The 115,343-nt window shown below is 46.5% G+C and carries 104 protein-coding genes, 2 tRNA genes and 2 pseudogenes (2 of these 108 cut by a window edge); 30 read left to right on the top strand and 78 right to left on the bottom strand.

The annotated features are described in order from the left end of the window. The 3 genes in view from RSC70_RS01910 to rimJ are tightly spaced (at most 29 nt apart) and all read right to left on the bottom strand, a layout consistent with a single transcriptional unit that may run on beyond the window. Nucleotides 1–3 carry the beginning of a Gfo/Idh/MocA family protein gene (locus RSC70_RS01910; RefSeq protein ID WP_282814630.1) on the bottom strand. Its footprint begins 909 nt before the window's first position, so 3 of the gene's 912 nt are visible here — the first part of the coding sequence; its start codon is at nt 1–3; the stop codon falls past the left edge of the window. A 10-nt stretch (nt 4–13) separates the two neighbouring features. Next, nucleotides 14–670: a DUF480 domain-containing protein gene (locus RSC70_RS01905; RefSeq protein ID WP_282814631.1), complete on the bottom strand. Its 657-nt coding sequence runs from the start codon at nt 668–670 to the stop codon at nt 14–16. A gap of 29 nt (nt 671–699) precedes the next feature. After that, entirely contained in the window at nt 700–1,284 is a 585-nt protein-coding gene (gene rimJ / locus RSC70_RS01900; RefSeq protein ID WP_040045123.1) for a ribosomal protein S5-alanine N-acetyltransferase, read from the bottom strand. 294 nt (nt 1,285–1,578) lie between these two features. Here rimJ and mdtH point away from each other — a divergent pair, with 294 nt between their 5' ends. Further along, nucleotides 1,579–2,784: a multidrug efflux MFS transporter MdtH gene (gene mdtH, locus RSC70_RS01895; RefSeq protein WP_282814632.1), complete on the top strand. Its 1,206-nt coding sequence runs from the start codon at nt 1,579–1,581 to the stop codon at nt 2,782–2,784. Between the two features lie 264 nt (nt 2,785–3,048). Next, nucleotides 3,049–3,612: a lipoprotein gene (locus RSC70_RS01890; RefSeq protein ID WP_040045125.1), complete on the top strand. Its 564-nt coding sequence runs from the start codon at nt 3,049–3,051 to the stop codon at nt 3,610–3,612. A 76-nt stretch (nt 3,613–3,688) separates the two neighbouring features. Here the strand turns inward: RSC70_RS01890 and RSC70_RS01885 are convergent, their stop codons facing one another. The 4 genes from RSC70_RS01885 to RSC70_RS01870 all read right to left on the bottom strand — a co-directional run bounded on the left by RSC70_RS01885 (nt 3,689) and on the right by RSC70_RS01870 (nt 7,791). Continuing rightward, on the bottom strand, nt 3,689–4,261 hold the full coding sequence (locus RSC70_RS01885) for a TorD/DmsD family molecular chaperone (RefSeq protein WP_282814633.1): 573 nt from the start codon (nt 4,259–4,261) through the stop codon (nt 3,689–3,691). 90 nt (nt 4,262–4,351) lie between these two features. Next, a complete protein-coding gene (locus RSC70_RS01880; RefSeq protein ID WP_103009589.1) occupies nt 4,352–5,089 on the bottom strand; it encodes a phosphatase in 738 nt (245 codons plus the stop codon). Nucleotides 5,090–5,316: 227 nt separating this feature from the next. Further along, a complete protein-coding gene (ghrA, locus tag RSC70_RS01875) occupies nt 5,317–6,258 on the bottom strand; it encodes a glyoxylate/hydroxypyruvate reductase GhrA (protein ID WP_040045128.1) in 942 nt (313 codons plus the stop codon). Nucleotides 6,259–6,309: 51 nt separating this feature from the next. Further along, complete coding sequence (locus RSC70_RS01870; protein WP_332541498.1) at nt 6,310–7,791, bottom strand: peptide MFS transporter; 1,482 nt, start codon at nt 7,789–7,791, stop codon at nt 6,310–6,312. 328 nt (nt 7,792–8,119) lie between these two features. Between RSC70_RS01870 and RSC70_RS01865 the strand changes: the two genes are divergently transcribed. Together RSC70_RS01865 and RSC70_RS01860 are read left to right on the top strand one after the other, a co-directional pair. Beyond that, nucleotides 8,120–9,301, top strand: coding sequence for an ABC transporter substrate-binding protein (locus RSC70_RS01865; RefSeq protein WP_282806605.1), 1,182 nt, complete (start codon nt 8,120–8,122; stop codon nt 9,299–9,301). Nucleotides 9,302–9,453: 152 nt separating this feature from the next. Then, a tRNA-Ser gene (locus RSC70_RS01860) sits at nt 9,454–9,543 on the top strand. Nucleotides 9,544–9,617: 74 nt separating this feature from the next. Here RSC70_RS01860 and RSC70_RS01855 read toward each other — a convergent pair. Next, entirely contained in the window at nt 9,618–10,043 is a 426-nt protein-coding gene (locus tag RSC70_RS01855) for an organic hydroperoxide resistance protein (RefSeq protein WP_040045131.1), read from the bottom strand. 249 nt (nt 10,044–10,292) lie between these two features. On the opposite strand from RSC70_RS01855, the gene RSC70_RS01850 reads away from it, so the two are divergent. Beyond that, nucleotides 10,293–10,382 (top strand) — tRNA-Ser (locus RSC70_RS01850). 115 nt (nt 10,383–10,497) lie between these two features. Here RSC70_RS01850 and RSC70_RS01845 read toward each other — a convergent pair. The 5 genes from RSC70_RS01845 to RSC70_RS01825 are packed head-to-tail and all read right to left on the bottom strand — an operon-like array spanning nt 10,498 to nt 14,247. Next, on the bottom strand, nt 10,498–12,582 hold the full coding sequence (locus RSC70_RS01845; RefSeq protein ID WP_282806606.1) for a heavy metal translocating P-type ATPase: 2,085 nt from the start codon (nt 12,580–12,582) through the stop codon (nt 10,498–10,500). Further along, complete coding sequence (locus RSC70_RS01840) at nt 12,579–12,914, bottom strand: YtxH domain-containing protein (RefSeq protein WP_149228745.1); 336 nt, start codon at nt 12,912–12,914, stop codon at nt 12,579–12,581. The genes RSC70_RS01845 and RSC70_RS01840 overlap by 4 nt, the downstream gene beginning before the upstream one ends. Then, nucleotides 12,901–13,215, bottom strand: a complete 315-nt coding sequence (locus RSC70_RS01835) for a hypothetical protein (RefSeq protein ID WP_004090330.1) — start codon at nt 13,213–13,215, stop codon at nt 12,901–12,903. Before RSC70_RS01835 ends, RSC70_RS01840 begins: the two co-directional genes overlap by 14 nt. After that, nucleotides 13,199–13,903 carry a YtxH domain-containing protein gene (locus RSC70_RS01830; RefSeq protein ID WP_332541497.1) on the bottom strand — a complete coding sequence of 235 codons (705 nt, stop codon included), beginning with the start codon at nt 13,901–13,903 and terminating at the stop codon, nt 13,199–13,201. The genes RSC70_RS01835 and RSC70_RS01830 overlap by 17 nt, the downstream gene beginning before the upstream one ends. 11 nt (nt 13,904–13,914) lie before the next feature. Beyond that, nucleotides 13,915–14,247, bottom strand: coding sequence for an HMA2 domain-containing protein (locus RSC70_RS01825; protein WP_234618381.1), 333 nt, complete (start codon nt 14,245–14,247; stop codon nt 13,915–13,917). Between the two features lie 250 nt (nt 14,248–14,497). On the opposite strand from RSC70_RS01825, the gene RSC70_RS01820 reads away from it, so the two are divergent. The 4 genes from RSC70_RS01820 (at nt 14,498) to RSC70_RS01805 (ending at nt 24,229) form a co-directional block, all read left to right on the top strand. Beyond that, nucleotides 14,498–14,863, top strand: a complete 366-nt coding sequence (locus RSC70_RS01820; RefSeq protein ID WP_130998574.1) for an HMA2 domain-containing protein — start codon at nt 14,498–14,500, stop codon at nt 14,861–14,863. 183 nt (nt 14,864–15,046) lie between these two features. After that, a complete protein-coding gene (locus RSC70_RS01815) occupies nt 15,047–15,523 on the top strand; it encodes a heme-degrading domain-containing protein (protein WP_025801859.1) in 477 nt (158 codons plus the stop codon). A 1,160-nt stretch (nt 15,524–16,683) separates the two neighbouring features. Then, nucleotides 16,684–18,396 (top strand): C4-dicarboxylic acid transporter DauA, encoded by a 1,713-nt coding sequence (gene dauA / locus RSC70_RS01810; protein WP_332541496.1) that lies wholly within the window; start codon nt 16,684–16,686, stop codon nt 18,394–18,396. Between the two features lie 787 nt (nt 18,397–19,183). Beyond that, a complete protein-coding gene (locus RSC70_RS01805; RefSeq protein WP_332541495.1) occupies nt 19,184–24,229 on the top strand; it encodes an Ig-like domain-containing protein in 5,046 nt (1,681 codons plus the stop codon). A 187-nt stretch (nt 24,230–24,416) separates the two neighbouring features. Here RSC70_RS01805 and kdsA read toward each other — a convergent pair whose 3' ends face one another. The 6 genes from kdsA to hemA form a co-directional block, all read right to left on the bottom strand. Next, the gene (gene kdsA / locus RSC70_RS01800) at nt 24,417–25,271 is read right to left on the bottom strand and encodes a 3-deoxy-8-phosphooctulonate synthase (protein WP_040045137.1); all 855 of its coding nucleotides are present in this window, start codon (nt 25,269–25,271) and stop codon (nt 24,417–24,419) included. 161 nt (nt 25,272–25,432) lie between these two features. Next, a complete protein-coding gene (sirB1, locus tag RSC70_RS01795; protein ID WP_025801854.1) occupies nt 25,433–26,242 on the bottom strand; it encodes an invasion regulator SirB1 in 810 nt (269 codons plus the stop codon). Continuing rightward, nucleotides 26,239–26,637, bottom strand: a complete 399-nt coding sequence (locus tag RSC70_RS01790; protein WP_025801852.1) for a SirB2 family protein — start codon at nt 26,635–26,637, stop codon at nt 26,239–26,241. Before RSC70_RS01790 ends, sirB1 begins: the two co-directional genes overlap by 4 nt. 59 nt (nt 26,638–26,696) lie before the next feature. Next, complete coding sequence (gene prmC / locus RSC70_RS01785) at nt 26,697–27,533, bottom strand: peptide chain release factor N(5)-glutamine methyltransferase (protein ID WP_332541494.1); 837 nt, start codon at nt 27,531–27,533, stop codon at nt 26,697–26,699. Beyond that, a complete protein-coding gene (prfA, locus tag RSC70_RS01780; RefSeq protein WP_025801849.1) occupies nt 27,533–28,615 on the bottom strand; it encodes a peptide chain release factor 1 in 1,083 nt (360 codons plus the stop codon). Before prfA ends, prmC begins: the two co-directional genes overlap by 1 nt. 33 nt (nt 28,616–28,648) lie before the next feature. Next, complete coding sequence (hemA, locus tag RSC70_RS01775; RefSeq protein ID WP_025801847.1) at nt 28,649–29,926, bottom strand: glutamyl-tRNA reductase; 1,278 nt, start codon at nt 29,924–29,926, stop codon at nt 28,649–28,651. Between the two features lie 370 nt (nt 29,927–30,296). Here hemA and lolB point away from each other — a divergent pair, with 370 nt between their 5' ends. The 3 genes from lolB (at nt 30,297) to prs (ending at nt 33,026) form a co-directional block, all read left to right on the top strand. Continuing rightward, nucleotides 30,297–30,917 (top strand): lipoprotein insertase outer membrane protein LolB, encoded by a 621-nt coding sequence (gene lolB, locus RSC70_RS01770; RefSeq protein WP_040045140.1) that lies wholly within the window; start codon nt 30,297–30,299, stop codon nt 30,915–30,917. Further along, nucleotides 30,914–31,786, top strand: coding sequence for a 4-(cytidine 5'-diphospho)-2-C-methyl-D-erythritol kinase (gene ispE, locus RSC70_RS01765; protein ID WP_332541492.1), 873 nt, complete (start codon nt 30,914–30,916; stop codon nt 31,784–31,786). The genes lolB and ispE overlap by 4 nt, the downstream gene beginning before the upstream one ends. 292 nt (nt 31,787–32,078) lie before the next feature. Then, nucleotides 32,079–33,026, top strand: coding sequence for a ribose-phosphate diphosphokinase (gene prs, locus RSC70_RS01760; protein ID WP_008813270.1), 948 nt, complete (start codon nt 32,079–32,081; stop codon nt 33,024–33,026). Nucleotides 33,027–33,223: 197 nt separating this feature from the next. Here prs and ychH read toward each other — a convergent pair whose 3' ends face one another. Then, nucleotides 33,224–33,496, bottom strand: a complete 273-nt coding sequence (gene ychH / locus RSC70_RS01755) for a stress-induced protein YchH (protein WP_025801841.1) — start codon at nt 33,494–33,496, stop codon at nt 33,224–33,226. Nucleotides 33,497–33,810: 314 nt separating this feature from the next. Here ychH and pth point away from each other — a divergent pair, with 314 nt between their 5' ends. The 3 genes and pseudogenes from pth to RSC70_RS01740 form a co-directional block, all read left to right on the top strand. Further along, on the top strand, nt 33,811–34,401 hold the full coding sequence (gene pth, locus RSC70_RS01750) for an aminoacyl-tRNA hydrolase (protein WP_025801839.1): 591 nt from the start codon (nt 33,811–33,813) through the stop codon (nt 34,399–34,401). A 135-nt stretch (nt 34,402–34,536) separates the two neighbouring features. Beyond that, nucleotides 34,537–35,628: a redox-regulated ATPase YchF gene (gene ychF / locus RSC70_RS01745; RefSeq protein ID WP_025801837.1), complete on the top strand. Its 1,092-nt coding sequence runs from the start codon at nt 34,537–34,539 to the stop codon at nt 35,626–35,628. A 214-nt stretch (nt 35,629–35,842) separates the two neighbouring features. Beyond that, nucleotides 35,843–36,047, top strand: a pseudogene (locus RSC70_RS01740) (Arm DNA-binding domain-containing protein); the annotation flags it as partial. Between the two features lie 81 nt (nt 36,048–36,128). On the opposite strand, the gene RSC70_RS01735 reads toward RSC70_RS01740, so the two are convergent. The 6 genes from RSC70_RS01735 to RSC70_RS01710 form a co-directional block, all read right to left on the bottom strand. Next, nucleotides 36,129–36,302 (bottom strand): PAAR domain-containing protein, encoded by a 174-nt coding sequence (locus RSC70_RS01735; RefSeq protein ID WP_442904245.1) that lies wholly within the window; start codon nt 36,300–36,302, stop codon nt 36,129–36,131. Between the two features lie 83 nt (nt 36,303–36,385). After that, nucleotides 36,386–38,713 (bottom strand): T6SS phospholipase effector Tle1-like catalytic domain-containing protein, encoded by a 2,328-nt coding sequence (locus RSC70_RS01730; RefSeq protein ID WP_332541491.1) that lies wholly within the window; start codon nt 38,711–38,713, stop codon nt 36,386–36,388. Next, on the bottom strand, nt 38,698–39,207 hold the full coding sequence (locus RSC70_RS01725) for a DUF3304 domain-containing protein (protein ID WP_332541490.1): 510 nt from the start codon (nt 39,205–39,207) through the stop codon (nt 38,698–38,700). The genes RSC70_RS01730 and RSC70_RS01725 overlap by 16 nt, the downstream gene beginning before the upstream one ends. Continuing rightward, nucleotides 39,195–39,707, bottom strand: coding sequence for a DUF3304 domain-containing protein (locus RSC70_RS01720; RefSeq protein ID WP_332541488.1), 513 nt, complete (start codon nt 39,705–39,707; stop codon nt 39,195–39,197). Before RSC70_RS01720 ends, RSC70_RS01725 begins: the two co-directional genes overlap by 13 nt. After that, nucleotides 39,695–40,198: a DUF3304 domain-containing protein gene (locus tag RSC70_RS01715; RefSeq protein WP_332541487.1), complete on the bottom strand. Its 504-nt coding sequence runs from the start codon at nt 40,196–40,198 to the stop codon at nt 39,695–39,697. The genes RSC70_RS01720 and RSC70_RS01715 overlap by 13 nt, the downstream gene beginning before the upstream one ends. Continuing rightward, nucleotides 40,186–40,665, bottom strand: a complete 480-nt coding sequence (locus RSC70_RS01710) for a DUF3304 domain-containing protein (RefSeq protein WP_332541486.1) — start codon at nt 40,663–40,665, stop codon at nt 40,186–40,188. The genes RSC70_RS01715 and RSC70_RS01710 overlap by 13 nt, the downstream gene beginning before the upstream one ends. Before the next feature lie 862 nt (nt 40,666–41,527). On the opposite strand from RSC70_RS01710, the pseudogene RSC70_RS01705 reads away from it, so the two are divergent. Further along, a pseudogene (locus RSC70_RS01705) lies at nt 41,528–41,702 on the top strand (DUF4942 domain-containing protein); the annotation flags it as partial. 389 nt (nt 41,703–42,091) lie between these two features. Here the strand turns inward: RSC70_RS01705 and RSC70_RS01700 are convergent. The 4 genes from RSC70_RS01700 to RSC70_RS01685 form a co-directional block, all read right to left on the bottom strand. Continuing rightward, nucleotides 42,092–43,045, bottom strand: a complete 954-nt coding sequence (locus RSC70_RS01700; protein ID WP_332541485.1) for an aminoimidazole riboside kinase — start codon at nt 43,043–43,045, stop codon at nt 42,092–42,094. A 26-nt stretch (nt 43,046–43,071) separates the two neighbouring features. Next, nucleotides 43,072–44,427, bottom strand: coding sequence for a carbohydrate porin (locus tag RSC70_RS01695; RefSeq protein ID WP_332541484.1), 1,356 nt, complete (start codon nt 44,425–44,427; stop codon nt 43,072–43,074). 79 nt (nt 44,428–44,506) lie between these two features. Then, the gene (locus RSC70_RS01690; protein WP_332541482.1) at nt 44,507–45,934 is read right to left on the bottom strand and encodes a glycoside hydrolase family 32 protein; all 1,428 of its coding nucleotides are present in this window, start codon (nt 45,932–45,934) and stop codon (nt 44,507–44,509) included. Between the two features lie 20 nt (nt 45,935–45,954). Then, nucleotides 45,955–47,196, bottom strand: a complete 1,242-nt coding sequence (locus tag RSC70_RS01685; protein WP_063587297.1) for an MFS transporter — start codon at nt 47,194–47,196, stop codon at nt 45,955–45,957. 432 nt (nt 47,197–47,628) lie between these two features. Between RSC70_RS01685 and RSC70_RS01680 the strand changes: the two genes are divergently transcribed. The 9 genes from RSC70_RS01680 (at nt 47,629) to yfdV (ending at nt 61,889) form a co-directional block, all read left to right on the top strand. Beyond that, nucleotides 47,629–48,624: a LacI family DNA-binding transcriptional regulator gene (locus tag RSC70_RS01680; protein ID WP_332541481.1), complete on the top strand. Its 996-nt coding sequence runs from the start codon at nt 47,629–47,631 to the stop codon at nt 48,622–48,624. Nucleotides 48,625–49,395: 771 nt separating this feature from the next. Beyond that, nucleotides 49,396–50,862: a basic amino acid/polyamine antiporter gene (locus RSC70_RS01675; RefSeq protein ID WP_332541480.1), complete on the top strand. Its 1,467-nt coding sequence runs from the start codon at nt 49,396–49,398 to the stop codon at nt 50,860–50,862. 106 nt (nt 50,863–50,968) lie between these two features. Next, nucleotides 50,969–53,341 (top strand): Orn/Lys/Arg decarboxylase N-terminal domain-containing protein, encoded by a 2,373-nt coding sequence (locus RSC70_RS01670; RefSeq protein ID WP_332541479.1) that lies wholly within the window; start codon nt 50,969–50,971, stop codon nt 53,339–53,341. 73 nt (nt 53,342–53,414) lie between these two features. Then, on the top strand, nt 53,415–54,926 hold the full coding sequence (locus RSC70_RS01665; RefSeq protein ID WP_282806620.1) for a basic amino acid/polyamine antiporter: 1,512 nt from the start codon (nt 53,415–53,417) through the stop codon (nt 54,924–54,926). 432 nt (nt 54,927–55,358) lie between these two features. Next, the gene (zinT, locus tag RSC70_RS01660) at nt 55,359–56,009 is read left to right on the top strand and encodes a metal-binding protein ZinT (protein ID WP_282806621.1); all 651 of its coding nucleotides are present in this window, start codon (nt 55,359–55,361) and stop codon (nt 56,007–56,009) included. A 709-nt stretch (nt 56,010–56,718) separates the two neighbouring features. Then, nucleotides 56,719–57,969: a formyl-CoA transferase gene (frc, locus tag RSC70_RS01655; protein WP_282806622.1), complete on the top strand. Its 1,251-nt coding sequence runs from the start codon at nt 56,719–56,721 to the stop codon at nt 57,967–57,969. Between the two features lie 69 nt (nt 57,970–58,038). Further along, nucleotides 58,039–59,733: an oxalyl-CoA decarboxylase gene (oxc, locus tag RSC70_RS01650; protein WP_282806623.1), complete on the top strand. Its 1,695-nt coding sequence runs from the start codon at nt 58,039–58,041 to the stop codon at nt 59,731–59,733. Nucleotides 59,734–59,744: 11 nt separating this feature from the next. Continuing rightward, a complete protein-coding gene (gene yfdE, locus RSC70_RS01645; RefSeq protein WP_332541478.1) occupies nt 59,745–60,893 on the top strand; it encodes a CoA:oxalate CoA-transferase in 1,149 nt (382 codons plus the stop codon). A 33-nt stretch (nt 60,894–60,926) separates the two neighbouring features. After that, nucleotides 60,927–61,889, top strand: coding sequence for a transporter YfdV (gene yfdV / locus RSC70_RS01640; RefSeq protein WP_103009566.1), 963 nt, complete (start codon nt 60,927–60,929; stop codon nt 61,887–61,889). A gap of 1,028 nt (nt 61,890–62,917) precedes the next feature. Here the strand turns inward: yfdV and RSC70_RS01635 are convergent. The 5 genes from RSC70_RS01635 to RSC70_RS01615 all read right to left on the bottom strand — a co-directional run bounded on the left by RSC70_RS01635 (nt 62,918) and on the right by RSC70_RS01615 (nt 70,331). Beyond that, nucleotides 62,918–64,456: a DHA2 family efflux MFS transporter permease subunit gene (locus RSC70_RS01635; RefSeq protein WP_332541477.1), complete on the bottom strand. Its 1,539-nt coding sequence runs from the start codon at nt 64,454–64,456 to the stop codon at nt 62,918–62,920. Between the two features lie 8 nt (nt 64,457–64,464). Further along, nucleotides 64,465–65,616: an EmrA/EmrK family multidrug efflux transporter periplasmic adaptor subunit gene (locus RSC70_RS01630; RefSeq protein ID WP_234618368.1), complete on the bottom strand. Its 1,152-nt coding sequence runs from the start codon at nt 65,614–65,616 to the stop codon at nt 64,465–64,467. Nucleotides 65,617–65,849: 233 nt separating this feature from the next. Beyond that, complete coding sequence (locus RSC70_RS01625; RefSeq protein ID WP_234618367.1) at nt 65,850–66,605, bottom strand: helix-turn-helix domain-containing protein; 756 nt, start codon at nt 66,603–66,605, stop codon at nt 65,850–65,852. A 220-nt stretch (nt 66,606–66,825) separates the two neighbouring features. Further along, on the bottom strand, nt 66,826–69,105 hold the full coding sequence (locus tag RSC70_RS01620) for an FdhF/YdeP family oxidoreductase (RefSeq protein WP_332541475.1): 2,280 nt from the start codon (nt 69,103–69,105) through the stop codon (nt 66,826–66,828). Between the two features lie 890 nt (nt 69,106–69,995). After that, a complete protein-coding gene (locus RSC70_RS01615) occupies nt 69,996–70,331 on the bottom strand; it encodes a DMT family transporter (RefSeq protein ID WP_025801799.1) in 336 nt (111 codons plus the stop codon). Nucleotides 70,332–70,472: 141 nt separating this feature from the next. On the opposite strand from RSC70_RS01615, the gene RSC70_RS01610 reads away from it, so the two are divergent. After that, nucleotides 70,473–71,834, top strand: coding sequence for an MASE1 domain-containing protein (locus RSC70_RS01610; protein WP_332541474.1), 1,362 nt, complete (start codon nt 70,473–70,475; stop codon nt 71,832–71,834). A 38-nt stretch (nt 71,835–71,872) separates the two neighbouring features. Further along, nucleotides 71,873–73,192, top strand: a complete 1,320-nt coding sequence (locus RSC70_RS01605; protein WP_130998593.1) for an HdeD family acid-resistance protein — start codon at nt 71,873–71,875, stop codon at nt 73,190–73,192. Nucleotides 73,193–73,499: 307 nt separating this feature from the next. On the opposite strand, the gene RSC70_RS01600 is transcribed toward RSC70_RS01605, so the two are convergent. The 23 genes from RSC70_RS01600 to eutS form a co-directional block, all read right to left on the bottom strand. Beyond that, nucleotides 73,500–74,723: a hypothetical protein gene (locus tag RSC70_RS01600; protein ID WP_332541471.1), complete on the bottom strand. Its 1,224-nt coding sequence runs from the start codon at nt 74,721–74,723 to the stop codon at nt 73,500–73,502. A 506-nt stretch (nt 74,724–75,229) separates the two neighbouring features. Beyond that, the gene (locus tag RSC70_RS01595; RefSeq protein WP_332541470.1) at nt 75,230–76,093 is read right to left on the bottom strand and encodes a formylglycine-generating enzyme family protein; all 864 of its coding nucleotides are present in this window, start codon (nt 76,091–76,093) and stop codon (nt 75,230–75,232) included. Next, on the bottom strand, nt 76,086–77,114 hold the full coding sequence (locus RSC70_RS01590) for a formylglycine-generating enzyme family protein (RefSeq protein WP_332541469.1): 1,029 nt from the start codon (nt 77,112–77,114) through the stop codon (nt 76,086–76,088). Before RSC70_RS01590 ends, RSC70_RS01595 begins: the two co-directional genes overlap by 8 nt. Before the next feature lie 152 nt (nt 77,115–77,266). After that, nucleotides 77,267–77,740, bottom strand: a complete 474-nt coding sequence (locus tag RSC70_RS01585; protein WP_332541467.1) for an adhesin — start codon at nt 77,738–77,740, stop codon at nt 77,267–77,269. 172 nt (nt 77,741–77,912) lie between these two features. Then, a complete protein-coding gene (gene eutR, locus RSC70_RS01580) occupies nt 77,913–78,962 on the bottom strand; it encodes an HTH-type transcriptional regulator EutR (RefSeq protein WP_040046879.1) in 1,050 nt (349 codons plus the stop codon). Nucleotides 78,963–78,988: 26 nt separating this feature from the next. Then, nucleotides 78,989–79,576 (bottom strand): BMC domain-containing protein, encoded by a 588-nt coding sequence (locus RSC70_RS01575; RefSeq protein ID WP_025801792.1) that lies wholly within the window; start codon nt 79,574–79,576, stop codon nt 78,989–78,991. A 6-nt stretch (nt 79,577–79,582) separates the two neighbouring features. Next, nucleotides 79,583–80,935: a 4Fe-4S dicluster domain-containing protein gene (locus RSC70_RS01570; RefSeq protein WP_442904239.1), complete on the bottom strand. Its 1,353-nt coding sequence runs from the start codon at nt 80,933–80,935 to the stop codon at nt 79,583–79,585. Further along, nucleotides 80,928–81,494 (bottom strand): BMC domain-containing protein, encoded by a 567-nt coding sequence (locus tag RSC70_RS01565; RefSeq protein WP_332541464.1) that lies wholly within the window; start codon nt 81,492–81,494, stop codon nt 80,928–80,930. The genes RSC70_RS01570 and RSC70_RS01565 overlap by 8 nt, the downstream gene beginning before the upstream one ends. A 12-nt stretch (nt 81,495–81,506) precedes the next feature. Then, nucleotides 81,507–82,166 (bottom strand): ethanolamine utilization microcompartment protein EutL, encoded by a 660-nt coding sequence (gene eutL / locus RSC70_RS01560; RefSeq protein ID WP_332541463.1) that lies wholly within the window; start codon nt 82,164–82,166, stop codon nt 81,507–81,509. A gap of 11 nt (nt 82,167–82,177) precedes the next feature. Next, nucleotides 82,178–83,059, bottom strand: coding sequence for an ethanolamine ammonia-lyase subunit EutC (gene eutC, locus RSC70_RS01555; protein ID WP_130986143.1), 882 nt, complete (start codon nt 83,057–83,059; stop codon nt 82,178–82,180). An 18-nt stretch (nt 83,060–83,077) separates the two neighbouring features. After that, nucleotides 83,078–84,439: an ethanolamine ammonia-lyase subunit EutB gene (locus tag RSC70_RS01550; protein WP_025801782.1), complete on the bottom strand. Its 1,362-nt coding sequence runs from the start codon at nt 84,437–84,439 to the stop codon at nt 83,078–83,080. A 12-nt stretch (nt 84,440–84,451) separates the two neighbouring features. Then, nucleotides 84,452–85,864, bottom strand: coding sequence for an ethanolamine ammonia-lyase reactivating factor EutA (eutA, locus tag RSC70_RS01545; protein WP_332541460.1), 1,413 nt, complete (start codon nt 85,862–85,864; stop codon nt 84,452–84,454). Between the two features lies 1 nt (nt 85,865). After that, nucleotides 85,866–87,113, bottom strand: a complete 1,248-nt coding sequence (eutH, locus tag RSC70_RS01540) for an ethanolamine utilization protein EutH (RefSeq protein WP_025801779.1) — start codon at nt 87,111–87,113, stop codon at nt 85,866–85,868. 34 nt (nt 87,114–87,147) lie between these two features. Next, on the bottom strand, nt 87,148–88,362 hold the full coding sequence (locus tag RSC70_RS01535; RefSeq protein WP_282806629.1) for an iron-containing alcohol dehydrogenase: 1,215 nt from the start codon (nt 88,360–88,362) through the stop codon (nt 87,148–87,150). Beyond that, entirely contained in the window at nt 88,355–89,197 is an 843-nt protein-coding gene (eutJ, locus tag RSC70_RS01530; RefSeq protein ID WP_282806630.1) for an ethanolamine utilization protein EutJ, read from the bottom strand. The genes RSC70_RS01535 and eutJ overlap by 8 nt, the downstream gene beginning before the upstream one ends. Nucleotides 89,198–89,208: 11 nt before the next feature. Further along, a complete protein-coding gene (locus tag RSC70_RS01525) occupies nt 89,209–90,636 on the bottom strand; it encodes an aldehyde dehydrogenase family protein (RefSeq protein WP_130998597.1) in 1,428 nt (475 codons plus the stop codon). A 194-nt stretch (nt 90,637–90,830) separates the two neighbouring features. Beyond that, the gene (eutN, locus tag RSC70_RS01520; protein ID WP_025801770.1) at nt 90,831–91,118 is read right to left on the bottom strand and encodes an ethanolamine utilization microcompartment protein EutN; all 288 of its coding nucleotides are present in this window, start codon (nt 91,116–91,118) and stop codon (nt 90,831–90,833) included. Nucleotides 91,119–91,253: 135 nt separating this feature from the next. Then, nucleotides 91,254–91,547 carry an ethanolamine utilization microcompartment protein EutM gene (eutM, locus tag RSC70_RS01515; RefSeq protein WP_005189879.1) on the bottom strand — a complete coding sequence of 98 codons (294 nt, stop codon included), beginning with the start codon at nt 91,545–91,547 and terminating at the stop codon, nt 91,254–91,256. A gap of 74 nt (nt 91,548–91,621) precedes the next feature. After that, a complete protein-coding gene (pta, locus tag RSC70_RS01510) occupies nt 91,622–92,674 on the bottom strand; it encodes a phosphate acetyltransferase (RefSeq protein WP_227741649.1) in 1,053 nt (350 codons plus the stop codon). Next, complete coding sequence (gene eutT / locus RSC70_RS01505; protein ID WP_282806631.1) at nt 92,664–93,518, bottom strand: ethanolamine utilization cob(I)yrinic acid a,c-diamide adenosyltransferase EutT; 855 nt, start codon at nt 93,516–93,518, stop codon at nt 92,664–92,666. The genes pta and eutT overlap by 11 nt, the downstream gene beginning before the upstream one ends. Nucleotides 93,519–93,555: 37 nt before the next feature. Continuing rightward, on the bottom strand, nt 93,556–94,317 hold the full coding sequence (gene eutQ / locus RSC70_RS01500; RefSeq protein WP_332541455.1) for an ethanolamine utilization acetate kinase EutQ: 762 nt from the start codon (nt 94,315–94,317) through the stop codon (nt 93,556–93,558). Further along, on the bottom strand, nt 94,317–94,778 hold the full coding sequence (eutP, locus tag RSC70_RS01495; protein ID WP_046449964.1) for a EutP/PduV family microcompartment system protein: 462 nt from the start codon (nt 94,776–94,778) through the stop codon (nt 94,317–94,319). The genes eutQ and eutP overlap by 1 nt, the downstream gene beginning before the upstream one ends. Nucleotides 94,779–94,780: 2 nt before the next feature. Further along, nucleotides 94,781–95,116, bottom strand: coding sequence for an ethanolamine utilization microcompartment protein EutS (eutS, locus tag RSC70_RS01490; protein WP_025801761.1), 336 nt, complete (start codon nt 95,114–95,116; stop codon nt 94,781–94,783). Nucleotides 95,117–95,559: 443 nt separating this feature from the next. Between eutS and RSC70_RS01485 the strand changes: the two genes are divergently transcribed. The 3 genes from RSC70_RS01485 to RSC70_RS01475 all read left to right on the top strand — a co-directional run bounded on the left by RSC70_RS01485 (nt 95,560) and on the right by RSC70_RS01475 (nt 97,952). Next, entirely contained in the window at nt 95,560–96,846 is a 1,287-nt protein-coding gene (locus RSC70_RS01485; RefSeq protein WP_332541453.1) for an AppA family phytase/histidine-type acid phosphatase, read from the top strand. Nucleotides 96,847–97,083: 237 nt separating this feature from the next. Next, a complete protein-coding gene (locus RSC70_RS01480) occupies nt 97,084–97,452 on the top strand; it encodes an NlpC/P60 family protein (protein ID WP_304184852.1) in 369 nt (122 codons plus the stop codon). Then, complete coding sequence (locus RSC70_RS01475) at nt 97,452–97,952, top strand: YbjP/YqhG family protein (protein ID WP_332541450.1); 501 nt, start codon at nt 97,452–97,454, stop codon at nt 97,950–97,952. Before RSC70_RS01480 ends, RSC70_RS01475 begins: the two co-directional genes overlap by 1 nt. A gap of 63 nt (nt 97,953–98,015) precedes the next feature. Here RSC70_RS01475 and RSC70_RS01470 read toward each other — a convergent pair whose 3' ends face one another. From RSC70_RS01470 to RSC70_RS01375, 20 genes are all read right to left on the bottom strand, one after another. Beyond that, nucleotides 98,016–98,651 (bottom strand): helix-turn-helix transcriptional regulator, encoded by a 636-nt coding sequence (locus RSC70_RS01470; protein WP_130934339.1) that lies wholly within the window; start codon nt 98,649–98,651, stop codon nt 98,016–98,018. 144 nt (nt 98,652–98,795) lie between these two features. Further along, nucleotides 98,796–99,308, bottom strand: a complete 513-nt coding sequence (locus RSC70_RS01465; protein ID WP_046358969.1) for a hypothetical protein — start codon at nt 99,306–99,308, stop codon at nt 98,796–98,798. 12 nt (nt 99,309–99,320) lie between these two features. Beyond that, nucleotides 99,321–100,214, bottom strand: coding sequence for a hypothetical protein (locus RSC70_RS01460; protein ID WP_130998604.1), 894 nt, complete (start codon nt 100,212–100,214; stop codon nt 99,321–99,323). Nucleotides 100,215–100,217: 3 nt separating this feature from the next. Then, nucleotides 100,218–100,931 carry a hypothetical protein gene (locus RSC70_RS01455; RefSeq protein ID WP_304184842.1) on the bottom strand — a complete coding sequence of 238 codons (714 nt, stop codon included), beginning with the start codon at nt 100,929–100,931 and terminating at the stop codon, nt 100,218–100,220. Continuing rightward, on the bottom strand, nt 100,918–103,482 hold the full coding sequence (locus tag RSC70_RS01450) for a TcfC E-set like domain-containing protein (RefSeq protein WP_332541448.1): 2,565 nt from the start codon (nt 103,480–103,482) through the stop codon (nt 100,918–100,920). The genes RSC70_RS01455 and RSC70_RS01450 overlap by 14 nt, the downstream gene beginning before the upstream one ends. A 16-nt stretch (nt 103,483–103,498) precedes the next feature. After that, the gene (locus RSC70_RS01445; protein WP_332541446.1) at nt 103,499–104,014 is read right to left on the bottom strand and encodes a hypothetical protein; all 516 of its coding nucleotides are present in this window, start codon (nt 104,012–104,014) and stop codon (nt 103,499–103,501) included. 53 nt (nt 104,015–104,067) lie between these two features. After that, the gene (locus RSC70_RS01440) at nt 104,068–104,610 is read right to left on the bottom strand and encodes a hypothetical protein (RefSeq protein WP_025801741.1); all 543 of its coding nucleotides are present in this window, start codon (nt 104,608–104,610) and stop codon (nt 104,068–104,070) included. Nucleotides 104,611–104,967: 357 nt separating this feature from the next. Beyond that, nucleotides 104,968–106,218: a TadE/TadG family type IV pilus assembly protein gene (locus tag RSC70_RS01435; RefSeq protein WP_332541445.1), complete on the bottom strand. Its 1,251-nt coding sequence runs from the start codon at nt 106,216–106,218 to the stop codon at nt 104,968–104,970. Then, entirely contained in the window at nt 106,194–106,565 is a 372-nt protein-coding gene (locus tag RSC70_RS01430; RefSeq protein ID WP_332541444.1) for a hypothetical protein, read from the bottom strand. Before RSC70_RS01430 ends, RSC70_RS01435 begins: the two co-directional genes overlap by 25 nt. Beyond that, nucleotides 106,566–107,153: a tight adherence pilus pseudopilin TadF gene (tadF, locus tag RSC70_RS01425; protein ID WP_332541443.1), complete on the bottom strand. Its 588-nt coding sequence runs from the start codon at nt 107,151–107,153 to the stop codon at nt 106,566–106,568. Next, nucleotides 107,116–107,607: a TadE/TadG family type IV pilus assembly protein gene (locus tag RSC70_RS01420; protein ID WP_096387316.1), complete on the bottom strand. Its 492-nt coding sequence runs from the start codon at nt 107,605–107,607 to the stop codon at nt 107,116–107,118. Before RSC70_RS01420 ends, tadF begins: the two co-directional genes overlap by 38 nt. Continuing rightward, on the bottom strand, nt 107,607–108,344 hold the full coding sequence (locus tag RSC70_RS01415; RefSeq protein ID WP_332541442.1) for a tetratricopeptide repeat protein: 738 nt from the start codon (nt 108,342–108,344) through the stop codon (nt 107,607–107,609). Before RSC70_RS01415 ends, RSC70_RS01420 begins: the two co-directional genes overlap by 1 nt. Beyond that, complete coding sequence (locus RSC70_RS01410) at nt 108,331–109,170, bottom strand: type II secretion system F family protein (protein ID WP_332541441.1); 840 nt, start codon at nt 109,168–109,170, stop codon at nt 108,331–108,333. Before RSC70_RS01410 ends, RSC70_RS01415 begins: the two co-directional genes overlap by 14 nt. Next, nucleotides 109,170–110,042, bottom strand: a complete 873-nt coding sequence (locus RSC70_RS01405) for a type II secretion system F family protein (protein WP_304184824.1) — start codon at nt 110,040–110,042, stop codon at nt 109,170–109,172. The genes RSC70_RS01410 and RSC70_RS01405 overlap by 1 nt, the downstream gene beginning before the upstream one ends. Before the next feature lie 3 nt (nt 110,043–110,045). Continuing rightward, a complete protein-coding gene (locus tag RSC70_RS01400; protein ID WP_040046905.1) occupies nt 110,046–111,326 on the bottom strand; it encodes a CpaF family protein in 1,281 nt (426 codons plus the stop codon). Then, the gene (locus RSC70_RS01395; RefSeq protein ID WP_234619207.1) at nt 111,327–112,454 is read right to left on the bottom strand and encodes a tight adherance operon protein; all 1,128 of its coding nucleotides are present in this window, start codon (nt 112,452–112,454) and stop codon (nt 111,327–111,329) included. A 12-nt stretch (nt 112,455–112,466) separates the two neighbouring features. Further along, nucleotides 112,467–112,961, bottom strand: a complete 495-nt coding sequence (locus RSC70_RS01390) for a CpaD family pilus assembly protein (protein ID WP_234619206.1) — start codon at nt 112,959–112,961, stop codon at nt 112,467–112,469. Beyond that, nucleotides 112,958–114,280, bottom strand: a complete 1,323-nt coding sequence (locus RSC70_RS01385; RefSeq protein WP_202210000.1) for a type II and III secretion system protein family protein — start codon at nt 114,278–114,280, stop codon at nt 112,958–112,960. The genes RSC70_RS01390 and RSC70_RS01385 overlap by 4 nt, the downstream gene beginning before the upstream one ends. An 83-nt stretch (nt 114,281–114,363) precedes the next feature. Continuing rightward, a complete protein-coding gene (locus tag RSC70_RS01380) occupies nt 114,364–115,185 on the bottom strand; it encodes an SAF domain-containing protein (RefSeq protein ID WP_282806641.1) in 822 nt (273 codons plus the stop codon). A gap of 19 nt (nt 115,186–115,204) precedes the next feature. Continuing rightward, a protein-coding gene (locus tag RSC70_RS01375; protein ID WP_227658630.1) for an A24 family peptidase crosses the window boundary here: on the bottom strand, nt 115,205–115,343 show its 3' portion. Its footprint extends 368 nt past the window's final position; only the last 139 of its 507 coding nucleotides appear in the window; its start codon lies off the right edge, out of view — the gene reads right to left on this strand; its stop codon occupies nt 115,205–115,207.

The raw sequence follows: 115,343 nt of genomic DNA, 5'->3' as shown, positions 1-115,343 counted from the left end.
CATTCTTGTTCTCTTAGTCAGCAAGGTGATCCAGCAAGCTTTGCACGCGTTCTTTTAATTCTGCTACTTCGGCTTCAAGCGCTTCGACACGCTCGGCTAATCCACTATCAACCGGCGCACTGTAGGTACTTTCAATAGCCGAGGTCGCAACATTTTCAACCTCACCGCTAAAGAGATGCGCATAGCGGCTTTCACGTTTACCCGCCTCACGTTCTAGACGAACCACAAAAGGGCCATCCTCACGCGATGCTAACTCATTCAACACCTGCTCAACCTGCGTCACATCGCTAAACTCATGCATACGGTTGGTTCGCGTGCGCAGCTCGCCAGGGATTTGTGGCCCACGAAGTAACAGGCAGCACACCACCGCGACTTCAGCATCTGAGAATTTCAGGTTTCCAAACTCTGAGTTGCAGAACCGATGTTCATATTTCATCACACGGCTACCCGGAATGCTTAACGAACGTACCTGATGCTTTTTCATCAGCATATCCAACGTTGACTGCACATCAGACTCGCTGAGATCCATCACCGGTTCACGATTGGTTTTCTGATTGCAGGCGGTGGTTAAGCCATTGAGCGAAAGCGGATATTGATCGGGCGTCGTGACCTGCTTCTCAAGAAAACAGCCAATCACGCGAGCTTCAAGTAGAGATAATGGGTTTTTCATTGGTCTTAGATCCTTGTGAACGCAAACAGTTAGCGCGGCGCAGTCCATTCTCGATTAACCAGCGCAGTCAAAACGTGATCCTGCCATTTACCGTTGATCAGCAGATAATCTTTGGCATAACCCTCTTTCTCAAAGCCCATACGTTTGAGCAAATCCCCACTGCGTTGGTTATGCGGCATATAGTTAGCCATAATTCGATGTAGCCGCTGCTGACGGAACATATAACGAATCGCCGCCTGCGCGCCTTCATACATTAACCCCTGCCCCTGCCATTTCTCACCGAGTGAATAGCCGAGATAGCAGGCATGGAAAGAACCGCGCAGCACGTTACTAAAATTAGCCACACCTCGAACTTCATTCTCATCAGGATCGAGCAACAGAAAATAGTAGGCGCTGCCCTGTTTCTGTAGCTCATTGATAAGCCCTAATCGCGCCTGCCAGCCCGAAGGATAACAATGACTTTCATCCCGTACAGGTTCCCACGGTTTTAAGAATTCGCGGTTTTCTGCGTAATAGTCGGCCAAGCGATAGGCATCGCGGTCATGAACCAAACGCACCACCAGACGGTCGGTGGTTAAACGGACTTTTGGCCCGCTATTGTGATAGCCAAACATCAATTCTCCAGCCCCACATGCAAATATTTTATTACTTATCACTATAACCGCTCTTTGTATGGCGGGTAATACCTTAGCTGTAGCAATATTGCGCACTTAGCTGCGGTTAAGACCTTTTTCTTCTATTTCTGTAATCCAGTTAACGGTTAATTACGCACTGCTCATAATGAAAAGTATTATGAGGCCGACTATTTGCAGAAAAATATTATTAATCAAACCTATACCCACGCTGAAAATGGGTAGAAAATGAACGAGTCAATCCCTCCTTTTTTATTTTCTCGCTGATGGTGAAACATGTCGCTGGTGTCGCAAGCTAGGAGCTTGGGTAAGTACTTTTTATTGTTAGACAATTTACTGGTTGTACTCGGTTTCTTTGTCGTTTTCCCTCTTATTTCGATTCGCTTCGTCGACCAACTTGGTTGGGCTGCCGTGGTCGTGGGGGCGGCACTGGGATTACGACAATTAGTCCAGCAAGGATTAGGGATTTTTGGGGGTGCCATCGCTGACCGCTTTGGTGCAAAACCGATGATCGTTATTGGCATGTTGCTGCGCGCAGCAGGTTTCGCCTCGATGGCGGTTGCCAGCGAACCTTGGATTCTGTGGCTTTCCTGCGCGCTGTCTGCATTGGGTGGGACGCTGTTTGATCCGCCGCGTACCGCACTGGTGATTAAGCTGACCCGCCCGCATGAACGCAGCCGCTTTTATTCACTATTGATGATGCAGGATAGCGCGGGCGCCGTGGTGGGCGCGCTGATCGGTAGCTGGCTGCTACAGTACGATTTTCATTATGTTTGCTGGGTGGGTGCGGCAATCTTTGTGCTAGCGGCGGCTTGTAATGCGTGGCTACTGCCCGCCTATCGAATTTCGACGGTTCGGGCGCCAATCAAAGAAGGCATGATGCGCGTTATTCGCGATCGCCGTTTTCTGCTCTATGTGCTGACGCTGACGGGTTACTACATGCTTGCCGTGCAGGTGATGCTAATGCTGCCCATTATAGTCAACGAAATTGCAGGCACGCCAACAGCGGTCAAATGGATGTACGCCATAGAAGCGACGCTGTCTCTAACGCTGCTCTACCCGATTGCTCGCTGGAGCGAAAAGCATTTCCGCCTAGAAACGCGGCTGATGTTTGGGTTGTTGATTATGACCATCAGCCTGTTCCCTCTGGGTCTGGCGACGGAACTTCGCACACTGTTTATTTTAATTTGCTGCTTCTATTTCGGTTCAATTATCGCCGAACCGGCACGTGAGACGTTAAGCGCCTCGTTAGCCGATCCGCGTGCCCGCGGCAGCTATATGGGCTTTAGCCGTTTAGGCTTGGCGCTGGGTGGCGCTATCGGGTATACCGGCGGCGGTTGGATGTATGACACTGGCCAAGCACTTGGAACGCCTGAACTGCCCTGGTTTTTACTCGGCGTGGTCGGTGTGCTTACGCTGATTCTGCTGTACTGGCAGTTTAACCAACGCAGCATCGCCCCTGCCGTGCTAGGCGGAAGCTAAAGCACATCATCTTAGTCTTACGTACTGCGTTCTGAATTTTCGTCATTATCTGATTCAGAACGCAGCACATTCTCTCTAAATTCATGCCAGCATGTTGCCCATCATCGGTGAAAGAAGATGTCTTTCATCCCGCGATTAATGTGTATTAACAGGATGAAACATACGTTATTTTTTTCTCTGGTAGATCTATGCCACAATCAGTATCGACAGCGTTAACATGTTAATTAGCAGGCTTATTTATTCTGTATTCAGAGGTCAGATAATATGAAGAAGGTGATTTATATAGCAGGGATCGTTGCTGCGGGGCTGGTATTAGCGGCCTGTAATAAACTGACCCAATACACAATTACTGAGCAGGATATGAACCAATATCTGCAAAAGTATAATAATTTCCAGAAACAAATTGGTATCTCTGGGTTAGTTGATGCCGACATTACCGTCGACCAACTAAACAGCCAAATTGGGCGTACTGATCCCAATAAAATTACCCTAACGGGCCATGCCAAAGTCAATATCAGCTCCATTCTCGGCCCACAGACCAGCGATCTGCAAATCACGCTACAGGCTCAGCCGGTTTATAACAGCGAGCAAGGTGCCATTTTCCTGCGGGATATGGAATTAACCGATTACACGGTTAAACCTGAAAAAATGTCTGGCGTGATGAAAGCAGTGGTTCCGTATTTGAACCAATCCTTAAAAACCTATTTCAACGAAAAAGCCGTTTATACCTTAGACCCGAATAAGAACGAAAAAGAAGCCTTGGCGAAAAAACTGGCTAAAGGTATCGAAGTTAAACCGGGCGAAATCATTATTCCTTTCACTGACTAATACTCGGTATCCCTTAATAAAAAAGCCGGTGTTCAATCATGAACATCGGCTTTTTTATTTATCAGATCGAAAACATTTATTCTGCGTCTTCAGCAGAGTCTTCGCCTTCAGAAAGTTCATCCCACATGGCCTGAAGCGCTTCGCGCGTCAATTCAGCCAGCGTGCGATAAAACGCGGTGGTTGCATGGGCTTCGACTTTGCCCAAAAACTTCCCACACCACGGCAGCAAATACTCATCAAACAGCGCCATTTGCGCCTGAATTTCATCTTCGGCAGACTGATCTTCCAACCACGATGCGGCAAGCAACAACTGCCCGAACGCGTCAGCAGGCTGATCGCCTAAAGGCATTCCACGCTGGGTTAAAAAATCGCGAACTTCTTGCTCGGTAGCATTCTCTTGATAATCACTACGATGAATATCGACTGACGCGTCGGCACCGCTAAACATGGCTTTATAATCAACGCTTAACGCGGCACGATCTTTAGCTGCGGTTTGCAAACGGGTCAGTAGGCCGTCTTGCTCAATTGGCCAAAACTGTTGCAGCTTACCTTGCGCCATCAGATCAAATACAGGGGTCAATACAGCATCCTGCGGCTGACGGGAAAATAGGCTTCCCAGCAAACGGCAGATGATAGAAAAATCGTTCATCTTTAATCCTGAAATATATGGCCTGAAAAATGTGGCCTACAAAAATGGCTTAAAATGTGACATTGTCACTTCACGCAAATCGCTAGTTAATTACCAATCGGCCAGTTCGGGGATTGCCCCCTTCCCTCGTTCAACCAGAAAATCGAGCAGACGGCGCGGCGTTACGTTGAGCACTCGATCCTGCGGGAAGTTTACCTCATTCATGATTCGGATACAGTGATCAAAACTTCCCAGCGAAAATGCGACATGTGAATCTGACCCTAGCGACAGATAACCGCCGGCATCACGCACCGCTTCTGCAATGGCTCGGCAGTTTGCTTCACTGCCAATTCGCGAATGTGTAAATGAGGAGTTATTCAGTTCTAGCGCCACGTTATAACGCGCAGCCGCTTCAGCAACCGCGCGAATATCGATTGGAAACTTTGGATTACCTGGATGGCTAATAATATCAGCATCGCCGTTGGCCATCGTGGCGATCATAGCTTCGGTATGGCTATCGCGGTCACGCGGTGCAAAAACCGGCTCGTGAAATCCTGCAATAATCAAATCCATCTCGTCTAACATACGGCCCGTGCAGTCAATTTCGCCCTGCGTATTCTTAATGTTAGATTCGATGCCGCGCAAAATAGCCACGCCATCAACAATTCGTGGCCATACACGCATATTCATGAAATGCCAATAATGCGGCGCATCGGCCATATCAGGGCCGTGATCGGTAATGGCGAAAAGTTTGATACCACACTTTTTTGCTTGGACAATATAGTCATGAAGGGTGCTGTAAGCGTGGGTACTTGCCACGGTGTGCATATGCAAATCTACGGGATACATGGCTTCTCCTGTCTAAGGCCCGCTGGTTTTGGCACCAGCAGGCGTGTCCCTATAAGGTTAGCAAATAGAACGTATTCATACAGCAATGAATATTTTCTATCCCCAAGTTACTTCGAGATGCAGGTAGGCGGCAAGTTTGTGAAGCCCTAGGAGCATAGATAACTATGTGACTAGGGTAAGCAAACGCAGCCAACACCCCTGCATCTTGAAGGACGACGGGGATATCATCAATAACCTAAATCCATGTTTACTACACCTTCCGGCGTTTTCCCTGCTTCAATCGCCAAGATGTTCTGTGCGACATAATCCATCGCAACTTCTGGCAGGGTAATAGCGGCGATATGTGGTGTAATCGTCACTCGAGGGTGTTTCCAGAAAGGATGATCGGTCGCCAAAGGTTCTTTGGCAAACACGTCGAGCGTTGCCGCGGCAACTTGCCCAGACTCCAGTGCCGCCAGCAAATCATCCTCTTTCATGTGCGCACCACGCGCCAAATTGATGATATAGGCTCCTGCATTGAGCTGCGCAAACAGAGACTGGTCGAGAATACCCACAGTTTCTGGCGTATTCGGTAGCAGGTTTATCAGCAACTGGGTCCCTTGCAGGAATGACGCAAACTGATCTTGGCCGAAGAAACTCTGAACGTCGCTATAGTGTTTTTCCGTGCGGCTCCAGCAGCGAACCTGTAGGCCAAATGAAGCCAAGCGCTCAGCCACTTTTCCGCCCAGAACCCCCGCACCCAAAACACCTACTACAAACTGAGAGGCGTCATGCGGTGCCAGATACTGCCATACGCCCTGACGCTGCTGTAGGTCATACTCATCGAAGCGACGGAAGTAGCGCAGCGCAGCAGCAGCCGCATATTCTTCCATCTGCAAAGCCATTCCGGTGTCTTCTAAACGCACCAGCGGAACACCTTTCGGCAACGTTCCAGGATTCGCTCTTTCCTGAGCCAAAATCGCGTCAACGCCCGCACCCAGTGCAAATACGCCACGTAAGTCTTGACGCTTAGCCAGCATCTCAAACGGCGGTTGCCAAACCAGTGCGTAGTCTGCGGGCTTATCATCCCCAGATTGCCACTGGCGAATATTCGCTTCCGGTAAACGTTTCCGCATACCATCCAGCCAAATCTGCGCATTAAAAAACGGATGGTAGTAAATGATATCCACTTCGTGCCTCCAGTTTTTCTGTCTTAATCGTATTGTTCGCTCGTTGCGGTATTAGCTAGCCTGACGCTGTTGGGCAATTAATCGACGCAGCAGCGGAATTAACAACACCAACATTACGCCCGTAGCGACAGAACCCCAGCCTAGCGCATTGAATACGCTGCTATAGCCAGGGTTAGTTTCCAACGGCGTGCTACCACTATTTTGCGGCATCAGCCCCGAAACATATCCGGCCAGCACGGAGGCCACACCGGTTACCATCATCCAGCAGCCCATCATCAAACCCTGATGACGTGCCGGTGCCAGTTTGCCGATCATCGCGTAACCAATCGGCGAAATCATCAGCTCACCAAAGCTTTGCAGCACATAGCTCAACGCAATCCATTTGAATGCGACTAAACCATCACCGCCTGCAAGTTGGATCCCCAGCGGCAGAACCAGCATACCTAATCCCATGCAAAACAGTGAGGCACAAAATTGCAAAGGTATATCAATGTTTAAGCCACGTTCACGTAGGCGTTTAAATAGGAGTGCCATCAGCGGTCCACCGACGACAATCACTACCGTATTAATATTTTGGATCCACTGAGGCGCCACACGCAGGCCATAAACATTCAGATCGATATTATGCTCAGAGAATAACATCAGCCCCATTGGTGCCAGCTGATACAGCGACCAGAATACTAGGGAGCCCGCGGCTAAAATCAGATAGGCAACCATGCGGCGACGTTCGTCTGCTTCACGATGACGCAGCGTCATAATGCACAACATAATGAAAATCAGGATGCCGAGCACAACCACAAAATAGCTGCTGAAATCGGCGTGGGTCAGTAGCACACGAATTATCGGCACTAATGCCACCAGCACAACTAGGCCCGCTAGCATTCGCAAATAGAAAGATTTTCGCGATGCCTGCTTGAGCGGCGTGTTGATGTCCGCCAAAATTTGCCAGCGCGACAGCGTCACCAGAATGGCTACTGCGTTACCGATGGTGGCAAATAAAAACAGTGCGCGATAGTTTTCACTGAGTTGGAAATAACCCGCGACGGCAAAACCAGCAAAAAAGCCAAGGTTCATGCCCGCATAGTTCCAAAGGAATGCGCCCTCACGGCGATCGTCGTCCGGCGCAAAGCGCTGAGTCAGCATCATGTTCAGACAGGTGACGTTTAATCCGCTGCCGGTGAGGAACATCGCCAATCCCCAATACAGGCCAGATACGCCCATCTCTGCAATCATGTAACAGCCGATGACCTGCAATACCATACCTAAAATAAAGAGGTTACGGTTGCTTAGGCAACGGCCGCCGAGATAGCCACCAAACAGGTGGAGACCATAGTTAAACGCACCAAATACGCCCATCATGGCATTGGCATCGCTTTCGCTAAATCCTAAGCGCTTGGTCGCATAGAGAACCAAGGTGGAGTAAAGCACGGCAAAGCCAAGCGTTGAAAAGGTTTGGATAAAGAATAGAGCACCAGAGCCAGCCGGAATGGCGCTGCGGTGTGAAGTTGGTTGAATGGGTGTCGTCGAGCTCACCGCTTTCCCCTTGCTAAATGATGTTGTACACACTCTTCCTGAGAGTTACCTGAGCCTAGGCTCGGCGGGCTTGTTGGCTATTATTCCGTTATCTTTTGTTCAAGCCTCACTCTCATTTAGCGGGATAAATATCCAAAACACCAGAGCTAATGTTGTTATTTCGTCTGTTTAGTCATTATTTATCCAGTTTAATGGCGTAACTATTCATGTTTACTGGTTTTAAAAACTTACGACACCTTCATCTATATGGCTTGTATATGGCTTGAAGCTAATGTTTTTATATACAAAGGCCATTACAATCTGGTTTTCAATATTGCTAAGGCTGATTATGCGTCTGCGAAATCTACTCCCTACCCTTTTGACCAGTTTGTGTTTGCTCGCCCCTACGGTGTACGCCGATGCAACCGAACCCACAACTGCATGGGCGCAAACTCAGCAACAGGCAAAAGGCCAAACGGTTTATTTCAACGCTTGGGGAGGTAGCACGCAGGTGAATAGCTATCTCGACTGGGCCACAACCGAGCTACAAACCCGCTACGGCATTACGCTAAAACAGGTAAAAGTGGCTGATATTGCCGAAACGGTCAACCGCATTCGCGCAGAGAAAGCCGCGGGTAATACCGCAAATGGCAGCGCTGATTTAGTGTGGGTTAACGGCGAAAACTTCAATGCCTTAAAACAGAATGGGCTGCTGTATGGCCCATTCGTACAGGCTTTACCCAACTGGCAATGGGTGGATAAAAAACTACCGGTAACGCAGGATTTCACCGTACCAACCGACGGATTGGAAGCGCCTTGGGGCGTCGGGCAACTGGTCTTTATCCATGATGTAAAAGCCACACCGAATCCTCCTGCCGATCTTTCCGCATTGCTTAATTATGCGAAAGTTCACCCAGGGCGAATCACCTATCCGCGCCCTCCTCAATTTCACGGTTCCAGTTTCTTGAAAACAGCGCTGATCGGATTAACGTCTGGCGTTGCACTAGACAAACCGGTCGAACCAGAAAAGTTTGCCCGTGATACGGCACCACTGTGGGCATATCTTGACGCTCTGCATCCATTCCTGTGGCGACAAGGGAAAGTTTTCCCAACCAGCGATGCCCAGATGATCCAGATGTTTAACGATAATGAGCTTGATATGGCGATTACGTTTAACCCTGGCATTGCGCCTGCGGCCATTGCCGCCGGTAGCCTGCCGCCCGATGCGCAAACTTACGCATTAAATCAAGGTGCACTCACCAACGTGCATTTCTTAGCAATCCCCTTCAACGCACGCGCTAAACCCGCTGCTGAGGTTGTGATCAACTTCCTGATGTCTCCGGAAGCACAGGCGCGTAAGGCCGATAGCCAACAATGGGGAGATCCTAGCGTGTTAGACGTTGAGCGTTTACCACAGGCTCAGCGTGCGCTATTCACCGAGCAGAAACCGCTGTTTAGCGCCATCGCGGAACCTCATCCGTCGTGGCAAGTGGCATTGGACGCTGAATGGCAAAAACGCTACGGACACTGAGGGAATGTTGTAAAAGACGCCAGCTATCGTTGAGGAAAACAACAATCTGCTGATTGTTTAGCTAAACAGTTGGTTTTGATAAAAATAAAGTTGACGCATCACGCTGTTTTCCCTACATTAGCGCCCATCGCAACGGCGACGTCGCGATAAACGGTGAGGTGTCTGAGTGGCTGAAGGAGCACGCCTGGAAAGTGTGTATACGCGAAAGCGTATCGAGGGTTCGAACCCCTCTCTCACCGCCATATTCTAACAAAAAGCCCTGAATAAAAATTCAGGGCTTTTTGCTTTTTGTCATTCAGGCGTTCGTACTGAATGGTTAAATGACGTTCAGCTTCACATCAATATTGCCGCGGGTGGCGTTGGAATATGGGCATACCTGATGAGCCTTTTTCACCAGCTCTTCCGCCACGCTGCGTTCGATACCTGGCAAACTGATATCCAATTGAACCTCAATCCCAAAGCCTCCTGGAATTTCGCCTATTCCCACTGTGCCTTCAATCTGCGCGTCGGCGGGAACTTTGACCTTCTCTTTTGAGGCCACAAATTTCAGCGCACCGAGAAAACAGGCCGAATACCCTGCGGCAAAGAGCTGTTCTGGATTGGTCACCGCACCACCTGCACCGCCCATTTCCTTTGGTACGCCCAATTTCACATCTAACACGCCGTCAGATGAGGTAGCACGACCATCTCGGCCGCCTGTGGCTTTCGCTTTTGCACGATAGACAACTTTTTCAATCGACATAACGTTTTCCTTTTGGCTGATTAGAGAATTGTGATTATGAGAGAACTGGCTTGAAAACTTTGTTTGATAACTTTCATTTGGTCACTTTCATCAGGTAACTGTAGTACATCTCGGCCAAGGATGATGTCAGAGCACTCTGATTGGCTATTCCCTCGCCATACGTGCGTTTTTACTGAAATTATTCTTGACCCTGAGTGGGTGAATCCCTATAGTAGCGCCCCGTTGCAGTGCATAGCACGGCAACAAAACGGTGAGGTGTCTGAGTGGCTGAAGGAGCACGCCTGGAAAGTGTGTATACGCGAAAGCGTATCGAGGGTTCGAACCCCTCTCTCACCGCCATATTCTATAAAAAAGCCCCGAATGAAAATTCGGGGCTTTTTTATATCTAAAATTTAGGTTTGGGGTATGACTCTCGGCCTCACACTATTCCGTTAGGCCGAGAATCGATAGCTACCTACTTTCCGGCGTTCTTGGCTGCCAAAGAGCGCAATAGCACACCCAGCGTAGTACCGTTATGCAGCAACGCACTGGCGGTTGGCGTTAACCAGCCCAGCGCCGCAGCTAGCATAATGGAACTGTTCACCCACTCCGTCAGACGAATATTGCTGTTGACCAGCTTCATCGCTTCCAAAGAGAGCTCACGCGCAGCCACAATACCGTGCAGGTGATCCTGCAACAGCACGGCGTCTGCTGCCTGCTGAGCCAGCTCCGTACTCTGGTTCATGGCTAAGCCCACGTTTGCCTGCGTCAGCACTGGAGCATCGTTGATACCGTCGCCCACGAACAAGACGCGGTGTCCCTGCTCTTGTAACTGACGAACAACCTCAACTTTACTTTCTGGCGTTGCCTGCGCATAAAAGCGGTCTATACCCAGTTCCGCGGCTAATTGCTCCGCTTTCTCCGCTTTATCGCCGGTCAACAACACAACGTTGTTGATGCCATGCTCGCGCAGCTGTGCAATCACCTGAGCGGCCTCTTCACGCACGTTGTCCTGTAGACCAATCATGCCGACGAGCTGATTATCTAAACCGATAAACAGAAGATGACGACCTTGCTGTTCAAGCTCGGCAATTTCATCCGCATACGGAGCAAAATCGATATCATAGTGACAGCTGAGGAAGTGACGGCTACCAATCACCATTTGGTGATTGTCTAGCTCACTCAACAGGCCATGAGCAATCACATATTCCACTTCGCCGTGGTTGATGTGCGGCAACTCGTGATGTTCTGCCGCCGCTACCACCGCACGCGCCAATGGATGATTGCTGTGCTCTTCAACCGAGGCCGCAATGGCCAGCAGACGCTCAGCCCACGTACGCTCAGGATCGAAGCTCACCACATCAGTCACCAGCATGTCGCCATGGGTGAGCGTACCGGTTTTATCGAAGACGACGGTATCAACCGCAGCCAACTGCTCGATTGCACGACCGCCTTTCAACAGCAGGCCGTTGCGCGCCGCACGATACATGATCGACTTGAACGCAATTGGCGTACTGAGTTTTAACGCACACGAGTAATCGACTAAGAATACTGAAGCCAGACGTTGCCAGTCACGGGTCATCGCAAATACCGCTGCGCCCACGCCCATGGTGATCGCCACGCGGCGATCGGCCATTTCCTGCGTGACCTTCTGCGTCTCGCTGCGCTGACTTAGCGAGTCGGTGATAAAGCGACGAATATTGGCCGTGGAAGAATCATCGCCCACGCGCTCAGCGCGAACGGCGATATTGCCATCTTGCACCTGCGTACCGGCATAAATCCACGCACCGACTTCACGGCGAACGGGAACGCCCTCACCGGTCATCGACGCTTGGTTGATTAACCCGACGCCGCGAATCACGGTGCCATCGGCGGGAATATTATCGCCCGGCCCCAATAGCATCACATCGCCGTTCACTAAGGCTTCAGACTGAATTTCAACGCTCTGCCCATCACGTTCAACCCAAACAGGATGCTCACGCGGTTGCATGAGGCTTGCTAGCAGCGCGTCAGAATGGCGGCTGGTTTGCTGCTCCATATATTCGCCAAGCGTCAGCAATGATTGGGTCAGCATCGCGGTACGATAATCACCACGCGCCATCGATAATCCGAGCGCCAGCGCGTCTAGCACTTCCACTTTCAGCTTACGCTGGGCAAGCTGATGCGCCCCTTCGCTCAACGTTGATGACGTCAGCAATAAGGTTGGCAGCGCCGCCCATTTTTTTGGCAACAACTGAGATAGCGCTAACCCACCGATGTTAAGTAGGTTATCGCCGCCACAGTATTCGGTTTCGTATTCGCCTTCGGATCTCTGCGCCCAGTCTAGACTGCGCAGTTTGGCTAACAGCTGTTCATCGCTGGTCGCCGCCACGTCATAGGTGATGACTGCCGAACGTGCCTCAGGCCGCAGGCGTGTCCCCGTGACACCGGGGAATGAAAGCAGCTGACGCTTTAGCCATGCCGCGCAATCTGGCATGGTGCGGAGCTGAGGAACGCGCACGCGCATACGCCCTGGCAGACGGTGTACAACAACAATCATGTCAGGAGAGATAGCTTTCACTCGGCGTCCTGTTCCTTGCTGTGGTAATAATCTAGCTCAGCCTGTAAATCTGCCAGACGCTCTTTAAGCTCCTCAACTTCGCCTCGCACGGTTCCCCATGCTTTGCTCGCCGTGGTGGTGATGCCCTGCTGAACCTGACGATTCGTCAATAAATACGCAATGGCCGCACCTGCCACCATGCCGGTCAGCAAGTGAGTGCGCCCATTTGCCTGACGATAGTTCGCAGGCTGAGGAGCAGCAGGCTGCGCAGGCATCTGCTGTGGATTAACGTAGCCTTGCCCATTGTTGTAGTAGTAATACGGATAACCATAAGGATAGTTAGGCTGATTCATTGTCGTTTTCCTTATTTTTCATTGCATCCATCAGATACAGTCCGGCTGCACCGGCACTGATCACGGTCAACATTGTTAGGAGCGGGCGGCCTGCCGTAGCGCTGGCTACCGCCATGACGGCACCGCTGACCAAACCCGCTTTGGTGGCATCGCTCACCACTTTCGCCGCCGTTTGATTCAGGCTTTTTTCACCGTTTTGATAGCTACGCCACTGTTCAATACAGGACGTCGTCGTTCCTACCAAGGCGCCAGCAATCAATGCGCGGCTAACAGAACTTAATTCATCACGATTGTTGCTCATCCAGGTTTCCTTCAGACTCTTGCCCTTCGACCATCGCAGCGGCAGCAGGCGCAGGCTGGCGATGACGTTCTACAGACTCAGTGAAACCTTCTTTACCGGCTTTTAGCGTGTCGCGGAAAATCGTGCTGCTGGTGGTTGCGGTTTCTTTAATCGTTTCTGCTCCGCTCATCACACCATCTTTCACTTTCGCACCGCCGGTTTTTAACAAATCACCTGCGTTAGCCACGGTTTGCATCAACATGTTGCGTACGCTTTCATTGGTCAACAGCAGCGTGGCAGCCGCGCCGATCATCGCGCCTTTCCAGAACTCTTTATCGTCGGCACCAATGGTGCTGATGATGTTTTTCAGCAAACCCGCTTGTTCACCCATCATGCCTTCAACCATGCCCTGTGCCTGCGAGCTCCAGTCAAATCCCGGTGCGGCAGCGTGATGATGGTGATGTGGATGATGCGGATGTGGCATCATTGGCTGCTGCGGCATTGGGTAACCCATTGGAGGGAATCCCGGCATCATGTGCGGATACCAAACCGGCTGCTGTGGCCAGCCCATCGGCGGCTGTTGCGGCTGCGGAGGCATCTGCTGAGCAGGCTGTTGTTGCATTTCAGGCATTGGCGGGTAATACGGATAGCCAAACGGTGGATAATAAGGTGCACCCTGATTCATTGGGTTATTGTTGTCGTTACTCATAGTGTGATCCCTTATTTGCTTTCTGAATGTGAAAGAGTGGAGTAAATCTGCTCAAGAGCCTGATGAGCGAGAGCATCGTCTTCGCCGAAAAGCTGATTGAGCGTTGCGGGTGAGATATGCGCAGCGCTGTATTCCAGCACCAGACTTCCCGTGGCAGTATTCAATGAATAGCTACGCAAATAGCCCTCTGGATGGCATATTTCTTCAAGTGCAGACAGTTTGTTCTTACTCAGACCTGAAATCAGGCGGTTGGTGAAGCGCAAACGGATGCGCCCTGGAATATGATGAGCCACCTCAACAAAGCGACGTAGCGTCATGAGTCCGCTTAAATCTTCTAACTGCATGAAAAAATCCCGTTCGTCATTGGCGTTCAAGTACAAAGCACTTTGGATGTCTAGGGCTAATCTATCGTATAAAGCTATAGGTATTCACACTAAAAATAAGGTTTTAGCGCTATGTTTGCGGTCCATCAATTAATGATCGAAAGTGAGAATTGATACGATCGGAAAGTGCGGAAAAAGTCGGCAAGGGATAGACAGAGTGATTTCATTAATATAAATTATTCTCATTACGGTTATCATGTATGAGGTCCACATGTCACCTTACCTGCACCAAACTCAAAATCGCATTCGTGTACGTTCGGATTTTATTCAGCGCAATCCAAAGCTGATCAAAGAAGCGATCAAGCAACTGCAAGCGACAGACGGAATTGAAGAGATCACCCATCGCCTTTACGCGGGCTCGGTGGCGATTCGTTTTGACTCCAAGCAAGTAAAAGCAGCCACTCTGCTAGCTCAGATTGAGAGTATGGGTTGGTTGTCTGTGCAAAAAGACAAAGACTACATCGATAGCACCATCCGCCGTAGCGCTGTCTCTTTAGTTAAAGGCATCGCCATTCTGACCTTAAAGCGTACCGTGGGTGGCCCACTGGTGAGCGCCGTTACCGCCCTCGCCCGCTAATTTAGACTCTTTCTTAAACGCCGTTTCTGCCCGCAGAGACGGCGTTTTGCTATCTGGCGAATAAGATCTCTGATGAGCACCGCTGCTGGATTAACGTTGAACGTGCTGAGTTATAACTAACCGGTCTAGCTCTGTGCTATACCAAACGTTATGCTGCCATTTTTAGATGAAGGAAAACACGCAATGAATACTGAAGACGAATTAGCCCTGCTTGCCGCAGAAGAAGCCAGCTTGCAGTTTTCCTCATTTAATACCGATACCGCATGGGAAATTGGCTCTGAGCTAAAAGCCGAAGCAGAGCGCCGCGGCGTTGCCGTCAGTATCGATATTCAGTTAGCTGGGCACACGCTGTTTCATTACGCGATGCGTGGCACATCACCAGATAACGCTGAATGGATCCGCAGAAAGCGCAATGTGGTCAATCGCTTTCACAAAAGCTCTTATGCCATCGGCCTACGCCTACAGCAACGCAACTCCACGTTAGAGGAACGCTACGGCTTAGGTTTAAATGACTATGCCGCGCACGGCGGTTGCTTTCCGCTGATCATTAAGGACACTGGATGTGTAGGAACCATCACGGTTTCCGGTGCTCCGCAACTCGACGATCACCAGATAGTAACAACCGTAATATCTCGTTTTCTCAAGTTAACCGCTCGTTAACCAGCATGCTCACTAAAAGCAGAGATTAGCATCATATCGCTTCGCCATTGCTGTGACGCAATATACTATCAATATTGAGCAATGGCTTAGCCATAAACAGCGGGAACTATCACAAAGAAATAACGTTATTCACCAGCAATGCCACTACCGATACGGCGAGTTTCTGCAAATTAGCCGTTAGCAACCCGTGTCTGAATTAGGTATTCGCACCGATATATATTAGCTCTTCATCTATAATATAGGCATGCGTCATTTAACTAAAAAATTGCACTCTGTTGTTCATCTCAAAAAGGCTTGCATGCCAACACCCATAAACGCTGGCTAATTATTCATCAGATAGGTTAACGCGGAAGCGCTTAGTATAATTAATAAAAAAACCATGAAAACAAACAACTTAGCTGATAACGAATAGCTCACTCACAAACTCCATTGCTTAAAATAATAGTAAAAGGCAATTGATAAACTCACAGTTAGGCCTAGCAACACGTCATTAATAGCGCGGTTTATAGACTTAGCTAAAGGTTAATAGTCGATAATAGATGCGTGGTAATAATCAACTAAAAATAGTTTCACTGGTAGATAAGCCATGTTTAAAAGCGAAAAATGGCTTAACGAACGCCGAATTCATGCGAATTTATCTTCTAATAAGAATAAATATTATCATAAGAGTCAATATAGGATTTTTATTCCACTTTTAATTACCACTAATATATCTCATTCTTTTCCTCTCTCTTTTTAGAGAGAGCGTGCGCTACCTAGGCGTCAAGTTTGATTGACTCTTTGAGATTGATAAACCAGATTTTTTTCGACTTTGAGCGAGAGTTATAGACTTTAGTCAAGGCACCCTCTGCCAACTGGGTGTAAACTGTCATGGATGGTGGTTGATTCAGTCGCCTAGTTCTAGGCCTGATGAAAACAGTGGTTAGAAATTGTGCCCTTCTTTGAGATTCTGTTTTATTCGTTATTTCCGGCTAAAAAGCGATTCGTCGCTTGAGTGATTCTTTTGTGTGGATCATAGGATTTATCGCAATGAAGCAGGCTTGGGGTGTACCAAAATTGTGCCCATTTTGTCACCAGCGGGAGTCCATTTGGCCAGATGCCAATGGTGTAGTCGTTGAACCTCTCTTAGGGAGCTAGGTCACTAGCTAACAATTCGTATAATGAAAACGCATAAAATTAACGGCGTGATGCCGTTTAGCGCGCTAATAGAAGCCTGCTGGCGTGAGCCTTACAACGCACAGCGCTTTGTTAAAGATATTATTGCCGGCATCACCGTCGGTATTATTGCTATTCCTTTGGCGATGGCCCTTGCCATCGGCAGCGGCGTACCGCCTCAATATGGTTTATATACCTCAGCCGTTGCGGGTATCGTGATCGCGTTAAGCGGCGGCTCACGTTTTAGTGTTTCAGGTCCAACAGCGGCTTTCGTTGTGATTCTCTATCCGGTGTCGCAGCAGTTTGGTCTATCCGGCCTTTTGCTAGCGACCTTGATGTCTGGGGTGTTTTTGCTGCTGATGGGACTGGCTCGTTTTGGCCGTCTGATTGAATATATCCCCCTTTCCGTCACTCTGGGCTTCACCTCTGGTATTGCGATTACCATTGGAACCATGCAAATCAAGGATTTCTTCGGTTTGCATCTCGAACACGTGCCAGAAAGCTATCTCATGAAGGTCGCTGCGTTAGCACAGGCACTGCCCACCATTAGCTGGGCAGACACGCTGATTGGCGCAACCACGCTGGCAGTATTAATTCTCTGGCCTCGGTTAGGACTGCGTTTACCGGGACATTTACCAGCGCTGCTGGCCGGCACGGCTGTCATGGGTATTTTTGCGCTATTTGATACCCACGTAGCCACTATCGGTTCTCGCTTTAGCTACCTGCTAGCAGATGGCTCCCAAGGCCAAGGCATACCGCCGATCCTGCCGCAGTTTGTGCTGCCGTGGAATCTGCCATCGGGAAATGGGCAGCCCATTGATTTAAGCTGGAACACGCTGACTGCGTTGATGCCGGCGGCCTTCTCTATGGCGATGCTGGGCGCTATCGAATCCCTGCTGTGCGCCGTGGTTCTCGACGGTATGACAGGCAAAAAACATAATTCAAACGGCGAGCTTATTGGTCAAGGACTCGGTAACATTGCAGCCCCTTTCTTTGGCGGTATCACCGCTACGGCGGCGATTGCGCGCTCAGCCGCTAACGTGCGTGCGGGCGCAACCTCTCCGATCTCAGCCGTTATTCACTCACTGCTGGTGATCCTTGCCCTGCTGGTGCTCGCGCCGTGGCTCTCCTTCCTGCCGCTGGCCGCAATGGCTTCGCTGCTGTTAATGGTGGCTTGGAATATGAGCGAAGCGCATAAAGTCGTTTATCTGCTGCGTCGCGCACCCAAAGACGACATCATCGTTATGCTGATGTGTATGTCATTAACGGTGCTGTTCGACATGGTGATTGCGATTACGGTGGGGATTGTGCTGGCGTCGCTGCTGTTTATGCGACGTATTGCACGGATGACGCGCTTAAGCGTGCTAAGTGAATCAGCCGAGACGTCAACGCTGATGCTACGCGTTAGCGGGCCGCTATTCTTCGCTGCCGCCGAGCGGATTTTCTCTGAGCTGTTAGTACAAAGTGAAGATTACAATACCATCGTCATGCAATGGGACGCTGTTCCCGTGCTTGATGCAGGTGGGTTGAACGCATTCCAGCGCTTCGTTGAGGCGTTACCTGAAGGGAAACAGTTGATTATCACCGATATTCCTTTCCAACCGCTGAAAACCTTTGCTCGCGCTCGGATCGCGCCAATCTCGGGCAAACTCGCCTTCTTCTCTACCCTGCCAGACGCCGTTAAACATTTGAACGAGAGCGTAGCTTCTTCGCGCTGATTTTATTAGTGCCTAGTCCTGATATAGGTTGAGGCTTTTCAGCCTTATAACGCCCGATGAAGTTCATCGGGCGTTTTGTATTTTACCGTCAGAGGGCTCACGAAAAAAACAACCAACATCAAATCAACAGATAGTAAAATCATAAAGCCAACAATTATAAATATAATAATTCCAAAAATAGCAGTGCAAATAAATTCACCATCTCTTGAAAAAGAATGTTTTAAAAACATTTACGTTGCACCATCAGCATCATAGTTTCTCAAAATTCTATAAAAACCAGTATACATAGCCATGTGCAGTAATAGACATAATTGCATCTAGTAATATGCTAACGATAGCTATAGAATCCCCGCTTCTAATTTAATCGTAGCTAGACCTCATATATATTGCCTACGAATATAATTAACTAAAAATAATACACAGAAAAAATGACAGACAAAGCCTAGCAAGGATGCGGGGGTTGAATTACAGAAAGGAATCAATCATTTCTCAAATAAATTCCTTTTTCTTAATTCATATAACATGAATATCAGCAATAAACCTCACTCACTAAAAATTAAATTCCATTACAAAGCAAAGCATTAGCCTTTGATAAATAAAGATGGATGCTATACACAACATGGAAGTCGCTATGAAAAAAAACACAAGACACTCTAGCATTTCAATGAGGGGAATAATTTCACCTAAGGGTATGAAAATTACCTCATGGGCGATAATCCTTATTCAACTCCTTACTCCACTGCTGATTTCCGCAAGCTCTGTTGCTCGAGCAGATGAATATAAAAATATGAAGAAATCGACTCTTGGGCCTCAACCCACGGTCGATCACACTGTAAATAAAACCATTCCATCCCAAGGAAATAATAATACAGAATCTCCTGAGCCAGCACCTGCCCCCGACGCTATTAATAGCGATAATGTAATGCAGGCAGGACAAATCCTTTCCAGTGATAGCATTACTAGCTCGTCTATCAACTATGCGAAAAGCGTTGGTGAAGGTTTAATTAACCAACAAATTAACGATTGGTTGAATCAAAAGGGCACAGCCCGCGTCAGTATCGATTCTGACAGCAAGGTTTCTGGAGATATACTACTTCCCATCATTGGAAATAACGACAGTCTCTTATTTACGCAGCTTGGAATGCACGGTAATGAAGATCGAAACACGGCTAACTTAGGCCTCGGCTATCGCCAATATACTGGTGATTGGATATATGGCATTAATACCTTCTACGACTACGATTACACTGGTAAAAACGCGCGATTGGGCGTAGGCGGTGAAGCTTGGACTGATTACCTAAAGCTGGCTGCCAATAGTTATTATGGTCTGACTGGCTGGCACCAGTCTCATCTCTCCGATATGGAAGATTATGACGAACGACCTGCAAATGGCTTTGACCTGCGAGCAGAAGCCTATTTGCCTTCATACCCACAACTGGGCGCCAACATTAAATATGAACAATACTTCGGCTCAGGCATTGATTTAGGTACGGGCACGGATCCAGACGATTTAAAAGATGATCCAAAAGCTCTGACAGTAGGTCTGAACTATACACCTGTACCACTGCTCACCTTGAAAGGTGAGCACTCCGTTGGTGATAAAAATGAAAGCCTAGTCGGCCTTGATGTTACCTATCGCTTTGGTGTGCCGTGGGAGCAACAAATTAGTCCCGACTCGGTAGACACACTCCGTAGTCTGAAGGGCAGCATGTTTGAGTTTGTCGACCGCAACTATGAAATTGTTATGCAGTATCGCAAGCAAGATTTGCTGCATATTACGTTGCCCGATAATGTGAATGCCAAAGCCGCCGAAACTATTATCCTTCCTCTCACCGTGACGAAAGATAAATATGGTCTAAAAGATGTAGATTGGACGGCATCGCCTGAATTCATCGCAAACGGTGGGACATTCCGCCAACTATCACTCACACAGTTGGAAGTGAAGTTGCCCACATACGTGTATAACCAGCGCACGAATGCTGCGCAACAATATGTCATTAAAGCCGTTGGTGTGGATAACAATGGCAACAGCTCCAACACCGCAACGACCACCCTCAACGTCGCGCCATCCAAAAGCGTCATCAGCAAATTAATTATCAGCCCTTCAGGCTCATTGCCCGCTAATGACACTGATTACTTCACTGTCACGGCCATCGTTGTTGACGAACAGGGTCAACCGGCTGTTGCAGAAGCGATCAAATTCAATATTGATGACCTCAAAGACAGCACCGGCCAATCCGCGGCAACGCTATTTAAAGACGGTCATTCTGATGGTCAGGAACTAACAGCAAATACGGATAGTCTGGGAAAGGCAACAATATACGTACGTAGTAAGCTGGCTAAAGAAGGCACGATTACCGCGACCATGAGTAACGGTAACTACTTATCTGGTCGCCTAAACTTCGTCACCGATACCGCTTCGGCACAAATCAGCGATCTGGAAGTTATCAATAACAACGCACCTTCCGATGGTCAAAGCACCGATAAACTCAAAGTTACCGTTAAAGACGGTAATAGCAACCCACTGGCAAATGCCACCGTTGAGTTAAGTGCCTCTCATGGCGCAATTCTTGTCGGAGGTTCTACCGTAGTCACTGACGCCGAAGGGCAAGCCACCGTCCTCGTGACTAATCTCACCGGAGGTGACACCACGATCACAGCACGAATCAACGATAGCACCAAAACCCAAGTCATTACCTTCGTTGCAGGCAAATCAACGGCAACCATTGCGCAAGGCGATCTTACAACCACTCAAGATGCCGTTGCCAACGGTATCGCAACCAACAAGATCACAGCCAAAATCACCGATGCTAATGCAAATACCGTATCCAATGTTGCGGTACATTTCACCGTCAGCAACGGAGCTCAAATCACCACGGTGATAGGTGTTACCGGAGATGATGGGATCGCTACGGCGACGGTCACCAGCCTCAAGGCAGAGACCTATACTGTGACGGCCCAAATTCCAGACTCGGGGAACAGCGCCCAAGTGGATACCCGCTTTATCGCTGACAGCTCAACGGCAACCATTACCGATAGTAATCTGACCATTGATCCGAACGGCGCGTTGGACAACGGTGTAAATACCGACAACGTAGAAGCTATTGTCACGGACGCTAACGGAAACCTTGTGCCGAATGCCACGGTGAATTTTGTTGTAGCATCAGGCGCAACCATTACCACGGTGATCGGCACCACCGGCACGGATGGTAAGGCGACTGCAATGGTCACCAGCAGCACATCCGGAAAATACGTCGTCACAGCGACGATCAACGGCCATTCAGCCAGCAAAGACGCGGTATTTGTTGCCGACAGCGGTACGGCCACGATTACCTCTGGCAATCTGAAAGTCACCGCCGATAACGCGTTGGCAAACGGAGCCGCAATGGATGCCGTTCAAGCCAAAGTAACCGATGCACATGGCAACACCGTTCCCAACGTTACGGTGAACTTTACCGCCGACCACGGCGCAATAGTCACCACTGCATCAGCGGTAACCGACATCAACGGTTTGGCCAGTACAACCTTAAGTAACACGACATCAGGGACAACAAACATTGTTGCCGCCGTTAACGGCACAAATCAAAATGTAAATACGAACTTCTCACCGGACGATTCAACGGCAACGATTATCAAGGGCAACTTCGTCGTTACCCAGAACAACGCAAAAGCCAACGGTACGGACAGCAACAAAGTTCAAGCCACCGTGACGGACGCCAATGGGAACCCAGTGCCTAATACCGCTGTCAGCTTCACAGCAGATAACGGAGCAACAGTCGTCACGACATCGATTACCACCGATGCCCAAGGCCTCGCCAGTACCACGCTAACTAACGTCAAAGCGGGGATCACCAAAGTTACGGCAACGGTTAACAGTCATAGCGAAGCGGTAGATACCACGTTTGTCGCCGACGACAGCACGGCAACGATAACCCGTTCTAACTTAACGGTAATCGTGAACAATGCGAAGGCCAACGCCATAGATATCAATACGGTGCAGGCAAAGGTCACCGATGCGCAGGGAAACTCGGTTCCTAACGCAACGGTGAGTTTCACGGCTGATAATGGCGCAGGCGTCGCGACGTCATCCGCCACGACCGATGCTCAAGGGATTGCCAGTACCAACCTGACGAACATCACTGCCGGGATCACTAAAGTCACGGCCTCCATCAATGGTACAAGCCAAACGGTGGACACGTCCTTTGCGGCTGACGGCGGAACCTCTACGATTATCAATGGTAACCTGACCGTAACGCTTAACAACGCCAAAGCTGATGGCGCAGCCACCAATGCGGTTCAAGCAAAAGTGACCGATGCCCAAGGCAATGCGGTACCAAATGTTGATGTCAGCTTCAGTGCAAATAATGGCGCAACGGTTACCTCGGCAACGGCCAAAACTGATCTGCAAGGCCTCGCCAGTACCACGCTGACCAACGTTACAGCGGGCACAACTAAAGTCACAGCAGCCATCAACGGCAACCGCCAAACGGTAGACACCACGTTTATCGCCGACGACAGCACGGCGACCATCGTGAGCGGCGACTTGACCGTAACCGTGGATAAGGCCACAGCTAACGGTACGGACAGCAACAAAGTTCAAGCCAAAGTAACGGATGCCACGGGTAACCCTGTGCCGAATACCGCTGTCAGCTTCACGGCAGATAACGGAGCAACAGTCGTCACAACATCGGTGACCACCGATGACCAAGGTTTGGCTACCACTACCCTCACCAACGTAAAGGCAGGGATCACCAAAGTCACGGCAACGGCTAACGGCCATAGCCAGACGGTGGATACCACCTTTGCGGCCGATATCACAACAGCAGCGGTGAGTACCGTCACGCTTAACGACAGCAAGACCGATAAAATAGCTAATGGGTCAGATTCATTTACCTACACCGCCATAGTTAAAGATGCACATGGCAATCTTGTTTCGAATGCCACAGTGAACTGGTCTCAGGACAAAGGTAATGCCGTAACATTACAGGCTACAAGCAGCGTTACCGACGTTAACGGCAAAGCCTCCATTGTACTGACCAGTACCACGACAGAAGCATTATTAGTGCAAGTATCTGCATCCTTGACAAACGGAACGGTAGTTAACGCAGATAAGCAAGTTAACTTTAAACAACAGTTAGTGGAAGTCCATGGGGCTACCAGAAATGCGGTAAACGGCGCAATAATCCCGAATGTCAAAATTGATTTTTCTTTATCTGAAAATAACGCGAATGCGGAATACTCCGTAACCAGCGGTACAGACGGTAAATACAAGATCAGTATTCCACAGGGGGTTTATCAAGCAAAAGCCAGCGCAACCGGCTTTATCACATTAGATTCAACACTCGATATACAAACGGTAACGGACCTACAGCATGACTTTGTTCTATCACCGGATTTAGATGGCAAAGCAGCGCGTATTGTTCTCACGTGGAATAAAACCCCCGATGACCTAGATGCCATTCTCTTTGTGCCTTCCGTAGACAATCCATCCAAATTAATTAAAGTTTACTACAATGCTAAATCGCCGAGTAGTGCAGATGCAAAACTGGATAAGGATGACCAAAACGGCTATGGCCCTGAAACCATCACGATAGATAGTATGCATTCAGGAGTGTATTGTTACGTTGTAAATAATACTTTTGAAGGTAACAGCGGAGCGAAAGTTAAGCTTTATTTATCCGATGGAACGTCGCAGGAGTTTGACGCTCAAGATTCAACCATGGATGGATGGGACAATTGGACCGTGTTTAAAATTGACACTACATCAGGCCAAGCTAAGATCAGCACGGTAAATACATTCTCGAATGGGGCGGACGATGCTCAATGTCACTAGCCCTAATATAGGTTGACACTTACCCGCTCTATAACGCCCGATGAACTTCATCGGGCGTTTTGTATTTTAGCGTCAGATACTGACTCTCTGCCCCTATTTCTTACCTGCTGGTTTCTTGCCTGCGCCATTAAAAAAGGCACGCTATCATGCGTGCCTTTTTTATACCCTAACTAAAATCTCAATAAGATTAGTTAGATGTATCCAGCTCTGGGAAGTTTTTCACCAGATCGTCAATCGCTTTCATCTGAACCAAGAATGGCTCAAGTTTATCAAGCGGCAGCGCAGATGGGCCATCGCAACGGGCATTGGCTGGATCTGGATGAGCTTCGATAAACAGGCCAGCCAAACCAATCGCCATGCCTGAACGAGCCAGTTCGGTTACCTGCGCACGGCGTCCGCCTGATGCTGCACCAAACGGGTCACGGCACTGCAGTGAGTGTGTCACATCGAAGATTACTGGGCTGCCTTTAGAGGCATTTTTCATCACGCCGAAGCCCAGCATATCAACAACTAGATTGTCGTAGCCGAAGTTTGCACCGCGATCGCACAAAATGATTTTATCGTTGCCGCCTTCTTCAAACTTATCAACGATGTTCCCCATCTGGCCTGGGCTCAGGAACTGTGGTTTTTTCACATTGATCACCGCACCGGTTTTTGCCATAGCTTCAACCAGATCGGTTTGGCGGGCCAAAAATGCTGGCAATTGGATCACGTCAACCACGTCGGCAACTGGCTGCGCCTGTTCTGGCGTATGAACGTCAGTGATAATTTTAACGCCGAAAGCCTGTTTGATATCTTGGAAGATGCGCATGCCCTCTTCCAGACCTGGGCCACGATAAGAGTGAATGGAAGAACGGTTGGCTTTATCAAAAGAAGCTTTGAAGACGTAAGGGATACCCAGTTTTTGAGTAACGGTAACGTAGTGCTCACAGATACGCATCGCCAAATCACGCGATTCCAGCACGTTCATGCCACCGAAAAGAACGAACGGCAAATCGTTCGCGACTTTGATATCACCAATGCTGACAACTTTCTGTTTCATGCTTGCGCCTTAATGTTCAAGTAACCGTGTATACCTTTTGGCTCTGAAATCGCTGTTGCGACAGCGATAACAAAACGTCCGGCATAAGAATCAATAAATGGAGGCAAAAATAACGAATTTAAACCCCATCAGCGCAGTTGGCACTCATGGGGGAAAATAAATCAGTGCAGAACAATATTTTTCTGCTCAATGGAGTGTATCTGAACCTTAATCACTTCAGATACAGGGTCTTCTGGGCACTGTTCAACAAAGTAGCTGAGGTCAGAAACCGCAATATGATTACAATCCAACTGCGCATAAATCAAGCCGCGGTCGCGGATTTCATATGGATCTTCAGGGTCGAATTCCAGCAAGGCCTCGCAGGCGCGCAGTGCAGATTCAATCTGTTTTTCTTCCATCAGCGCCGCTTTCAGTGTGCTCAACATTTTGCGCACCACCATACTGTTTTCCGCTTCGTCAAAATCGGTATCTTCAAGGCTGGCCATTAAGCCAAGATTGCCCTTCAACCAAACTTCTAACGTATGCTCGTTGAGCGTCTCGCCGTTGAGCGGGTTAACCAGCCACATTTCTTCATCGAGCCAATCTGCACGCATAATCAGCTGAGTTGGGAAAATGACCGGCTGCAAAGGCAAATCAAGCTGGTGCGCAATGTGCAGGAAAACAATGCCTAAAGAAACCGGCGTTCCCTGACGTGAGCTAAGAACCTTATCCAGCCAGAGCGCGTCAGAAAGACGATATACGCCGCCCACGCCGCCAAATCCCCACTCATTGAAGAACAGATCGATTAGCTGCTCAAGTTTCTGATCCTGATCTAATTCCGCATCGATATGCGCCAGCGCCTGCTCCGTCAGCTGCTGCAATGTTTCGCGCACTGTATCGGCAGGAAAATCACGACGTATAGCTTGCGAAACTAGAATAACCCCTTCGCTCAGAGGGAAGCGGTTAAACTCAAAATCAGCTATGGAACTCATACATACCCCATCAGCAACGGCATTTTCGTCATTGCCAGTTTAATAATTAAGTACAAACATACGAGTGCTGCCACGAAAGCAAAACATCTTACTTTTTGGCTACGTGGTCGTTTGCCTAAAGCAACATAGCCAAGCACAACGTAAATAATAACACCGACCAGTTTTTCCGTCAGCCAAGTCCCCTGCGGGGTAAATGGATAAAATCGAGTGATAAAGACCAAGGCGATACCGGTTACAAATAACAGGGTATCGTTCACATGTGGCGCAATCTTCACCCAACGGCGCTCTATCATAGCTGAATTACGCCATTTCCAGAAGAAACGCAGAATGAATAACACAACGCTTATTGCCACCGTCAGCAAATGCAGATGTTTTATCCCAATATAAGCTTCCATACGTTATTTCCTCTTTCTGTAGTCAACGACATTGGGCACGATAAAGACGTGTGTTCCAGCTATTTGGCTATCCACTGACCGAAAGAAATCCGGTCATTGTTACCATAATCTTTCTGCGTGGCGACCTGCTCAAACCCGCGAGCCGTAAGCAGTTGGCGTACGGCTTCGCCCTGCTGCCAGCCATGTTCCATAATCAACCACCCTTCATGGATGAGGTGATCGGGCGCATATTCAACAATATGGCGTAAATCCGCCAGACCGTGTTCAGGAGCCACTAATGCACTGGCAGGTTCAAAGCGAACATCGCCCTGCGATAGATGCGGATCGGCTTCATCGATGTAAGGAGGATTACTCGCAATTAGCGCAAACTTCTGCCCGGCGACTGGCTCAAACCAGCTTCCCGTGACAAACGAAGCATTAGTAAGGTTTAAACGTGTTGCGTTACGCAGCGCAAGCGCAGCGGCATCGGCTGAATAATCCACGCCGATAAACTGGCTATCCGGCCTTTCACTGGCGAGCGCCAAGGCAATAGCGCCAGTCCCGGTCCCTAAATCCAGCGCCCTACAGGCCGTTGCTGGCAACAGCGAGAGCGCTTTTTCCACCAAACATTCGGTATCTGGACGAGGGATCAGCGTCGCAGGTGACACTTCTAGCGGAAGCGACCAAAACTCACGCTCTCCAACCAGATAAGCCACCGGTTCACCCCGTTCGCGGCGCGCCAGCAGATGCTCAAGCTGTTGCGCCTGCTCTGACGAAAGCACGGTTTCGCCAAACGCTAAAATATAGCTACGTGTTTTGCCAGTGACAAACTCAAGCAAGATCTCGGCATCACGCTTAGGGCTTTCACCGGTAGACAGCCTGTCAATCGCCTGTTTTAGCCACTGGTCAAATCGCATCAGTCTTGCTCAGAAAGTGATGCCAACTGATCCGCTTGGTATTCTTGAACGATAGGCTCGATCAGCGAATCCAGCTTCCCTTCCATCACTTCATCCAGACGATAAATTGTCAGGTTGATGCGGTGATCGGTCACGCGGCCCTGCGGGAAGTTGTATGTGCGGTTACGGTCAGAACGATCGCCGCTGCCTAACAGGTTACGACGCGTTGATGCTTCTTCCTGCTGGCGCTTAGCCATTTCAGCCGCACGAATACGCGCACCCAACACCGACAACGCTTTCGCTTTGTTTTTATGCTGGGAACGTTCGTCCTGACACTCAACCACGATACCGGTTGGTAAGTGAGTAATACGAATTGCTGAGTCCGTGGTGTTAACGTGCTGTCCACCCGCGCCCGATGAGCGGAAGGTGTCAATACGCAAATCGCCTGGGTTGATATCCGGCAATTCAGCTTCTGGAATTTCAGGCATGACAGCAACGGTACAGGCAGAAGTATGGATTCGGCCTTGCGATTCCGTTGCCGGTACGCGCTGTACACGATGACCGCCAGATTCAAACTTCAAGCGCCCATAGGCACCCTCGCCTATCACTTTAGCGATAACTTCTTTGAAGCCGCCGTGTTCGCCTTCGTTAGCACTCATCACTTCTACTTTCCAGCGACGTGCCTCGGCATAACGGCTGTACATGCGGAACATATCGCCAGCAAACAATGCGGCTTCGTCCCCGCCGGTTCCGGCGCGAATTTCTAAATAGCAGCTGCGCTCATCATCTGGGTCTTTCGGCAACAGCAGAATTTGCAGCTGTTGTTCTAAGTCAGCGATCTGATTTTTGGCTTCTGAAATTTCTTCCTGCGCCATTTCACGCATTTCAGGATCGTCTAGCATCAGCTCAGCCGTGGCGAGATCCTCCTGTACCTGTTGCCAGGTCTGGAAACAACGAGTGACGTCGGTCAACTGCGCGTACTCACGTGACAGCGCGCGGAAACGGTCTTGGTCGGCAATCACTCCGGCATCTCCGAGGTGCGCCTGCACCTCTTCGTGACGCTCTTGTAATGCTTCTAGTTTGGCAACGATAGAAGGCTTCATGCGTGGCTATTTACCTGTATGTAATAAGAGGAACTAATTTTGGTCCAGCCCGAGACTGTCGCGCAACACCTGTAATTTTTCGATGTCGCCGTTACTCGCGGCCTGCTGGAGAGATTTGGTTGGTGCGTGAATCAGTCGATTGGTAAGCCGGTGCGCCAATTTATGGATGACGGTTTCAACATCGGCACCCTGTGCAATCGCGGCCAGCGCTTCCGCTTCCGCTTCGGCGCGCATTTGATCGGCCTGTGAACGATAATCTCGGATAGTTTCCACCGCACCTTGGGCTCGTAGCCAGGCCATAAAATTGGCACTTTCCTGCTGCACAATATGCTCAGCCTGAACGGCTGCGGCTTTGCGTTGGGCAAGATTGCTTTGAATGATCGAATGCAAATCATCGACGCTATACAAATAGGCGCTGGCTAATTTGCCGACTTCCGGCTCAATATCACGTGGAACCGCGATATCAACGAACAGCATCGGCTGGTTACGGCGAGCTTTAAGCGCGCGTTCAACCATGCCTTTACCGATGATCGGCAACGGGCTTGCGGTAGAACTAATGATGATATCGGCCTGCGCCAAACGTTCATCAATTTCGGGGAGCGTAATCACTTCCGCGTTAACTTCATCCGCCAACGCCTGAGCGCGCTCACGGGTGCGGTTAGCGATCATCATATGCCGCACTTTATGTTCACGCAGATGACGCGCCACCAGCTCGATGGTTTCACCCGCGCCAACCAGCAGCACATTGACTTCAGAAAGCGATTCAAAGATCTGGCGTGCCAGCGTACAGGCGGCAAAAGCCACCGATACCGCACTCGCACCGATATCCGTTTCCGTACGCACGCGCTTAGCGACCGAGAACGTTTTTTGGAACAGACGCTCAAGGTCAGCAGACATCGACTGCTCACGTTGAGATTCCGTATAGGCCTTTTTGACCTGCCCTAAAATTTGCGGCTCGCCCAATACCAAAGAGTCCAATCCACTTGCTACACGCATCAAATGGTTCACGGCATCGTTATCTTGATACCAATAGAGGCTCTTATTAACTTCGTCAGGGGACAGTTTGTGGTAAGCGCACAGCCAATCAACGATCTGTTTATGCAGATCCTGCGGCGGCACATCTTCCGGTTGCTCCATGCTGAGATACAGCTCGGTGCGGTTACACGTAGACAGCACAACGCCAGCCTGCACCAGTGGTTGCTGGCGTAAGCTTTCAATAGCATGGTTCAGTGTTTCAGGTGAAAACGTCACCCGCTCACGGAGTGCTACCGGTGCAGTTTTGTGATTGATTCCAAGTGCAAGCAGGCTCATGACAAATCGTCGAATAGTATCGCTTCAGATACCCTAAATAATTCGCGTTGCAGGCAGGCGGCGAGAGAACGAATCCCGATGGGCTTACATCAAGTAAGTGATTCGGGTGATTGAACGCAGCCAACGCACATGCAGCTTGAAGTATGACGGGTATATTCGTTTATTTATGTGGGCATTCTACTTGATGCGCGAGATCAATAAAAGCCACACGAAATCGGGATGTATCTTATTGAATCAATTTCCCTGACTTTTACCCTTAATATTTGTTACACGACACGCAGAAAGCATTGACGCTGCTAGATAAGACCGCTAGCGTTAGCCGCAATGATCATTCTCCGCTCCACCCTCGAGAATCTGAACGGACAACCCGATGCAAAAACTAAAATTACTTAAATTACTGCCGCTTAGCTGTGTTTTATTGGCCGCCTGTAGCACCACTCAACACAAAGGCCCTGCCGGTAGTCCTACCGCACCACAGTGGCGCGAACATGAGTCTCAGGTTCAGAAAATTGCCGAATATCAAACTCGCGGTGCTTTTGCCTATCTTTCCGATAAGCAAAAAGTATATGCCCGCTTCTTCTGGCAACAAACGGCACCCGAACGCTATCGACTGCTGCTGACTAATCCGCTAGGCAGCACTGAAATGGAATTAAACGTCATTCCTGGCGTAGTGCAATTGACAGACAATAAAGGCAAGCGCTATGTCAGCGATAACGCTGATGAGATGATCCAAAAACTGACCGGCATGCAAATTCCGCTACAGAGCCTGCGTCTATGGATGTTAGGCCTACCGGGTGACGCAACAGAGTTCACCCTCGATAGCCAGTATCGTTTGCAAGATCTGACCTACAGTAAAGATGGCCTCACGTGGAAAGTGAACTACCTGAAATATGATGCCGACAGCAAACCGTCTCTACCCGCTCAGTTAGAAATTACACAGGGTGAACAGCGTATCAAGCTGAAAATGGATAATTGGACGCTGCAAAAATGATGTCGACCACCCGCGTTTGGCCTGCGCCCGCCAAGCTAAACTTATTTTTATACATCACGGGCCGTCGTCCAGACGGCTACCATAATCTACAAACGCTGTTTCAGTTTTTGGATTATGGCGATCGACTCACCATCACGCCGCGTAATGACGGTCAGATCAATTTGCTCACGCCTATCGACGGTGTGCCAAATGAGCAAAACCTCATTATTCGGGCAGCAAAACTGCTGCGCGACAATTTGCCTGAGCGTTTCTCACACTGCGGGGCGGATATCGCGCTAGAAAAGATCATTCCGATGGGGGGAGGTCTTGGTGGAGGTTCGTCCGATGCGGCGACGGTGCTAGTGGCACTCAATACATTATGGCACTCCAATCTCAGCGACAGCGAGCTGGCAAAGTTAGGTTTAACGCTCGGCGCGGATGTACCTATTTTTGTTAATGGCTTTGCATCTTTTGCAGAAGGTGTTGGTGAATTGTTACATCCCGCACATCCTGAAGAAAAATGGTACCTTGTTGCACACCCCGGTGTAAATATTCCTACCCCTGCGATCTTCGGCGATCCGGAGCTGAAAAGAGACACTCCTGTGCGGTCTTTGCAGGAACTTCTCCGTATTCCGTACGCAAATGATTGCGAACTTACCGCAAGAAAACGTTTCCGTGAGGTTGAACAGGTCATTTCATGGCTGTTACAATACGCGCCGTCGCGTCTGACTGGCACAGGTGCTTGCGTGTTTGCTGAATTTGACACCAAGTCTTCTGCCCTTCAGGTGCTTAGCAAAGCCCCCGAGTGGATCAAGGGTTTTGTTGCGCGTGGCGTTAACACTTCACCGTTACACCTTGTCCGCTCAGAGTTTATTGAGTCCGTAAAATGATTTTTACGTTTGATGTGCATCGTTCGAAACGCCTTCGGGATTTCTGATACACGTTGATAGCGCGAACTATGAGCACAATTTAGCGCAAGTAGCCACGTTTTGACTCGGCCATTTGTCTTGTTTGGCAAATGAAGAGAACTTAGACATATTCAAAGTGATGTGCATTCGCTGCCACTGCTTCGAATATTTGAGTTCTGAAACACCCGTAGGGTATTGCAGCACGCTATCACCACCCCCTGTTTAACGTGTCTGTACTGCCAACTTCTCTGGACGCAAGCCTGAGGTTCTTCTCGTGCCTGATATGAAGCTTTTTGCTGGTAACGCTACCCCGGAACTAGCACAACGTATTGCCAACCGTTTGTACACCAGCCTTGGTGACGCCGCTGTAGGTCGTTTTAGCGACGGCGAAGTGAGCGTACAAATCAACGAAAATGTACGCGGTGGTGATATTTTCATCATCCAGTCCACCTGTGCACCAACCAACGATAACCTAATGGAACTGGTTGTTATGGTTGACGCGCTGCGCCGCGCTTCTGCCGGCCGCATTACCGCAGTTATCCCTTACTTTGGCTATGCTCGTCAGGACCGCCGTGTGCGTTCTGCGCGTGTACCAATCACGGCGAAAGTCGTGGCTGACTTCCTGTCAAGCGTAGGTGTTGACCGCGTTCTTACCGTGGACCTGCATGCTGAACAGATTCAAGGCTTCTTCGACGTGCCGGTAGACAACGTATTCGGTAGCCCGATCCTGCTGGAAGATATGCTGCAACAGAATCTGGAAAACCCAATTGTGGTTTCTCCAGATATCGGTGGTGTTGTTCGCGCCCGTGCTATTGCTAAACTGCTTAACGATACTGACATGGCTATCATCGACAAACGTCGCCCTCGCGCTAACGTTTCTCAAGTGATGCACATCATTGGTGACGTTGCAGGCCGCGACTGCGTGCTGGTTGATGACATGATCGACACCGGTGGTACGCTATGTAAAGCCGCTGAAGCACTGAAAGAACGTGGTGCTAAACGTGTATTTGCTTACGCAACCCACCCAATCTTCTCCGGCAACGCGATCGACAACATCAAAAACTCTGTGATTGATGAAATCATCGTCTGCGATACCATCCCTCTGTCTGACGAAATCAAGGCGCTGAAGAAAGTTCGCACCCTGACGCTGTCTGGCATGTTGGCTGAAGCTATCCGCCGTATCAGCAATGAAGAATCTATCTCTGCGATGTTCGAACACTAAGTTCTCGTTCAACATGCAGCAAAACGGCGGAGAAATCCGCCGTTTTTTGTTTGCACTGGGTAGGACGCAGACAAAAAAACGCCGCGTTGCGAAAGCAGTGCGGCGTTTTAATTTATCAGGCTAATATTCATTTAATCTTATTCACTAACAACTTCTTAAACACAATCTTATTACTCAAAACAACCGTTTGTGAAAGGTTAAGAATGACGAGTATTACGATTACAGCGTTTATCAAAGTGGCGAACCCACCAGTAACGGTCGGCAACACGTTCATGACCACCGATACGCGCACCGGCCAACCATAACAGCGCCCCAACAAAGATACTCATAACAGCGCCGTGTGACAGAAACTGAGGTAAATTGAGCTGAGGCAGCTGGGCAAGAACGGAGTAACCTACGCCGCCAACCATGGTGATCAGGCCTAATCCCATAAAAACGTTACCGAGCCTCATGGCAGTTTTACGTTTCATAAATCACCTCCTCAAGTTAGAACACTTAATGTGTTACGCCTTTCGGCGTTCAATCTTTCCTTATGCTTAAAGTATAGACTCATATGGCGTATGGTTATTGCGCCATACATCACAATTTGTGCTTTTTCGCTTATCTTTCTTTACGTTAATTTTACATTACCCTTAACACTACTGATTCTATAGTGTGCTTATGATTTATCCAATTCATGACTATTTTTTAACTTAACGCCCTCCTTTGAGCCAAGCTTTTGCATTCCCGCCGCATAGGGGTAAAATGCGCGGCTGAATTTCTTCTCTGATACGTGGAACAAAACGTGACTATCAAACTAATTGTCGGCCTTGCCAATCCCGGAGCGGAATACGCACAAACACGTCATAACGCAGGGGCATGGTTCGTCGATGCGCTGGCTGAACGTAACGGCCAGTCACTGAAGGAAGAAAGCAAATTTTACGGCTATACCGCGCGCCTAAATCTGGCTGGCAACGACGTACGTTTATTGGTGCCAACCACGTTTATGAACTTAAGCGGTAAAGCTGTTGCCGCCCTCGCCACCTTTTATCGTATTCAACCTGATGAAATTCTGGTTGCACACGACGAGCTCGACCTACCACCGGGCGTCGCCAAATTAAAGTTAGGCGGCGGAAACGGTGGTCATAACGGCCTAAAAGATATTCAGAGCAAACTGGGTAATAACCCAAACTTTTACCGTCTACGCATCGGTATTGGCCATCCAGGCGATAAAAGCAAGGTTGTCGGCTTTGTGCTGGGTAAGCCGCTCGCCAGCGAACAACCGCTGATTGATGACGCTATTGATGAAGCGCTGCGCTGTACCGAAGTGCTACTGAAAGAAGGCATCGATCGCGCAATGGCGCGTATGAACGGGTTCAAATCTACGCCACGCTGATGATATACGCGCGCCCTTTCCCGATGGATGATTCGAGAAAAAGATACTTTGCGTGTATAATTGGCGAATAATTTCCAATTTCTTCAACATGCTAAATTTTAGTTGTTGATATTCAATAAGTTAAGGTGATAACACATGGGATTCAAATGCGGTATTGTGGGCCTGCCAAACGTTGGTAAATCCACTCTGTTCAATGCGCTGACCAAAGCGGGTATCGAAGCAGCAAACTTCCCGTTCTGTACCATTGAACCGAACACCGGCGTCGTTCCTATGCCTGATCCGCGTCTGGACAAACTGGCTGAGATCGTAAAACCACAGCGCATCCTGCCAACCACCATGGAATTCGTTGATATCGCAGGTTTGGTAAAAGGTGCCTCTAAGGGCGAAGGTCTGGGCAACCAGTTCCTGACCAACATCCGTGAAACCGAAGCGATCGGCCACGTTGTTCGTTGTTTCGAAAACGACAACATCATTCACGTGAACAACAAAGTTGATCCGGCTGACGATATCGACGTTATCAACACTGAACTGGCGCTGTCTGACTTAGACACCTGCGAACGTGCAATGCATCGTGTGCAGAAGAAAGCCAAAGGCGGCGATAAAGACGCAAAAGCTGAACTGGCTGCGCTGGAAAAATGTCTGCCACAGTTGGAAAACGCAGGCATGCTGCGCGCGCTGGATTTAACCGATGAAGACAAAGCGGCTATCCGCTACCTGAGCTTCCTGACGCTGAAACCAACCATGTACATCGCTAACGTCAACGAAGACGGTTTTGAAAATAACCCGTATTTAGACATCGTGCGTGAAATCGCGGCGAAAGAAGGTTCTGTTGTGGTTGCCGTGTGTGCCGCGGTTGAATCTGATATCGCTGAACTCGACGATGCCGACCGTGACGAATTCATGGCTGAACTTGGTTTGGAAGAGCCGGGCCTGAACCGCGTTATTCGCGCAGGCTACGAACTGCTGAATCTGCAAACCTACTTCACTGCTGGCGTGAAGGAAGTTCGTGCATGGACCATTCCTGTTGGCGCTACCGCACCACAGGCTGCCGGTAAAATCCATACCGACTTCGAAAAAGGCTTTATCCGCGCTCAAACCATCGCGTTCGACGACTTCATCACCTACAAGGGTGAACAAGGCGCGAAAGAAGCCGGTAAAATGCGTTCAGAAGGTAAAGACTACATCGTTAAAGATGGCGATGTGATGAACTTCTTGTTCAACGTCTAAATTAGTTTTGTTGTCTCATGAGGTTTCGCTGAATCTCATAAGAATCTAAAAACACTATAAAATCCACGCAATTGCGTGGATTTTTCATTTCATAATGTCTCAACTCATCTCATGACAACGCTGTCAAAAATGAGTCCATGGATGAGTACAACATCCTTCTATCTTTTTTTTAAGTGAGTACAATAACGGTATAATAAATAAACAAGATTCCGTTATACTCACTGATACGCAATGCCGCACTGCCAAGCCGCAAGAAAAACTCTATCAACTCAATGATTTTCAACGGTCTCTATCTCGACGTGAAACCCAATGGCAAAAAGGCATGGTGCTATCGGTTTAAACTCAACGGTAAATCCAGCATGTTTGCGCTGGGTGAGTACCCAAAATTCAAACTTGCCGAAGCCCGCGAGAAATGCAAGCACTTACACTTGGATGACCGTCCTGAGCTAGTCCATTTTCCCGATAACTGTCGCTACGTGCCGAAAAACGAGGCCCCTGATTCATCCACGCACATCCATATGATGCGACAAGGAACTGACCAGCGTACAGCCGCATTTATGCTCGTCGAGCGCCACCGCCTTACCATTTACGATACTGCCGGTGGTGCCCTGCACAATGGTCGTCATGCCGTGCTGGGTGCATTTAATCTTATCGTCAACGCAGGCGACGGGCATACCGAAGGCGTTATAGCTACCGCTCAGCACTTCACCGCCGTAGGGCTTCAGGGTATCGCCCACGCGGATGAGTTTTTGCAGGCTTATACGATGCTGGCCCCTGAGGCTTTAAGCATCTCCAGCGACGATGACATCATGGCCTGATGGTTGCTGCTGATGGTGGCCGAGCGATTTTGGGCCACCGTAAGGCCCGGCTCTGTGCCCGGTACAGACTGCACGTCGGAGGTAAGTTTTTGCGTGACGCCGTTTGCCAGGTCTTTGACTTTATGGACTTCAGGTGCATACGCCGTTTTCGGCTCCACCAGATAGATAACCTTATTGGAGGTTGGCGCAGCGCCTACCACCTTGCCTTCCACCGATATCAGCTGCAGCTTTTTGTTGGCTTTATTGCCGCAGTAAATCATGCGATAGCGGAAGTAGCCGCCCCAAGGCTCACGCCCCCCGAGCGCACTTTGCATAAACCAGGCACGGGAATCGTGTACCTGTTCATCGTAGAATGCCAGCAGTTCAGCACGGGGCTGGGTGCGGATACCGGTGCCCAAACTGTCGATAAATAACTGCGGATAAAGCCTGTCGCCGTCCGCTTTCATTTCTTTATATTCGGCCTGGTCATCATCACCGTTAATCAGAAACACGGCATGCTTGGGAATAACATCCAACGCAATCTGGATGGGTTTATCCCAGACGCTTTGCCCATTGATATCCCGCACCCATTCTTTATAGTCATGCTGAAACTCACGGGCAGCTTCGCGCAACTGGTACTGCGCGTTGGTTGGGTCGAGGTCGGGTTTGCCCTGCAAGCTCTCGTCCAGCGGTGTACGTGCTTTTTTCGCTTCGGCGCGGCGCTTAGCGAGCTCCTTTACTTTCGCGTCATGTGCATCTTTTTCGTCTTTCAACTCTTGAGTATTTAGCTGTGGGGCCTGATTGAAGAAACTCCGGGCAAACGTCTTGTCCTGGGAAAGCATGCTGCCATGGGCATAGCGACCAATGCGCCAGGCGGTGATCCAACCGATTTGTTCAATAACCGCGCTTTCAAGGGTTTGAGAAAGTTGGTAGGCATGATAGCCGCCTTTATTATCCTCGCTCACGTCATTGCCCTGCAAAGTGGTATTGAGCAGGGTTTGTCGCCAAATATTGAAACGTTTGACCAGTATTTTACTAAAATCGAACTCTCCTTGTGATTCAGGGGACATAGTTCGCGACGGTGAAATGTCTTTTATAAGCGCAGAAATACTTTTAGGTAGAACTGCTAATGGTGCTCCCGCCTCAAATGCAGCGGCGTACATATCGTGAAGAACAATCTGGGATAGCACTTCCCCTGTGCCGTTAAGGGATTTCCCCTGATCGCCAGGCGGGTAACCGCCCCCAACATCGGAATGCATACCGGGATAAATAACTTCATTCGAATATGACGGATAGCTACCATCATCGGCTCGACGAATTGAATCCAGCGGGAAACACAGCCGTTGTTCATGAGCGGCGATAAAATGACGGCAGCATTTAATTAATCCGGGGAATTTAGTTTCGTCAGGCAGAGGTTGGGTATTATCCGCCCAGCCCATATGGCCTGCGGCTCCGGGCAGTATATGGGCAGCCCCTACTGAGGCTACGGTATCCAGCAGACCTGCAAATTCAATACTGACAGGCAATCCGGCCAAAATGAGTGGTTGATATCCGCCAGATTTATTGGGTGCTGGCAGTTGCGTTAGCCAGCTGATAAAGGTTCTGGCTTCAGCGGCTCCGCGTGAAAAACCATAAATGAACAGCTTAACTCCCAACAGATGGGGCTGCTGGCTTTCTTTAGCCTGACCTTCCAGTGCTTTCAATAGCGGATTAATGGCGTTACGGCGATTGACTTCACCCGAGAAAGGCGCATGGGCACGCATGTCCGGTAACATTCCTTTGGCGACACCATCATCAAGACGCTTAGCCCCTTTGGTGATCGCATAGCTCAGGGCATCGACCAGCCTTAACAACGCCCAGTTAATACGATCTTCTCCACCAGCCGCAAAAGCCAGACCATCATTGCTGTAATCCATTTCGCCAATTTTAGGGAAAGGGGTACCGACGCCAGGGATATAATAGCGAAAATAGCCATCTCTCTCAGCATCCTGAAATGTTGCGTGATATAGCTTCGCAATATTGGTGGGATGCGCAGGATCACTACTTGTATCGTTATGTTCATTGTTACCCGTGCCGTCAAAAAACAAACTGATATGCAGGCTACGACAGCAGACAAAACCGACTTTTTTTCCGGACTGCTCACTTAAACGGGTTTTGTAATCCTGTTCTTCCTGTATTTGTTTTTTATAGTTGGCATTGACCTGCGCTTCCGTAAGAGGCAGACGCCCGGCCTCCGGGAATAACGGCGGTGCCCAACAAGGATTGGCTAAACTCATTTCACCGGACATGACGCAGGCTCCTTCATCTTAAGAGGCTCTTTGATTGGGTAATTCGGCGTACCGTATCCTGAACAAACCGTTGTGACTTTTACCTGGTCACAAGGCAGGAAATGCACGGTTAAACCACAGCGTTCTTTGCCGTATTGCGGGATATCAACAATTGTGCTGTGCTGTTGATATTTAGCTTTATGTTGAGCATAGGCTTCTTCCTCATAGCCAAACCCTTTTTTCTTCATGGGTATTTTTTCCAATGGGTTCGGGTCAACTTCCCACTCAATATGGGCTTTCAGACCCGGCGTCCATTTGTTGGGAAGTTGAATGCAGCAGTAACCACCGCCCAATCCTGGCACATGGTATCCGTTTACAGAAAAACCATTGATTCCAATACCATCAACATGGTTAACAGCGCGCAAATCACCAGCGGTATAATCATCATCACTGGCATGTGAGCAACCAGACACAAAAAATATAAACATCAGAAAAACAAATCTTAAGCCGGACATGACGCAGGCTCCTTCATCTTAAGAGGCTCTTTGATCAGGTAATTCGGTGTACCGTATCCTGAGCAAACTGTTGTCACTTTTACCTGATTGCAAGGTAAGAAGTACACCGTTAAACCACAGCGTTCTTTGCCGTATTGTGGGATATCAACAATAGTGCTGTGCTGTTGATATTTAGCTTTATGAAGCGCATATGCCTTCCGATATTCGTCAGTACCCAAAGGCGGCAAATGTGCATAGGGTTCAGGATCGGTTTCCCATTCAATGTGCGCTTTCAATCCGGGTTTCCATTTGTCCGGTAGTTGTACGCAGCAATACCCGCCACCATCACCAAATGGGCTAATGTTAGGGCCGCCATAGCCGTTTACTTTGACATAGTTAATCGCTGATGAAGTATGATTAACCCCACCGATATCCCCTGAGGTATAACCATCATCACTGGCATGTGAGCAACCAGACACAAAAAAAATAAACATCAGAAAAACAAATCTTAAGCCGGACATGACGCAGGCTCCTTCATCTTAAGAGGCTCTTTGATTGGGTAATTCGGCGTACCGTATCCTGAACAAACCGTTGTGACTTTTACCTGGTCACAAGGCAGGAAATGCACGGTTAAACCACAGCGTTCTTTGCCGTATTGCGGGATATCAACAATTGTGCTGTGCTGTTGATATTTAGCTTTATGTTGAGCATAGGCTTCTTCCTCATAGCCAAACCCTTTTTTCTTCATGGGTATTTTTTCCAATGGGTTCGGGTCAACTTCCCACTCAATATGGGCTTTCAGACCCGGCGTCCATTTGTTGGGAAGCATGATGCAACATGAATTACCCGTCAGTGTTCCACCGTACCCATTGACCGTAAACGAGTTAACCCCGCTGTCTACCATGTGATTGAAACCTCGTAGGTCGCCAGCGGTATAATCATCGTCACTTGCATGAGAGCAACCAGACACAAAAAAAATAAACATCAGAAAAACAAATCTTAAGCCGGACATGACGCAGGCTCCTTCATCTTAAGATGCTCTTTGATCGGATAATTCGGCGTACCGTATCCTGAGCAAACTGTTGTCACTTTTACCTGATTGCAAGATAAGAAGTGCACCGTTAAACCACAGCGTTCTTTGCCGTATTGTGGGATATCAACAATAGCGCTGTGTTTTTGAAAGCTGTCTTCCAGAGCGCTTTTCCATGAGTTAAATTTTCTCCTATCTTTATATCCAGGAAATGGTGGTGCTGTATGAGGGTCAACTTCCCACTCAATATGCGCTTTCAATCCAGGTTTCCATTTGTCCGGTAGTTGTACGCAGCAATACCCGCCACCATCACCAAATGGGCTAATGTTAGGGCCGCCATAGCCGTTTACTTTGACATGGCTAATCGCTGAAGAGGTATGGTTATCCGGTTGGGACATTATTGCTTCATCCACAAATACACAGTGGGCAAATTTGATTTCTTCAGCCAACCAGAGGCACCGGAAGAGCCCCACTTATCCTGTACCCGCTGGAACATACCAAGACACTGCTGATATAAGCTATCGTCAACCACCGGAGGCTTACCGTTTCTGATGGCAAGGGCCAGTTAGCCAAGTATCCGATATCAGGATATCAGGATATCAGGATATCAAAGGCTTGTGCTGTAATATCGTTTTCTGAAGAATGCAAAGGCTACCGTCCCGATGAATGCTGTACTCTGTCAGTTCATTGGTCTATTGAGCGTAATTCTTTCAAAGAATGTCACCCCATAGCCTGGATAAAGTGTGCCCAAAAACTCCCCGACAGATCGTTGGCATGATAAATGGCGAGGCAGGTACTATGTTTCAACATCGCGATATTAGAGTAATATTAACATCAAGATCAAATTGTTAGATCTAAATATTGAAGAAATGAATCTTCTAGGACTTTTCTTCTACTTATTAATGAACAAAATGACTAGAAAGTTTATAACACCTGCTGCATATAGCTGAACATGGTGCAGTCAGGAGAAAATTGTATTGAGAAAGGTTATTTGAGTACTACATTACAAACCAATCAATCCATTATTGATTTACATCAATGCAACACCCAGCACAGTTGATTGGGGTGATTTTCTCACCGAAAAGATAGTTTATCGATTGCGGAATTACATGTCTTAGAGAAAATACACAGGTCCATTGTCATTATAATTCTTTAAGTTAATCCTCAGTCATTCTTAAAATAGGTCAAGTATTCAACGTGTTGCTCATGCGTTAGAATCGCTTTTTTTGTAATGTGCACCTGATAGCTAAAGTTGACGTAAAATGCCCGATTTGTGACCAAGCCGAATCTGTTAAAATGCATGGTCTCGGTATGCTCATGTTACTCCACGGAAAGCCTATTCCCGATAATCGTGCTGATGTCCCCCTCCCCCCGTCTAGACGATCATATTCATGAGAACAAGCACAGTAACAGTTATGAGGATGGGATGTTTGCGATGAAATACTTTCAAAAGAGAACAGCACATATCACGTTTAAACGTTCATAAAAAACCCACGCATCAGCGTGGATTTTTTATTTCATAGAGCCTCAGATAATATTGCGACAGCATAGCTAAAATTAAGAATTTCGCTGAGAGTATATTAGCCTAAATAATATGCAGATACCATTTATAGACTTTTTCAGAAATCCTCCTAGTTTAATTTATTCAAGACTGTTTTTAATTCGATAAAAAAAGTATCTAAATAATTGTTAATGCAGAAGGCATTGGACAATTACAGACATACCTACATCAAGAGATGAAAACAATATTTAAAAATTAATTATAGAGTTGAGTCGTTTAATTGGCTTATTAAATTCTGCCTATTATTTTACCAAAGTTATACATCCGATAGTGCCTACAACTCATCAGAGAATAAAGTTAATCATATATTATCGTCACGAAATATCTGCGATCTCATATCCAAGTGGAGATGTTTCTCTAATAAATATCTCTACCGCAGTTGAGTCTGGGGAGGCTGTTAATGCCCCTTTTTGCGTAGTGGCTAAAGCACCACATGCGCTGGCCTGAGCCATGACTCGATACAGGTTTGGCAGATTAACGGGCAAATTATTTTTCGCAATACCAGCCAGAAGGCCAGCCATAAACGCATCTCCAGCACCGGTAGTATCTACACTATTAACAGCATAACCATTAAAATGAATCACTTGGTTTTGCCATAACACCATCGAACCTTGTGCACCATAGGTCACGACCTTCAGCTTGGATGGAATTGAATGAAGCATATCGATTGCTTTAGCAAAATCGTGCGTTTCGGCTAGCCAATACCATTCTTCTTCCGATAGTTTTAAAATATCGGCCTGAGATGCAAAATGACGAATAGTCGTAAACATTTGCTGGCGATCTGACCACATTTGCTCTCGTAAGTTGACGTCAAAGCTCAAAAGCCCTCCTTGATCTTTAACTTTGGTAATAGCAGAGGTCAATGTGTTGCGACATTCCTCTGAAACTAAAGCTAATGAGCAAAAATGGAGGATATCCTGTTCAAAATGCGGCAGGGAATCTGTGGTCAAAAACTGATCTGCCGAGGGGTTAACTAAGAAGGTAAATTCACGTTCTCCATTTGTAGCTAAAGAAACCAGAACTGTACTGGTTCTAAATTTATCATCGAACTGCATATGATGTGTATTAACACCATATTCATCTAAACTTTCTTTGAGAAAATTGCCAAATGAATCCTCACCTACCCGACCAATAAATCCACTTTGACAGCCAAGCTTTGCTGCTCCCACAGCCACATTGACCGGTGCTCCACCAGCACAAGCCTGATATTTCATATTTGATAAAGGCAGCAGGTCAACAACCGCATCACCCAGTGTCCAGATATTCATGATAAACCCTCGAAATAAACGATACTTTAAAACAGGTATTTAAAACGTAGACGAGCCCCATAGCGCGGCTGATTACTCGAATCTTCTTCCGCAGACGAATTCAGCCATGAGGCATATGCACCAAGATAAATATTAAAATTTGGCATATTCATAATATCTGGCACCTGCCACGAAGAATGTATGGTATGAATGTCGTATTTTCCAGGTGCCAAGATGGCGCAATCATTACCGCATTCACCATTAACACCGAGAACGTTAAAGTTCGATATTTTGTTATGTGCATATATATATCCCAACTCTACACGGTGCCAAAGTGCATTTATACCAGCACTGAAATCTCGTTCATCCTTAGCATCCATCATCGCGGTATTTAAGTTAACTATCATTCCGTCTTGAGGATTCGTTCTCAAGGAGTTCCATGTCATAGTCAAACCATAGCCAGTTCTTTCAGATGTATCGTGCCATCGCCCCTGACTATCAGTGTACCCATACGCATTATTGACCGCGTTAGTTTCCATTGCTGCAGCCAATGAATAATGACTCGCACGCCAAGAGACTACGGGACGAAAATACACAACATTCTTTTTATTATCTAATTTTGTTCCATGATAACGTTGGTCCACGAAAAGTGAGCTGCCATCTTCAACTAATGTGTTTAGTTCTAAGTACCAATTATCAATCGTTTTACTTACTAGTAGATTTCCACCGCTGTTGCTACGCCCTCTAGCTTCTTTCATCATGTATATGTAACCATAGCCATCACTGTATAGGTCATTGGCCGTATTCCCTGAATATTCAACAAACGTATCTTGATTGAGTGGGAAAATATCATAGGCTTCAAAGCGCCCAACTTTCATCAACCAATCATTTTCCTTGCCAAAATAAAATGCGGCATCATCTAGATTCATTTTTCCATTCATATCGGCAAGTGGTTGAACTGTAAATCCTGCGTACTTACCATTATTTGAATGCTGAACGCCCTCTACACCAAGTAATATCCTACCATTAACATCCCAACGTTCTTTTTCACTTGGGGCTATTTTATTATTCGCACTAGTTTTTAGGGATGTTAAGCTACCTGTGCGGCTAGCACCATCTAGATTAAACTCAACATCTCCATAAAACTTCAACTTGGATTTTTCATTAAAAATAAATTCTGATGAGGTTTTATTCTTAGTGATATCTGTATTGATTTTATTATTATCAGTGGGCTTGCCTTTTAATTTTTTAATTTCCTCCTCTGCCCTACCTGCCCTGTTTTCTGCTGCAATCAACCTTTCCTCTAATTGAGAAATACGCTGCTCTAAAGTCAAGGGGGATTGGGCATAAAGAGTGCTAGAAAATGCACCGATACATAGCAACAATCCGTTCTTCACGTTCATAGAATGAGTCCCTGCCAAGCTGATATTATGCAATAGGTTTGACGTCGTCGGTGGAAAACGACGACATCAAATTTTTCACTTATCTCAGATTCCATGCGCCGCATTCTTTTAGAACGGCGTTTCCTGGCCACGCAAAAACATTTAACTGGCGCTGTTGTGGATAGATTCTGCTACTTAGGCAAGCTTCACCGTCATTCACAAAGACCTCGACGGATGAACGATCGAAGAACACGCGAAGATTTAACTCATCACCTGTTGGCATAGGGATACTACGTTGGCCACAAAGGTTATACTGCGGATAATTCCGCTCAAGGATCAGACGTTTTGCTTGATTATCAATATATAATCTCATCCCATCATCAAGTGCAATTCCATATTGCTCAGCTTCGCTAAGCGAGGTATCCCAAGTAATGATAACTTCAGCGGCCTCACAATTATGCATGACACATAATTGTTTATTTTTTAATGTGCTTACTGGCCAGCTATACCATTCCTCTCGAAGACTTTCGACTTCATGAACAGGACGCATTTGTAGTTGGTTGTTTGGCGTGATGACTAACTCACGTGGCAAAGTAAATATACCAGCCCATCCATCCTGCTGTTCAGGTAAAGGCGATTCCCACATATCCATCCATCCGATAACAATACGCCGACCATCTGGGGCGAGGAAACTTTGCGGGGCATAGAAATCATGGCCGTGATCGAGCTCTTGAAACTTGCTTTCTTGGATGAATTTTTCACCGGGTTGCCATCGACCAACTATATAACCGCTTTGGAAAAGATTACGGTTAGCATAACCTTCAGCTGCGATCCCCTGAGGAGAGAACATCAGCACCTGTTTGTCATCTAGTGTGAAAAAGTCAGGACATTCCCACATGTAGCCCATGCCGTGCGGTGCTTCAGCAAGTATTCCTTGCTCATCCCAATGATGTAGATCCTCTGAGCGATATAATCTCACCTGCCCAGTATCCTCAACACGTGCACCAACAACCATGTACCACATATCTCCTTCCTTCCAAACCTTAGGATCTCGGAAGTGATGCAGTCCAGATGGAGTATCTAATACCTGCCCCTTACGCGTGAAGTTGATTCCATCTCGGCTAGTAGCAAGGCACTGAACCTGATAGAGATTATCTTCACTACTTGGATCCCCATGGAACTTATGTCCTGTATATATAAGAGCCAACTCATTTTCGTTAACAACCGCAGAACCTGAGAAACAGCCATCCTTATCCTCTGGACCTTCAGGTGCTAGTGCTACAGGCAAGTGCTCCCAGCGCATAAGATCCCGACTGCGAGCATGCCCCCAATGCATCGGCCCCCACTCAGTTGAATAAGGATGATGTTGATAAAATGCGTGAAACCATCCATCAAACCAAACAAGTCCATTAGGATCATTCATCCAGCCAGCCCGTGCTGCCAAATGATAATAAGGGTACCAGCGCGTATTTAGCTGATCGCTTTTTTGTGTCAGCTCCTGTTCTGCATCGGCAATGTGTAATGTCATAAAAATTACTCTTTTTTGAGTCAAAGGGAGGAAGATCGCGAAAGCACACCTGCTGTCGAGGACTTATGGCTTTGCAAAAGAAATATTGAAATAAACGTTGTGCTGAACACCATCAATCCCATCAGTAAATAGGATTGCGCAAAGCCATATTTTTCATAGCTATAGCCAGCAAGGGGCGATAATACGGAAGCGATAACAGAGCTTGTACAAGCGAAACCCACAAGATATAGCGTTGAGGAAAGGCGCTTATCGAAGTTTAAGCTGTTGTACTTAAATATAGAGACTAACAAAATTGGCAACTCGACAGCATGGAGTAGCTTTGTAATTGAAATCAGCAAAGGTCCTTCAACCAGACCTGAGCCAATCATACGTAAAGCCATTACCATGCCTGCAAATATAAGACCATTTTTGGCACCAATGCGATTGACTAACCAAGGTGCACAGAACATGCCGCCCGCTTCTAAAAACACCTGAAACGAATTTAGATAGCCGAACATTGCATTCCCTTCTCTCAGGGTTGCAAATTGCGATGCAAAATAAACAGGGAATTGCTGGTCATAGACACTATAAATGCAGGTCCCAACCACAAAAAATACCAGAGCCCAAAACCGTGGGAGTGTCAGGAGCCTTAATGCATCTTCCAATGTCACTCTTTCAGCTCCTACTTCAACTTTTTCCAAACTTGCAGGAGTGCTAACTTTCAAACGAGCAAGCAGGCAGAAGAAAACTAGGCCTGAGCAGGAAGCCACTAAAAAATTAAGATTCGGATTAATATTAAAGAGTAAGCCCGCAAAAAAGGTCGCGGTAGCCCAACCGAGTGATCCCCACATGCGCGCCTTGCCAAACTCGAAGGTACTTTGTCGAGCGACTCGCTCGGTATAGGACTCTAAAACACCGATACCCCCATTAAATGTCAGACCGACAAACAAGCCGCCAAATACGCTACCTAACAGAATATTGATGCTTAGTAAGTATCCAAAAAGCAAATACGCAGGCCCAGAGAGAATTAATAGCGCGGTAATATACCAAAGCAGATTTTTGCGTAATCCCAGCCTGTCCTGAATAAAGCCGTAACATACCTGAGCGCATAATGCTGAAACCGACAGAACAGCAAAAATGATACCAGTATCAGTGGCTTTCAATCCGGCCTCCTGATGGAGCCAGATTGAAAGCAATGAGCTTGAAGATGACCAACTGACAAAAAAGAAAAACAGCAAAGCACTTAATAATGGGTAACTGCGAGAATGATGCTTCTTCATCATAGCAATCTCATATAGGGGGCATGAGAAAATGATAACGTTAACAAAATGGTTTCATCGCGCTATTTTGCTGCGATTTATGATGTTAATCACATAAGTTAACGTTAACATAAAATAATTGAGAGAGAGATCATGTTTTCGCCAGCTCTTCAGAAAGCCTCAGCAATTCAACACAGATGATAAGATAGGATGTAAAATGTAACGGGCTGCGATGCGTTGTCCGATGGATAATTTGACTCTAAAGCGATGGAAAAGACTGACTAACGTATAAAGGATTTCTTCCTAAAGGAGCTATCCTACAAAATAGGCTAGGCGCCCTCTTCTTAAATTGATGACCGCACTAAATAAAAGCATTCTTTTACATCAGAAACAGAGTTGTATAGCCTGATGCGATTAGGACTTAGGTTAAGATTAATATAATTAGGACTGGTAATTATGGCGTCACTAAAAGATGTAGCAAAATTGGCAAACGTATCATTAATGACGGTATCACGAGCACTTAACAGTCCTGAAAAACTTAAAGCTGAGACTTTAGATCGCGTTCAGACAGCAATAAATCATTTAAATTACGTTCCCGACTTATCTGCAAAAAAAATCCGCGGCGCCCGTGCAACTCCGGACACAATAGGTGTTTTAGCTCTAGATACGGTCACAACCCCTTTTTCCGTTGATATCACTTTATCAATTGAAGAAACTGCGCGAGCACATGGTTGGAACAGTTTCGTCGTAAATATGTTCTCAGACGATAGTCCGGAAACGATGGTTGACCTACTTCTGTCTCATAGACCAAGTGGTATTATCTATACAACTATGGGACTACGTCAGGTACCAGTCCCTCATAAGTTATTGTCTTTGCCTTGCGTATTAGCAAATTGTGAAAGTCTACACGAGCCTATTGCAAGCTATATTCCGAATGATGAGCAAGGACAGTACGACGCTATTAAGGCTCTGTTGGCGAGAGGATATCGCCGCCCTCTATGCCTACACCTTCCGGCCAATCATCCAGCGACAATTCGTCGTTTAAAGGGTTTAGAACGCGCTTTTCATGAAGCAGGAATAGATCCAGATGCATTGATGCATTGTTATATGGAATTTGGTGACGAGCATTATCAGGATATTCCCGCAATGGTGCAGGCGAATATGCCTAAGGGTAAATTAATCTTCGATTCCGTCGTATGTGGTAATGACCGTATAGCCTTTCTTGTCTATCAGGTGCTTCTTGGTCGTGGAATCCGCATTCCAGAGGATGTAGGTGTCTTGGGGTATGATAATATGGTAGGAATTGGTGAGCTGTTCTTACCTCCATTGTCTACAGTTCAATTGCCTCACTATGAAATTGGGCGTTTAAGTGCACTACACATCATAAATAGTGAGTCTCATAGAAGAACAGTCCATGTCAAAAGCCCTTTATTACAACGAGCTTCAATATGAATTCATATTGAAAGTTGTGAAGAAGCTAAGTTTCAAACATTGCACAATACTAATCAACTCGTCCGAGTGAGTCTCATAGGCAATGAGTTCATAGCGTTTAAGAGTCATAGTTTAAGAGTCATAGTTGAAACATGAAGCTTTTAATCGCCGAGCGGCCCCATAAACAAGAACTATTCTAATGATAGTTCCTTGTACTGATTATCATTTTTAAAATGATAATATGTTGCACTCGTCTCGCAATCAGAGCTTATGGGGCTTTAGTATGATATTTCTACTTGTTTACAGCGCAATCTAGTTTATAAGGCCCATCCAAACTAAATAAGTGCATGATCTTCATATGTAATAAAACCCTACTCACCCGCATTTAACTTCCTATACAGCCCTATAATTCAATTGTTTTCTTTATTTTATAAGTAAACCAATTGCCAAACCAGAATATTTGTCAATTGGTTTACTCCTCGTCTATGAATTACTGAAATCAATTAACGTTATGCATTTGTTTAAAGAGGCGAGGCTATTGTATTAGCTAATCAATGAAATCGTCTAAGGTATGTGTCATGCAGAATTTTCCTTTTAGTCAAAAAGGCCAATTTTTTTATTTTCAACATACTATAAACGGATTGGTTATAACAACTTTACGTTATTTCCGTAATAGACTATATGCTAAAAATAAATATCTCTTGGAGAATCCACTCATCAAATACAATGCTCCCATTCATTCAATACCAGCCTAACTATATCAAATAATTTTTCGCAAAGAGGATCGTGATTATGCCTACAGGCATAAAAGGAAAAGATGACAACCAAAAATTAGGCTTATTGGCCCTTGTCGCTATTGTCGTTAGTTCGATGATTGGCAGTGGTGTTGATGGATTACCTCAAAATATGGCGGCGAACTCAGAGGTTGGGCCAGTCGCTATTGCTTGGTTAATCTGCGGCTTTGGTATGTTTTTTATTTCTAGAACTTTTATAATTTTATCTAATATTAGACCCGACTTACAAACCGGTATCTATACTTATACTCAGCAAGGTTTTGGTGCGTTTTGCGCATTTATTGTCGCCTGGGGATATTGGTTGATGACCATATTCAGTAATGTTGCCTTCGGCATTATGGTTATGGACACGCTGAACTATTTTATACCTGGCGATTTTCGTGGTGGGAATAACATCACTTCGGTCATAGGTGTATCTATTCTTGTTTGGGGATTTAACTTCTTAGTATTATCAGGGACAAAACTCGCTGGAAAAATTGACATTGTAGGTACCATAGCAAAACTAATACCTCTAATCGTATTTATATTTATTCTTGTTTATCTTCTTAATGTAAATGAGTTCACGAGTGATATATGGGGGAATACTCCATCGTTATCTCAAGAGCACTTAGGCTCGGTGTTCTCACAAATCACATCACCTCTTGATGTAGCCCTGTGGTGTTTTATCGGGGTTGAAGGCGCAGTGGCGTTATCCGGTAGAGCAAAAAATAAGAAGGATGTCGGAAAAGCAACGTTCATTGGCTTTGTTATTTCACTTGTCGTATGTATTTTAATTTCAATCTTACCCTTTGGCGTCATGACTCAAAAAGAGCTCAGCGTGATACCGACACCGTCTACAGCCGGAATTTTGAAGGTTGTCGTTGGCGAATGGGGAGAAATGCTTATCAACATTGGCGTACTGATTTCAGTACTATCCAGCTGGTTAGCATGGACAATGATTTGTGCTGAGATCCCTATGGCGGCGGCCCAGAATGGTACGTTTCCCAAAAGTTTTGCACGAAAAAATGATAAAGGAGCAGCGTCAGTATCTCTTTGGGCAAGCAGTATTTTAATGCAACTTGTTGTATTAATGGTTTACTTTTCCAGCAATGCTTGGCTTGCAATGCTAGCTATCTCAGCCCTAACCGTGTTACCCGCGTATTTAATGTCTACGGCTTATCTATGTAAATTATGCATAACTGGCGAATATAAAAAATACGCCCCAAACGGCCGAAAAACTGCATTAGTCACTTCTTTAATAGGTATTATATTTTGTTTATTTATGGTTTATGCCAGTGAAGTAAAATACTTAGCCATGGTCCCTATTTTATTAACACTGGGCTTGCCATTGTTTATTTTTGCGCGAATCAAGGAAAACGGCACAAAGAATATATTTCAGCCAGAGGAGATGAAGTTTTTCATTTTCCTAATCGTTCTTGATCTGTTTACTGGTTTTTTATTTTTAAATGATACGATAAAGTTTTAGCTAAAATCACGTCATCCCAAGAAAGGTCTAGACCTCTAATCAGTTAGAGGCGGTACCGTTTATTCATTTATTAGACATTATATATTTAAACTAAAGGAATTTAACTATGAAGTTTAATCATAATATTTTGTTTGTATCATCCCCATGGTTAAAACAAGACAGCCCAGCCTTACAATCACTTGAAGAACTCAAGCGAGCAGTCGCTGAAAGAGGATTTTCAACTTCTGTCACAAATAACCTAAATGATGCAGTAAGACTTATTCAGGAAAGTCAAAAATATAGTGCTATTGGTATTTACTGGGATGCCAACAATCCGGACATGAGCGCCGAATGTGAGCATTTTGTTAAATCACTCCGTCAAAGAAATACATCGACGCCATTATTTTTATTATCTGAAGAAGACATAACTGCTCAGACGCCTCTATCACTTCTTAAAGAAGTCTCTGAATATATTTATTTATTCTCGGAAACAGCAACATTCACTGCTAATCGAATTTATACTCTTGTCCATCGATATGCAGAGAACTTGCTGCCACCTTATTTTAAAACATTAAAGAATTTTACCGAAGATGGCGACTATTATTGGGATTGCCCGGGCCACATGGGCGGCATGGCCTATCTAAAACACCCTGTTGGAGCTGAGTTTATCAACTTCTTTGGTGAAAATATGATGCGTGCTGATATCGGTGTTGCTACAGCAGAAATGGGTGACTACCTTATCCATGCAGGGCCATCCAAAAAATCGGAAGATATTGCCGCTGAGCTTTTCGGGGCTGATTGGACCTTTTATGGCGTATCAGGTTCATCAGGCTCGAATAGAATCGTTGCTCAAGGAGCCGTAGCGGCAGATGAAATTGCGATAGTGGATCGTAACTGTCATAAATCCTTGAATCATGGACTTACGCTTTCACAAGCGCGTCCCGTCTATCTCAAACCAACACGAAACGCCTATGGCCTCATCGGTCCGATCCCAAATCAGCGCTTAAAAAAAGAGAGTATTGATGAGCTCGTTGCTAAAAGCTCACTCACTTCTGACGCTGTTAGCCCATCTCCAACCTACGCCGTTGTCACCAACTGCACCTATGATGGTTTCTGCTACAACGTTAATGACGTCGTTAAAGAGTTAGGCGCCAGCGTCCCGCGCATTCACTTTGACGAAGCGTGGTATGCATATGCGCGCTTTCATCCAATGTATAAAAATCGCTTTGCTATGGATGCTGAGGATACCCCTGATCGACCGACCATTTTCTCTGTACAGTCGACACACAAAATGCTGCCTTCGTTATCAATGGCATCAATGATCCATGTGAAAAAAAGTAGTCGAGCGCCGCTAGATTATGATGACTTCAATGATTCTTTCATGATGCATGGCACCACATCGCCATTCTACCCAATCATTGCATCTATTGATGTTGCGGTAAGTATGATGCAGGGTGAATCGGGACGTTCTTTAGTGCAAGAGTCTATCGATGAGGCTATCGCTTTTCGTAAAGCGGTGGTATCGGTTAAGCGCCAGATCCGCGAGCAGGAAGGTCAGTCCTCTTGGTTCTTTGATGTCTTGCAGCCGACCGAAGTTCACGATAAGGCAACGAATACAACGTACAGTTTTGAACAGGCACCTCTTGAGCTATTAAATCAAAGCGCTGACGGCTGGGAGCTGCGAGCGGGTGAGCGTTGGCACGGTTTTCAGGATGATGACCTAATTAACACAAACAGCATGCTTGATCCCGTAAAAGTCACAATCACCTGCCCCGGCATCAATCTCGACGGCGGCTATGAAGATCAAGGGATCCCTGGATATCTGATCACAAAATTCCTAGATGATAGACGGATTGAAATTGCGCGCACTGGTGACTATACGATCCTTATCCTGTTTTCAGTGGGTATTACGAAAGGCAAATGGGGAACGTTAATTGAAAGTTTACTGGCCTTTAAAAAACTTTATGACACCGACGCCTTGGCTGTTGACGCCATCCCGTCGCTGAAAGGTAAATCGCCACACTATGACACAATGACGCTTAAACAGCTCTGCCAACAAATGCATGAAAAAATGCGTGAGTTGGATCTTATGAACCATATTAGTGCTGCTGTGAATACTGATCCAGAACCGGTCATGACACCTGCTGCTGCTTATCAAAAAGTACTACGATATAAAGCTGAACATATTCGTTTAGATGATTTTTCTGGTCGTATTGCGGCGAGTATGTTAGTTCCATACCCACCGGGAATCCCTGTATTAATGCCTGGTGAACGTTTACCTCATGGTGATAAAGGTATTATGGGCTATCTACGTGCCCTGCAAGAATTTGATAAGCATTACCCAGGCTTTGAGCATGAAATACAAGGCGTCAATGTCGATGAAAATGGTGACTTTTGGGTGAGAGCAATAATTGAAGATGAACGTGACGCGGTTAAAAAGCCGGAGCACGTTCGCTTTAAACGTCAGGTTGCTTCAACAATCAAAAAAGGCCGCCAATAGCGAGTTTTTTATATCGACAACCTGACTCTCTTTGAGTTGGGTTGATCCCTATTTCCATGCAAGGATCTTATTTATGTCAAATCAATCCTCAACGTCGGTAGCTAATGCAACTGATAATGAAAGTAAAAGCGGAGAGCATAAACTCGGGCTTATTGCGCTAATCGCGATAGTCGTTGGCTCAATGTTAGGGGGTGGTGTATTTAGCCTTCCTCAAAATACAGCAGCAACATCCGCAATAGGCCCCGTCATTATTGCGTGGATCATTGCGGGTATCGGTATCTACTTTATAGCCAATTCATTTCGCCTGTTATCTGACTTACGCCCTGACCTACAGGCAGGCGTATATATGTATGCACAGGAAGGTTTTGGCTCATTCATAGGTTTTAATGTTGCCTGGGGCTACTGGCTGATGACAGCCTTCGGTAACGTCGCTTTTGCTGTAATCCTAATGGATGCATTTAATCAATTTTTCCCTGGTGTATTTACGGACGGAAATAACCTCAACTCCATCATTTGTGGATCAGTATTAATCTGGGGATATAACTTCCTTGTGCTATCAGGGACAAAAGTAGCGGGCTTTATAAATACAATAGGCACAATCGCTAAGCTCATTCCGCTAGTGCTATTCGTCCTGTTGCTGGGCTTTTTAATAAATTATTCACAGCTACTAACAAACTTTTGGGGTACTGCACCACACATCTTTGAAAAGGTGAATAATCATTCAGAATCAGTTTCGCTGATGTCGCAAATTCTTGCGCCAATGACAGTCACATTGTGGGCCTTTATCGGTGTTGAAGGCGCGGTCGTTCTTTCAGGTCGAGCCAAAAACAAAAAAGATGTCGGTAAAGCGACTCTGCTAGGTTTCATAATAGCTCTTATCATCTATATGTTGATGTCAGTCTTGCCTTTTGGCGTAATGCCACAGGCGGAATTAGCTCAAGTCAGCAATCCATCAACTGCAGGCGTGTTAGCTAAGGTTGTTGGACCATGGGGTGATTGGCTAATGAACATCGGGTTAATCATCTCTGTATTAGCAGGCTGGTTAGCATGGACGATGCTTTGCGCTGAGATCCCTATGGTTGCAGGGCAGAAAGGTACATTCCCTCAGGCCTTCGCACGAACGAATAAAAAGCAGGCGGCTAATGTTTCGTTGTGGGTCAGCAGTTTCGTCATGCAAGCAGCGATGCTACTCGTTTATTTTTCAAACGATGCATGGAATACGATGTACAACATTAGTGCCCTAATGGTCGTCCCCGCCTACATTACAACAACGTTATACATGGTGAAAATCTGTCTGAATCGCCAATATGATCAGTATGCGAAGAAAGGCAGAGGATTAGCGCTTACTAGCGGTGTTTTGGGTGCAATATTCTGCCTCTTTATTCTATATGCCAGCCAAATTCAATATGTGGCACTGGTACCAATCCTCCTCACTTGTGGATTACCAGTATTTATTTGGTCACGTAAAGAAAAAGGAAAGAATCAGCCTATTTTACAGAATAAAGAAATTATCTATTTGGCACTTCTACTCTTGCTGGATGCCATCGTTATTGGTTTGCTGATGACAGGTAAGATTTCTCTTTAGGAAAATGTCCTATTCAGTGAGTATCATCGAAGCTATGATGCTTGCCCTTCTCAAGGGGAAGAATCCCCTACCCCTTGAGAAAATCATCATTTATATTTTCCACATCGTCAGAAGTACATTATCAAATTATGCCTAGCTCCATGAATTGGTTCATAAACTAAATACCCATCATATTTCTACTTCGATGTGAATATAACCTATTTCAATATTTGGGTAAGGGTAACGCTGGAACCGCTGAGTTTATGTGCCCCCACCGAATAACAATGGTATCTATGAGCGAATCGTTCAGACCACCACCACCATGCTGCCATCGGCCTGTTTGCAGGAGGTGAGCGATTGTGCCCAGTGATGTCACATCGGATTGAAACAGGATTGAGTAATGATATGTTATAATATATCATTACTCTTCTTAACTCATAGGGAGAGAGTATTTTGGCAAATTATATTGGTAAGCTTTCAGTGGCTCTGGCTGCGCTTTTAGTTAGCGGCTATGCGCAATCGCATGACCATCATTCGCATGGCAAACCAATGAGCGCAGTAGAGCAGCAAGCCGCTGTTGGTGTTTTCGACGATAAGAGTGTTAAAGATAGAGAGCTAACTGATTGGGACGGCGTATGGCAATCAGTTTATCCCTATTTGCAAAATGGTGAACTCGACCCAGTATTTAGAAAGAAAGCTGGAACAGGCACAGGTCAAACATTCGAACAGGTTAAGTCCTATTATCGTAAGGGATATGCAGGCGATGTGGATACTATCGGCATCGAAAACGGCGTAATGGAGTTCCATCGCGGAGACAAGGAAAGCTCTTGTAAGTACGACTATAGTGGATACAAAATTCTGAATTATGCGTCTGGTAAGAAAGGTGTGCGCTATCTATTTGAGTGTAAAGATGCTGGCAGCCAAGCACCTAAATATGTGCAATTTAGCGATCACATTATTGCCCCGCGTAAATCGAGTCATTTCCATATATTTATGGGCAATACCTCACAAGAAGCACTACTGACAGAAATGGATAATTGGCCTACTTACTATCCGTATCAACTGACGACGCAACAGGTCGTTGACGATATGCTACATCACTAAATATCATCTCACCCTACGTACTCGCGTAGGGTTTTTTGTACCGTTTAGCAAAACTCCAATGTTAGATATTTACAGAACAATCGCTCTGATACATTCGGCTTCTGGCTTTCGTTATATTGATTAGCTCTGAGGTATCTGAATTTTCGCCTAATAGACATACGGCCCTACTCCGTAGATAGAGTCTTATGCCGATGGCGTAGCCAACAACAGCTGATGAGGAACCCTATTCCATCAGGGTTTGGCTATAGGCGTTTGTTTTGCGACCATTATCAATTTTATATAGTTATATTCTAAACAGTTGCTCCCTGATCATTTTCACCAAAAAGACGGAGTAACGCCTGTCAATTAAATAAATTGTAAACCGATAATAGAAAAACATCACTTCTTTAATGAAAATTAAACGAGTTAAGTTGGTGTGATATTTTAAATACCTGAATGATAAGTTACAAAATTCAAATTAAATTTGATATTTCCATCTAAAGACAATTCAACAGCAAATAAACGAAACACACTTCTTTATATCAAAGAAAATATCATTGATTGTACATTTAGCAAATAATTATGACCACGCTGAAACTATTAAAAAACAGATATAACTGAAAGGCATTGTTTTTATAAACCACAAAAAACTTCAATATAGCTGTTGTCGATATGTTTAAGTGAATAACCAAATAATAAAAATCCACTCACAACAAATATAGGTTTCTGTATGGAATTGCCTTTAAGCGGTATTAAAGTTCTCGATTTTACGGGAGTACAATCTGGCCCATCATGCACTCAGATGCTGGCATGGTATGGTGCAGATGTAATTAAGATTGAAAGACCAGGTATCGGAGACGTCACTCGTCGACAATTACGAGATATTCCCGACCTAGATGCTTTATATTTCACTATGCTAAATAGCAATAAACGTTCACTAGAGTTAAATACCAAAACTCCAGAGGGCGAGTCTATCATGGAGAAGCTTATAAAAGACGCAGACATTCTTGTTGAGAATTTTCATCCAGGCGCATTAGACCATATGGGTTTAAGTTGGGAACATATTCATGAATTAAACCCAAGACTTATTTTTGGTTCGATTAAAGGATTCAACGAATGTTCACCCTATAACGATCTAAAGAGCTATGAGAACGTGGCTCAAGCGGTTGGTGGGGCGTTATCTACAACAGGCTTTTGGGACGGTCCTCCTACAGTAAGTTCGGCTGCCTTGGGTGACAGTAACACAGGAATGCACTTATTAATTGGGCTCCTTACTGCTTTATTAGCCCGTGAAAAAACAGGCGTCGGCCAGAAAGTATCAGTATCTATGCAAGATAGCGTTCTAAATCTGTGCCGTGTGAAACTACGAGATCAACAACGTTTAGAAAAGATTGGCTATCTAGAAGAGTATCCGCAGTATCCAAATGGCATATTCACAGATGTCGTACCTCGTGGAGGTAACGCTGGCGGCGGTGGCCAACCAGGATGGGTATTAAAATGTAAAGGATGGGAAGAAGACCCGAACGCATATATTTACTTCACCATACAAGAGCAAAATTGGGAAAACACGTGCATCGTTCTTAATAAAAAAGAATGGATTGATGATCCAAAATATAATACTGCAAAAGCACGTCAGCCTCATATCTTTGATATTTTCTCTGATATTGAAAAATGGCTAGCGGATAAAGATAAGTTTGAAGCAGTGGAGATTTTGAGAAAGTACGGCGTTCCATGTGCTCCTGTGATGAGTATGAAAGATATTGCATATGATAAGTCTCTGCGTGAGAGCGCTTCTGTAGTAGAAGTGGAACAACCTGGACGTGGTAAGTTCCTAACCGTGGGTAGTCCTATTAAATTCTCTGGATTCTGTCCAGAAATTAAAGCTGCACCATTGCTTGGTGAACATACAGAAGAGATCTTGAATCAACTTGGCTATACAGAAAAAGAAGTATCAGAATTAAAAATTAATAAAGTGATTTAAAAATGCATATGGCAACAAGATGCTTGTTGCCATAGCTCCCACTGTTAAATATCAAGGTATAACGTATCTATGGAAAATAATAGCGCAATGACCGATGGCATGCATATTGTCGTTAAGGCTCTTAAAGCAAATGGAGTAGAAAACATTTATGGCGTTGTAGGTATTCCGGTTACAGACTTGGCCAGAATTGCACAAAACGAAGGTATTCGTTATATCGGGTTTAGGCATGAGCAAAATGCAGGAAATGCCGCCGCGATAAGTGGCTATATCACAAAGAAACCAGGGATTTGTTTAACTGTATCAGCTCCTGGGTTCCTAAATGGGTTAGTTGCCCTCGCAAATGCAACGACAAATGCATTTCCGATGATTCAAATTAGCGGCTCAAGTGATCGATCAATCGTAGATTTGCAGCAAGGCGACTATGAAGAGCTAGATCAGATGAATATCGCAAAGCCATTTGTTAAAGCCTCATATCGAGTTAACAAACCAGAGGATATTGGTATTGGTATCGCTCGTGCAATTCGCGCGGCAGTATCCGGTCGTCCAGGTGGCGTCTACTTAGACCTTCCAGCCAGTGTCCTTGAAGCTGCTTTAAAAGAAACAGATGCTGACAGCTCAGTATTTGTTGTTGAGGATCCTGCTCCAGATATGCTTCCTTCGAAGAAGTCTGTAGATAAGGCATTACGAGTATTAAGCGAAGCTAAGAAACCTTTAGTTATTCTCGGTAAAGGCGCAGCATATTCTCAATCAGAGAATGAAATTAAAAAATTCATTGAAACGACCGGTATACCATTTTTACCTATGTCAATGGCCAAGGGAATTTTGCCAGATGATCATGCTTTGTCTGCAGCAACTGCTCGGTCATTCGTTCTCGAAAATGCCGATGTTGTGATTCTGCTCGGAGCCAGATTAAATTGGTTATTAGGTCATGGCAAAGGTCCTCATTGGTCAAATAAAACGCGTTTTATACAAGTCGATATCGAGCCTATGGAGATTGATAGCAATAGACCGATTGAAGCTCCACTAGTTGGAGATATGTGCTCTGTTATTAAAGAGCTATTATCTTCTCTTAATACCCAGTCCTTGAATGAATATAATGAATGGGTAGAAGTTATAGAAGAACACAAAAAAATTAATGCAGAAAAAATGGCTTTAAAAATTGAGCAAAAAACAGAGCCTATGAACTATTTCAATGCTCTCGGTGCAATCAACAGTGAGCTGGATAAATGGAGAGATATATATTTAGTTAATGAAGGGGCGAACACTCTCGATAATGCCAGAAATATTATTAATATGCATCACCCTCGCCGCCGATTAGATTGCGGTACATGGGGAGTAATGGGCATCGGTATGGGTTACTCAATTGGAGCAGCAGTTACAGAAAACAAGCAAGTAGTTGCTATCGTTGGTGATAGCGCATTCGGTTTCAGTGGTATGGAAATAGAGACCATATGTCGCTATAAGCTTCCGGTGACCATTATTGTATTTAACAATGGTGGTATATATCGAGGTGATGAAATTAATGGTAAATCAAGCGACCCTGCCCCTACTTCATTGCTAATGAGCTCGCAATATGAAAAATTGATGGAGGCTTTCGGTGGGTATGGTGTATGTGCTAAGTCAATTGATGAGTTGGTCAATGCCCTAAAAAATAGCTTAAACAATAAACAACCCACTCTCATTAACTGTATTATTGATGCATCCGCTGGTGTTGAAAGTGGACATCTTAAAAATTTAAACCCGAAGACAAATTCAATAAAATAATCGGTGATTTAATGCTAACTAAAACTGACAATGACAAAGGGCCATTTGATGGCCTATTGGTTATAGACCTTACACACGTATTAAATGGCCCATTTGGAACGCAGCTATTATCTGACTTAGGTGCTAGAGTAATTAAAGTAGAAATTCCAGAGCACGGGGATGATACGAGAAGTTATGGTCCATTTATTGATAACGAATCTTTATACTACAGTTTTGTTAATAGAGGGAAAGAAAGTATCGCATTAAACCTAAAAGAAGAGTGTGATAGAGAAGTATTCACAGCCCTAGTAAAAAAAGCAGATGTCTTAGCTGAAAATTTTCGCCCGGGGACAATGGAAAAGTTAGGTTTTTCATACCAGGATATTTTAAAAATAAACCCAAATATCATTTATGCATCCTCTTCTGGTTTCGGACAGACGGGAGAACTTAAAAACTCACCTGCCTACGATACGATTATACAGGCAATGAGTGGGATTATGATGGAAACAGGATTTCCGGATTCTCCACCGACGCGTGTTGGCACATCCATTTCAGACTTATGCGCGGGTTTATTTATGTTTTGTGGGATCACCAGTGCATTATATGGCCGGGATAGAAATGGCAGAGGATCTCATGTTGACATTGCAATGTTTGATTCAACAATAGCCTTTCTTGAACACGGACTTATGGCATATGTTGCTACTGGGAAAGCGCCTGAGAGAATAGGAAATAGACACCCATCCATGTCTCCATTTGATATATATACGACGGGTGATAAGTATATTTCTATATGTTGCGGCAATGATTCATTATTTGCAAAATTATGCAATGGACTTAGGAGAACCGATCTCGTAAATGATCCTCGATTCTCTAGCAACGCTTTAAGAGTTGCTAACCAAGCTGAACTTAAGATTGAGTTAGAATTCACCCTCAAAACTAAAGCAAGTGATGAGTGGATAGAAATTATTAGCAATTTTGGCGTACCGGTAGCACCGCTATTAACAGTTAAAGAGGCAATGGAATTACCACAGATTGCTGATAGAAATATGCTTATTGAATCAGGTGGAATTAAGATGCCAGGTAACCCAATAAAACTCAGCGGGTATCCAGATCCAAAAAAACGTCCCGCAGCACCAAATCTAAACGAGCATGGTGAAAAAATTCGCAAAGAATTTTTGTAAACTTAAATTCATATAAAAACCGAGAGGTTCTAAATGTTCCATATTTTTATGGTTGATCTCGTCCCTATATTTATTATTATGGCTCTAGGCTATATTTCTGGAAAGAGAAGTTCTTTCACAGAAACTCAAGCCAAGGCATTTAATAAGATGGTTCTTACATATGCTTTGCCCGCAGCATTATTCGTATCAATAACTAAATCAAATAGAGCTGAAATATTTCAAGACTCAACACTAACGCTAGTAAGCACTGTCGTTCTGGTTGTGCTCTTCATGCTTAGTTATTTTAGCTGCAAATACTTATTTAAAAGAACTAAGCCAGAGTCTGCAGTTTGCGCACTAATTGCAGGATCACCTACAGTTGGTTTCCTAGGGTTTGCTGTATTAGAACCAATTTATGGTACAGGTACAGCAACAGGTTTAGTGGTAGCCATCGTTGCAATTATAGTCAACGCAATAACTATACCATTGGGCCTCTTTTTGCTCGGCCCTCAATCAAGCGCTAACAGCCCTGACACCAGTAAACTAAGTGCACTATATTCTGCACTTAAAGAACCTGTTGTATGGGCTCCAGTATTAGCAGTTTGTCTTGTTATGTTAGACATACACTTTCCACCAATCTTAGATCCTACATTTGATCTAATCGCCAAGGCAAATGCGGGTGTTGCCGTGTTTGCGGCCGGCCTTACACTATCTGCCCATAAATTTGAATTTGATCGCGAAATCGTCTTTAACACTTTCTATCGATTAATACTCACACCCGCTATCATTCTTGTCGCCGGTATAATGTTTGGCATTCAAACAGAAAAACTGCAGATGCTTGTATTAATTGCAGCTCTTCCACCTGCATTCTCAGGTATTATTATCGCTAGTCGTTATGATACTTATGTAAGAACAGGCACATCGTCCCTGGCAGTGAGTACGATCATGTTTGTTATTACAGCACCAATGTGGATTTACCTAACACAGAGTGAATATATAATCTCGTTGTTAAAATAGCTATAGGGCCACGCTTTGCTATCTAGCATAGTTATAATAATGCTTATAGCAAAGCCATTTCTTATGTTAATTTTAGCATGGCAAAAAAAATTTAACCTCAATCTATTACTTCTAATATGAACTCAATAACCTTAATTCCAATAGTAATGTTTACCTATATTATTATATCTGTATTCATAATAATATTATTCTATTTCAAACTAAAGAAAATCAACTACGAAATATATAAAGTCAAAAAGAAAATGTCGGATACAAGCGAAGATAATATAGCTATATTTCAGAGTTACGCTTCAATCAAGAATGATATACACTCGTTATCTCAAGAGATAGCAACTCTTAGAAAAACAGAGAGTTTAAATAATAAGGCATCCGATAGCATAGATCTCTACGAGTTAAATAAAGCTCTTTGAAGTTATTTAGATTACCTCAATACCGGCCTTACTATTTGAGAGGTCGGTACCTGCTCTAGCAGACTCACAATATTAATCATTTACTTTAATTAAATACTAGAGCTAGCAATTATTATTTCCAATGACCCACTGTATTATTCAAAAACCTCCCAATCTTTATTTTTTAACTCTGTAAAACTTCCTTCCTCGCCATAAATTCATTGGAAATTCATATAATCCATATCCATAAATCACTTACATTGCAAAGAAATTAACTCACAATAAACAACTATCAACGATCAACGATCAACGATCAACGATCAACGATCAACGATCAACGATCAATAAATGCCAATCCTGTCGAAAATTGCTAAAGATTTTTTGCATATTATATTGCAAGAACTATCTAAACATCTCGACTACTAGATGACTAAATGTTGCATTCGACTATTGGAAAGACTATGAAAATTCTGTGCTGGCATGTAACAGTAAAGCAGTGCTTAATGTGATTGGAGAAGAGACTTAGGAGGCATTTAAATAAACCCCTCTTCTTTTGCTATCTAGACATTATGACAAAAAAACCACTAAATAAATTTGAATACTAAGAGAAAAGTTTCTCCTAGTATCCCTGAAGTAATATCATGTAGCAGGTTTAGTATTAAATGGAGGGCGTGCAAACCAAACTATCAGTGTAAGCATTAGAAAAATGCCTGATGAGTAATAAAATATATCATTTGCAGAAACCAACAAACTTTGTTGTGTAACCTGAGTATTTATATATTGTAATGACTGTGGTAAACCCAATCCTTTATCGCTAAGTTTTTTTATTAGGTCTACGCTTTCCTCACTAAAAGTGGATATCGATTCAGATAAATTACTATGATGAAAAGATCCCCCACGACTCCATAACGTGATAGTAATCGACGTACCAATTGAGCCTGCTAGCGTACGAAAAAAGTTACTCATACTTGTTGCGGCTGCAAATTTTTCAGGAGCGAGTCCAGAAAGCGTGATTGTCGTAAGAGGCAAGAAAAAGCAAGCAACGGCAAAACCTTGGATAAATTGAGGTACAATGATTGCTGTAAAATCTATATCTGTGTTGAAAGTTACTGCTCTCCAATAATAACATCCAGCATACACGATAAAACTGAATGTTACCAATATCCTCATATCTATTTTGTTGCCATAATGACCAATAATGGGTGCAATTATAAGAGGTATAATACCTATTGGAGAATAGGCTAATCCGGCCCAGACTGACGTGTATCCAAATACCTCTTGCAATAATTGAGGCATCAAGACTATGGCCCCAGAATATATTAAATATGCACAACTTATGGCTAATACACCGATGCAGAAATTGCGAGATCTAAATAAACTTAAATCAATTAGCGGATTAGATGATGTTGCCTCCCAAATAATCAAAAGAATAATAGAGAGAACCGATATAATACACAGCAAAACTATCAGATTAGAACTAAACCAGTCAAGATCGTTGCCTTTATCTAGCATTATCTGTAAGCAGCCCACACCTAGAACCAGCAAGCTAAGCCCAACCAAGTTTAGTTTCACAGGAATAACCTCTGTCTCTCTACCTCTCAAAACACCTGTGGTTGTTAAAACAACAATAATGCCAAAGGGAACATTTATCAAAAATATCCATCCCCAGCTGAAATTATCACAAATATATCCACCTAAGATCGGGCCAAATATAGGGGCGATAATGACAGTCATTGACCACAAGGCGAGTGCAATATTTCTTTTTTCTGGTGCATAGTTCCGCAATAGCAGGCTTTGGGATAAAGGAATTAGTGGCCCTGCAACTAACCCTTGAATCACTCTAAAAAAAATCAGCACATCTAAACTGTTAGACAAACCACAACAAAGAGAAGCTAAAGAAAATAATGAAACGGATATAATAAAAAGCTTTAGCTCTCCAAATCGTAGGGCCAGTCGTCCTGTAATTGGAATGGAGATTGCGTTAGCAACACCAAATGAAGTAATAACCCAAGTACCTTCATTTGTTGATGAACCAAGAAATCCTGAAATTGTAGGTATAGCTACGTTTGATATAGTTGAATCGAGCATTTGCATAAAAGTCGCCAACGACAATGCAATAGTCACTAAAACTAGATTCATACCTTTGAGAGGAGACATATTATTCGTTTGAGTAGTCATAGAATATCTTAATTGGTATTAATAATTTCGACAATCTCCCGATCTACATCGGCAGTATCTAAAACCAACGTCTTGCTGCTGTACACAGGTGTGGCGCGTTGTGTTTTCGGAAGTGAGGACGCCTCACCACCAATTGTTTTAATTTTCACATTTGTAGACAAACCAATCCTAAGTGGATGATTTTCGAGTTGGTCAATATCAACCATAATTTTAACAGGAACACGTTGAACTACTTTAATCCAATTCCCTGAAGCATTTTGAGCAGGAAGTAATGAAAATGCTGAGCCTGTCCCCATGTTGATACCCGTTACATATCCAGTATAAACAACACTATCTCCATATATATCAGTCGTAAAGCTTGCCTTTTGCCCAATTCTGACACGACCTAACTGAGTTTCTTTAAAGTTAGCATTTATCCAAAACTGATCCATTGGAACTACAGCCATCAGACTCTGCCCTACACTAATATTTTCTCCAACATTCACATTACGTTGTGCGACATAGCCCGTTACTGGACTTTTAATTTTTGTTCGCTGGAGTGTTAGCCAGGCCTCGCGCACAGCATCAGCTGCATTTTGAATCGATGGCTGATTGGCAAAATTTGTATCACGCAATAGAGCTTGGTTGCTTTTGTATTCTTGCAAAGCGATATTGAGACTGATCTTATTACTTGCGACTAAATTTTTCGCATGCTGAAGAGTTTCATGAGGCACCGCGGCTACACCAGTGAGTCTTGAGTACCGATTCAAATCAGTCAGTGATTGTTCATATGCTATTTTTGCCTTCTCAATATTATCTCTATCAAGCGAGTTATTTATGTATAGTTGCCTAACTTTTCGAACTGTTTCTGATAAGTTACTTTTGGCTTTATTATAAGCTAGTGTTGCATCTGTATTATCAAGCTGAACAAGTACATCCCCCTTTTTCACAAGGTCTGTATTAGTATAATTTATACTTACGACGCTAGATGCTACCTGGGAAGATATTAATATCTTATTGCCTGATACATAAGCATCATCAGTTGTCTGCAACTCTCTTAGCTCTAAGAACCAGTAGACTGAAAAAACAGATACACATAGCAAAAAAATAATAAATACAGATAATATCAGTTTATTTCTAGTGAAATTTATTTTATCTTTTGATAGTTTACTTAAACTCATTTTATTTCCCAAGGATGATACTATTTAGGTAACGAAGACAACAACAAAAATACAGAAACACTAAACTATGATAATGTGACTCCACATTTTGATCATTAAGGTTATTAACATATACGCCCCAACGATAAAACTCGCAGACATTCCTAACATCAAAGCCATCAGTTTCACAAAAAGCCTCATTGAATAACACATACAGTGGATCCATGAAATTTATCCGCTAGCTACTACAGTAGCTACACGCAACAATATATGCCCTTAGAATAACAAGATGGTGTTATTAAGTAATGTTTCTTGAATACTGCAATAAAATAAGAGGCGTTAGAAAATCCACATTTACTAGCGACATCGAGTATCGAAATATTTTTTGACTCTAGTAGAAACTTCGCTAGCTTCATACGGCTTTTAACTAAGATTTTTTTATAGCAAGTTCCCTCTTCTCGCAATCTTCTTTTTAATCCGCTAGCGCTCATGCACAGTTCATTGGCTATGTCATTGAGTTTCCAGTTTCTTGAGGGACAACTTTCAATAATTGCCTCTACTTGTAGGCATGTAATATGCCTTACTGCACGTAGCAAATAGTTTAATAATTGAGACTGATCAAAGAAGTAGGATAACAGCATTAACAAATGAGTTACGAACTTAGACTCTTCTTGTTCAGACTGAGCTTGTAATAGCGATAACTCAACCGTTTTGAAAAAAACATCATGCACATCGAAATGTGCACAATAGTAGTCAGAGACTTTTTTTCTATTTCCTAACTTTAACTGCTTCGCAGATAGAAAACTTATCAACTCATGCAGTAAATTTTGCCTGATAGGTATTTCATGTATATTCTGATATGGAAAATACTTCCTATTCTCACTATTGGTTAACACCATTGTGCTAGGGCCAATGAGCTCATAACCAACTTCAGATTTGAATGAAAAATCTGCTTCACAGCTAAGAATAAGATAACAGGCATTAGTATCATTTAAACTATGGTTACACATTATTAATTAACCTATATAGAATAAATCAAATATTTATAAGATTCATTCCTTATGAAATTTCTAGAGAACCTAGTGTTAATTGAAATGGATACATTTACTCTGGGAGTTAAATCCACTTTATTTCGTTTAAGCAACGTTGAGTTTAAATTTCATCTAACTCACCATGAATATTCTACGTCTTAATCTTGATATATGTATAAATATAAACTAAACATAATAGCTAGTTGCAAACCTCTATCTCTATTGGGATGTTTTTATATGCTGGAATGCCACTTTTTTTATCACATTGATCCAAGGTAAGCATGTGGTTAGACTCTGGGAAATATGTAACGGCTGTTTTATCTGCCATTTTATAAATGACAACTTTAAGTTTATTCATCCTTCTATCACTACGAGTCCCATCACGATTCAAGGCAATTATGTTCACTCGTTCACCGTCATTAACAGAAATGCTGCGAGCTGTTTCTTTGCTTATAAATAATACGTCTCTTTGTCCATACACCCCTCGGTAACGATCATCCATCCCATAGATTGTTGTATTGTACTGATCATGACTGCGTACGGTTGCCAATATAATCCCTTTTTTACTCGGAATTTTTGGGTCTTCTAACAGACTCGGAAAGGTCACGAAATTTGCTCGTCCTGATGCTGTAAGCCATCGCCTTTCAGAAGCAGAATTTGTTAATGTAAAGCCTCCTGGTTTTCTTACTCGTTCATTGTAATGACTAAAATCGGGAAACACTTTTTCAATGTGATCTCTAATCAAATCGTAGTTACTCTTCAATTCATCCCAGTTCACCTTTTCCTGCCCTAAAGTTGCTTTAGCCAACCCAGCAATAATTTCACACTCTGATTTCAGATTTTCACTCGCAGGTGTTAGCACGCCCAAGGAGGAATGAACTACAGACATTGAGTCCTCGACGCTAACAAACTGATAATTTCCATTTTGTGAATCTTTTTCTGTTCTCCCTAAAACTGGAAAGACATAGCTGTTTTTAGAGACTAATAAATGTGAGGTATTTAGTTTTGTTGCTAAGTGTACCGTTAGCTCTAATTCTCTAAACATCGGATATGTTGTTGTACAGTCTGGCATCGCAGCAGCAAAATTCCCACCAAGACAAATTAATGCCTTTGATTTTCCACTGCAGATAGCTTTCATACTTTCAACGGCAGAATGCCCAAATTGTTTTGGCGGTATGAACCCGAATCGTTTATTCAGATTATGGAGTAACTCGCTATTTGGTTTTTCCGTAATCCCGACTGTTCTATCACCTTGGACATTGGAATGACCACGTAGAGGACAGATACCAGCACCTTCCCTCCCTATATTTCCCTTTAAGAGAAGTAAGTTGACTAATTGCTGCACATTTTGGGTTCCATGTTCGTGCTGTGTTATCCCCATGCCATAGCAAATTATGGTTTTTTTTGCAGATGCATAGCTTGCGGCTAGGCGGTGTATATCTTCTTCACTGATGCCACTGCTCTCAATGATATGTTCCCACTCTGTGTTAAGTACATCTGTACGAAGTTCCCTGTATCCATTCGTGTGATTTTGGACAAATTCAATGTCTAAGATCCCTTCTTTACCTTGAGATAAGGACTTTTCATGTAATTCGATTAGAGATCTCATAACTCCCTTCATCAACGCAATATCTCCCCCGACGCGGACATGGTAGTAGTCACTTGCTAAATTAGTACCTTTGTCGGTTAGCATCTCATATGGGTTTTGTGGGGCAATAAAGCTTGTAAGTCCTACCTCTTGCATTGGATTTATCGCAATAATCTTCGCACCTCTCAGTGCTACTTCTCGTAAAGAAGTCAGCATTCTTGGATGGTTTGTTCCAGGATTATGCCCAATACAAATAACGAGATCACAGTGGTCAAAATCCTCTAATTTTACCGTTCCCTTGCCTACGCCAATACTCTCCATGAGTCCGACACTCGTTGGCTCATGACACATGTTTGAACAGTCTGGGAAATTATTTGTGCCATACATTCTTGCAAAGAGCTGATACAGGAACGCAGCCTCATTGGAGGTCCTCCCTGAGGTATAAAACTCTACAACGTTAGGGTCATTGAAAGACTTAAGTTTTTGAGAGATTTCAGCAAAAGCGACTTCCCATTCAATGGGTAAATACTTATCAGTAGAGGGATCATATTTAAGAGGCGTTGTAAGCCTGCCGGTCTGCTCGAGTGTTCGAGGTTCCCATCCCAGCAATTCACTTACGGTATTGGTTTTGAAGAATTCAGCATCCGCTCGTTTTTCTGTCGCCTCCCAGGAAACAGCTTTAGCACCGTTTTCCCACACGTCGAAGGATGATGTATGTTTTGGATCCGGCCATGCACATCCTGGACAGTCGAATCCATCGACTTTATTCATGTGAAAAAGTGCAATTAGACCATGTTGAATATCCATTTCATGTCGAATTGAGCTCACCACCGCCCTGACTGCCCCCCAACCGGCAGCGGCTCCATTATATGGTTTAATCTTTGCTGTCACGATGCTTCCTCTATAGGATAAAAATTAGTTAATATTTATAAATAAATAAGTAGGTGAATTTTAAGATGACTAACATTAAATACTTTATAAACAATGTTAATATTCTCAATAATTTAATAACACACTTTATTAATTAATAATAAAACAATCACGATAGGCCTTCTATCAATAAAGTAAGTTTTAAATTTCTATTTAATCAATATTTAGGTTTTAGCCTTTAACTTATAAAATATAATTCACATCAAATATGGAAATCATCAAATTGCCAACTAACCTATTTTCCTTGTTATTTATATCTATATTACTGGTATCGCCAGCACATAGCGAAGTCGATATTTCATCATCAAAATCATGGCCTTATGACGGATTACTCCTACTGAGTCATAAAATAAAATTAACAGCCAATCAATTTGTAGAGATGTCAAATACTAATGAGAATGACTTAGAAGAAGCAGACGATATAAGAAATGAAGAGGAAATATTCTTAGGCTGCGAATATTCTGATTCGTATACTATTCAAAATTTTATGTATAAATACACTTAGGCATACAGTAAAGCTTAAAATGTTTTACTGTTATTGCGTATTACTCACAAAATCAGTGCCAAAAAGGATGAGATTTTTCCTTCAATTTTATGTTTAGCCTACGGTTTTAATTATCATATGAATTTATAGGGATTTGAATTTCACACTTATACCAGCATCGATTTATAAGAACTCTGGTCACCATATTCATCCAGCTATTACAGACTTTCCTAAGCACTCTCCCCTTCCGAATATCCGTTCGTGGCGAGCAACTTAACGACATGCTACACGTAGTTATTTGTAGTGCAATATGATGAAAAAGAAACAATAAGTAGGGCCTGCTAGTGCCCTCAATATATTGTAAGAATTAGTGCGTTACTGATTTTGAAAACAATTGGATAACCATAATCCCAAGTGCTATAAGCACCATCCCAGCAATCGCCGGCAGATCGAGTTTTTGTTTATAAATGAAGAACGACATAATCGATACTAAAAAGATTCCCATGCCAGCCCAAATGGCATAAGCGATACCGATATTCATCGTTTTTACAACCTGAGACAGACCATAAAATGAAATTGCATAGCCTATGATCACAATTGCGCTTGGTAGCAAGCGGCTAAAGCCCTCAGATGCTTTCATCATCGTTGTTGCCAGAGTTTCAGCGCAAATGGAAATCGCAAGGATAATATAGGTGTTTGGCATAGGATTCTCTTCATACTGTAATGTGCTGGTCATTATACAAGTCTGAAGAATCTATGTGTCAACCACAACACAACAGCCCCACCATAGAACTGCCCCATAATTCATAGACTCTAAGACTCATGTTGCTTTGTTTTCCAGTCAATGATTGTTAGCATTGGTGCCATTGTATCAGCCGTGTTAGCGCTATATTTAAATAGCTTAGTACATACTCTAACTAGGAGGAATTCAGCCGCAATGAAAGCGTATTTTCCTACGTGGCTTCAGCAGTTATCCATCCTCCTCATGTGGGGGCTAATTTTCTATTTAGCCGGATTAACGTCGCTGAAATTCGATGACCCAGACTCATCAATTGCTATTATTTGGTTTCCTGCCGGGGTCGCAGTTGCTGCTTTTCTAAGCGCCCGCTGGAGAGATTACCCGAGCCTAATAGTCATTTTTACACTGGCTAACGTTTTGTTAGATGAGGATTGGAGAAGCCCACTCACATTTGCTGTTTCGATGCTGTATTCATTTTTGTCGATTCCGTCGACCGTCATAATCGCTTGGGTTGTGCGTCGCTTTGCACGCCTAAATGACGATCTTCATATCATCCTTGTTTGGATAGTGGCGACACTTGTTATCAGCGCAGTGGATTCTTTGGTGGTCGTTGGCGGATTTGCTCTAATACACGACCAGCCATTCCTTGAACTCTTCTCACAAGGATTTATCGCCGACATCACCGGGATATTCTTCGCAACGCCGATAGTAATGGGATTCATTAATAAGAATGAGCCTTCTTCAGCCAGCAATCGCGTGTCAAAATCAATCGGTTTCGCACTATGGCTACTGCTTTGTGCAACGGCGGGGGTTGTCTTCGGTCACGAATTACCTTGGGTAGCCAAGCATGCCACTGCGCTCTACTTTGGTCTGGCTTGCCTGCCTATCGCGATAGTTATGATAATTTCTGTATTTTGGGGAAACCTTGGCGGTTCTGTTGCGCTGCTAACGCTAGGCGCTATCGTTATCTATTTTACCGACCAGCACCAAGGCCCCTTCTTTCTGAAAAGCCTAACCTATACCGAATCATTATTTTTAGCCCTGACCTATTTGTCCGCCACCACGTTATTGGTTGTGTTCATTAGAGTCTTGAGGCGCTCGACCAGAAACCATGATCCTGAAACCGGACGTATTGTCGGTAATGGTGTGTTCTATCGACTTAATACATCGTCTGGTTCATTTATTTGGGAAAACGATCTCTCAATACTGTTTGGCGATATGACAGATGGAACGTTAGACAATCTGGAAGAAGTATTACAACGTGTTCATCCACGTGACAAAGAAAAGCTTCGTTCCCACTGGCGCGCTTGCTCGCAGGATAAACGTAGCTCCATGATTTTCCGTATCCAAACATTCAACGACCAATGGATCACCTTAGTCGATAAAGGCAGTGTGCACATAGTGTTGGACGGTGAAGATATTATCGTAGGTAACTGGCAGGCTAGCCGCTATCACCTTGCCCTCTAAATGCGACCACGATTACTAGATCTCGGAGGCTGAAGCTTGTGATCCAAATTGTTCTTTTATTATTCGGCGTCGAATTCGTCCAGACGAAAGCAAAATACCTCATGCTGATCGGTATTTTGTGGGGGGTGCTTGGCGTTAGCATTTTCATCGATGGCCTAGACGGCGTAACCTATTTTCCATTACGCGTATTCGGCACATTATTGTTTGTCGAAAGTTTAGTCACTTTGAGTATTGCGTCCAGTGGTGTTGGAGCACAAAAGGCTGTCCTTTATTTCAAAGGAGCAATTTTTTGTTCAGTATCTATTCTCATTCTGTTTAATAGAGCCTATAGCAATCTTTTATTGGCTATCGTTTTTGGTTTTGCGTTCTTCGTGATAGGACTGTTTATTATTTCTTCAGCGTGGGTAGTGAGATACCCTCACTGGAAAAATGCGATGCTCGGTGGTATCGCACAGATAATATTTGCATTTTTCATGTTTAGCCCTTATCCGACGCACTATAAAGCCACAGTTCCTGTCTTTCTTGGCACACTAATGCTGATTAGCGGTATCAATACAGCGCGCTTGGCGCTCAGGGCGAGACAAATAAGCGAAGGGGTTTCAATTTTTGATCTGCTAGCACCTTCCGATATTCAGAATGACCTAACGAAACACCCGGTCTCTCTCACTAGCGACAGTTCAAATGCTGATTTCATCGGACCGCTTACCGTTCATATTTGGACACCTGTCGGGACAGCAAACACATCGCCAATACCCCGCCCAGTGATTAACCGCTATATCGCTGCGGTTGATACTGACGGCGTGATTTCAACCGGCCATGCTGCGCTGGAACTATCACCGGATATCTATATCAGCCTCTATCCCGAATCAGACATTGACCGATCGCCCTCTGAGTTTCTGAATATTCTAAAAGCAACTCAAGACAATAATGTACCAGGTGTTTTCCAGCCTGATTATGCCACTGAAGCGGCAAACTGGTGCGAGTCAGATCGTAAGGTTTATTTCAATCAATACAACGGGATGGCATTGTTGCGATATTGGAAAGGTTATCGGATGACGACGACCTATAACCTGACTTACCGAAACTGTTCAAGCAGCGTTGCATATGCGTTAGAGGCGTCGCTAGAAGGTGTGCTTTCTGAGCAAAGCAAAAGTTGGGGCTCTACCCTACGAACGCTATTTATGCCAGAGCTATGGATAGCGGCCCAGGTGCGGAAACGGGCACTCTCAATGGCTTGGACTCCGGGATTGGTTATGGATTATGCCCGTGCTCTACGAAGTATTGTTCATCCAGTTCCAGAGCCTTGGTACCAACGTTTATCAATTAAGTGGCGTGAGCGTTCGAATAGTAGAAAGTAGCCGTAGCACCCTAATATCTGGCGCTGATTGAGCTGTACATTCACACTTTTCGTTTTTTAGTTGGCCATATTCTCCAATGATAGTTGGGCTTTTGCTTATCACATGGACAATTTATTTTGAGGGTTTAGCGAGAATTGTTGGTAGGGTTTAATACAGAGAGGTCAATACAATCGCACCTCTCTGTATTTGTAACGTCTAAATAAACCGTGCCCCACGCGCCGCTAGCGAAGCTGAAGGCTTTTCGTTAAACAGGCGCTGGCAGATATCGATAGTCGCAAAAAGCTCTCCCTAGCACTGAATCTGTTTCTCAAGCAATCGCCAACTCAATCATCTCGAAGACTTTTTTCGCTCCTGCGTTGGATTGCGTCAGCGTAATTTTCTGTTTTATTCCTTCTTTCAACCAGAGCGTGATTTGTTTATTCAAAGCACCTGAGAAAGTGACCTTCTCAATATTACTGAACCGTGTGAAGAATTTATCTTCATCCTCAAACATGCCCGGTAAACAATAAATGGCCTCATCGGTTAACACTACGCCACGATCCCCTTTTCCTATCAGCGTTTCATCAAAGTAAAAAAGGACATCCTCTTTCTTAAGAGGCGGCAATGATCCCGCTGCGGCAACAGCCTGAATAAAATTACTGATTTTTTTATCATTCAGCTCGTCGTAACGATAAAAATTATGATCTTTGTGCGTCACGTAGCGCTGTTCTTTTTCATTGTTCAACCGGTTGACAGGCTGTTCAGCAGCAGGAGTACTTAATTCCGCCAGTGAACCGGTTAATGATGCGCCCACGGCTCCACTGCCAGGAACGATCGTGGAGTTGACCACCGTTTGGGTAACGTTGCGCGTGTAGTCGGCAACGACCGTTCCTCGCGCAGTGGTGTATCCGCTCACCGACTGGGGAAGTTTCGCGGTCGTTTTTACTAAGCTCGTCTGGAATGCAGCACGCAATGAGGCAACAATAGACGCAAGCAACAGCACAATCATTGGTACAGATAGCAACGTAACGGAGAAGAGAAACAGACTGTGTTTTGGTGTATCCGAACGTTCGCTGATACGCCCGATACATGCCGCTGCCACGAAAAAGTAGACAATTCCACATCCAATTGTCAGCAGCATATTGCTGTCGCCGTAATGATTAAACTGATAGATGACAGGAATTAAGAGGCTAGCATACAGCGCAGCACTCAGCAGAGCATCCGGCAGCAAATTTTGAATGCTCTCAAATGCCCTCGCGATATTGTACAGTATCCAGCATATTAGGATTATCCAGCCAATAACGGGGATCGCAGCGGCGATCCCCATCAAAATAACGCTGGCAACGATCCCGCCTAGAATACCGGCAAGGTGTCCTTCAGATGCCAGATAGTAAATAAAAAACAGAAGTGAAAAGCCAATCATCCCGGGAACAACAAGAAAAACAGCTTCCGGTATGAAAAACACGCCAGCCCAAACAGCTAATAACACCAAAAAGCAGAGGCCTGGCCCAGTATTCTGCGCCTTCACCGTCACATCCGTATTGTTTGTCATATCCTAATTCAGCCTATTGTCTTCTCGCGTTTAGCCGTTTGTTCAAAACGGTATCTATAAAATATAATACCTGATTAATTTAAAGCCACATTTATCAGTATCTGGTTCTGGAAATTTCCGTTAATACAACACGACAGAGTGCCTATAATATATCTCTGAAGAACTGACGTAATTACCCGCTCGCTTATTCATCGTTTTACACTGCCCTTCTATCGGATTCAGGCTGGCCTCGTATGGCAGCAAGTAATGACACGCTATATTCAGTAGATAATTCCTTATTTTCACCTGTCCTGTGGTATCCAGCATCTTCAAAGAGGAAAAATACAAGCCAAATTAAAAATGAGTACCTCTATGATATACAAATAAAAACTAATTTAAATAAAATTGATTAAAAACTCACAACTTAACGTCCAATTTTCCTCTAATGCCTTTATAAAGTCCCGCGGAACCTCATAAAGGTAATAGAGGAAAGTATAAAATCCACGCAAATGCATGGGTTCTTTATTTCATGGAGTCATAACGCAACGAGCTGTATTTCTATCATTTTTGTTATCACGGATTCGTGAAACCGTTGGTGCACCACCGGACTCCCCTATGGATTGGGAACGCACAACTCTGTCGTCTTTGTATTTATCATTATTAGTCCACTCCTTATAAACATCCCGCGTCCATTCCCAGCCGTTGCTAGCCAAGTCATAGATTCCAAGGGGATTAGGAGGGAACATCCCAACAGGCATCATCTTATATTGCAGGACTGAGTCTGTACGCTCTTTATCGGTATCCTGCGGCACATTTCTACCTGGCTCAACAATACCGCTATCAGTTGGGTAAAGAATAAATTGACCTCGATTGCGAGCCGCATACTCCCACTGTTGTTCGGTTGGTAAATCCATTTTCTTCCCTGATATTTTTCCTAACCATTGACAATAAGACTGTGCTTCCTGCCAAGTCAGTTGAACAGGCACGCGTTCTTCCTTCAGCTCTTTTTGTTTTATGTCGGTAACTTCTATAGGTTCCTTAGCGTTAGCCTGAGTATAAATAGCATAATCAGAGTAAGTAATTTGATACTTTGCGATTGCGAAATCATCTATAGAAACTTCTCTCGGCTCCAGAACGTAATTAAAGATCTGTTGAGCGTAACGCTGATCGCCGAATTCAGTATCAAATTTACCGAAATTGAATGAGCCCCCCTTAATCTTAATGAGATCGATTTGCGATTGTGCAGCCAGACTCTCGACATTGTTACCGGAGAATATTGAACCTGCGCGAGAAATCAGGCGGCTTACGTTATCGTGCAATGACTCAGAAAATAACAGCCACGGCAGTAACGCCGCGACGAGGAATGAGATACAAAGATGTTTTTTACTCATGTGTCGCTATCCTTTGCGAACTGTTAATTACGCAGCGGACGGTGTATTGACTGGCGGAGTTAACAGAGGCAGAAACAGCTGCATAGGTGCGGTCATGCACTGTTACACCAAATCCAGATGAATCTGCATCAGGCTGATTAGGCCGTAAAACTTTAGCAGGACCTTCATTATCTAAATAACCCTTTTTAGGTCCTTGGGGATCCACAAAAGGCCCTTCTCCAATAGGTTTATCTCTCGAATACCAGTCATTGACCCACTCAAGACCATCTCCAGATAGATCATATAAACCCAGTGGTGAAGGAGGGAATTGCCCCACCGGGGTAAAATAACCGTCCTTTATAGCCTCCCTCATTTTGAAAGAGGAAACATTTACGCCGGGTTCCACTCTATTATTATTGGTCATGAACCCAATATGTTGTCCACGATCTCGCGCGGCAAACTCCCATTGGGCTTCGGTGGGGAGAGCAACCGGTAAATTCGTTAGCTTACCTAGCCACTGGCAGTAATTATGCGCCATCGTCCAGTTAATGATGGCAGGAAGATCGCCGTGTTGATGAATTTTTTCCCACCGTTCTCTATCAAAGCCATCATGATGCGGATTGATATATTTACCGATATCTGCTTGAAAAGTGTCAAAATCAAGATTGGTTATTTTAAACTTCAACATGGAATAATTTGTCAGCTTAACGGGATAGACTGGAACTGGAGCGCACCGCGACAATGTTGGCGCATAGTTATCACAGTTATCTGGTCCCAAAGTAAATTCGCCGCCCTCAATAAAAATGGCGTCGTCAGTAATTTTTTTCTTGATTAGAGTTTTGTTAGCTTCAATTACATCTGGAGTCATCGATGCAGTAATCGAGGGAGTCGACTCTTTCATGTGCTCCTGATAAAACTCGTCGATCCAAATTGCACTTTTATATAAGCCATTGCTGTAGAACATTTGCGTTAAAAAAACAAAGAACAATAAAAATGCAATACAGCATCCCTTTAAAAGGCGAGTAAAACTTAGCTTTTTCAAATGAAACCCTTTCCATTTTCCTTCACTAAGTTGCAGAGTATCATAAGCACATATGATTTACGCCCTTCCAGCTCATCGTTTTTTCAACGTTTTCGTGGCTCGTTGCTTACATCAAACTCTGAAAGGATTATCGCCAAGAAGTTCCTTATATTTTAGATACTACAGAACCCCGTCATTTCAAGTTTCTTTTCGCCATGTTTTGTTTGAATAACAACAACGGAGCTAAAGTAGCTCTCTTCTTCATTGCCTAAATCTATTTTAGGGTTTTTAATCTGAGTCAATTTTGTAGTGATAGTTGCATTATTATTTTTAAACACACTAATACCGCTATCTGATGATACTTGTTTCAAAACAGCTATCTTTCCATCCAATTTCATGATGCCAGAGTATGTGCACTGTTCCCCGCCGGCAGGACATATTTCACCTTCAACAAAGTGATAAAAGTTCTCTTTCTTATTATCAGCTAAACTCCACGTACAAACGGGATACGCTAAATCGGCAATCACACGCGCATCAAAACTCTCCGTGATAATGCTGCTTCGCGAAACAGTATCTGTGTCTGTAGCAGCACAAACACTAATACCCGACGACACAAGAACAAAAAAAAGTACTATATTCTTAAACATCTATATTCATCCTTGAATGCCAGTACATTAGTAATAATATTTCTCTATATATGAAACGAGTTGCTAGAGATCTGTTTCAATAAATATCTTCTCAAAGCACACCTACCTTAGCAATACGCTAATCCGTGTTTCGATCTTTACCCCGCCTTCACCCACAAATCAAGAGGCTATATTATATAAACCGTGCCCCACGTGCCGCTAACGAAGCTGAAGGCTTTTCGTTAAACAGGCGCTGATAGTCGGTGGCAAACTGGCTTAAATGCCAAAATCCCCACTGCATGGCGGCATCCTTCACGGTATGGCACTCGGAATATGGACTGACCAGTTCTCGGCGTACCGCATTCAGACGCAGTGCTTTTAACCACGCATTCGGCCCGATGCCCAGCACCAGATGAAATGCGTTTTGTAGCGTTCGGCGGCTAACGTGTAGCTCGCGGCATAAATCTAGCACCGTCACGGGTTCAGACGTTTGGCTCAGTAAATATTCCCGCGCCTGTGACACTAAATGCTGATAGTTAATACGGCTATAAACTTGGCGGGTTGAGACTGGCTGTGCGCCTTCTAGTAAATGCGTCATCGCCGTGAGCAGGTTATGACATAAAACTTTACGCACGTTTGCCCGTTGCATCGACTGAGGATCAACGCTGCCGTGCGAGAGCGCCTGATGGATGAAATACCACAGCGCTTCTTTTTGATACGCATTCACTTCAAGCGCAGGATTGTTGTTGAGCAGTTGCAATAGACGGTCTGGATCGATAAGCGACGAGGCGTGGCTAAACAACACATCATAAGAAACCACCACGCCAAGAATGGTGTAATCATCCGGCGTGCTGAGTTCAAACTCTCTGCCGCCTGGGCGAACCGCAATTTCTTGTGAATCCAACGGCTGTGAGCCGATAAAACCGTGCTCACCGCGCACATCAGGAATGCCAAACCAGAACGCATTCGGCCACACCATGCAAGATTGACGCAGCGTCAGGTTGGTGTACTCACGGAAAATCTGCACGCCGTCGAACAGAATTTCGGTGAGCTCACCTTTAAACTTGCCGGGGCGGAGCTGATCATAAAGTTGCTGCCATGCCGTGATGGTACAGGCGTGTTCATACACATCTTGCGACTCGCGCTGATGAACATTTTCACGCTCCACCAGTGGTTTACAATTAACGGGATCAGTATCCCCAGAAAAAAGATGGTGCAAATTAAGATCTGGCTTCTTTTTCATATGCGCTCCTCGACGGCAACCACGCGTTAACTCATCAGTTGCTGCCAGAATTCTGGATGTGGGTTAGGCACCACCATGCTGTATACCAGCGCGCCTTTTTCTCCTGCTGATTCACTTGCCGACTGCGTAGCCGTGGTAACGTCAGCCACATCGCCGCTCATCACCACATAACATTTCCCGCCAATACCGTACGCCATATGCAGACGAATTAGTGTGATGTTTGCTGTTTTAACTGCACAATCAGCCGCTTCAATACAGGCCGCCACGCTGAAGGTTTCAACAACGCCCACCGCCTGCTTGTCTGGCATATCGGTCACGCCGCTAATGGCAGGCAGCACGTCAGGATGTACGTTGGCCAGCAAAAAACTATCGACCAGCAACGTACCGCCCTGCTGCTCGCCGGTATTTATCGCCTGCGTCACGGCGGCAACATCGCCCCCTACCATCACCACATATTTTCCGGGGCAAACGGTCTTAGCCATTAACAAACCGACGTTGGCACTTTTCAGCATGAAGTCCGTCACCTGCATCCCTTTTGCGATGCTCGACAGCTCAACCATTCCGATAGCGTTATAGGTTTTAACCCCTGTGATAATCCTGCTCTGCGATACCATCTCTCGCTACTCCCTCACCAACGTAATACTGCGTGACCCCACTTGGCTAACCACGCCGGAAATACTGGCGTGCAGCGCTGCGCCCAAAGCGCCGTCTTTCATCTGCGCGATGCATTCGCCTTGTACAACACGCTGGCCAATCTCGACACAGGGCGAGGCTGGCGCGCCAATATGCTGATTAAGCATCAGTTCGACCTGCTCAGGCTGCCACGCCGTTTCCTGCATCAGCGCTTTATGCATAAATGGCGTCAATCCTAAGCGCGCTACCAGCCGTTTTACCGGCAACAATCGATATTCTGCCATCGGCGAAACGGGACCTAATTCACCTTGGTATCGAACGCCGTTGGCACGCAGCTCTGCCTTAAGTAATTGATTAATTCGCATCGGGGAGATCTCTACCGGACATGACCACGCCTCACAAACGCCACACTCCGAGCAGGTTAGCGCCGCCGTCACAGACGACAGCGAAGCGATATGCCCATAACTCACCGAACGCACAATCAAATGCGGCGGCAGCTCATGACCAATCAGATGGCGAGGACACAGCTCGGTGCACATCCCACACTGTTCACACACCGTTTTTGCTTGATTAAGCACCGTCCGCTCACTGCGCATTCGGCGTTCTATCAACAGATGATCGCTCGGTAGAACCAGCAATCCACCGGTGGTTTTCGTAATCGGTTCATCCAACGATGCTAACAAACGCCCCATCATCGGGCCGCCGTTGATAAAAGCAGGATTGGCAACGGTTGCACCACCAGCCAACGCCAGTGCTTCGCGAAGTGAGGTCCCCAGCGGCAGCGTGAGCGTTATCGGTTCGGCCACCGCGCCGTTGATGGTTAAGGTACGTTGAGTTACCGCCGTTTGTGTTTCCACCGCCGCGGCAACGTTAAGCAACGTTTGCACATTGTTCACCACCACGCCAACCGACAGCGGTAGCGAGGCCGGCGGAACGCGTCGTCCGGTTGCCAGCCAAATGGTGATCACTTCATCTCCCGCCGGATAAACATCCGGCAAGATATGCAAACGAATTCCGGTCGGCAGCAGCGGCGTTAACGCCTCTATGGCGGGGTGATATTTACGCTTAATCGCCACGATGCCCTCGTTGGCTCCCGTAGCACACATGGCATATTGCAGACCACGCAGCAAACGCGCCGCCGACTGAGCGGCCAGTTGCTGATCGACCTGTAACAGTGGCTCACATTCGGCGGCGTTGACTAAATAAATCTCCGCCTGCGCCTGAAGTTTAACGTGAGTCGGAAAGCCAGCTCCGCCCGAACCCACCACACCCGCCGCAGCCACCCGAGTGCGGATCTCCTCGGGCGTTAGCGTCATGCGCATTTGGCTCGGGTTATTCATGCCCCTCCTCCTTCGCCACTTTTATACGATAGCGACTCCCCCGCTTACGCAGTTTGCCTTCCCGCAGTAGCGCTTCTAGCGTATGTCTTGTCTGCTTCAAGCTCAGTTGAAAGCGAACGGCCATTTCACCCGCTGTCATGCCTTGGGCATGGCTAGCGATCTCCGCAAGCCAGGCTTCTATAGACACACTATCATCGTCAGAAGACTCGGTTTCAGTCAGCGCTGGCGGCGCTATTTCCGCTGCTGGCGCAGCTTCAGGTGCCGGAGATGATGTTGGCGCTAAGCCTCTTAGCCCTAAAATTAACCATTCTGTATCAGGATCGGGGCGGCCAATCTCTTTGCGACTAATCACCGTACCGGTTCGGCTGGCTGCCGCCGCGCCAGCGTCCAATGCCGCACGGCAGGCCGCCAAATCGCCTTCAATAACCAGCGTCACCAGCCCCGGATCAACCACTTCATGATTGAGAACCCGAACCTGAGCCGCTTTCAGCATGGCGTCAGCGGCGTCAATGCCCGCCACCAAACCTGAAACTTCCAGTAACCCTAGCGCGTTGATCATGGCCGTCCTCCGTTAAGCGCGCTGAATAGGACAGCGTGCTATTTCCAATACTGCTTCGCTGAACGCATTACACGCTGCTTTACACGCCGCCTGACTGCCGCTTAAAAACGCAGCGGAATAGTTGGTTTCTGACGGCGGTGCAACATAGGTCACCAGTTGCACATCGGCGGCTTTCAGCGCCGCATCAATGCCAAAGGTGGCTTCTAGCGGCGGTGCAACCAAATACGCCAACGGATCGCCTAACCGAATACCGGAGGAACCCGACAGATAAGAGCCGGTGCGCGAAACCACGTGCGCGAGAAACGCCGTATCGTCGGCATCGCTGGCCCACTGAAACGCCGGTCCTTGTTCGATCATGGCAAACATCGCATCCAAACCGGCACGCACTTCGGCAGGGTTTGGTCCGCCGAGCATAATAATCACCTCGCCCGAAGACGGTGACGGCGAGTGCGCGGCACCCGCGTACAAAGAACGGCCATAAACGACTTCGACCTGAGCCTGTTTGGTGGCTTCATCGGCGGCAATATAAGCCACATCGTCAGAATCCACGGTAATCAAGCCAAGACTGCGGATATGCGACGGCAGCTTCAGCTCACGGCGGAAATCTTCTTGCAGCGCGGCAATCACCCTCATTGCTTTGACGCTCGGTTTAATCAAATCTAATGCTGGCATGTGTTTACTCCTTAACGCGTCATCGAAATACCGGAGGCTTTCTGCTCCAGCATTCGTTTTGCCAAATCAACAATCACCGCTGCTGCTTCAACCGGAGGCGTGCCGCCACGATGGATATTTGAAATGCAGGTACGATCGGCTTCTACGGTGGTGGCCATGCGTGGTGAATAGACCGCATAGCAGGAAAGGCTTTCTGACTGCCCCAAACCTGGACGTTCCCCCACCAGCAAAATCACCACTTTTGCGCCCAATAACTCGCCAATTTGATCTTCTATTTTCACGCGCCCGTAGCGCACAAAGAACGGCGTACCCACGTTCATCCCTGCCAGCTCCAGTCCTTTCAGCAGCGGAGGAAGGATCTCGTCATAGTTAGCGGTAATCGCATCGGTTGATAGACCATCAGAAATCACCACCTGAACATCTGGATTGGCTTTGCACTGGGTTTTCAATGTTTCAATGGCATTCGCGCTAAGGCGGCGCCCCATATCTGGACGAGTGAGATACAGATTTTTGTCGCTAATCTCCGACTGCACTTCCAGCAAGCCATGCTTTTGTACCCACTCCGGCGGCACCTCTTTGAGTACGGTATCTTTGGAGCGTGAATGGTCAGCCAAAAAACGTAACAACGCCTGAGTACGTGGCCGTGGGCCTGCCCGACCGGTACACACGCGTGCCGCGGTGCTCGCTCGCAGCTCCTGTAGCACGTCTAAACGATGCGGATTTTTAACGCCAATCCACTGTTTAGCCTCGTCAGAACCGAGATCGACCGAACAACATTCGCCGCTCTCCGCGCCCGTTGTTGCCCCAGCCGTAGCCGGTTGCGCAGCAGCTTCTGGCTGCGCCATACGCGACATCACGCTGCGCACAATCTCTTCTATTTGTTTTTGATCCATGATGATTTACCTCAGAAATCAGAAAAAGAGCGACGGGTCACCGGCGCGGGCGGTCAAACGGCCATTCGCCATCAGCCCCATGGTTTCGAGCCAACGCTCAAACTCCGGCGACGGACGCAGGTTCAACAGCTGACGCACCGTCGCTGTGTCGTGGAATGCCGTGGTCTGGTAGTTGAGCATGATGTCGTCCCCCAGCGGCATCCCCATGATGTAGTTACATCCGGCGGTCGCCAGCAGGATCATCAGGTTTTCGTTCAGGTTTTGATCGGCATCCGCATGGTTGGTGTAGCAGCAGTCGCAGCCCATAGAAATTCCGCTCAGTTTGCCCATAAAGTGGTCTTCCAAACCGGCGCGGATAATCTGGCGATCGTTGTACAAATACTCTGGCCCGATAAAGCCCACCACGGTATTCACAATGAACGGATCGTAGTGATGCGCTAAACCGTAGTTACGCGCTTCCATCGTGACCTGATCGGCACCGAAGTTAGCGCCAGCCGACAGCGCTGAGCCTTGCCCAGTTTCAAAGTAGAGGCAGTTGCTACCGGCAATCCGGTTATATTCCGCGCCGACTGCGCGTGCTTCATCGAGCATGGCCAGCTCAACGCCAAACTCTTTCAGCCCTTTTTCGCTGCCGCAGATACTTTGGAAAATCAGACCGCCCGGCGCACCGCGTTTGATCGCTTCGATTTGCGTCGTCACATGCGCCAGCACGCAGCCTTGGGTTGGAATAGAAAACTTATCGATGACGCCGTAAATGGTGTCTAGTACGCGGCTCAGGTTATCGACGTCATCGGTAACGGGGTTCACCCCGATAACCGCATCGCCCAGCCCAAATGAGAGCCCTTCATAAATCTGCGCCACAATGCTCTGCACATCGTCGCGCGTATCGTTCGGTTGCAAACGCGCGCTAAAAGTACCGGGAATACCGATGGTGGTATTGGCTTTCTTAATCACCGGCATCTTTTTGGCACCGTAGATTAAATCGGCGTTGGAGCAAATTTTAGCCACGGCGGCAACCACTTCGGAGCTGATCCCTTTGCGTAAAAAAGCGATGTCATCCACGCTGGTTTCATCATCCAGAATGTATTCGCGCAGCTCGCTGATGCTCCAGTTTTTCACGCGGGCATAGGCGGTCTCATTGATGTCATCTTGAATAATGCGCGTGACGCAGTCTTCTTCATACGGGATCACCGGATTCATGCGGATATCCGCAATCGTCATCTCTGACAGCACCTGTTTAGCCGCGACGCGCTCTTGCGAACTCTCCGCCACCACGCCAGCTAACACATCCCCCGAACGCAGTTCGTTGGCTTTAGCCAAGACCTGCTTCACATCCTTGAACTGATACGACTTACCGAATAGCTGTGTTTTTAGTTTCATAAACAAATTCCCTTAAGAAGGAAAAGCCAGTGACTTGACGGTGACCGGCACCACTGCGCCGCCAAAAAGCGGTGTGCCGATATCGATGTAATCGCCGGTTCGAGTGATCACTTCATCGATCACCGCCAGCTGACGTTGTGCCATCATCGGCCGCAGCAGCATGCCCAAAGCCTTGCCAAAATCCTGACAGGCAACGACCAACAGCGGATGCGGATTCGAAAAGCGGGTGCTAAATTCCTGCAAAGCCTCGATACAGTGCTGTACCGAGGCGTAGTTCACAGGCAGCTCGGTAGGCAACGCCAATGCATAGAGATCGTGCTGCGGCTGTAAATCCATTTGAGTGAGCGCCTGCAACCACGCTTCTACCAACGAGGCCGCATGACTTGCGTCAGGATGAACAACCGGAATATTGCGAATAGGCAGAGACAAGCCATCCAGCCAGATGGTGCTGCCAGAAAGAGAAAGCGTGTGTGCGCCCGCGCCAATGACGGTGGCACGCACGGTTTGATTCGGTACCTGCACCGGCAGCGCGGCAAATCCCGGATCGAGATGAATAGCCTGCGCCAGCAGCGGGCCAATATCGCCAAACCGGAACGGATTGCTATTGTCGTCCGTGCGAAAACACTCACCCACCCCGCCCGAAAGCGTTAAGGCATACAGCGAATCACAGGCGGGGAGCACATCGGTCATCAGTAAACGTTGCGCTAACGGAGAAGGTGCGCCATTGAAGACTTCTAACAGCAGTTGCGCCATGCGTGCGGCAATCTGATCAAGCTGTGCTCGCGTCAGGCTCGTAACGTTAACCCCTTCGCCAAACAGAGAATCCGCGATCCATTGCCCAGCCGGATGAGCGCGCAGTACGCGACCGTCGGTGCTGGTTTCAATCAACCGCCCACCCACGTTTAAGCAGGCGGAGCTTACCACCCGCCCCGCTTCGAACAGCGCGTAGTTTGCCGTGCCACCACCGATATCAATGTTTAAAACCCGCGCCATTTTTTGCTCGGATAAAGCCTGCGCCCCCGAGCCAAAACCGGCAATAATCGACTCTAAATGCGGCCCTGCGGTGGCAACCACAAAATCGCCCAGCCGCTGAGATAGCGACACAATCGCCGGACGTGCATTACGGGTTTTGGCCGTTTCACCGGTGATAATAATGGCACCTGAATCTATGGTTTCAGGCGCAATGCCCGCGGCCTGATACTGTGCGAGCACCAAAGCCAGCAGCTCTTCTTCCCGCAGAAAACCGGCAAAATCGACCGGTGTAAACAACACCGGGCTTTGCCAAATAATCTCGCGCTTCACGAACTCATAGCGAGGCACCTGAGAAATGGACGCACGGTTCACCAATGACAGGCGCGAGAAGATCACCTGTGTGGTGGTGGTGCCAATATCAATACCGACGCTAAGCAGTTCGAGAGTTTTCACGCTAGGCCTCCTCAGACACAGGTTGCTCAGCGTTAACGGCGACGTCTTCCCCTTTCGGTACCAGCATCATGGCAACGCCGATAGCCGTAACTCCACCGACTAACTTGCCGACGATCATCGGGAAAATCATGCTAGGCATATTCGCTGCGGCAAAACCGAGGTGGTCACCCAGCGCAAAGGCGGCGGATACTGCAAACGCACAGTTGATCACTTTGCCGCGCGCATCCATTTGTTTCATCATGCCAAACATCGGGATGTTGTTAGCCAGCGTGGCAACCATGCCACCGGCGGCCATGTTGTTAATCCTCAAAACGCCCCCAACGCGCATTAACGGTTTTTCAAACCAGCGGGTTAACAGCAATACCATTGGATAAGCGCCGAGCAGGACACAGGAGATTGAGCCGATAACTTCAATTGCACGCATCACCTGACCGGGCTTATCGCCTTCGGTCATAAAGATAGGATCTAGACCAGGAATGATCGTCCAGCCGACGGCAAACTTAGCTACCGCAGCTGCCAAACCCACAGTGATAATCGCCACCAAGATTTTGGCGAAAATCTGAAAACCGTTGATCATTTTTTCGGGGATCAGCTTCAGACCTAACGCGACCAGCGCCGCCACGATGAGAACGGGGATCATGTTCATCAAGATCAGGCTCAGCGTGAAGACCACCGGCTGACCGTTCACTTCCACGCCGGAATACATCGCTACCAAGCCGCCCGCAATACAGCCAATCGGGATGGTGACAATGCCCGCCAACACGCCTAGCGCCAAATAACGACGATCGGATTTTTCAATAATCCCCAACGCCACGGGGATAGAAAACACGATGGTTGGCCCCATCATGGAACCGAGAATCAAGCCAGAGTAAAGCCAGGCGGCAATGTCTCCGCCCGCCAGCTCTTTGGCGAGGAAGAAACCGCCCATATCACAGGCCAGCAAAGTGCCTGCAAACATGGAAGGGTTCGCCCCCAACATTTCATACAGAGGAATAATGATTGGCCCGAGCAAATAAGCCAGCACCGGTGCCAGCGCGGTCATACCCACCATCGCCAAGCCCAAGGCGCCCATCGCCATAAAGCCTTCTTCGAATTGACCGCCCGAGCCAGAAATACTCTTTCCCACCGAGCCAAGGCCAATCTTGCCTAAAATCTGCTCCGAGCCGCCAAACTGGGTAAATATGCGATCCACTGCCGCAATCAGCATGAAGATCATCATGATGTACATGATAATTTCGTTAATGCCCATAGCCTGTTCTCCTTCAAAGCCTGTTTAAGTCAGCTCACGAGCCCCGATACAGCGCCACAATTTGAGCCTCAGTGACGGTGCGTGGATTACTTTGAATGCACACGTCTTGTAATGCTGCACGGGCGAATTCGGCGTAGTCAGATTCCTGCCCGCCATAGCTCGCCAGATTGCCGCCCAATCCCACATCTTCAATCAACTGCGCAATTGCACGAATGGTGCCTGCCGCGTCGCAGGTTTCCCGCGTCAGAGCATGACCAATTTCGGCAAACGTTCTTTTACACACCAAACGGTTAAAATCCATCACCTGCGGCAGCATGATGGCGTTCGCCACGCCGTGCGGGATGCCATACGCCGCGCCAATCTGATGTGCACAGGCATGACACAGACCCAAACCCGCATTCGAAAACGCCATTCCCGCCATGTAAGACGCCATCATCAGCGACTCACGCGCCGCCAGATCTTGCCCCTGCCCAACCGCCTGCGGTAATGCCTGACCAATCAGCGTAATTGCGCGATGTGCCAGCGCTCGGGTCAGCCCAGTGACATTGGTGGCAACATAGGCCTCAATGGCGTGAGTCAGCGCATCAATGCCGGTTGCGGCCGTCACGTGCGGCGGCACGCCCAGCGTTAAACAGGCATCAATAATGGCCATATCAGGAATGAGCAGCGCGTGAACCAAAACCTGCTTGCGGTGCTGGGGCATGGCGATAATGACTGAAACGTTAGTTGCCTCTGAGCCCGTTCCGGCTGTGGTCGGAATGGCAATCAGCGGCAGACGACGCTTAAGGCGTAAAGACGGAGTAAGCTCGGCAAAATTCAGCGTTGGATTGGCCGCCTGTAACGCAGTGGCCTTCGCCGCATCCAGCACCGAGCCGCCGCCCAACGCAATCACGCCGTCGCACTGCACCTGTAGCAGCTGCGTGACCGCAGCGTTTACATCGGTATCGATAGGTTCACCCGGAGGACACGCCCAAATCTCATAGGCCACGCCGCTTTGCTCAAGACTTCGCTGCAAAACCTGAGTCATTCCGGCCTGATGCAAGCCGCCGTCGACCATCAGAAAAACGCGTTCAATGCCGCGATCCACCAGAGATTGACCGCAACGACTGACCGCCCCCGGCCCCATCAAGGTAGAAGGAGGTACCGCAAACTCACGCACCTGACGCGCATTCATCATGTCCAAGGCCTGATAAAGCGCGGTCTGAACTAAATCGCCCTGTGATATTTCCTGTAATGATGAGTTATGCATGGCACCCTTCCCCTTCGCTGATCCCACAGGCGGCAATCGCCAGCGGCGTCATAAAGATCGACTGCGGTGGCAGATGGATTTGGTGTTGCGGAAAGCGCTGTTCAAATAGCGCCTTAACCCCTGGCTGCATACAAGAACCACCCGCGAGCCAGAGCTCATCCACGCGGTGACCTTGCAGATGTTGCTCGACGATATCCGCCATTTTTTCGTAAACCGGACGCACCGCAGGCCAAATCTCAGCGCCGCGATCGCGTTTTATTTGCTCGGCCTCTTCTAACGAAATCCGTTGGTTTCCCGCAAGCGTGAGAGAAATGTGATGGCCACCGGTAGCCTCATCACCGGAGTAAACCACCTTGCCCTGCGCCACCACGGCAATACCGGTTGTTCCGCCACCGATATCCACTACCGCCGCGCGGGTTAAACCCATCATGTCCGCCACGGCGGTGGGTTCATCCAGTACTTTGGTGACGGTGAGCCCCGCAGCTTCCAGCACATTGATAGAAATACGTGGATCGGTACCCGGTGGAAATGAGGTTGCCGCGCATTCAAAACGCCGACCAAACTGCGCTTCTAAGGTGTTCAAGTGCTGACGCACGATATTGACGGCGCCAAAGAAGTCCCACACCACGCCATCTCTCACCACATCCGCCCAGTCCAGACACACCGCGACGGGAACAGCGTCCGCATCAACCACCATCGACACCACGTCGCAGGTGCCCAAATCAATCCCTAACCAAAGTGGCTGGTCGGTTTCAATTGGCGCGGCAGATCCTTGCTGCAATTCGGCGGCACGTAACAAGCGCGGGTGAAGCCATTCCTGTGCGGTTCGAGTCATTGACGCCTCCGTTATACGATGCGGAATGTATCCACCAGCACGCAGCGGCGCAGACGGACAAAGGTTCTGGCGGAAGTCACACCCTCACCGGTTGGCGTGGTAATCGTCATTGACGTCCAGCCTTCACCGCCAAGCCCTAGCCCTGCGATACAAGGCCCGTTTTTGACAAAAATGCTGGTATCAATGGCATTGGCCATCTGGTTGAGGTTTTCAATGTGACGGGAGTGCATCGCCGCCGTATGGTGGCAGCCACCTTCCAATTTCACCGCCAGCGCAATCGCCTGTTCGACGTTGCCCACGCGGATCACGGGCAGTACTGGCATCATCATTTCTGTTACGGCAAAAGGATGTGAGGACGACGTTTCGGCGAGCAGCAGGCGCGTTTTGGCATCCACATCTAACCCAATCGCAGCGGCAATTTTAGCGGCGTCGCGGCCCACCCAGTCACGACAAACCGTTCCTTTGCCATGCTCATCGATATTTTTCAGCAGCAGAGGCATTAGCTGTTCCACCTGCGCCGAGCTGAGTAACACCGCATGCTGAAGCTTCATTTCAGCCAAAAGCTGGTCAGCCACGCTGTCGACGACGATCAGCACTTTTTCATCGGCGCAGATGATGTTGTTATCAAAAGAAGCACCGTGCACGATAGCGCGTGCCGCACGAGGAATATCGGCCGTTTCGTCTACGACGACCGGTGGATTACCCGCGCCCGCCGCGATCAAACGTTTGTTCGTATGCTTGCGCGCCGACTCCACCACGGCTTCGCCGCCGGTCACCACCAGCAAACCGATGCCAGGGTATTTAAATAGGCGCTGCGCGGTGTCAATATCTGGATTGGCGACGGTCACCATCAGGTTAGCTGGCCCACCTGCGGCAACCACTGCTTCATTTAATAGCGTGATGGTTTTCTGTGAGACTTTTTTTGCCGCCGGATGCGGTGCAAAAACCACGCTGTTACCCGCAGAGATCATGCTGATCGCATTGTTGATCACCGTTGCTGCCGGATTGGTAGACGGTGTGACGGATGCCACTACGCCCCACGGCGCATTTTCAATCAGCGTTAAGCCGTTATCTCCGGTAAGCACCTGCGGCGCTAAACATTCCACGCCCGGCGTACCGCGAGCCTGAGCCACATTTTTAGCGAATTTATCTTCAACCCGTCCCATGCCCGTTTCAGCCACGGCCATTTCTGCCAACACCTGAGCGTGTTTTTCCGCCGCGTGGCGAATAGCGTCCACCGCGATCTTGCGCATGCTTACGGTTTTGAGGCCCGCAACGGCCGTTTTGGCGGCGGAAACCGCGTCGTCCAGCGAAGCAAAAACGCCTGCGCCGTACACGTGCGTATCGGTTGTTTTAGGTGCCGAAGCCGTTGCCGCCGGAGCTGACGCTATGCCAGCGAGTACCGCCTTCACCACTTGTTCGATTTCTTTCTGATCCATGTTCACTGTTCGCCCCGTTTTATGACGGCCTGTACTTAAGCCACCCTCGGTAAGGAATACTTGCCACCTAAGCTCGATTTTAGGGGGAGTACACCGATGGGGTCGTAGCAGCTTTAGCTGCCGGAGCGCCCCGCGGTGTGCTAGACCCGTGTATCTCGATCTCTTAAACGAGCGGCATTACCCACGCTGGGAAATTACTTATGGAAAATCACCTGACTCTCCATCACGGCTTCATCTACGATGCCAATGACGCTGAGATCGACCGGTGACGCCTCGCTGTGCTGTGCGCGGCGGGCGGAACTTCCCCCCACCACCAGCACCCATTCACCGTTGCCTGCACCAATACTGTCGGTGGCGACGCTACATTCCCCGCTTGGTTCACCCTGTCGGTTGATGGTCTCAACCAGCAACAGCTTGTCGTGCTCAAGCCCGGGATGCCGCACGGTACATACGATCTGTCCTATCACGACGGCCAGTTTCACGTTTAACTCCTTGCTCTGTTAAAAACGTTTTGGGTAAACGCAGGGTAAAAGCGTCCCGCACCGCCCGCAGGCAGCAAAAAATGATGTGTTGCTAAAATAGCGTGACGTCAGATGGCGACGTCACGCGAACATCGATTAATCCAGCGGGTTGTCGCCAGACATTTTGATAGGGAAGATCTCTTCCAGATCGCCATGCGGGCGTGGAATAACGTGCACAGAAACCAGCTCGCCGATACGCTGCGCCGCGGCTGCGCCCGCATCTGTGGCCGCTTTACACGCCGCCACATCGCCACGAACCATCGCGGTAACCAAACCGCCGCCAATTTGCTTCACGCCCACTAATTTAACGCGAGCAGCCTTGACCATGGCATCCGATGCTTCGATCAGTGCGACCAGACCCTTGGTTTCAATCAATCCTAATGCTTCCATGATATATACCTCTCAATGAGATCCCGTTGGGACCGGTTTTATAACCACGTTTTCACTTGATGCAGCAGCGTGGGCTACATCAATTCATTTGCAGATGCCGCCATTTCTGGCTGGCGCTGCGTTACAGATTTATTCGCCGTGACTGGAGCGATTGGCGAGGCGCACTGCGTTTGTGCCACCAGCACCAGTTCAATAATTTCACGCGCGCTACATCCGCGAGACAAATCATGCATAGGTGCATTAAGTCCTTGGATCAACGGTCCTAAAGCACGATACCCGCCCAGACGCTGAGCAATTTTGTAGCCGATATTTCCCGCCTCAAGCGAAGGAAACACCATCACATTGGCACGCCCTTCTAATACGCTATCTGGCGCTTTTTGCCGTGCAACGTCAGGTACAAACGCCGCATCAAACTGTATTTCACCATCCACCGTTAAGGCCGGTACGCGCTGACGAACCAGCTCCGTCGCCTGTTGTACTGACGCAACCGCCGGGTGTTTGGCGCTGCCACGGGTGGAAAATGACAGCATCGCCACGCGAGGCTCTTCGCCCGTAATCGCGTGATAGGTAGCCGCGCTGCTGATAGCAATATCCGCCAGCTGTGCCGATGTCGGCTGAGGAACCACGCTGCAATCGGCAAATCCCAGCGTTTCCCCCTGCGGCGACAGCATTAAAAAAAGCGATGACAGCGTTTGTGTTCCCGCTTGAAGTCCAATAACCCGTAGCCCTGCACGTAATACCGCAGCCGTTGATGAGAGATTTCCGGCAATGCATAAATCGGCTTTGCCCCCATTCATCATCGCCGCGGCAAACCACAGCGGCTGACGCATTTTCTCTGCGCAGTCAGCGGGCGTTTTCTCACCCAAACGCTGCGTTAAACGCTGGCAAAATTCGCTGTGCCAATCATCAGCATTGTGCGGATCAATCACCGTTATGCCGTCCAACGTAAAACGATGACTGAGCGCGAAATGGCGCAGAGCAAACGGGTTGGCGAGCAAAATAGGCTGAGCCAAACCGTGATGTAATAAATAGTGCGCGGCCTCAAGCACGCGCTTATCCAACGCATCGGGGAACACCACCCGCCGTGGATGGTTTTGCGCTAGGCGGCGGCAGCGATCAATTAACATGAGCGCCTCCGCGTGCGATCGATTGTTTAAGTTGTTCTGCACTCGGCCATTCGCCTTGGTGCCTATTTTGCCGCACGCACAGGATCATCAGCACATACACCGCGCTGGATAAGCGATTAAGCGCCTGTAGCAAATCGGCTTTCTGCACATGATAATCCGCGCCGATAAACACTTTAGCCGCCGTGATTTCCGTTTCTCGCACCGAGGCACGCAGCAAATTCAGCAGCGCAACGTCGCGCCCTTGATTTACGTCGGGAACAATATGATCGTGTCCGAGGAATTTAAGCGGCTGATGCGATAAGCGATGGATCTCATCCGCCGTTAGCCCTGCAATCTCCTGAGCCGCCAAGGGAATGTCCAAGGCATCGGCCCGCATAATGTTGCCCAGCAGCGAGCGAATATCAGCCAACCAGTGGGCTGCCGACGCCATTGAGCTCAGTTCGCTTTGCAACCAGACGGCGGTAGCGATGCTGGCATCTAAGCGGGCACGAAACGCCAGACGTGGATCGTTTTTAGCGACCATGACCTGCGCATTAAGATGAGTCAGCGTATCGGGCTTATCCACGACGGCCTGATGGCAAAGCTCACAGCTTGCTGCCGCAGCGCGATCTTGGCTGGTCAGCCCATGCACCGGCTGCAACTCAGGCAGCGCTTTATCTTCATCCAGCGACGTAGCAACAAATAACCGCCCTTGCTCATCCTGAAATTTCACCAACAAACGACGCCCTTCTATCAGCTCACGCGCCGATGGCGTCATGCGACTATCTGATGGCAAACGAATTTCGCTCCCTTCGCTCAGGGTATGATTGGCTCGTAACCAGTCTTCAGTGATAAAAGTTGTCATAATCGTCCCTCTGCTTAGGGCCTACCCCAGTAGGCTCTTAGCATTCCTGCCAATTAGCGGGCCATGCAACGTAAAGAAAACGCACATGGCTGGTGGTGCCAAATTCGATGCTCGAACCGCGTGGAATAAACATCACGTCGCCCGCTTTGCCCACCAGCGTTTCGCCTTGGTGGCGGATGTGCAGTTCGCCTTCCAAAATCATGTCAACTTCGTCGTAGTTCAGCGTCCAAGGGAAAAAACCGCTTTCCCACTGCATGAATCCCGCCGCCATACTGCTGCCGTCCTGAGCCGTGATCAGGTCGGTCAGCCCTACCTGATGCTCTTTCGCGCCGTCAAAACGGCCAAAGGTTACGGAAGATCCATCCACGACCTTGACCCCGCCTTTACCCGTCACTGAGCGAAAGCTCGGCTGGCCGCTATTTGATGCAGCCGCTGGCTGCTTCTGCGCGCGCTGCTCTTGCTGTACCTTTTCAATAAGCTGCGCGAGGAGTGTTTCCGTCACGCTACCTTCCGGCAACTGGGCTAAGATGTGTTCACGAATACGCTGGCGCTCAGCGGCTGAGCTGCCCTCTTGCGGCACAGCGGTTTGAACATCCGTAGCCGTGCTTGCAGAAGGTGTGGGTGTGGGTGTGGGTGTGGACGGTGCCGCCGTTAATTGCTCGATGATTTCAACCCCAAGCTGCTCGGCAACCACGCGCGCCTCTGGCGTCACGATGTAATCGGCTAAAACGATGTTGATGCTCTTTTGGCCTTGAACCTGTGCGGTGCGAATGTCATTCGCCGTGATCAGTTTTTTCATCACTTAACCCTTTTGTCCTGACCGTATTGTGCGGTCAAAAATGCCTTAAATTCGTCTAGGCTGTCGCTCGAGTGGCTATTCACCACGAACATCGGAGGCTTAAATCCGGCCTCTGCCAGCATCTGTTTTACGCCTGCTACATCTGCGTCGGGTAAATCGGCTTTGCTGATCACGGCAATGCGCTGTAAGCGCGGATAAATATCCAGTAATCCTGTTGGAATACGGCATTCAGGATCGTTGGCGGCGTGAACATAAATAAGCAATTCGCACTCAACTAACGTATTGATTAACGCGTGATAGAGACGTGGGTGACTAAAATATTCTCCGGGGGTATCAATATCGCCCTCGTTATTAAACTCAATGGCCTGCGTTTTTCTGGCCAGCGAATAATCACCCTGTAGCGCATTAAATAAGGTTGTTTTCCCGGCGCCGACCGCGCCCACAAAAATAGCGCGCGTCATCGTTAGCTCCGCGTTAACGAACACACGGCATAGTTGAGTAAATTGCCCAACCCCGTGACCGTTTGTTGTAGTGACTCTTCCACCGCACCGACCGAACCATAAACCACTAACGCACCGGTAAAACGGTCGAGAAAACCGATTTGCACGTTTGCCGCTTTGGTTGCCAAGTCACCGGCAATCATCGCGGTTTCGCCCGGCGTTAGCGTCATAATGCCGATGGCTTCTGCACCGGGAACGCCAATCTTTTTGGCTAAATCCTCACCGGGATGCGCAATGATATGAGCCAGAGTCACCTGTTTACCGGGAACAAACTCTTGAATAATCCGTTCCTTTTCCATTGTGTCCCCTGTTTTTCAGCTCAATCCCCGCTGCTACAACGATTACGTTCAGCCCCATAAAGTGATTGATATCATCTTATGGCGGCTAACCTAACGGCAGCGCCCATTCATCTGAGGTCATCCTCGCAGCAATAAAGAAAAGGGAATAACAAAAATCGGCACACAAACAGAAAGGTTGAAGTGGGTCACAGCCGGAGAGTTTTTAGCCAGAGGATTTTGAAGCAGAGTTAAATACTCCCTCACCGACACACGCAAAACTGGCGTAGATACTCCGCCCATTTTAGCTTCTGGCGTATAGTGATTCGCATGCGGCCTATGCTCGGCATCGGCTCCCTACAAACGTGTTTTCACGCCGCAATCACGGATATGACCATTCAAAAATCAAGAGGCGATAAATGACAATTTCTCTGTTTACACACAGTCCAACTAGGTTGCTAAAGTGTATGCCTCTGGCTTTCATCGCCGCCAGCATGCTAACCACGGCAAGCTACGCCAGCGAAACCGAACCTTCCGGATATCAGCTTGAAAAGGTGGTTATTCTCAGCCGGCATGGCGTTCGAGCGCCAACCAAAATGACGCAAACCATGCGCGACGTAACACCTAATGCGTGGCCTGAGTGGCCAGTCAAACTGGGGTATATCACGCCGAGGGGCGAGCATTTGGTGAGCCTGATGGGTGGGTTCTATCGGCAGAAGTTTCAGCAGTTGGGGATCTTGTCTAAAGGTCGCTGTCCAACGGCAAATGATGTCTATGTTTGGGCAGACGTCGATCAACGCACTCGGAAAACAGGCGAGGCGTTTTTAGCGGGTCTCGCACCTGAATGCCATCTAAGTATTCATCATCAGCAAGACATCAAGCAGGCCGACCCGCTATTTCATCCGGTGAAAGCAGGTGTCTGCACTATGGAAAAAACGCAGGTACAGCAGGCCGTCGAGCAACAGGCCGGTATGCCCATAACTCAGATAAACCAGCACTACCGCCCTGCTCTGGCGCTGATGAGCAGCGTGCTAAACTTTCCAAAGTCAACGTACTGCCAGCAACATAGCGCAGACCAAACCTGCGATTTAGCACAAGTCATGCCAAGCAAGCTCTCAATCAAAGACAATGGCAATAAAGTGGCACTTGATGGGGCCGTAGGTTTGTCGTCAACGCTGGCCGAAATTTTCCTGCTTGAATATGCGCAGGGCATGCCAAATGCAGCGTGGGGAAAAATCCATTCAGAGCAAGACTGGAACGCTTTGCTAACGCTACACAACGCACAATTTGATTTGATGTCACGCACGCCCTACATCGCCAAACATAACGGCACACCGCTATTACAAACCATCGTCAGCGCAATCAACTCACAACCTAGCTCGCGAGAATTGCCGGAGTTATCAGCGGATAACAAGATCCTGTTTCTTGCTGGACATGACACCAATATTGCCAATATCGCGGGTATGTTCGGTATGTCGTGGGCGCTACCCGGCCAGCCGGATAACACGCCTCCAGGCGGTGCCTTAGTTTTTGAACGTTGGTCAGATAAGACGGGGAAAAAATACGTGAGCGTACAGATGATGTACCAAACGCTGGCACAGCTACGTAATCAAACCCCACTCACTCTGGATAAGCCCGCTGGCAGCGTGGCGCTAAAAATACCGGGGTGTGACGATCAAACCGCGCAAGGATATTGCCCACTAGATACCTTCACGCGTCTGGCGAAACAAAACGAACTGGTGGAGTGCCAATAATTATATCAACTGGAACCCTTTCCCTTAATTAGGGAAAGGGTTCATAGAAAAAATACTGTATTATATTTAAACAATATACATTAATTGCCTCCCTTTTATTCCTAATGCTTTTATAAAAAAAAGATATTGCTTGCATCTTTATTTCATTATTTTCTATGGCATTTTATGTAAATCATTTTCATAAAATTGATGATGTATTAACAAAATTTAGCTACCTGTATTAATAAAGGATTATTTATGTCATGGAATAAAAATAAAGCTTCAAGCTACGCGCGCTGGCATGCAGGTTCTAGCTCTAGCGATAACTGCGCTATGTTTGTTCGACATGCTATCGAAGCGGGTGGCCTTAATATTGGCAGAACCGGCGAAGCTAAAGATTATGGTAGCCTGCTTGAAAGCGCAGGATTTCGTTCTATAGGCTCAGGCGAAGCACCGCAGGAAGGTGACGTTGTCGTTATTCAGCCATATCTCGGAGGCAGACCTGAGGGACATATGGCCATATTCGATGGCACCAACTGGTTCTCTGACTTTCAGCAACGAGATATGTGGGGCGGCCCAGGCTACCGCTCGCATAAACCACCTTATATAATTTACAGGAAAGACTAATGCGCCTATTAATCCTGATTTTTATTTTTTTCATCTCGGGTTGTGTGCACCAAAGCGCTGAACAGCGAACTAAGGATTTTTATCAGCAATACCTGCATGCTTATGCCGATGGTACATCGGAGATCAAAGACGATTCATCAGTTTCTTGCGAGTATATTGCCACCGATACCGCACGGCGACTCATGGAAATTCATGCAATTCCCGAGCAGGAAATAACGGGGGCGGACTACTTCACCTACACGCAGGATTACGCTCCAGAATGGATATCTCGACTTAAGGTTGGCCATGCGAGAGATTTCATGGGGGGCAAAGTGGTTGATGTCTGGCTGGGCGTCGAGAATACGAAACGTATTAAAATTGAGGTTTATCTCCGGCTAGAAGATGAAGTCTGGAAAATCTACCGCGTCCGTAATGTTTCAGGCAATACGGAACAATACATTTTCGACAACCGAGCAATTGCTTCAGCAAAAGCCTATGCCGCAACTATGCCTGCCGAATGATCTTCTATGCAATAATCCTCCTTAACTTGCTAGGAGAAGGAGGGTTATATCGCCATCTGAGCACTAAGGAATAAAACACACTTTAGACTGATTAGTTATTTGCAGCGTCACTTTGCATAGCGTAATTAATTCTACGTTGTTTTTAATATTAAATTTTCGCATCACGCGACGCTTGTGCGCACTTACAGTTTTGACGCTGAGTCCTAAAATATTCGCAATGCGTGCAATAGTGAAGCCATGGGAGATATAGCTGATGATCTTTATTTCTTGCAGCGAAAGCTCCACCGATTTACAGTCGCGGCATCCTTTTCGACAACCCGTTTTTCCATCAATTTTCACTTTTGCACGCATCCATGCAAACAGAATTCGATTCACCAAACGTTTTATTGGCTCCGTTCGATGAATAAAAATCGCATTATCAAAACAGTACGGCATTAATGATGAGTTTAACGTCTGTATATCCCCTTCATAAATCCCGACCAATAAGCTCCCTGGTTTACGTTCAATCAGCTCTGGGTGACATAACGTTTCTGCTCCTGCGGGATAGGCGCGAATAATAATATCCGCTCGCGATATGTTTTGCCTTAATCCTAAGAGATGTATTTTTTGATCGGTATGTAGTTCTATAATCTCATGCAATAGTCCTAACAGCCCAAATTTATAATATTCATTCTTATCATCAAAAAAGATGTTTATCACTCATTAAGCCCCGATAAAATAAAAACGACATCTACGCATAATTAACACCCTTATCGAATGAGTATCATCGCTTTTACTATCCAAAAATAAATATCTAACTATCGGTATTAGGGCATTTATTCATGCTTAAATGCCCTAATAGGATTATACGGATGGCGTCACAATAACTTCGTACGTTCCGCTGTAGGTGCCGAGTGGATAAGTTTCACTGCGTTTAGCCGAGGTAAACTGCACTTTTACGCCCTGAGCAGGATCGGGAATATCCTGAACCGTTGGATAAACAACCTGATTATTCAGCGGATATGACGCTGAAACCTCCCCGCCATTTACGCGGATCCACGCAGGATTTATCTGCATGGTATCGCCGTTATCCCCCATCAGCAGATTCCCCGCGGGCGTATTCAGTGAAAGCGAGACCGCGCTGGCATTTCCCACAAAGTTAAAGGCGGGCGTAACACCGTACATATAGCCATTTTTATCGTTGAGCTTCAGGCTAATCGAACCATTGGTGACATCGTTTCCGGCCACATAAACCCGCACGCTGGTGCTAATTTCAGCCTGTACATCGATGCTGGTTCTCACCGAGATCGCAGCCTGTGAGCTACTTACCGTCATCAATGACATTGCCGCGAGGCTGAGCGCTAAATAATATTTCATGTCGCTTTTCCTTTAACTATTTGGCGTAATAACAGCCGTCAATGTATCGATCAGCCGTGTTCCCGCGGCCAATCCGCGGGTCGATTTACCGCTCAGGGCAAATTGGATATCCACCCAATCCACCGTTGCTGTGCCGCTTGGGATCGTTCCTCGATATTGAAAACCGGGCGCTATCTCTTTGCCGTCAATACTTATTCGATATGGGATCGACAGGGCTCCTTTCGACGCTCTCAGCTGGTAATGGTTATCTTGCTGCTGGGTAGACTCGAACGTCAGAAGATAAGGCAATGCCTCATCGCCGGACTGCAACGTTTTCGCTATTTTTAAGCGTGCATTAGCCGTCGCGTCGTTGAGTTCGCCCACTAACCCCATCGATAGTGCTGGCTTATCAAAAGAGGCCTGAATGGTGACCGCTTCGGTTTGTAATGCGGTGAGATCCAGATAGATAGGATAATTTTCACCACCACTATCGCCCTCAACGTTAAAGCTGACGTTACCTACCTGCACGCGTGGAAACGCACCAAACTCGCTGAATGAGCGCTCCCCTTTAACGCTACGATTTACCGCCCGCACCCCCACCCGCGTTTCATTCGGCTGAGCTGAAAACTGCACCAGATCGCCACATACGACGGCACGTTCCTGCATAAAAAGCTGCAATGGGAAACGGAGCGAACCGAGCACCAGATCGCCTCCCTCACAGCGTCCACCGCCTGCGGGAGAAACCAGTAAAGTCAGCGATTTATTCGCAGGCTGACGCATCGTGAGCGTATCTGCTCCGCTCGCATCGCTGATCCCTTCATGGAGCATACGAATAGCGCCATTCGGCTGGGGCTGAATCACCCAAGCGCCCGCCATCACGCTGCTTGCCTGTAGCAGTAACGCAGCAAATAACACCGGAGATTTCATTAATTACTCCTTAAGCTGGCACTTTTCATAGGTATAAAGTTTGCCATCCATGTTAAATGCCAAGTTGTTATGCACCGCCAACGTACGCGCATGCTCCGGATACACATTGAATATGGCTTTGTCCTTACGCCCATCGATCACCAAATCACGCATTTCGCTACGCACGTTACCGGTTGCCGTCAACGTCCACTCATTACTGCTACAGGTCACAGCCAGCCCCTGATTCCGCTTACCTTCGGGTAAATAACGCAGCAAAACGTCATAGCCGATGGCAAAGCGCACCTTTCCTTTATCCACTTCTTGCTCGGGATAACTTGGCCGAATACGCAGGCGATATACGGTTTCACGTTCAACCGACTTCAGCGGCATAATTCTCACTTTGCGTTCTTCGCCAAAGGGAATAATCAGTTTGGTGGGTGAAAAAACTAGCGTCGGGTCTTGAGCACCGAGCTCTTTCACCTTATTTTCCTTGGTATCGCCTGGATTAGTAATATGGAATAGCTCCAGCGTGACAAATTCGTAGCTCTTATTTTCTGACTTATTAACGTCTACGCTATCCACCGCGCGATACATTGATTTAACGGTAATAAAATTATCACGCGGCGTTTCTTGTTTAATTTCTTTCACGATAGGAAAAACTTCAATGGCCTGCGACAGTCCCGCAGTCATTAGCAAAGCCATACCCACTGGCAGAATTGCCAATTTACTCAGTTTCACAATTAACCTCACGTATTTGCATAATGCCTTGAGTCATTTTGACGTTTGAACTATTTAGCGGGCACACATAACTTTGCCCCTCTTTACTCACCTTCAACTTTTCTAACTGGCTGTCGGTATCTAACGTGAAGTCACCCACAAATAAGCCTTCAGCATCGGTCATGGCATTGCCACCCACCACGCGAGCATTGGCTAACGGCACACCGTCGAGATATAAGCGCCCAGTGACCGTTTGGTTTTTCGTGGCGTTCACTTTGACGTGATAGACCTGCCCCGGCATGGCCCAGGTTGAAGATGATTGAGTCGAAAGGTTATAGAATGCGTTAGTGTCGGTGGTATAAACCTGTTCAGCCTTTGGCGATATTTTTTGGTATGGCTGAATCGTGAGGGTGGTTTTTTTACCGCCCTCAACCACAACTGGCTCATTACTCCGGTTACGCACTTCAAAATATTGATCTTCAGGCAATGAGCTCGCATCAACAATCAGTGCGGCGGTATTATCGACCTTGCCGTATCCGAACTCACCCTCACCAATAGCGAACCCGCTGCGTTGAGAAAGATATTGTTGGCTATAGCTGTTATTACCAAATGATTTAGATACGCCGACCGAGGTATAGCCATAATCGTTATCCATAACGATACCTGCACCGCTATTATTCTCGCTGTTTGGCCCATGATTGACGCTGGCGTTGACCGTATATTTCCCCCCACGGTCAAACTCAGGGTTGTCTAAATTAAGTGAATAATCGGCGCTATAGATATTTTGGTTGCTGCCCTCATCGCTCATCCGCGAGCGTAAATAGAGCGACTGGTAATGGTTATAGCTGCGCTCACGCATGCCGAGGGTAAACTGAGCAAAAACTTTATCTTCCGTGGTGCTGTTATGAGAGTAACGGTTAACCAGCTCATTAATACCCCGGTGATAGCCCAGATCGACGCGTAAATTAAGGTAATCCGACAGTGTAAAGTCGCGATTTAAATTCACATCCCAGCTTTCAAATTCGGTTTTATTTTGCCGTCCGTAGTCTTGATACAGCGTATTCAAGCCGAAGTTAACGCCTAGACCGATATTCCAAGGTAGAAAGGTGTTCGCACCAAACTGGAGATATTCAAAATCGTAGGCAGGAACCAAACCATAGCGGTGATAGTCCTGTTCATCGCCTTTAAATCGGTTATCGCGATAGCTCAAGTTCATACTTAAGGCATACAGGTTTTTCATCAGCCCAACCTGATAGCCCGTGCTGCCATCCGCACCCATAACGCCATCGGCATAAAGACGCTCGGCAAACCAGCTATTAACCGGCAAATCTAGGCTAGCATTGGCATAACCATCCTCGTTATCAAGGAGAAATCCACTGCCCAAAGACATCACAGAATTGGTGGTATATCCCAGAGATACTCCGGCAAAGTGGCTCGGGCTATCGTTTTGATTAGGGTCATTGTCATCTTTGTCACAATGGCGGCAGGAGTAGCGGTTCGACGAAAATTGCCCCTGATGATCGTCATAGCGCCCGAGCTGAACCACATACTCCAAATCGCCGGAGCGAAACGAGCCATTACGTTTGAGAAAAGGCTGTATTTTCTCTTCACGACTGCCGTTCACCAGCTTAGAAACCAGCAAAACGTCATAACCGCCAGACGGCCATCCTTCTGTCTTCAAATGCTGCAAACCGGCGGGAAACTGCTGTAGGTCAATTAAACGCCCGTTGCGATAGACCTCAACCGTACCGGCCTGCGGCAGATAAACCGTCACCGGCGAGGCCGCTCCGTCACCGGGATTCAGGTAGTTATCCGTCATATACCCCAGCGAAATGCCGTCGAAGCTGACAGGATTAAAAAAACTGTAGGTCACCGACGGCGTACTGGACACCAGATTATCGCTTAACCGCTGACGCCCAGCTTTAAAACGGGTATTTTCATGTTCAAGATACAGCGCCAATTCATCCAAATTAAAATCAATCTCTTTGGAATAACTCCAGGCGCCTTTCACATAGCTATTACCGGTAAGGTTTAAGGTATCGTTGGAAGATAAACTTAAGCTATCGCCATAGGTATCAGAGAGATAGTTCAGATTATGACTATGAACAAAGCCGGCAAGACTGCGGTGTGGAATATAAGTTTTGTCATAGGCCTTATCGCTCGCTTTAAACAACGAGGCGGGAAATATCAGATGCACTGACGCATCCGATTCATTCACCGTTGCGACAATTTCATCCTGTGAAAAGCCTTGTTTATTCACCCGGCGTAACGGAACAGAAAGTTTTTTGAGCAGCTCAGCGGCAGACACGCTGAGTGCGGGCATATCCACGGCGGTTATTTGATCAACAATCACCTGAGGTGACATCAACAAAACATCGTTTTGGTCGAACTCCACGCCAATAGAACCAATGGATGAATCTGCATAAATAATATCAAGCACGCCGCTTTGTTTGGCATTAAAAATGTCTTCAAAACCAGCAGGAAGCGGAATAGAAGACGCCATCAGCGGAGTTAATGCGCAGCCAAAACCGACACCAAGAATAACAATGCTGGCAGTTATTTTATTATTCATTATTCTCTGTCTCTATCTATAAAATAGGCATTACAATTAATGTAAAGGTATTTGCGTATTTACCCTTGGTATAATTTCCGGCTAACAATTCAGAAATAAATTTAACTTTGACGCCGTTTGCTGTGGTGGCCTGACTAATATCTTTTAAAACAGGCACGCGTAGATTTTTAGTCGCATCGGTTTCTATTCCTTGATGAATAAAGCTGCCATCAAGATTAATATGCGTATTGCCCCCAAACACCTGAGGAAGAACAAACTGTTTTTCTAAAAATACAATCTCAGCATTTTTCACATTCCCCACCAGATGAAAAAAACTCGATGTTTTTTCAAACTTTTGAGAGAAACCGTTGATCGGTAATGGGAAATCAAACTCTTTGCCACTCAGTGGCTTATCTTCATAATATAAGGCGATTCTTGCTATAGACTCAGCAGAGACATCCAAATCGACCTGCGAATTGGGTACAGAAAACGCAGCCTGACTCCATAACAAAAGCACGGCAATAATTCCGGCGGCACAGTTATTTTTAATCATGTTTTAAACAGGGCCAGCATAATGCTGACCCTGGCCTGATTTAATGAAGAGGATTAAGGCTTGGCATTTACGTTAGCGTAGACAACGCCGGTATAATGACCTTGGCCCAATGAATCATAGGTTTTATCTGAGACAAATTTGAACATCACTGGCAGTTCGCCATGAGTACCGTTTGCATTCAGAGTAAAGTCTTTAGAATCACCTGATGCAGCGAACTCCTGGCTCCCGGCAGAAGTGATGCTGCTGATTTTATAAGTCATATCGTTGAGCGTGCCGCCCTGAGTGCTATACAGGGTGAACGCGTCGCCGGTAACAGATTGGCTGTCATCCATGGTCAGAGCAACTTCCAGCTTGGTCACGTCGTTGTTCCAGAGTTTCAACGCTGTAGTTTGTGCTTCCATGTAGCCTGATGCCGCTGGCGTCAGCTCTACGTCCATATCGGTGATAGGACGACCACCTGGATCGGTGATAGTTGCACTATCAGGAACGTTGGCGCTAACGTTGAACTTGGTATCATAGCTGGCAGGCGTAGAAGCCATTGCAGAAGCAGACATCACTAGACCGGCCAATACAGACAACATAGTTTTGGTTTTCATTTAAAAATTAAGTCCTTGTTATATAAAATGCATCTTTTACAGATAGAGCAATACCATGCAGGAAAATAAATAGTTCTCCAGCAATAATATTTATCCGTTCTATTCTGTTTCATTGCGTAATAGGCAGACGACAATGCTGACAAAAAAGTAGTACGCATCGTTAAATAAATCGTAAAACGTTGCGATGCAATAGTCCTTATTACACGTTTACTTTTTTCGCATATCAGCGTCGTTATATTACGAAAGCAAGCTTACGAAATGGCTCAGTTTAATTCTTGAAAAAAACCTCACTTTTCCTCACAAAGCTTTAGCAGTAATTAAAGCGATAAAAGTAAGACGTATGAATTAAGATGAAATTTAATTATCTTTAAGAATATTATGCCCCACCTCTTCAAATACGGCGCGCCGCAGGTCATCTTCCAGCTCGCTAATCGTTTGAGGCAGATAGAAGTTTTTATCACCTACGCAGCTTTTCCAATCTACGGTAGGAGAATAAGCAATCCCAATAAATGAAATTTTTCCCACTGATTCATCCGTACTCAGTACCTTACGGATTTTATCGCACATACCTGCTTGAATAAGGTTTGGTGTAATAGAGATATCTCCGGGGTCATCCGTCCCATCAGAAACAATCACCATAACTTTTCTTGAGGCTGTTCCTGAGGCTAAATAAGGCACGCCGAGCAGAACACCAGAACTGACCAAGGTGCCACCGAAGGCCGTCATATTATTAATCTGGTTAATTTCATTTGGATTACTGGTCAGCGGTACTTTCCACGAAGAGCTCTGCTGAAGACAGGTACTGGTATTCACGGCCGAAAGCGGGATTTGAATATCATGCACTGGGTTCGGAATGGCTGCGACGCTGCCCGCAATATTCACATAGCGCTCTAACGCTTTGTAATTACCACCGGAAAGGACATCTGATGGCACAGGGCCATTACTGACAAAGGGAAAATCACAGTTTGCGCCCTCTTTGCCGCCCCAGCCAAAAGGAACAAACCCCACTTTATTGTCAATATTGTAGGAAAACAGTTCATCTGACAGCTTTAACACAATGCGTTTTAATTCGGCCAGCTTATTGCTGCCGCCGAAACCGTCATTCATCGACCCCGAAAAGTCAGTCACAAAAATTACATCCATATTTGAACGAAATTTACGCGCAGCGCCGTTGTCGCCGATAACGACCTGATCGTCAAAGCTAGGAAAAAAACTAGAGGAAAACCAAGAGTCCTGCAACGTCTGTCCGCTGACGCGATATTCTACGTAGGACAGATTTTGATTATTGGGTGAAATACCGCTTTTCACAATGACCTTAGGTTTAAACACGTCAACGTCATGACGCATATAGGCGCGAAAATAGTCACTCGACAGATCATAATTTCGCTGCGCGCCATCGCCGTTATCCTCTGCGGTTAATGCCAGAGCAGCTTGTTCCATCGCATCAGAAAGACGTGCGCGCTCGGTAATATAGCGCGATCCTTCCAGCCCAAAAGCCGCCATACTGAGTAAAAAGCCAGACATCATGACAAAACTAATCGCAAATGCCCCACTGCGATCCTGCTTAAAGCGTCGGATACTGGCTAACAATGGTTGGTACACAAACATAGTTGCTCCTTAGTATTCAAAGTTCCACGACTGCTGGCTTTCTTTCCCGTTTGGCAAATTAAAAAAGGCAGCGGCCCCGGACGATATTGCGCAACAGCACGTCCAGTTCGGTCATGGATATATTTAATCTCACCGATAAACTCGGGCCCATCAGGGTTTATATCGAAAACATTAATACTGACTTTGGCTCTCAGCGTTGGGCTGTAAAAAAGCATTTGGTTTATTTCACCAATTAACGCCTGCTGATTTACCTTGGATGAATCAATAAAAATAACTGCCTGATTCTTTGCCGCGTGAACTGGAAGAAACAACAACAGCAGGCTGAATAAAAGTCCGTATCGCTTCATCTATCGCAACATCACGATGGCGAATGAAGACATCATCGGTGTTTCTTCCGTCGACGTTAACCGCGTGAACCAGCTGAAGGTCGGCAAACATACGGTCACCTGATACAGCGGTACCCAGCGTCCATAACTGCCGCGCGGCGTAAGCTGCTGAAGTTGATTGAGCGGCTGCGGTGGCAAACATTGCCCAGCACTGCCGCTGTCCCACGATTTATACAGTTTGATCTGTTTTCTGTCATCGCCAAGACGAATTGGGTCTTCAAAATGCATTTCTTCAACGTGTATGCTCATTTGAGAAAGATCGATGGTGCTATTCATATCCGTGAGTATTTTCCTCGCCAAATCAGCGGCTGCATCCACATCCTGCTGATTCAGCGTTTCTCTTGCGTCAAACAGTTGGATCCTTTCACGTAAAATACCGGCAACCGAATACGATACGCGGTCTAATTTTCCGACCGTTGCCTGACGGACAACCAGATCGGTGAGAAAGAAAATAAAAAAGATCAGCGCAATGGAAATCAGAACAAATTCGACGGAAACCGCAGCGCGTTTATCAGTCCATAAATTTGGAACGCTCATATTCTTGAACAAAGATCACCTCCCTATTTAATAAGTTATTGACCCAAAATCCGGGGAATGGGAAAAACATTGGCGTATATTTATATTCCAAGTGATAACGTGCTAATGGCTTGTAACGAGAATTTCCTGCGCTGCCACCGGTATTAATCATGTCGGTAATTGAGTCGGCATAGGTAATATCCATGGTCACGGCATCAGGGCGTGTCAGAAATCCCCATATCGCGCCACCTTGTTGTGTGATCCGCGCCTGAAAGCGGCTGTCATAGCCGCCATTATCGGAGGCAGAGGCATTCTTAGATTCTTTCGCCGCTTCGGAAACCGCCAAATCAATGACGGAAGAGATATAGGCCATTCTCGCAATCTCGGCGACAAACAGCACCAAGGCAATAAACAATATGACCGTTAAAGAAAACTCAATGGAGGCGACGCCTTTATTATCTCTGACAAAATGTCTACATCGTTTCATTATCCTAATCCTTTTTCTGCGGGATTAATCATGGCCAACGCATCAATTAATTCATCGCTTTTTTCTGATAAGCTCTCATTTTGAATAATGTCTCTGGCATAACGCCGATCGCCGACCTTAACCAAAGATAAAACCAAATTATGCAGAAGTTGAGACTGCTTACGTCCGCGTAAATACTGCGGTAGCAGCAAACTCACCGCATCCTGATAACGGTGATCTAATATGGCCACCATTGCCATATTGTTGATAGCAACATCATCTGCAATGAATAAGCTACGTGATTTCTCAATAGCGGCGAGGCCTTCCGTTAGCTTTCCTGACTGTGCCAATGCGATTCCTTTGAGGTTATAAGCTTCTGCACTCTGCGGTTCGCGCTGCAACATTTTTTCAGTGACGCGGATAGCCTGAGGGTAATCGCCTAAAGCGATCATATTCTGCGCCTGTAAGGTATAAACATTTAAGTCCGGCGTTTTAAATAGCGGCTGCATAAAATAGATCGACGATTTGTAATCGCCAGACTGGTAGTAATAACGGGCGAGTTTCAGACGTGCGGCAGGATCTTCTTTTTTCTTCAGCGAACTGCGGTAAAGATTAATCAGGCCGTTATAGTTTTTTGCCTTAAGTAAAATATCCTCTTGATAATTCATATCACTGGCAGAAGTCGGTGCTCGTTGCACACATCCACTTAATAAGGTGACACACAGAAGTCCCATCGTGATTTTTTTAGAAATGTGCATTTTGCATAATCCTTAGAATACCTGGTGCGGCAATTAAAATAGTAATCGGGAACATAATAAAAAGAATAAGAGGTACGCTCATTTTGGCTGACAGCTTGCCTATTTTTTCCTCCGAGCTCAGCAGCTGCATATCACGAATGTCTTTAGAGAGTTCCATCAGGTTTTCATACAACGAGGTTCCGTAATGGACACTTTGTTGCAACGTGGCACAAAACATCCGCATCTCAGTCATATCCATTGAGCGGTAAAGGTCCATGAGTCCCTCTTCCAAACCGCTCACCTCGGCTCGCCTGACGAGATGCGACATTAAATCAGCCAAATTTTTGTCCAAATCATCCGAGCGTTCAGCAATAAATTTCACCGAACTCTCCACCGTCATCCCTGCTTGAACACATACGGCGATCAAATCAACAAAATAGGGCAGCGCATCCATCATTAGCTTGATACGCGTATTAATCGCCGGATTCAGCATCATGGCCGGTAGCACTAAAACAATCATGAATACGAACAACATAATCATAGCTAAGGCTTTCATGCTGATAGAAAGCACACCGATAACTGTAAGAACCAGCAATACGCCGCCAATTGCGCCACAAATACGCGCTTTGAGCGGAAGGCTTTTCTCTAATTCATTGAGAAATATCAGCCAAGGGCTATTGCTAATAATCAATGCACGATAGTCGATAGTGGAAAACTGATTCTGCTGTTTACCCTCTTTTTTAGGCTCAATGATGTCTCGCTGTTTCTTCCAGTGCTGCTGCTGGCGGATAGCCATCAGCACCAGCAAAATACCGAGAGGTAGCATCGTTAAATAAAGCATCGTCATCAGAGCGCCCTTCTTAATAAGATCCAGATAATGATCATGCCAATGGCTTCACTGGCAATGACGTAATAAAGGATCAGGCGACCAACGGGATCGTGAACCACGAAATCAAAGTTTTGTGGGCTGAAATACTTCATGCCACAGAAAAATAGTAACGGAATAGATGCCACTATCTTGGCCGACGTTCTGGCCTCTGAGGTCATGGCAGATTTACGCCGCGCCATATTTTTACTGTTATTCACGATCCGAGATAATCGGCCAATTAAGGTGCGCAGTTGCCCACCGTGTTGCAGGCTCACCAGCATCACAACCACGAAGAAATAAAACTCCCGATAGCGATAGTTTTGCCACGCGTCATTAAAAACACGCTCGGGTTCTTCTCCAAGATTTAAACGCCGATCGATACGATGAAACGTTGCGCCTAAGTCACCATCAATGCCTTCACCACAACGGTGCAGCGCCTGATGAATACTATTTCCCGCTGATACCGCCGCATTCACCACCGATAGCACTTCAGGAAAACGATCTTCGAAATAGCGTCGATGCAGGCTGCGTCCAATTCGCAGCTGTGCAATAAACATCACGATTAACGCCACGGGTAGAAAAAAGGCCACGTCAAACTGTAGCCAATTAGCATTCAAAAACAGCAATACCAACAGCAGCGAAATAGCAATGATGCCGCCCTTCATGCCTTTCAGGCTGTAATCTCCCAGCGCATAGAGTTTCCACTCTTGCCACGTATTTTTGATATATCCAAAGACTAGGGATTGTCTGGGATTAAACGTACTTTTAGAGGCTATCTTGGTCAGCTTTCGCCAGTTATAAAAATTAAGGCTAAAGACTGCCAAACCTATAAATAGAATCAGAAACGACATTTCTCACTCCATACCAAATATATGCTTTAGGTCATCACTCACGTTGAACATCACCGCATTGCGCATCACCGTTGAGCGCATTAACAAGCCATGATTGATAAACTCGCCTTTAATTTTTCCATTTTCATCACGGTCAGATTGGCTTTGAAAAGTAAAAATATCCTGCAGAATTACGCGATCGCCTTCAATCCCCATAACCTCACTAATGTTCATTACTTTTCGGCTACCATCATTTAATCTCGATACTTGAATAACGATGTTAATGGCCGAGACAATATTTCGACGAATCGACTCCATAGGAATATTCATTCCTGCCATCATCACCATATTTTCCAAACGCGAAATTGCGTCTCGAGGATTATTCGCATGTAGCGTTGACATAGACCCATCATGCCCGGTATTCATGGCCTGAAGCATTTCAAACGATTCTTCGCCACGACACTCCCCGACAATAATGCGGTCTGGGCGCATTCGAAGTGAGTTAATCAGTAATGCTCGCATGGTGATTTGGCCGGTGTTTTCCACACCCGCCAAGCGCGTTTCCATTCTTAAAACATGCGGCTGCATCATGCGTAGTTCTGCCGCATCTTCCATAGTAATAATGCGTTCGCTGGGATCGATATACTTCGACAGCGCATTGAGCAGCGTGGTTTTCCCCGAGCCCGTTCCACCGGAAATAATAATATTGACCCGACAACGCGCAGCAATGATCAGGAAATTAGCCATCTGTCCGCTCATCGCATTCATCCTGATAAGGTCTGACAGTTCAATATTGCTTTTACCAAACTTACGGATGGAGATAGAAGTTCCATCTAACGCAATGGGCGGGATCGCGACGTTTAAACGGCTACCATCATGTAACCGGGCATCCACCAACGGTCGTCCTTCATCAAGGCGGCGGCCTACTTTTTGCACCAGACGCTTGGCGATATCCGTTAGTTGATTATTATTAATAAAACGACATTTTGTGAGCTCCAACTTACCGGCTCGCTCAATATAAATATTCTCGGGGCCATTAACCAAAATATCACTGACGGTTTCATCCTCCAGCAAAGGTCTTAATGGGCCGTACCCTAAGATTTCATCCGCCATCATTTCAGCAAAACTATTTTGGTTTTGTGAATTTAAATAGATATTTTGCTGTTCAGCCACACGTTCTAGCACGCGATTCATTTCAGCTAATAGCTGAATACGGTCGTCGACTAATGCTTCAATCGTGTTAATGTCGATATTTTGTAATACGCCATCGCGCAGTGCTTCTTGAATTTCAACGCTGATATCCATTTACGCCACCTGACTTTTTTTCAAGCGCCCATTTTTCATCAAGCGATTGATGAGCGATCCCTTATGGATGGGTGCCCCGCCGAGAATTAAGCGAGTGAGCTGGTCGATAGGCGCAATTTTACGATTTAGCCCAACGAAACGCGTGATACCGTCTTTTTGTTTGTTATAGGGAAATACCACATCCAACGGTCGCCCTAATAGCGATTGCAGGTCTTCAATACTCAGCATATTCATGCTGAATGGGCGGCTGTCGTTGAGGCATATAAATAGCCTACGCGGTGCGAGCTGAGCGCGATTAAGCGACTCAGCCACTTCAATCATGCCGCGCGCAACCCGCACTGACGCCATCGAGCGATCCATGACTAAAACCAAACAAGATGAGCTTTCAACCAACTGGCGTAGCGTCTCTTTGTTGGCGGTATTAATAGCCTCTTCAAACAGTACAAAGTTATATTTTTGGAAGCCATCTAGCGAGAGATCGGGATAGAGCGAGCTACTGCTGCTCATAAGATCAAGATTCTTTTGCCCAGCCACGATTTCTTGCACCATTTTTTTGCCGGTTAGCAAATCAAGGTCGCGCGAACCGCTTGCTCCCTGAACAAAGAGCGACGGCATTTCTTTGGCTTGCACAATATTGCTGATGGTCTGGTAGGCAATAGAGCTATTTCCAACCCCACCTTTACAGCCCAATATACTAATGCTTACCGCCCAGCGCGTTGATTTCAGATTGGTGCTCGAAATAGCTGACTGAACAAAAAGCTCACGCTGAGAGTTTAAATTGAAATATTGGATGCCATCACGCAAGAAGGCCTGCGCTAACATAATTGAATCGCTGTCACCGACTACGCAGCACCATACGCCTCGCGGCACCATGGCTAAAATAGCGGGCACAATATTATCGATATATTCTTGGCGGCCTATATCAATAACTATGCCATAGTCTTTTTCAGAGATAGCAAGATTATGACTAGTATCTAAATCTTGCAGCACGCTGGTGACCTGATTAAAACCGGCTAATCGCAGTAATTGGCTTAGTTCTTCATTAATGACCTTGCGCGAGGATAAAACATAAAATGCCTTCTCATTTTGCGCTGATTTAGCATCGTCCTTTTGTGGGAATAACAGCATTTTTGCTCTTCCTCAGAAATAATATTTGTATGGGCTAACCAATGAGGAAGCGAGATTGTTGTTAATGGCACATCCCGTATCATCATAAAGATCAAACTTATAATTCTGTGTCATATAGCGACACTCGGGTAAACGCAGAATGATTTTTTGAATATGAACCTGAATCCCCGAGGTTTCTTGAGTGCGATAGCCGCCGCCCTGATAGGATAAAGTGATCCTCTCCGGCGTGATGCCTTTGGCAATCAGGTCTTGCCTCACCTGCTTAGCGGTAGCCGAAAAATCATCATCAAACCATTCAAGGCGGATATAGCCGTTAAACCCACCGCTGGCCTGATTAATAATCTTCCCAATCGCAATTTCTTTAGAAATTTGATCGCTTGCGGTCAATGCGATGATCTGTTCGGTTATTTGTGGTGAGCCGTGCTTTTCTAATTGGCTAGCCCAACCGGAAAACGATGCCATCATCATGAGTAAAAGCGCGCCATGAAATAGATGTGAGATCCTCATTTAATAAATCCTCCCTGCTCCACAAATCCTTCAGCCAGTTTTCTATCGCGTAGATTGCTAATCCCCTCGAAATTCATAAAACGAGCCAGCGTTGAGGTACGTTGAAAATCAGGCAAAACGATATCGCGCATGGTGACGGGTTTAACGAGATTAACGGTGGCTACCACCACCAGCTCGCCGCGCGTCCGCTCGGTTTTGGCATTTCTAAACAGCGCTCCGAGAATTGGCACATCACCAATAAACGGTAAGCGAGACAAATCTTCACGCTCGTTGTTGCTGATAAGGCCGCCGAGTAGGAAACTTTCTCCGTCGGCAAGCTCAACGGTAGTTTTTGCACGACGCGTTTGGAATGCAGGGAACGAGTCACCGGCGTTGGTACTGTAGGTGCTATCCACGTTGCTAACCTCTTCCCCCAGCGTTACACGGATGCGCTTGCTGCTGCTGACTTTAGCGCCCACGTTCAGCTTGATACCAAAATCCTTATATTGGACATTGGAACCATTGGCAGAGCTGGTGACCACCGGCACTTCGCCCCCGACCAGAAACTCAGCGGACTCACCCGACAATACGGAAAGATTCGGCTCAGCCAGCACGCGAGCCACCGAGTCGTTGCTGATGGCATGCACCAGCGAGCTCAGCGTGTCGGCGTTGAATTTCACAAAACGAAACGTGCCGGGCGTAATATTGCCGCCGGTGCCGCTGATGGTTCCCCAATCAATGCCCACGTTGTCGCTGAATGTCTTGGTCACCTCAACGACCGAAAGCTTTACGTTGACCTGATTTGTGATCGGCAGCTTCAACTTGTTGATCACTTCCTGATACACCACCTCATCAAGCCAGGCATTGTTGTTTTCACCTCCTCCACCGCTGCCACCGCTCATGCTTGGCACATCTTTTTTATTCGCCGTGCGTTTAGCGCCCACGCCTTCACCCACAATTTGATAAACGCGGTCGCGGTCTTCTTCTGTGGGCACGGTTCCGCTCAAAATGTAGGTTTTACCCACTTTCTGAATCGAAATTTGGCTATCCGGCACCAGTTGCCCCACCTTTTTTTGCACCGCGCTTAAAACGGGATCAACCACCAGCGTAGTTTTAATGAGCTGGTCACCATTTTTGTCAAAAGCAATGAGATCGGTTTGGCCGTCGCTTTTGGCATAAACCATGACGCCACGGTCGCCAATAATTTCATAGTCGGCCACTTTGGGAGCAGAGATAAAAATAGTGTCAATATTTCCATCAACTTGAATAACCTGAGACTCTCCGGCTTCCATGTAGACCTCTTGAGCATGCACATAATAAGAGAGAAATAATCCCGTCATACCCAGTAGCCATAACGCGCCCACATTGGCTCGGACTCGCCCTATTTTTTGACGCTGACCTTGCTGCTTCGCTAAACAAAAACTCACTCTCCACCTCTCAACTCTTTAACGGAATTAAACTGGGGCAATACTTCATCCATTCTTATTTTTTGGTTGTTCTCGTCCTCATACTGATCAAACGGGAATAATAAGATTTCACCTGCTTTTTCTACGACTTTGAGTTCAGCCAGTTGCTGAGCGTCTAATCTCAATACCACCGTTCCCACCGAATCATCGCCGCTATAATTCTTGGTCACTGCCTTAGGTGCCTTTTTAATATCTACGATAGAAATAGGCCCCATTACGCGGCTAATCGCATAGCGCTTCATATTTTTGTCAGGGCTATTACTGCCTTCCGTTACCAGACCGACATTATTTTTTTTACTTTTATCCACCTCAACTAATCGGATGTAGAGTGAGACTTCATCCCCAATTGAAAGCGAGGAAAGTAGATATTCATCCTCCGGTTTAATTTTATAGCTATATGGCGTCTCATTGCTTCTCAGTGAATGAGCTGAGAAGGTTGGACTCGTTGGTGATTCCACCATTTCAGGTAAAATAATGCTGCCTTTTGAAATATTGTGTCTAATTAAGTATCCCTGAAGATCTCCGTTATCTAATGAGGAAATATCACGGCGATCTTTGCTTTCTTTGGAAATCTCAATCGACGTTATTTTGTAATCATCACGACCTAAGATGTCATAAGGTTTTAGTTCCCTTATTGCTTCCGCAACCATGATGGTGTGACTTGATTGAGGCACCGACTTTACCTCAGCCACCTCTGGCGTTTTCTTTTGCACAAAAATGCCGGCGATGCCGACTGCAATAACAATTATTGAAAGAAAAAAAAGCATGCGATGGTTCATTAAGATGTCCTAAGCAGGATTAATAATAAAAAGACGCCACGGGGTAAATAAGGATAAATGCCAAAGAGATAGCGACACCGTAAGGCACGCCGTGACTACGTAAATTATTACGAAAAAAAATAAGACCGCCGATAGCGACAAGGCCGCCAATAAAAGCA

Origin of the sequence: Hafnia sp., assembly GCF_036648275.1 — a bacterium.
In the GTDB taxonomy this organism is placed as follows: Bacteria; Pseudomonadota; Gammaproteobacteria; order Enterobacterales; family Enterobacteriaceae; genus Hafnia; species Hafnia alvei.
Note: the sequence above shows the minus strand (reverse complement) of the source record. Positions and strands in the feature narration are given on the sequence as shown.

Excerpts from the sequence above, each read along its gene's own strand:
- eutH (WP_025801779.1), bottom strand. The coding sequence starts at position 87,113 with ATGGGCATTAACGAAATTATCATGTACATCATGATGATCTTCATGCTG.
- mdtH (WP_282814632.1), top strand. The coding sequence starts at position 1,579 with ATGTCGCTGGTGTCGCAAGCTAGGAGCTTGGGTAAGTACTTTTTATTG.
- RSC70_RS01585 (WP_332541467.1), bottom strand. The coding sequence starts at position 77,740 with ATGTTTAAGAATATAGTACTTTTTTTTGTTCTTGTGTCGTCGGGTATT.
- RSC70_RS01840 (WP_149228745.1), bottom strand. The coding sequence starts at position 12,914 with ATGAATCAGCCTAACTATCCTTATGGTTATCCGTATTACTACTACAAC.
- RSC70_RS01715 (WP_332541487.1), bottom strand. The coding sequence starts at position 40,198 with ATGTCCGGCTTAAGATTTGTTTTTCTGATGTTTATTTTTTTTGTGTCT.
- prfA (WP_025801849.1), bottom strand. The coding sequence starts at position 28,615 with ATGAAGCCTTCTATCGTTGCCAAACTAGAAGCATTACAAGAGCGTCAC.
- yfdV (WP_103009566.1), top strand. The coding sequence starts at position 60,927 with ATGTTCCATATTTTTATGGTTGATCTCGTCCCTATATTTATTATTATG.
- eutC (WP_130986143.1), bottom strand. The coding sequence starts at position 83,059 with ATGGATCAAAAACAAATAGAAGAGATTGTGCGCAGCGTGATGTCGCGT.
- RSC70_RS01820 (WP_130998574.1), top strand. The coding sequence starts at position 14,498 with ATGTCACCTTACCTGCACCAAACTCAAAATCGCATTCGTGTACGTTCG.
- RSC70_RS01535 (WP_282806629.1), bottom strand. The coding sequence starts at position 88,362 with ATGCATAACTCATCATTACAGGAAATATCACAGGGCGATTTAGTTCAG.
- RSC70_RS01625 (WP_234618367.1), bottom strand. The coding sequence starts at position 66,605 with ATGTGTAACCATAGTTTAAATGATACTAATGCCTGTTATCTTATTCTT.
- RSC70_RS01575 (WP_025801792.1), bottom strand. The coding sequence starts at position 79,576 with ATGGTATCGCAGAGCAGGATTATCACAGGGGTTAAAACCTATAACGCT.
- RSC70_RS01465 (WP_046358969.1), bottom strand. The coding sequence starts at position 99,308 with ATGAAATATTATTTAGCGCTCAGCCTCGCGGCAATGTCATTGATGACG.
- RSC70_RS01410 (WP_332541441.1), bottom strand. The coding sequence starts at position 109,170 with ATGACGATGCTTTATTTAACGATGCTACCTCTCGGTATTTTGCTGGTG.
- RSC70_RS01825 (WP_234618381.1), bottom strand. The coding sequence starts at position 14,247 with ATGCAGTTAGAAGATTTAAGCGGACTCATGACGCTACGTCGCTTTGTT.
- lolB (WP_040045140.1), top strand. The coding sequence starts at position 30,297 with ATGCAAAAACTAAAATTACTTAAATTACTGCCGCTTAGCTGTGTTTTA.
- RSC70_RS01380 (WP_282806641.1), bottom strand. The coding sequence starts at position 115,185 with ATGAACCATCGCATGCTTTTTTTTCTTTCAATAATTGTTATTGCAGTC.
- RSC70_RS01450 (WP_332541448.1), bottom strand. The coding sequence starts at position 103,482 with ATGAATAATAAAATAACTGCCAGCATTGTTATTCTTGGTGTCGGTTTT.
- RSC70_RS01405 (WP_304184824.1), bottom strand. The coding sequence starts at position 110,042 with ATGTCGTTTCTGATTCTATTTATAGGTTTGGCAGTCTTTAGCCTTAAT.
- RSC70_RS01460 (WP_130998604.1), bottom strand. The coding sequence starts at position 100,214 with ATGAAATCTCCGGTGTTATTTGCTGCGTTACTGCTACAGGCAAGCAGC.
- RSC70_RS01435 (WP_332541445.1), bottom strand. The coding sequence starts at position 106,218 with ATGTTTGTGTACCAACCATTGTTAGCCAGTATCCGACGCTTTAAGCAG.
- RSC70_RS01570 (WP_442904239.1), bottom strand. The coding sequence starts at position 80,935 with ATGAATAACCCGAGCCAAATGCGCATGACGCTAACGCCCGAGGAGATC.
- ychF (WP_025801837.1), top strand. The coding sequence starts at position 34,537 with ATGGGATTCAAATGCGGTATTGTGGGCCTGCCAAACGTTGGTAAATCC.
- RSC70_RS01430 (WP_332541444.1), bottom strand. The coding sequence starts at position 106,565 with ATGAAGCGATACGGACTTTTATTCAGCCTGCTGTTGTTGTTTCTTCCA.
- RSC70_RS01440 (WP_025801741.1), bottom strand. The coding sequence starts at position 104,610 with ATGAAAACCAAAACTATGTTGTCTGTATTGGCCGGTCTAGTGATGTCT.
- RSC70_RS01610 (WP_332541474.1), top strand. The coding sequence starts at position 70,473 with ATGATTGTTAGCATTGGTGCCATTGTATCAGCCGTGTTAGCGCTATAT.
- hemA (WP_025801847.1), bottom strand. The coding sequence starts at position 29,926 with ATGAGCCTGCTTGCACTTGGAATCAATCACAAAACTGCACCGGTAGCA.
- pta (WP_227741649.1), bottom strand. The coding sequence starts at position 92,674 with ATGTTAATTGATCGCTGCCGCCGCCTAGCGCAAAACCATCCACGGCGG.
- RSC70_RS01815 (WP_025801859.1), top strand. The coding sequence starts at position 15,047 with ATGAATACTGAAGACGAATTAGCCCTGCTTGCCGCAGAAGAAGCCAGC.
- RSC70_RS01390 (WP_234619206.1), bottom strand. The coding sequence starts at position 112,961 with ATGAGGATCTCACATCTATTTCATGGCGCGCTTTTACTCATGATGATG.
- eutT (WP_282806631.1), bottom strand. The coding sequence starts at position 93,518 with ATGACAACTTTTATCACTGAAGACTGGTTACGAGCCAATCATACCCTG.
- RSC70_RS01855 (WP_040045131.1), bottom strand. The coding sequence starts at position 10,043 with ATGTCGATTGAAAAAGTTGTCTATCGTGCAAAAGCGAAAGCCACAGGC.
- RSC70_RS01615 (WP_025801799.1), bottom strand. The coding sequence starts at position 70,331 with ATGCCAAACACCTATATTATCCTTGCGATTTCCATTTGCGCTGAAACT.
- RSC70_RS01790 (WP_025801852.1), bottom strand. The coding sequence starts at position 26,637 with ATGGAAGCTTATATTGGGATAAAACATCTGCATTTGCTGACGGTGGCA.
- eutM (WP_005189879.1), bottom strand. The coding sequence starts at position 91,547 with ATGGAAGCATTAGGATTGATTGAAACCAAGGGTCTGGTCGCACTGATC.
- RSC70_RS01550 (WP_025801782.1), bottom strand. The coding sequence starts at position 84,439 with ATGAAACTAAAAACACAGCTATTCGGTAAGTCGTATCAGTTCAAGGAT.
- RSC70_RS01880 (WP_103009589.1), bottom strand. The coding sequence starts at position 5,089 with ATGTATCCCGTAGATTTGCATATGCACACCGTGGCAAGTACCCACGCT.
- RSC70_RS01595 (WP_332541470.1), bottom strand. The coding sequence starts at position 76,093 with ATGAGTAAAAAACATCTTTGTATCTCATTCCTCGTCGCGGCGTTACTG.
- RSC70_RS01480 (WP_304184852.1), top strand. The coding sequence starts at position 97,084 with ATGTCATGGAATAAAAATAAAGCTTCAAGCTACGCGCGCTGGCATGCA.
- RSC70_RS01385 (WP_202210000.1), bottom strand. The coding sequence starts at position 114,280 with ATGACGGGATTATTTCTCTCTTATTATGTGCATGCTCAAGAGGTCTAC.
- RSC70_RS01685 (WP_063587297.1), bottom strand. The coding sequence starts at position 47,196 with ATGATGAAGAAGCATCATTCTCGCAGTTACCCATTATTAAGTGCTTTG.
- RSC70_RS01565 (WP_332541464.1), bottom strand. The coding sequence starts at position 81,494 with ATGATCAACGCGCTAGGGTTACTGGAAGTTTCAGGTTTGGTGGCGGGC.
- RSC70_RS01735 (WP_442904245.1), bottom strand. The coding sequence starts at position 36,302 with ATGCCCGTCGCCTGCGTTGACGATAAGATTAAATGCACCCAGCACGGC.
- kdsA (WP_040045137.1), bottom strand. The coding sequence starts at position 25,271 with ATGAAACAGAAAGTTGTCAGCATTGGTGATATCAAAGTCGCGAACGAT.
- prmC (WP_332541494.1), bottom strand. The coding sequence starts at position 27,533 with ATGCGATTTGACCAGTGGCTAAAACAGGCGATTGACAGGCTGTCTACC.
- RSC70_RS01695 (WP_332541484.1), bottom strand. The coding sequence starts at position 44,427 with ATGAACGTGAAGAACGGATTGTTGCTATGTATCGGTGCATTTTCTAGC.
- dauA (WP_332541496.1), top strand. The coding sequence starts at position 16,684 with ATGAAAACGCATAAAATTAACGGCGTGATGCCGTTTAGCGCGCTAATA.
- RSC70_RS01445 (WP_332541446.1), bottom strand. The coding sequence starts at position 104,014 with ATGATTAAAAATAACTGTGCCGCCGGAATTATTGCCGTGCTTTTGTTA.
- RSC70_RS01730 (WP_332541491.1), bottom strand. The coding sequence starts at position 38,713 with ATGTCCGGTGAAATGAGTTTAGCCAATCCTTGTTGGGCACCGCCGTTA.
- RSC70_RS01485 (WP_332541453.1), top strand. The coding sequence starts at position 95,560 with ATGCCTCTGGCTTTCATCGCCGCCAGCATGCTAACCACGGCAAGCTAC.
- RSC70_RS01830 (WP_332541497.1), bottom strand. The coding sequence starts at position 13,903 with ATGAGTAACGACAACAATAACCCAATGAATCAGGGTGCACCTTATTAT.
- RSC70_RS01805 (WP_332541495.1), top strand. The coding sequence starts at position 19,184 with ATGAAGAAATCGACTCTTGGGCCTCAACCCACGGTCGATCACACTGTA.
- eutJ (WP_282806630.1), bottom strand. The coding sequence starts at position 89,197 with ATGACTCGAACCGCACAGGAATGGCTTCACCCGCGCTTGTTACGTGCC.
- yfdE (WP_332541478.1), top strand. The coding sequence starts at position 59,745 with ATGCTAACTAAAACTGACAATGACAAAGGGCCATTTGATGGCCTATTG.
- ychH (WP_025801841.1), bottom strand. The coding sequence starts at position 33,496 with ATGAAACGTAAAACTGCCATGAGGCTCGGTAACGTTTTTATGGGATTA.
- RSC70_RS01720 (WP_332541488.1), bottom strand. The coding sequence starts at position 39,707 with ATGTCCGGCTTAAGATTTGTTTTTCTGATGTTTATTTTTTTTGTGTCT.
- rimJ (WP_040045123.1), bottom strand. The coding sequence starts at position 1,284 with ATGTTTGGCTATCACAATAGCGGGCCAAAAGTCCGTTTAACCACCGAC.
- RSC70_RS01475 (WP_332541450.1), top strand. The coding sequence starts at position 97,452 with ATGCGCCTATTAATCCTGATTTTTATTTTTTTCATCTCGGGTTGTGTG.
- ispE (WP_332541492.1), top strand. The coding sequence starts at position 30,914 with ATGATGTCGACCACCCGCGTTTGGCCTGCGCCCGCCAAGCTAAACTTA.
- RSC70_RS01600 (WP_332541471.1), bottom strand. The coding sequence starts at position 74,723 with ATGACAAACAATACGGATGTGACGGTGAAGGCGCAGAATACTGGGCCA.
- sirB1 (WP_025801854.1), bottom strand. The coding sequence starts at position 26,242 with ATGAGTTCCATAGCTGATTTTGAGTTTAACCGCTTCCCTCTGAGCGAA.
- RSC70_RS01905 (WP_282814631.1), bottom strand. The coding sequence starts at position 670 with ATGAAAAACCCATTATCTCTACTTGAAGCTCGCGTGATTGGCTGTTTT.
- eutL (WP_332541463.1), bottom strand. The coding sequence starts at position 82,166 with ATGCCAGCATTAGATTTGATTAAACCGAGCGTCAAAGCAATGAGGGTG.
- RSC70_RS01835 (WP_004090330.1), bottom strand. The coding sequence starts at position 13,215 with ATGAGCAACAATCGTGATGAATTAAGTTCTGTTAGCCGCGCATTGATT.
- RSC70_RS01420 (WP_096387316.1), bottom strand. The coding sequence starts at position 107,607 with ATGAAACGATGTAGACATTTTGTCAGAGATAATAAAGGCGTCGCCTCC.
- eutQ (WP_332541455.1), bottom strand. The coding sequence starts at position 94,317 with ATGAAAAAACTGATCACGGCGAATGACATTCGCACCGCACAGGTTCAA.
- RSC70_RS01525 (WP_130998597.1), bottom strand. The coding sequence starts at position 90,636 with ATGGATCAGAAAGAAATCGAACAAGTGGTGAAGGCGGTACTCGCTGGC.
- RSC70_RS01395 (WP_234619207.1), bottom strand. The coding sequence starts at position 112,454 with ATGCTGTTATTCCCACAAAAGGACGATGCTAAATCAGCGCAAAATGAG.
- eutR (WP_040046879.1), bottom strand. The coding sequence starts at position 78,962 with ATGAAAAAGAAGCCAGATCTTAATTTGCACCATCTTTTTTCTGGGGAT.
- RSC70_RS01725 (WP_332541490.1), bottom strand. The coding sequence starts at position 39,207 with ATGTCCGGCTTAAGATTTGTTTTTCTGATGTTTATATTTTTTGTGTCT.
- RSC70_RS01690 (WP_332541482.1), bottom strand. The coding sequence starts at position 45,934 with ATGACATTACACATTGCCGATGCAGAACAGGAGCTGACACAAAAAAGC.
- RSC70_RS01865 (WP_282806605.1), top strand. The coding sequence starts at position 8,120 with ATGCGTCTGCGAAATCTACTCCCTACCCTTTTGACCAGTTTGTGTTTG.
- RSC70_RS01415 (WP_332541442.1), bottom strand. The coding sequence starts at position 108,344 with ATGCACATTTCTAAAAAAATCACGATGGGACTTCTGTGTGTCACCTTA.
- RSC70_RS01635 (WP_332541477.1), bottom strand. The coding sequence starts at position 64,456 with ATGACTACTCAAACGAATAATATGTCTCCTCTCAAAGGTATGAATCTA.
- RSC70_RS01680 (WP_332541481.1), top strand. The coding sequence starts at position 47,629 with ATGGCGTCACTAAAAGATGTAGCAAAATTGGCAAACGTATCATTAATG.
- RSC70_RS01890 (WP_040045125.1), top strand. The coding sequence starts at position 3,049 with ATGAAGAAGGTGATTTATATAGCAGGGATCGTTGCTGCGGGGCTGGTA.
- RSC70_RS01675 (WP_332541480.1), top strand. The coding sequence starts at position 49,396 with ATGCCTACAGGCATAAAAGGAAAAGATGACAACCAAAAATTAGGCTTA.
- eutP (WP_046449964.1), bottom strand. The coding sequence starts at position 94,778 with ATGACGCGCGCTATTTTTGTGGGCGCGGTCGGCGCCGGGAAAACAACC.
- RSC70_RS01665 (WP_282806620.1), top strand. The coding sequence starts at position 53,415 with ATGTCAAATCAATCCTCAACGTCGGTAGCTAATGCAACTGATAATGAA.
- RSC70_RS01700 (WP_332541485.1), bottom strand. The coding sequence starts at position 43,045 with ATGAATATCTGGACACTGGGTGATGCGGTTGTTGACCTGCTGCCTTTA.
- oxc (WP_282806623.1), top strand. The coding sequence starts at position 58,039 with ATGGAAAATAATAGCGCAATGACCGATGGCATGCATATTGTCGTTAAG.
- RSC70_RS01670 (WP_332541479.1), top strand. The coding sequence starts at position 50,969 with ATGAAGTTTAATCATAATATTTTGTTTGTATCATCCCCATGGTTAAAA.
- RSC70_RS01400 (WP_040046905.1), bottom strand. The coding sequence starts at position 111,326 with ATGGATATCAGCGTTGAAATTCAAGAAGCACTGCGCGATGGCGTATTA.
- RSC70_RS01630 (WP_234618368.1), bottom strand. The coding sequence starts at position 65,616 with ATGAGTTTAAGTAAACTATCAAAAGATAAAATAAATTTCACTAGAAAT.
- eutS (WP_025801761.1), bottom strand. The coding sequence starts at position 95,116 with ATGGAAAAGGAACGGATTATTCAAGAGTTTGTTCCCGGTAAACAGGTG.
- frc (WP_282806622.1), top strand. The coding sequence starts at position 56,719 with ATGGAATTGCCTTTAAGCGGTATTAAAGTTCTCGATTTTACGGGAGTA.
- RSC70_RS01885 (WP_282814633.1), bottom strand. The coding sequence starts at position 4,261 with ATGAACGATTTTTCTATCATCTGCCGTTTGCTGGGAAGCCTATTTTCC.